Origin of the sequence: Chromobacterium alkanivorans (assembly GCF_016937655.1) — a bacterium.
Classification (GTDB): domain Bacteria; phylum Pseudomonadota; class Gammaproteobacteria; order Burkholderiales; family Chromobacteriaceae; genus Chromobacterium; species Chromobacterium alkanivorans.
The window spans coordinates 336,522-449,050 of the sequence record NZ_JAFHKL010000001.1 but is presented as its reverse complement, the minus strand read 5'-3'; the positions used below and the strand labels follow the sequence as shown (position 1 = coordinate 449,050).

Here is a 112,529-nt window from a genome sequence, read left to right as displayed (position 1 = left end):
CAACTTTGTACTGCTTGCCGCCGGTTTTTATGACCGCATACATTCGCATGAGCTCCTGAATATAAAAATCTCGCCGCCTATTGCGGGAGAACGCGAAACTATACGGACACCCCGTCAAGTTGTCAATGATTTCATCGACTTAGTCCTAGAGAGTACGCGCCGTGGCGGCTGGAGGGGCTTTTCTGGTAACATTCTCGGCTTTGGCGTACCCATCTCAAATAACTGGTTGAAATCGTGTCCACCCCGCTTTTCCGTACACTGATAGCCGACGACATGCAGGCCGTTGACCGCGTCATCCGCGCCCGGCTGCACTCCGACGTCGTCCTGATCCGCCAGGTAGCGGAATACATCATTTCCGCCGGCGGCAAGCGCCTGCGCCCGGTGTTGACCCTGTTGTCCGGCCGCGCGCTGGGCCATGGCGGCGAACAACTGCACGAGCTGGCGGCGATGATCGAATTCATCCACACCGCCACCCTGCTGCACGACGACGTGGTGGACGAATCCGACCTGCGCCGCGGCCGCGAAACCGCCAACGCGCTGTTCGGCAACGCCGCCAGCGTGCTGGTGGGCGACTTCCTCTACACCCGCGCCTTCCAGATGATGGTGACCACCCGCAATATGGACATCCTGGCGGTGATGGCGGAAGCCACCAACATCATCGCCGAGGGCGAAGTGCTGCAGCTGCTCAACATCGGCAACACCGACGTCACCGAAGACGAATACCTGCGCGTGATCAAGTACAAGACCGCCAAGCTGTTCGAAGCCTCCGCCCGCGTGGGCGCGCTCAGCGCCGGCGCCAGCGCCGAGCAAGTGCAGGCGATGGCCGAATACGGCATGTACCTGGGCACCGCCTTCCAGATCATCGACGACGTGCTGGACTACAGCGGCGACGCCGACACCATAGGCAAGAGCCTGGGCGACGACCTGGCCGAAGGCAAACCGACGCTGCCGCTGATCTACACCATGCGCAACGGCAATCCGGAAGCCTCCGCCACCGTGCGCGAGGCGCTGGAACACGCCAGCCGCGATCGTTTCCAGGACGTGCTGGCTGCGGTACAATCCTGCGGCGCTCTGGACTACGCCCGGGCCGAAGCGGTCAAAGTGGCCGAACAAGCCGTTGCCGCGCTGGCGCCGATTCCGGAATCGGACACCCGCCAGGCCTTGGTGGAATTGGCCCGCCTGTCGGTGGACCGCAGCGCCTGACTCAGCAGTTTCTCTAAGCGTCTCCGTAGTTAAATGGATATAACGGCCCCCTCCTAAGGGGCAGTTACAGGTTCGATTCCTGTCGGGGGCGCCACCTCTGCTCGCAAAGCAGCAAGCGCCACAAATCAAAAAGCCGCTCCCGGCAACGGTGCGGCTTTTTTGCGTCCCGCTCGGCCCGCGGATCAGGGCGATGGCCGCCCCGGCTGCGGCCAGCTCAGCTCGAAGCGGCTGCCGCCGCCCGCCGGAATGCAGCGCGCCTCGCCGCCGTGGGCGCGGGCGATGGCGGCCACCACCGCCAGCCCCAGGCCGCTGCCGCTCTTGCCGCTTTGGCGCGCCGCGTCGGCACGGCGGAAGGCCTCGAACACATGCGGCGCGAAGTCCTCGGGAATGCCCGGGCCCTCGTCCTCCACCCGCAAACGACACTGGCCGCCCGCCAGGCTCAGCTGCACCTGCAGCAGGCCGGGCTGGGCGTAGCGGCGCGCATTGTCCAGCAAGGCCAGCAGCGCCTGGCGGATGCGCACCGGGTCGCAATGCGCCGGGCGCTCGTCCAGGTCCAGCACCACCTGCAAACCAGCCGCCAGCAGCGCGTCCTCGAACACCTCCACCACTGCGCGCACTTCGGCGGCCAGATCGGTGTCCCGCATCTCGATGTCCAAATGCCCGCTTTCCTCCAGGCTAACCACCCGCAGGTCTTCAATCAGATGGGCCAGGCTTTCCACCTGGGCCAGCAGCCGGCGAAACTGGTTCTCGTCCGGGGTGAACACCCCTTCCGCCAGCCCTTGCAGCCGGCCGCGCAGCACCGTCACCGGGGTGCGCAGCTCATGGGCGATAGCGGCGTTCCAGAACGCCTGCTCCTTGGTCATGCGCTGCAGTTGGCTCGCCAGCGCGTTGAAGTCGTCGGCCAGCGCCGCCGCCTCGCGCAGCGAACGGTCGCCGGCCGCCGCGCGCGCGTCCAGGTCGCCCTGGGCGACGCGGCGTATGCCCTCCGCCACCGAGTTGAGCGGCACCAGGATGCGGCGCGCCAGGCGCAGGCCCATCACCACCGACAACGCCAGGCCCGCCACGGTGCTGGAAATCAGCCACACCCATTCCGGCATCGTCATCTTCCAGCCCGGCGATTCGAAATGCACCGGCCAGTAGGTCATCGCCACATAGTAGAAAGTGAAGCCGGTCACCACCACCAGCACGGTCACACAGAAGGCCATCGTCGCCATCGACAGCGCGATCTGCCGGCTCAGCCCCGCCAGCCTCATTCCGCGCCCCACAGCTTGTAACCGACGCCGCGCACGCCCACCGGCACACCGTCCACGCCGCACTCCTCCAGCTTCTTGCGCAGCTTGCTGATATGGCTATCCACGGTGCGCTCCAGCGCGTCGCCTTCCGGCAGGCAGGCGGCCAGCAGCTCGGCGCGGCTGAACACCCGCCGCGGCGCGCGCGCCAATTGCGCCAGCAGTTTGAATTCGGTCAGGGTCAGCGTCAGCACATGACGCTGCTTGCCGGCCAGCACCGCCACCTCGTGATTTTCCAGGTCGATCTCGAACGGCGCCGCGCGCAGCACCTGCGGCTCCGCCTGGCGCGCGCGGGACATGGAGCGGCGCAGCACCGCCTGAGTGCGCGCCACCACCTCGGCGGGGTTGAAGGGTTTGACCACGTAGTCGTCGGCGCCGATGCGCAGGCCCATCAGCTTGTCGATGTCCTGGTCCAGCGCCGTCAGCATGATCACCGGCGTGTCGCCGCGATGGCGGATTTCCGCCAGCACCTGCCAGCCGTCGGCGCGCGGCATCTGTACGTCCAGCAGCACCAGGTCCGGCTTCAGCGACAGGTGCAGCTCCAGCGCCTGCCGGCCGTCCGCCGCGTGCGCGCAGCGCATGCCGCTGCGCGTCAGATAGGCGGAGAGGATCTCCGCGATCTCGGGTTCGTCTTCAGCGACGAGGATCAAGGCCTGGCGGTCTTGGCCCGCGCCGGGCGGTCGCATTGTCTGAGTCATGGCGCCGATTTCGCATCCTGTCTGCATCTCCATCGAATCTCCATGCTACCACACGGGAACCCCCATCCAGCCCCGGCATACTGCCGCCTGACTTTATACGGGCGGCCTGCCGTCCATGCTTGATTGGAGTGGAAATGAAGAGTAAACGAGCCAGCCTCTACGGCGCCGGCGGCCTGTTGGCGGCGGCGCTGCTAAGCGCTTGCGGCCAAGCCGAAATCCATGCGCCGCCGCCGGCTATCCCGGTGCGCACCCTGAGCGTGGCCCCGGCCCCGCTCAAGCTGAGCGAAGACCTGCCCGGCCGCGTGGCCGCGGTGCGGGTGGCGGAAATCCGGCCGCAAGTCAGCGGCATCGTGCTGCGCCGCCAGTTTGAGCAAGGCACCGAAGTGCGCGCCGGCCAGCCGCTGTTCCAAATCAACCCGGCGCCGTTCAAGGCGGAGGTTGACACCGCCGCCGCCGCGCTGCAACGCGCCGAAGCCGCGCTGGCGCGCGCGAAAGTGCAAACCGCCCGCCTCAAGCCGCTGGTGGAGAGCGACGCCATCAGCCGCCAGGTCTACGACGACGCCGCGTCCCAACGCGACCAGGCCGCCGCCGACGTGGCCCAGGCGCGAGCCACGCTGGCCCGCCGCCAGCTGGACCTGAAATTCTCCCGCGTCGAAGCCCCCATCGCCGGCCGCATCGACCAGGCGCTGGTCACCGAGGGCGCGCTGGTGGGCGGCGGCGACAGCGCCCCGATGGCGCGCATCCAGCAGATAGACCAGGTCTATGTGGACGTGCGCCAGCCGGCGGCGGCGCTGGAAGCCGTGCGCCAAAGCCTGGCCGCCCAGCCGGACAGCGCCGGCCACGGCCTGCCGGTGTCCATCCTGCGCGACGACGGCGCGCCCTACGGCCTCAGCGGTCGCATCCTGTTCTCCGGCGTCAATGTGGACGCCGGTACCGGCGACGTGCTGCTGCGCGTGCTGGTGGACAACCCCGAGCGGCGGCTGCTGCCCGGCATGTTCGTGCGCGCCCGCGTGCCGCGCGCCAGCTACGCGGCGGCGCTGACCGTGCCGCAGCAAGCAGTGGTGCGCATTGGCGGCAAGACCCAGCTGTGGACCGTGGACGCCAAGAACCAGGCGCGGCTGAGCGTGGTGGAGCTGGGCGAACTGGCCCACCGCCAGTACCGCATCCGCTCCGGCCTGCGCGCCGGGCAAAAGGTCGTGGTCGAGGGCATGGAACGCCTTGCCGACGGCGCGGCGGTGGCCGCCAGCGAAGCCGCGCCCGCGGCCGCCAAAAGCTAAGCGGGGAAGATAGCCATGTCTCAATTCTTCATCCGCCGCCCGGTGTTCGCCTGGGTGATCGCCCTGTTCATCATCCTGCTGGGGTTGATCGCCATCCCGCAGCTGCCGATCGCGCGCTACCCCTCGGTGGCGCCGCCCTCGGTCACCATCACCGCCAGCTATCCCGGCGCCACGCCGCAGACCATGAGCGACGGCGTGCTCAGCCTGATCGAGCGCGAGCTGTCCGGCGTCAAGAATCTGCTGTACTTCGAATCCTCGGCCGACACCTCCGGCATCGCCCAAATCACCGTCACCTTCAAGCCGGGCACGGACCCGGAGCTGGCGCAGGTGGACGTGCAGAACAAGCTCAAGGCGGTGGAACCGCGGCTGCCCGCCCCGGTGCGCCAGAACGGCGTGATGGTGGAATCCGCCTCCTCCGGCTTCCTGATGCTGATCGGCCTGCGCTCGGACAGCGGCCGCTTTGACGAAGGCGCGCTCAGCGACTACCTGTCGCGCAATATCGCCGAAGAACTGCGCCGCATCGAAGGCGTGGGCCGCGTGCAGCAGTTTGGCACCGAGCAAGCGATGCGCGTGTGGGTGGACCCGGCCAAGCTGATCACCTACGGCCTGTCCATGAGCGAGCTCACCGCCGCCATCGCCCAGCAAAACGTCCAGATCGCCCCCGGCAGCCTGGGCGCCGCGCCCGCCCTGCCCGGCCAGCGCGTCACCGTGCCGCTCACCGTGCAAGGCCAGCTGACCGCGCCGGAAGAATTCGCCGCCATCGTGCTGCGCGCCAACGCCAACGGCTCCAAAGTGGTGCTGGGCGACGTGGCGCGGGTGGAGATAGGCTCCCAGGGCTACAACTTCGTCAGCCGCGAAAACGGCAAGCCCGCCTCCTTCGCCGGCGTGCAGCTGGCGCCGGGCGCCAACGCGGTCAAAACCGCGGAAGCGGTGCGGGCGCGGCTGGCCGAGCTGAGCACCTCCATGCCGGCCGGCATCAGCTATTCGGTGCCCTTCGACACCGCGCCCTTCGTCAAGATCTCCATCGAAAAAGTAATCTACACCCTGCTGGAAGCCATGGTGCTGGTCTTCCTGGTGATGTATCTGTTCCTGCAAAACGCGCGCTACACCTTGATCCCGGCCATCGTCGCCCCGGTGGCCATGTTGGGCACCTTCGCCGTGATGCTGGCCACCGGCTTCTCCATCAATGTGCTGACCATGTTCGGCATGGTGCTGGCCATCGGCATCATCGTGGACGACGCCATCGTGGTGGTGGAAAACGTGGAACGGCTGATGGCGGAAGAAGGGCTGTCCCCGCGCGACGCCACCTCCAAGGCGATGAAGGAAATCACCGGCGCCATCGTCGGCATCACCCTGGTACTCACCGCCGTCTTCATCCCCATGGCGCTGTCCAGCGGCTCCGTCGGCGTCATCTACCAGCAATTCTCGCTGTCCATGGCCGTAGCCATCCTGTTCTCCGCGCTGCTGGCGCTGACGCTGACCCCGGCGCTGTGCGCCACCATGCTCAAGCCCATCCCGCAGGGACACCATGAAAAGCACGGCTTCTTCGGCTGGTTCAACCGCCGCTTCGCCCAGCTCACCGCCTGGTACGAAACCCGCGTCGGCCGGCTGATAGGCCGCGCCGGCCGCGTGATGCTGCTGTTTCTGGCCATCTCCGGCGCGCTGGCCGCCGGCTTCAAGGCGCTGCCCTCCTCCTTCCTGCCGGAAGAAGACCAGGGCTATTTCATGACCAGCTTTCTCTTGCCCGCGGACGCCACCGTCGAGCGCACCCGCGACGTGGTTAAAACGCTCGATGACCATCTGGCGACGCGCCCTGCGCTCCAGTCCAGCATCTCCATTATCGGCTACGGCTTCTCCGGCTCCGGCCCCAACGCCGCGCTGAACTTCGCCGTGCTCAAAGACTGGAAACAACGCGGCGGCGCCAGCACCGTGGAAGAAGCCCTGCGCGCCCAACAGCGGATGTCCGCCACCACCGAAGGCGCGGCGATGAGCCTGCTGCCGCCGGCCATAGACGAACTGGGCACCAGCTCCGGCTTCAGCCTGCGGCTGCAAGACCGCGCCAACCAGGGCCACGCCGCGCTCAAAGCGGCCGAAGCCAAACTGCTGGAACTGGCCTCCCGCAGCAAGATCGTCAGCGGCGTCTACCCGGACAGCCTACCGGCCGGCACCAGCGTGCGCCTGGACATAGACCGGCAGAAGGCCGAGGCGCTGGGCGTGTCCTTCAGCAGCGTCAGCGACACCCTGTCCACCGCCATGGGCTCCACCTACGTCAACGACTTCCCGCACGCCGGCCGCATGCAGCAAGTGATCATCCAGGCCGACGCCCCGGCGCGCATGCAGCTGGACAATGTGCTCAAGCTCTACGTGCGCAACGCCAGCGGCGGCATGGTGCCGCTGGCGGAAGTGGTGCGCCCGGCCTGGTCCGAAACCCCGCTGCAACTGGTGCGCTTCCAGGGCTACCCGTCCGCCCGCCTGTCCGGCGGCGCCGCGCCCGGCTACTCCAGCGGCGCGGCCATGGCCGAGATGGAACGGCTGGCCACGCAACTGCCGCCCGGCTTCGCGCTGGCCTGGACCGGCCAATCGCTGCAAGAACGCCAGTCCGCGTCCCAGGCGCCGATGCTGATGGCGCTGTCCATGATCGTGGTGTTCCTGGTGCTGGCCGCGCTGTACGAAAGCTGGGCCATCCCGCTGTCCGTGATGCTGGTGGTGCCGCTGGGCCTGATCGGCGCCATCGGCGCGGTGATGCTGCGCGGCATGCCCAACGACGTGTTCTTCAAAGTGGGCCTGATCACCGTGATTGGCCTGTCCGCCAAGAACGCCATCCTGATCATCGAGTTCGCCAAGCAACTGCATGAAGAAGGCAAGAGCCTGGTGGAAGCCGCGGTGCAAGCCTCGCGCCTGCGGCTGCGTCCCATCCTGATGACCTCGCTGGCCTTCGGCCTGGGCGTGCTGCCGCTGATGCTGGCCACCGGCGCCAGCGCCGAAACCCAGAACGCCATCGGCACCGGCGTGTTTGGCGGCATGGTCACCGCCACCGTGCTGGCCATCTTCTTCGTACCCGTATTCTTCGTGGTGGTGATGAGCGCGCAAGCGCGCCTCGCCAGCTGGCGCAAGCCGCGCCCGGCCCCGGAGCAGAAAGCAGAATCATGAGATTGCCCCTCCTCCCCCTGTCCCTGAGCGTGGCGCTGGCGCTGAGCGTCTCCGCCTGCTCGCTGACCCAGCCCTTGCGCAAGCCGGAACCCCCGGTGCCGGCCCGCTACGCGGCGACGGCCGACGCGGCCGACCTCAGCGCCAATGCCGCCGACCTGGGCTGGCGCGCGATGTTCGGCGACCGCCGGCTGCAAAGCCTGATCGAGCTGGCGCTACGCAACAACCGCGACCTGCGCCTGGCGGCTCTCAACGTGGAAGCCGCCGAAGCCCAATACGGCATCCAGCGCGCCGCGCGGCTGCCATCCGTGGACGCCGGCGCCGGCCTCACCCGCCAGCGCACCCCGGCCAACCGCGAAACCGATCCGATCACCCCGGCCGCCGTGCAAAACCAGTACGGCGTCAACCTGGGCGTCAGCGCGTTTGAGATCGACCTGTTCGGCCGCGTGCGCTCCCTGTCCGACGCCGCCTTCGCCCGCTACCTGGCCACCGACCACGGCCGCCGCGCCGCGCAAATCGCCCTGGTGGGCGCGGTGGCGGACGCCTACTTCGCGGAACGGCTGGCGCGCGAGCAACTGGCGCTGGCGGAACGCACCCAGGCGGACTGGCGGCAATCGCTGGCGCTGGCGCGCCGGCTCAAGGACGCGCAACAAGCCGGCGGTCTGGACGTGGCTCAGGCCGAAGGCCAGGTGGCCAGCGCCGACGCCGACCTGGAAGCCCGCGCCCGCGCCGCGGACCAGGCGCGCAACGCGCTGCGCCTGCTGCTGGGCGCGGAACCGCCGGAAGACCTGCCCGAGCCGCTGCCGCTGGACCGCCAACCGGTGGTGACCCGGCTGGCCGCCGGCCTGCCGTCGGAACTGCTGTTCCGCCGCCCGGACATCCTGCAAGCCGAACAACAACTGGAAGCCGCCAACGCCGACATCGGCGCCGCGCGCGCCGCCTTCTTCCCGCGGCTGTCGCTCAGCACCTCCGCCGGCTTCCTCAGCCCCGGCCTGCGCAATCTGTTCGACGGCGGCCAGCACGTGTGGAGCTTTGCGCCGCAAATCAACATCCCGCTGTTCCAGGGCGGCCGGCTGCGCGCCGAACTGCGGCTGGCGGAAGTGCGCAAATCCAGCGCCGTGGCCGAATACGAACGCGCCATCCAGATCGCCTTCCGCGAAGTGGCCGACGGCCTGGCCGGCCGCGAAACCTTCAGCCGCCAGATCGACGCCCAGGCGCGCGCGGTGGCCAGCGCGGAACGCCGCGCCGAGCTGTCCGGCCTGCGCTACCGCGCCGGCGTGGACGGCCGGCTGGAACTGCTGGACGCCCAGCGCCAGCTCTACGCGGCGCAGCAAGCGCTGCTGGACCTGCGCCGCGGCCAGTTGAGCAATGCCATAGCCTTGTACAAGGCGCTGGGCGGCGGCCTCACCGAAACGTAAGAGCGGCGAACAAACCCCTGATGCGGCGTTGCGCCGACTTGCCGTACTCAATGTACTGTCTGCGTCGGCGCGCCTTGCCTCAGGGATTTTGTTGGCCACTCTAAGAACGTGTTTACGATCTCGCGAGCTAAGGCGAGACAAGGCGAAAACGGGCGAAAAAGCGGAATGTACTCGTGGTACATGAGCATTTTGAGCGCGGTTTCAACGCCGTATCGCCGACGCGCAGCCGATCGTAAACAGGTTCTAAGCACCGCCGGCCAGCGGTCACCCCCATCCCCTCCTTTCGCGCGGCCCACGCGGCCGCGCTCTTTTTTACCCCGCCCCTCGCCTTGCAATCCCGCGCCTGTGGATACAAACATAAAGCTGTACCACCCCATTGGCCGCACCAAGATGAAGCTTCTCTCCCACCTCTGGCCGCGCAGTTTCCGGCTGCGGCTCAGTCTGCTGTTTGGCGGCCTGTTCCTCTTGGCCTCCTTGCTGGACACCGCACTGGAACCGCAACTGAACCAGGGCCTGCTGCAAGACAAGGGCGAAGCCTTGCAGGCCACCGCGCGCGGCATCGCCAAATCCCTGGCCGCCGGCCTCAGCCAAAGGCGGCGAGAACTGGCCCTGCACACCCAAACCCCGGTCTTCCTCAGCGCCCCGCTGGACAGCCCGGCGCTGCGCGGCGGCCTGGAACACATCAGGCTGCACAACCCGGACTACGCCTGGCTGGGCGTGATCGCCCCGGACGGCCGCATCGTCTCCGCCAGCGGCGGCGCGCCGTCCCCCCGCATCGAATTCGCCGCCCCGCTGCATAACGAAGCCGGCAAACTGCGCGGCGCGCTGGCCGCCCAAAGCTCCTGGGCCTGGGTGGCCAAGCTGATCGCCGACCGCCTGCCGCGCCACAGCGCCGGGGAAGCGCCGCAAGTCTTCATCGTCAACCAGAACAACGCCCCGCTGTTTCCGCCCGGCGCGCCGGACCGGGCTGACATGCCCGCGCCGCTGAGCGGGCCGGGCTACCAACAAGGCGACTGGGCAGACGGCGAAACCTATCTCTACGCCGACGCCAAGATAGACGACGCCCCCGGCCCCGGCTGGCGCGTCATCGTCCGCCAAGCGCCGCCGCAAGCGCCTGCCACCCTCAGCCGGCTGCGCTCCGCGCTGACCCTGCCCGGCTGGATCGTCACCCTGCTGCTGATGGCCATGGTCTATCGGCTGGCCGCCGCCTTCAGCCGCCCGCTGGAAACCCTGGCCCACACCGCCCAGCGCGTCAGCGCCGGCGACGAACAAGCGGACTGGAGGCTGCGCAGCGGCGCCCGCGAACTGCAACAGCTAGCCCAAGCCATGCAACAGATGACTGCCACCCTGCTGGCGCGCCGCGGCGAACTGGCCGCCGCCAACACCGGCCTGGAACAAAAAGTGGAAGAGCGCACCGAGGCGCTGAGCGAAGCCAATCGCCAACTGGAAGAACGAGCGGCGCAGCTGGAACAGATGGCGCGCAGCGACGCGCTGACCGGCCTGGGCAACCGCATGGCCGCCGCGGAACGGCTGACGGCGGAATACCAACGCTTCCACCGCAGCCACGCACCCTACTCGGTGCTGCTGCTGGACGCCGACTACTTCAAGCGCGTCAACGACAGCCACGGCCACGCGGTGGGCGATCAGGTGCTGCAACAGATCGCCGCCGCCCTGAACGGCGCGGCGCGCGCCACCGACTTTGCCGCCCGCTACGGCGGCGAGGAGTTTCTGCTGCTATTGCCGGACACCGACGCCGAAGGCGCGCTGGTGCTGGCCGAGCGGGTGCGCGCGGCAGTGTCCGCTGCCGCCAACACCGTGGCCGGCGTGGTCACCGTCAGCATAGGCGCGGCCACCGCGCGCGACGACGACGCCACCCAAGAAACCATCGTCCAGCGCGCGGACGAGGCTTTGTATCGGGCCAAGGAGAATGGGCGGAACCGGGTGGAGGTGGAGGGGGATGGGTGAGGGGAGCGAGTACTTACATCTGTTGAATCCGCTACGTTGGGGATAACTTAGGGCAGGCCCCACCCGGCGAATACTAAAGAGTAACAACGCAGCTCAATTCACCTTACCCCAAATCACTCATCACGAAATTGCTCAAACCAAAGTAGCTACTTAATAACCCTAGGCCTAGCGCATATTGGTTTCCTAGAGGAGACAGGGACGATTCTCCTGAATGAAATACTATGTGATCTAACAAAAAACCTAATCACTACACACATCAACCCATACCTTCTTTAAAGCCGTGGTCAAGATACCACTCACTTTCAGTCAGCGCACAATATAATGCTGCCTTCCATGAATTAAGTGCACTTGACTGCGCCACCCTTGCCAAATGAGTTCTTCTCTCCTCCTTCGTCTCAAAAAACTGCAACAACCGACTCAACTCAGCAAGCTCTGAAGCAGCCTCCACTGAAAACCGCTTAGAAAGCCCACTACTAAAGTGATTAAAGATACGCTGCCTCAACCCTCCATCCCATTCACTAGGAGGATTAGCAAAATACCGTACTACTGCAGGAGTTGAATGAACAACCTCAGCAAAAACCCACCTTCTTAAATCAATAGAGTCACTTTCAAAATAAGGATGAAGTGTTTGGTTATACTCTGTCAAAACAGAAGAACCCTTATCTTTATTACAATCAGCACAAGAAGGTATCAAATTTCCAGGAAAAATAGAAAACATTGGGTAGTATGACTTAGAAAGAAAATGATCCAACGTTGACACTTGGCCAAACCCACAATAAGGGCACTTCCCCAATGGAGCCAACATTCTTATCTTGTCATAATACTCTCGACCTGGCCTTCCATCTTTGGCCATTTGGCAAGAGTATAAATCTATGAAATCTTGCTTACTGATATTCGGCAATACTACCTGTGCGCCATCACCTCTATTACAAGGAACCACTCTGAAAAGTTGATTTACTCTAGCCAAAGAACTATAACATTGATAATGTTCAACAACTTCCTCACCGACCATTTGAAACCGCTCTATTAAAGCAGCATCCCTCACTCCGCTCGAACACCTGGCATATATCTCATAAGCATCAGCATCCAAGCAAGTAAGGCGCCTCATTAAATTCCTCCTTTTACGTTATTTCGAGAGGTAATTAATGCCTGCAGAATAGCCTGAGCTTCAAATCCTAACTGCCCATTATACGATCTTAAAATTTCATCAAAACTTCCTCCTTTATCAACCTCCTGCTGTAATACATCATGAAATCCTGACTTTGATACTTCCAAACCAAATATCTCTCGTGTGAGCACCCCAACATTTTCACCAAAAGTTTCACGATCTGGGCGATCAGACCTTCCTTCCGCTCGCAATCTTGTTAATTTCCAAACACAAGATCGCGGCACTTCTTGAACAACGACAGGAGAGTGAGTTGCAATAATCGCGACACCATTACGATTATGTAGCAGATCTGACAATGCCCTTGTGAAGGCCGATAGCAATGGAGGATGAAGATGACTTTCTGGCTCATCCATTAACACCAGCGTTTTCTCCTCCACCAGATCCACCAACTTCGTGATAGTTAACAATACAATAGAGTGCCCAGAACTCATTCTCCGCATTAAAGAATATGCATCCTGAACTAATTCATCATTATCACCCTGACCGAGCCTACTAAGGTTCATATCGGCAAAGTTACTATCCGACTCCAAACGTGAAATTGCTGTAAGCCAACGATCGCGCTTGGCAGGCTGACTTAAGCATGACTGGAGGCTCTCTACAAAATCATTTGCAAGGTCTACTTCTGTTTTGGGAGGCAAAAGTGTGGCTCCATCCTCACCGAACCTCGATTTTTTCATCCCAACATAAAAATACGCCACTCCACGACTACGATCTGGTTGATCCACAGGGGGAACAAAGGGATCAAATGCACTAAAAGAAACAGAAACAATGCTACTAAAATAATTTGATGAAAGAGCTGTCCATGCACCATTCTCACCCAATGACTCATAGAAACTGACGCGCTTTGGCACGACACTACTCTGTGAAAAAATAGCACCAACCATTCCGTTTAGGATGGTGGTTTTCCCTACACCATTCCTTCCAATTAAAACATGAATATTTGTAGCCGGCTTTGACTTTGGATCAACTTGAAAAGTTAGGTATACCTTCGCATTACGCTCATTACCTCGGTCATGATATGCAAAGAGAAAGTCCGTTAATATCGCTTTACCCTGCAGCACACGACGAAATTGCCCATCAATAACAGACAAACTAACACTACGGGTTAGTGAGTTAGCAAAAACATTCTCTTTGCAAGCCAACGAAAATAAGTTCTCAATAAAGACAACATCTCGCAAAGCCATCAAAACGTCTTTTCTTTCTTCCTCAGAAAGCTCCTCTTGCAAATTTTTATAATAATCAACATCTTGACCAAGAGAAAAATAGTTTTCGGGTAGTGCTCCAAAAGAGGGCTGCATTGTATCAATAGTCCATCCTGTTGGTTGCCCAAAATAACCTATTTTAACAGTCCCTATTTCTACCTCACGCCCCCCCGAATTGTAAAACACCACTGAAAACAAAGTCTTGTATGAATAATCATCCCAAGTACTAGGAGCAAGCACTACAGTATTTGCCCCCCTTTCACTCTGAGTTAAATACTCACCACGCTTCAGCGCTCTTACAAGAATTGGCATATAAATCCCCTAACAAAACTGAACCTTTTAGCATTTATACCAAATATAGGTACACCACGACTTCCTCAACAAGAGGCCTAGCACTGCGGCTTATTCCATATCCTTGCCAAGCCTTACCAGCAAAAACAATTATTACCTACAAAATATTCACCTACATGAAATCGACTATCATTACACTAAAAACACTCTTTTCTACTAAAGACAAGAATACTAATTGACTCCTACCCCCAAGAAAAGGAGCCTCATTTTTTCATAGTGAGAATTGCTTAAATACTGGCTACACTCTTTTATATTTTAACGCAATGACAATCAGATATTACATCTGAAAATAATAATGAGCTAGTCACTCCCCCCACCTTGACGCCCTCTCCCAGCCTGTTTAGGCTTGGTCCCGCGTCGTGCCCAATCTCACGCCGCAGGGGGTAGAAGCCCATAAATTAGTTCTACCGCAGACACAACGGTCCGCTTTGGCACCGTTACGTCTGTTGCCACGCCGTACCCATTCGGGGCGGGCCGTGGCAGGGAGCCCCATGGGCTACCGGTCGTTGTAGAACTAGCCGGTCTTCTACCCTTGTCACGTGCCTGCCTCAGCCTCGCCTAGGCAGGTTTCCAAAGCTGACATGGAGACCACGATGACCTTCTCTACTTTTCCCCCCGCTATGCCGCCGCCCGCCTGCCCCCATTGCGCAGGCCAAGCCGCCACACCCGCCGCTGCCCCGGTCATGGAGCAACTGCGCCTCTGCCTGCAACGCTTGCCCGTGGTTTCCTCTGACGAGGCGCTGCTGGGCGATCTGAGCTGGCAACTGAACCACTATTACATTGAGCTGGACTCCGCCCTGCTGCGCGCCGTGATGGACATGCGCGCCGCCCACACTGGCTTACAAGCCTTGATCACCTTGCTGGAACGCCGCGACGAGCCGCTGCTGTTCAGCAGCGAGGAAGCGCTGGCCTTGCTGGAGCCGATACAGCAGCGCTTGAAACAAGGGCTGGAACACCTTAACGGCGTGCAGTGATGGCTATCAGAGAGAGCATTGCCATGATGAAGCTGCTGATCCAGCACCGCGACGTCCTCCAACGCGCCGCCAGTTTGATCTCCGCCTATGAAGAGCGCATCGGATCCATTGCGCTGACGGACGACCACCCGGACCATCCCGCCGACACCGCCGCCATCCATCTGGAGATCCGGCAGGCGCAGACGAGTTTTTACCTGTGGGACAAATGGCGTGGCGAGCACGAGCCCGCCCGCGTCGCCTTGTTGCGGATGTGGGCGTCCGGCAAGTGGACCAACCGCGATACCTGTGCGCGGGAATGCTATCGCCTGGCGGGCTTCAGCAATATAGTCACCGCCCGTCAGGCGCTGGTGGGCGCGCCGGCGCCGGAGCCTTTGACCGTCCGAAGCCAGCCCGCGCTGTGGGTGAAACTGTAGGCGAACCCCGCCAACGCGCGGCTGTTCGGCAGGTTTTGGGCGTCGTGGTCATTTTCCGCGTGGGTATCGCTGCGCTCCACCCACCCTACGGTTGGCGGCGTTTGGGTAGGGTGGGTGGAGCCGTAGGCGATACCCTCCAACGCACGGCTGTTCGGTAGGTTTATGGCGTCGTGGTCGTTTTCCGCGTGGGTATCGCTGCGCTCCTCCCACCCTACGGTTGGGGGCTCTTGGGTAGGGTGGGTGGAGCCGTAAGGCGATACCCACCAACAGGCGGCTATCCGGTAGGTTGATGGCGTCGAACCCGTTCCGCGTGGGTATCGCTTCGCTCCTCCCACCCTACGGTTGAGGCGGGTGGAGCCGTAGGCGATACCCACCAACAGGCGGCTATCCGGTAGGTTGATGGCGTCGAACCCGTTCCGCGTGGGTATCGCTTCGCTCCTCCCACCCTACGGTTGGGGGCGTTTGGGTAGGATGGGTGGAGCCTAAGAACCTGTTCAAAGTCTGCTGCGCTTCGGCGATACAGCGTTGAAAACGGCTTCGAAATGCTCATGTACCACTCGTACATTCCGCTTTCTCAGCCGTTTTCGCCTTGTCTCGCTCTTGCTCGCTAGACTTTGAACAGGCTCTATAGGCGATACCCACCAACGCGCGGCTGTCCGGTAGGTTGGTGGCGTCGTGTCCGTTTCCGCGTGGGTATCGCTTCGCTCCTCCCACCCTACGGTTGGGGGCGTTTGGGTAGGGTGGGTGGAGCCGTAGGCGATACCCACCAACGCACGGCTGCCCGGTAGGTTGATGGCGTCGTATTCGTTTCCGCGTGGGTATCGCTGCGCTCCTCCCACCCTACGGTTGGCGGCGCGTGGGTAGGGTGGGTGGAGCCGTAAGGCGATACCCACCAATGCGCGGCTGTCCGGTCGGTTGATGGCGTCGAACCCGTTCCGCGTGGGTATCGCTTCGCTCCTCCCACCCTACAGTTGGCGGCGTTTGGGTAGGATGGGCGGGGCGCGCTAGGCGCAGTTGCCGAAGGCCTTCAGCCGCTCCACATCCACCAGCGTGATGTCGCGCCCGTCCACCTGAATCAGCTCCGCCTCGATCAACTGGTGCAGCATGCGCGAGAAGGTTTCCGGCGTGAGGTTGAGCCGGGAGGCGATCAGGCTTTTGTTCACCGGCAGCGACACCTGCGGCGTGAGGCTGTCCTCGTGTTCCGGGATGTGTTGCAGCAGATAGCCAATCACCCGCTGCAAGGAGCTTTCTATGGAGTAGCGCTCCACGTCGCGCACCAGGCCGTGCAGGCGCAGCGACAGGCCGGCCAGCAAGCGCCGGGCGAAGGCGGGGTCGTGGTCTATCGCTTGCAGAATGCCGGCCGCCTCCACCTTGAGCAGCATGCCGTCTTCCAGAAACTGGGCCATCACCGGGCAGGGCCGGCCCAGGAACATCACCGCCTCGGCGAAGCTCTGGCCGGGGTGGATGATTTCAATCACTTTCTCGCTGCCCTGCGCCGAGGACAGCGCCAGCTTCACCCGGCCGTACACCACCAGGAACATGCCGTCGCAGGGGTCGCCCTTCTGGAAGATCACCTGGCCCTTGAGGCCGCGCAGTTCTTGGGTGTGCGGCACCAGCGCCTGTATCTGTTCCGGGGACAGTTGCTGGAACAGCGGCTGGTGACGCAGGAAGGAAGGGATGTCCAGATGGCTCATGACGGTGTGGCTCGATGATGGGGTAGGCTCTCACTATAAAAGCGTGTTCCGCCAAGGACCATGGGCCATTGGCAGCAGCGCCCTAGTTCAATGTGATTAGCGCCGGCCGCGCGGCAGCAGAAATCAGCAGTGGTCTTGTCTGCCGTCCTTGAGCGCGACGGGAGAATCTTCCAGGCCCCAGTCGCCGTGCAGATACCAGTCGTCGCCCAGCACTTCCGCCGGGTGCTGGGTGCGGCTGGAGCCGTTGCCGCATTGCAGGGAGTGGGCCGGGCAATACAGATCGCAGCCCCAGCAGATGCGTTCGGGGTGGGCGGGGTGAAGCGGGAATTTTTTGGCCATGGAGATCTTCGTTGTGGGTGACTGTTAGCTTGCCAGTCATGACTCAAGCGGACTTGGAGCGGGATCAAACAACAGCCATTCAGCCCACTAGTGCGGCTAACAAAATCCCTGAGGCAAGGCGCGCCCACGCAGACAGTACATTGAGTACGGCAAGTCGGCGCAACGCAGCATCAGGGGTTTTGTTTGCTGCGTTCATGCGGTAAGGCTGGCATACAGCCTCGTCAACGCCTGCGGCAGCCGCTCCGCCTGCCGCACCAACGCATAACCATTGCGGCCGAACAAATGCGGCAGGTAGTCGCCCGCCTCGCGGTCTATGGTCACGCAGAACGGCGTCAGGCCGGCGCGGCGCGCTTCCAGCACCGCCTGGCGGGTGTCTTCTATGCCGTAGCGGCCTTCGTAGTGGTCCAGATCATTGGGCTTGCCATCCGAGATCAGCAGCAGCAAGCGCCGCCGCGCCGGCCGCTGGCTCAGGATGCGGGTGCACTGGCGGATGGCCGCGCCCATGCGGGTGTAGTAGCCGGGGCGGATGGCGAGGATGCGGCCGCGGGCGGCGTCGTCGTAACGGTCGGCAAAGTCTTTCAGGATTTGCAAACGCACTTCCTGCCGCCGCAGCGAGGAGAAGCCGTACAGGCCGAAGTCGTCGCCGCTGGCGCTCAGGGCCTCGGCGAACAGCAGCAGGCTGTCGCGGATCACGTCGATCACCCGGCCGGTTTCGCCCAACCAGCTTTCGGTGGACAGCGACAGGTCCGCCAGGGTCAGGCAGGCCAGGCTGCGCTCGCCCGGCGGCCAGTCCTGGTACAGCGCCGGCTCGCTGAGCGCCGCGCCGCCGCGTCGTTCGGCGAGGAAGCGGATCAGCCGGTCCAGATCGATGTCCGGCCCGGCGGTTTCGCCGCTGCGCCGGCTGCGCTCCGGCGCCAGCGACTGGAATTGCCGCCGCAGCCGGCGCGCCAGCGGCTGCAAGCGCTCCGGCAGCGGGGCCGGCGCGGCGTCGCGCGGCAGCATAGGCCGCAGCAGGCAATGGTCCTCCACCAGGCATTGCCGCTTCCAGTGCCATTCCGGCAGTTTGATGCCCGGCCCCAACGGGGTGTCGTCGTAGGCGGCGGCCGGCAAATCGAGATCGAAGCGCAGCCGGCTGCCGCGGATATGGGCGTCCTGGCCCAGGGTCAGCCGGTTCATGTCTTCGGCGGCGATTTCGCCGTTGCCGTCATCGTCGTCGTCGTTGTGGCGGTTGACCTTGACGTATTCGTCCCAGGTGAACAGGCTTTCGGCGCGGAACACCATCAGCATGCCGTTCTTGCGCTGGTCCTGTTCCATGCGCCGCGCGCGGTAGCGGCGGCGCTGACGCTGGGCGTCCTTGCCGCCGCCGCGTTCGCCGTCGGCGTGGCGGCTGCCCTGCCCATCCGCCTCCGTCAGCGGCGGTTCCGGGTGCAGCCACAGCGGAACCGGCTGCGGCGGCCGGCTCAGCGGCGGCAGCGTCACCGGCTGTTCCGGCCGGTTCAACGCCGCCTGGATCGCGCGCTCCGCCGCGGCCTCCGCCGGCGGCAGGCCGGCGGGGTCCGGCCGCTGCGCCAGCGCGGCGGCGGCCAGCCGGCGGTAAACGGCGGCCAGGCCGGGCATGTCGGCCAAGGCGCGCGCCGCAGCCAGGCGGTTGCGGCTCAGCCAGTCGCCGTCGCTGTCGGCGGCGTAGGCGGCCTGGGCCAGCAGCCAGAAATAGCAGTCGCGGTTGAGGGCGGCGCTGGGAAAGCAGTCGATGCGCTCCGGCAGGTAGAGCGCCTGGCTGTCGCGCCAGGCCAGTTCCACCCGCGCGCCGGTGCCGGCCAGCCGCTGCAACCAGCCGCGGCGCGCGCCGTGCTCGGTGCCCACGGTGGAGCGCAGCGCCAGCGCCGGGTCGCCGCCCATGGCGCGGAAGAACAGCGGCGCCTGCGCCGTCACCTGCGCCAGTTCCGCCGCGCATTCCGGAAAGCCGCGCCGCGCCGCGCGCCGCGCCAGTTTGTCCCACCAGCCGCCGACAATGTCTTCCATGCCGTTCAGCCGGGGAATTGGGTCTGGATCACCGCCAGCAGCGCCGCCACGGTGTCGGCGTCGTCGCTCAGCGGTTCCGCCAGCGCGGTGCGGCAGGCTTGCCAGGGCGGCAAGCCGGCCTGGATCAGTTTGGCGGCGTACACCAGCAGCCGGGTGCTGGCGGCCTCTTCCAGGTCGTAGCCGGACAAGCGCCGCAGCTGACCAGCCAGCGTCACCAGTTGGCGCGCCAGCGCTTCGCCTATCCCGCTTTCCAGCATCAGCACGCCGATTTCCACTTCCGGCGGCGGAAAATCAAAGCTCATGGCGACAAAACGCTGGCGGGTGCTGGGCTTCAGCGTTTTCAGCACGTGCTGGTAGCCGGGGTTGTAAGACACCACCAGCATGAAGCCCGGCGGCGCTTGCAGCACTTCGCCGGTGCGTTCCACCGGCAGGATGCGGCGGTCGTCGGTCAGCGGGTGCAGCACCACGGTGGTGTCTTTGCGCGCTTCCACCACTTCGTCCAGATAGCAGATGCCGCCTATCCGCACCGCGCGGCTCAGCGGGCCGTCGCACCAGACGGTGGCGCCGTCGGCGATCAGGTGGCGGCCCACCAGGTCGGCGGCGCTCAGGTCGTCGTGGCAGGAAACGGTGATCAGCGGCAGGCCGAGCCGCGCCGCCATATGGGCGACGAAGCGGGTCTTGCCGCAGCCGGTGGGGCCCTTGATCAGCACCGGCAGTTGCTGACGCCAGGCGGCTTCGAACAGCTGGCACTCGGCGCCTTGCGGCTGGTAAAAGGGGACGGGGATAGTCAGGAGTTCAGGCGCGTTCATCGGCGTTCCTTCAGATAAAGCTGAGCAGCAGCGCGGCCGACACCAGCGCCAGCCAGCCCTGCACCAGCGCGCGCAGCCAGCGAGGCGCGTCGCGCAAGCCCATATAGCGCTCCGCCAGCAGCACGCCCTTGAGCCAGGCCAGGCCCAGCGCGAGCAGCGCCAGATGCGGCGGCCGGCCGCCTTCGGCCAGCCAGGCCGCCAGCAGGGTCAGCCCGGACAGCAGCAGCCACAGGCCGGTTTGCGCAAGAGGGGTGGGATGAGTCATGCGGCTAGGATGCCGATGCCGCGCGGCGGCCGCCTTGATGCGAAATAAGGCTTTGCGCGGCCGCGCTATCTCGCCACGTAGACCAGGGCGAACAACAGCAACCACACCAGATCCACCATATGCCAGTAGGCGGCGGCGGTTTCCAGCTCGTCCATCGATCCCGGCTGGTAGCGGCCGTCGCGGGCCAGCCGCCACACCGCCGCCACGATCACCATACCCAGCACCACGTGCAGGAAGTGAAACACCGTCAGCGACAGGTAGAACATCCAGAAATCGTTGCTGGACAAGGTAATCCCTTGCAAGGCCTTGCCCACCAATTCATAGCCTTTCAAACCGAGAAAGCCGCCGCCGGCCAGCAGGGTCAAGACCAGCCAGCGCCGCCCGGCGCGCTGCCGGCCGTTGGCGAAGGCGCTGAGCGCGGCCAGCATGGCGGCGCTGCCGGCCAGCAGCAGCAGGGTGTTGAGCGTGGGCAGGCCCAGCTCCAGCTCGCCCTGCCCGGCGGCGAACAAGGCCGGCTGTTGCCGCCGGGCCCAGGCGTAGGCCAGAAAGAACACGCCGAACACCGCCAGCTCGGCCAGGATGAAGCACCACATCGCCAGATCGCCCGGCACGCGGCGCTCGGGCTGCGCGCTCAGCTCCATACCAAGGCCTCCCGCGTCGCCGTCCTTGCTTGCGCCGCCATCAATCCTCGCGCTTGCCGGTGACGAAGAAGCTGATCACGTACAACACCAGCCCGCAGAAGAAGCTGATGCCGAACACCCAACGTCCCCAGTAGATGGGCATGATCCGCTCCTGCGTTTCCATGAAGGACAGCGGCGTGGCGGACATCCGCTGCAACCACACCTGCACCGCGCCGGCGGCGGTCAGGCACAGAGTGATGGCCACAATGGACAGGGTCATCACCCAGAACGCGGTTTTTTCCACCTTCTGCGCCTGCGCGCAATTGGCCTCGCGCCCGCGCAGCAGCGGCATGGTGTAGGAGATCATGGTCAGCACCACCATCACGTAAGCGCCGTAGAAGGCCATGTGGCCGTGGGAGGCGGTCACCTGGGTGCCGTGGGTGTAGTAGTTGACCACCGACAATGTGCCGATGAAGCCCCACACCCCGGCGCCCAGGAAGGACATGACCCCGGTGCCCAGCGCCCACAGCGTGGCGGCCTGGTTGGGGTGTTCGCGGCGGCGGCGTTTGACCATATTGAAGGCGAACAGGGTCATCATGAAGAAGGGCACCGGCTCCAGCGCGGAGAAAATGGAGCCCCACAGCTGCCAGTAGGCCGGCACGCCTATCCAGAAATAATGGTGGCCGGTGCCGATGATGCCGGTGATCAGCGTCATGGCGATGATCAGGTACAGCCATTTTTCGATCACCTCGCGGTCCACCCCGGTCACCTTGACCAGGACGAAGGCCAGCATCGCGCCCATGATCAGTTCCCACACGCCTTCCACCCACAGGTGCACCACCCACCACCAGTAGTATTTGTCCAGCACCAGGTTGTCCGGGTTGACGAAGGAGAACAGGAAGAACACGGCCAGGCCCCACAGGCCCAGCATCATCACGATGCTGATGCTGGTCTTGCGGCCGGCCAGCAGGGTCATGGACAGGTTGTAGAGGAAGGACAGCGCCACCAGCACGATGCCCACCTTGGTGATCAGCGGCTGTTCCAGATAACCGCGGCCCATGGTGGGCAGCAGATCGTTGCCGGTGAGCCGGGCCAGCTCATGGTAGGGCAGGCCCAGATAGCCGAGTATGGTCAGCGCGCCGGCCACCAGGAACACCCAGAAGGTGACGATGGCCAGCCGCGGGCTGTGCAGTTCGCGCTCGCTCTCCTCCGGGATCAGGTAGTAGCCGGCGCCCATGAAGCCGAACAGCAACCAGACGATCAAGAGGTTGGTGTGCACCATGCGCGCGGTGCCGAAGGGCACGGCGGGAAACAGGAAATCGCCGATCACGTATTGCAGGCCGATGATCAGGCCAAACACGATCTGACCGATGAACAGGCCGATGGCGGCGATGAAATAGGGTTTGGCCACGGCCTGCGAGCGGTAGCGCACCTGTGCGACGGCTGCGGTCGCGCCGCGCGGCGGCGTGGCCACGGTAGCGTTGCTCATTGTGTTCTCCAAAGATAAAGGGATGGGACGGGATCAGCCCTCGATATTGGGCGGCCAGTTATTGGTGTTGATCTGCGACGCGTATTTCAGGAAGGCCACCAGGTCGTCCAGCTCGGCCGGGTTCAGGTGGAACTGCGGCATCTGGCGGCGGCCCGGCGCGTTGGTCGGCATCGCCTGCATCCAGCCCTTGATGAATTCCGGGCCGCGGCGCACATAGACGTTGCCCAGCTCCGGCCCAAAGTAAGCGCCTTCGCCCAGCAAGGTGTGGCAGCCGCCGCAACTGCGCGTCTCCCAGATTTTCTTGCCGCGCACCGCCTGCTCGGTGAGCTGGGCCTTGGCGTTATGGCTGGGCAGGGCCAGGGTGGTGTCCAGGGTCAGCCCCAGGAACAACAGAAAAAAGAAAACCGAGCCGCCGTAAAAAATATTGCGGGCGGTCGATTTGGTGAAGCTCGCGCTCATCATGTCCTCCTCGAATGCTTGCACCGCCGGCGCGGTACTCGGGCCGAACTGTACGGATTCGGGCATCCCGGGGGCATTGATTCGAATCAACGATTTCCGGCCGTCCGCCGCGCGGGGCCGCGGCGCGGAATTCCTTGATCCCGATCATTCAGCCGCCCCCTCCCCCGCGGCGATACTGCGCGCTCCATCTCACGAGTACACGCCATGAGCGCCATCGACACGCTTGTAGAGCAACACCGCGCCTGCGACGCGCGCTTCGCCGCCTGTGAAACCGCGGCCCGCGCGCAGGACTGGGCCCTGGCCCTGGCCCGTTTCCAGGCTTTCCGCCAGGACATGGAGGCGCATTTCGCCATGGAAGAAGACGCGCTGTTTCCGGCTTTCGAAGCCGCCAGCGGCAGCAGCATGGGGCCCACCCGCGTCATGCGCATGGAGCACCAGGACATGCGGGATTTGTTGGCAGACATGGACGAGGCCTTGAACGCCCAGCATCTGCAAGCCTTCCTGGGCCTGAACGACACCCTGCTGATCCTGATGCAGCAGCACAATATGAAGGAGGAGAACGTGCTCTACCCCATGTGCGCGCAGGCGCTGCCGGAAATGGCGGAGTTGATTGCCGAGGGCGCGCGGCCATGACGCCGCAAGACCTGCGCCACCTGGCGCCGCCGGAGCCGATGGAGATCATCCTGGACGCCGCCGAGCAGATGCGGCCCGGCGACAGCCTCGCCTGGGTACTGCCCCACCACCCCGCCCCGCTGCTGCCCCTGCTGGAAAAGGCCGGCTTGCTTTATCGCTTTGAGTTGTCCGGAGACGGCGGCGTCGTGCTGATTCTGAGCCGGCCATGAGCCAGGCCTGGTTGGACTACCAGCAGGCGCCGCCGCTGTGGCTGCCGCTGGCCCATATGCTGGCCGCGCCCGGCTGGCTGCTGGCGACCACGCCCTTGCTGGCGGCGCTGCCGGACGGCGCGCCGTCGCGCTTTCTGCCCGAGGTGCTGGCGCTGACCCACATGCTGGCGCTGGGCGTGCTGGGCAATGCGATGCTGGGGTCCTTGTGGCAGTTGCTGGCGGTAACGGCGGGGGTGGCAACTCCGCATCCGCGCCGCTTGCTGCTGGCCTGCTTCCTGCCTTTGCAGGCCGGCTGCGCGCTGTTGGCGGCCGGTTTTCAGCTGGGCCTGTCGCCGCCGTGGCTGCAAGCCGGCGCCGCGCTGTTGACGCCGGCCTTGCTGACGCCGGCGCTGTTCGGCCTGCGCGGCTTGCTGCGCAGCCCGGCGCGGGACGCCGGCAGCCGAGGCCTGCGGCTGGCGCTGTGCGCGCTGGTTCTGGCCGCCTGCCTTGGCGCGGTCCTGGTGTTGTTGCTGAGCGGCCGCCTCACGCTGCCGTTCGCCCCCTTGCTGGACAATCATGTGCTGTGGGCGGCGCTGGGCTGGCTGTGGCTGTTGTTGCTGTCGGTGTCGCGCACGGTGATCCCGATGTTTCTGGTCACGCCGCCGCCAGCCGGCGGGCGCTTGTCGCGGGAGGCCTTGTTGTTCGGCCTGCTGTGCCTGAGCTCGGCCGCGCTGATCTGGGGCGCGCCCGCGCTAGTCTCCGGCCTGCTGGCGGCCTTGGGCCTGTTGGCGCTGTGGCAGGGCCTGCGGCAGTTGAGCGCGCTGCAACGCTGCCAGCGCCGCGCCGATCCCTTGCGCCGCGGCTGGCAGGCCAGCCTGATCTGGATGACGGCGGCCGTGCCGTGCGCGCTCGCCGCGCGGCTGCTGCCGCTGTCGGCGTCGCCGCCCATGCTGGCCGGCTGGCTGTGGCTGGGCGGCTTCGGCCTGGGCGCGGTATTGAGCATGCAGGGCAAGATCCTGCCCTTTCTCGCCTGGCTGGACCTGAAGCAGCGCGGCCTGTCCAGGAAGCACTTGCCGGCCACCCATGAATTGCTGGGCGAGACCGCGCACCGCCGGCTGCTGGCCCTGCACGGCGTCTGGGTCTGCAGCGGCCTGGCCTGGGCCCTAGGCGGCCTCCGTCTTCCGCTGTTCGCCGCCACGCTGGGCCTGGGGCTGTACTGGGCCGGGCTGGCCGCGGCCTTGCTGCGTCGCCACCGCGCCGGCCGGCTCGCCTTGGCGTGAGACTTTGAACAGCTTCTGAAGCCGCCGGAGCCGCCCCCAAAAAACAAAACCCGCGCCGACGCTGCGGACGCGGGTTCGGACAAGGGCTCAGGCCAGCGTCAATCCCACTGCAAAGCGCCCTTCTTCCATTCATAGACGAAGCCGACCACCAGCACGCCCAGGAACACCATCATCGCGCCCAGGCCAAAGCCGCCCAGTTCCTTCAGCGTCACCGCCCAGGGGATCAAGAAGGCGACTTCCAGATCGAACAGGATGAACAGGATGGCCACCAGGTAGTAACGGACGTCGAAGCGCATGCGCGCGTCTTCAAAGGCCTCGAAGCCGCACTCGTACGGCGACAGTTTTTCCGGATCCGGCCGGTTGGGCCCCAGCATTTTGCCCATCAGCAGCGGCACCACTCCCACCAGCAGCCCGACGACGATGAATAACAGGATGGGAAAGTAATTCTGCAGCATGGGGCCTACTCCTCCGAATGGTTTGGAAAAAGAGATAGACCGCCCCCAAACGCCAAGTTTGCACCCCAGGGAAAATATACCGATGGAAAGCGACCCGTCATGACGACCAGGCTGGGGGGAGAGCGGCGGGGATATCGGTTACACTGGGCTTCCCGCGCCGCCCGGCCACCCCGAGCGACGCGGCCCATGGCCTCGCGTCCGATCGGACGCGCCCGCCCTCGCCGCCCCGCGGCAAGCTCGCCCGCCACCCGCGGCCAGCCAGACATACCGCCGCCTCGCCGGACACCTCGCTCACAACTCATATCAAACTCCGGCGCAGGCAGATCGCTCTTTCTCGACCCATGACAACACAGGGCTGGCGTCACGCGCGCGGCCCGCCACACCAAAGGTCTTGTCCATGCATCATGCTCTGCAAACTTTATTGGACCGGGTCCGCCTGCGCGACCCGGAGCAGTTTGAATTCCACCAGGCGGCGGCGGAAGTGCTGCACGGCCTGGACGATTTCCTCGTCGGCCATCCGCACCTCTTCGACCACGGCTTGCTGGAACGGCTGCTGGAACCGGAGCGCGTCATTCTGTTCCGGGTGTCCTGGGTGGACGATCACGGCCGCGTCCAGGTCAACCGCGGCTACCGGGTGCAGATGAACAGCGCGCTGGGCCCGTATAAGGGCGGCCTGCGCTTCCATCCCTCGGTGACGCTGGGCACGCTGAAATTCCTGGCTTTGGAACAAACCTTCAAGAACGCCTTGACCGGCCTGCCGCTGGGCGGCGCCAAGGGCGGCGCGGACTTCGACCCCAAGGGCAAGAGCGAGGGCGAGGTGATGCGCTTCTGCCAGGCCTTCGCCAGCGAGCTGTTCCGCCACATCGGCGCCGAGACCGATGTGCCGGCCGGCGACATCGGCGTGGGCGCGCGCGAGATCGGCTATCTGTTCGGCCAGCACAAGCGCCTGAGCAATCAGTTTTCCGGGGTGTTCACCGGCAAGGGGCCCAGCTACGGCGGCAGCCTGATGCGGCCGGAAGCCACCGGCTACGGCCTGGCCTATTTCGTCGAGCGCATGCTGGCCACGCGCGGCCAGACGCTGGCCGGCAAACGGGCGGCCTTGTCCGGCTCCGGCAATGTCGCGCTGTACGCGGCGGAAAAGCTGCTGGCGCTGGGCGTCCAGGTGGTCAGCCTGTCGGATTCGGAAGGCACGCTCAGCCTGCCGGACGGTCTGAGCCCCGAGCTGTTGGCGGCGCTGCTCGAACACAAGAATCAGCGCCGCGGCCGGCTGGCCGCTTTCGCCGCCGGCCGCGGCCTGGACTTTCTCGCCGGACAGAGGCCGTGGCGTCTGCGCTGCGACATCGCGCTGCCCTGCGCCACCCAGAACGAGCTGGACGCCGACGACGCGGAAGCCTTGCTGGCCAACGGCTGCTTCTGCGTGGCGGAAGGCGCCAATATGCCCTGCTCCGCCCAGGCGGCGCAGCGCTTCCAGCGCGCCGGCGCGCTGTACGCGCCCGGCAAGGCGTCCAACGCCGGCGGCGTGGCGGTGTCCGGCCTGGAGATGAGCCAGAACGCCACCCATCTGCCCTGGAGCGCGCAGGAGGTTGATGCCCGGCTGCGCCGCATCATGGAGGAAATTCACGAGGCCTGCGCGCGCCATGGCGGCCAGCCGGACGGCACGGTGGACTACGCCCGCGGCGCCAATGTGGCGGCCTTCGGCAAGGTGGCGGCGGCAATGCTGGCGCAAGGCGTGATCTGAGCGAACACGAAAAAGCCCCGCCGGAAGGCGGGGCTATGCAGCGTTGAATGGAACACGTTTCTAGAACAGCTGGTCTTTGACGTTTTCCACCGCGTCCTGAGCGGCCGGCTTGTCCGGCGTCTCGCTGGCGCCGCCGCTGGCGTCGCCGCCCGCGCCCGGCACCGCGCCGTGGTTGTCCACTTTCAGCTCCGGATTGGTTTTCTGGAACTCTTCGTAGTAGTACTCGTCGCCGCCGCGCTGGCCTGCGCCGGCCTTGACCACGATGCCCTCCGGCACCGGCATGTCCACTTCCGGCTGGCCCTTGAGCGCGTTGGCCATGTAGTTGATCCACACCGGCAACGCGGCGGTGCCGCCGTAGCCGTAGCGGCCCAGCGAACGCGGCTGATCGAAGCCCACCCAGGCGGCGGCCACCAGATTGGGGTTGTAGCCGACGAACCAGGCGTCTTTCCAATCCGAGGTGGTGCCGGTCTTGCCGGCCAGGTCGGTGCGGCCCAGGCTCATCGCGCGGTAGCCGGTGCCGTAGCGCACCACGTCCTTGAGCATGGAGCTCATGATGAAGGCGTTGCGCGGGTCTATCGCCTGCGGCGCGTTCTGGCCGGCGACGGTGGGCACGGTCTTGGCCAGCACGCGGCCGGACTGGTCTTCGATGCGGTCGATGAAATAGCCCTTGCTGCGGTAGCCGCCGTTGGCGAACACCGAGTAGCCCTCCACCATTTGCAGCGGCGTCACCGCGCCGGCGCCCAGCGCCATGGTCAGATAGGCCGGGTGCTGCTTGGCGGCGAAGCCGAAGCGCTGGATGTACTGCTGGGCGTAATCGGTGCCGGTGGCCATCAGCACTCGTACCGACACCAGGTTCTTGGACTGGGTCAGGCCGCTGCGCATGGTGATCATGCCGGCGAATTTGCCGTTGTCGTTCTTGGGTTCCCAACGCTGGCCATCCGCGCCCACCACCGACAGCGGCGCGTCGTTGATCATCGTGGACGGCGTCAGGCCGCGCTCAATGCCGGCGGAATAGATAAAGGGCTTGAAAGTGGAGCCGGGCTGGCGCCAAGCCTGAGTCACGTGGTTGAAGCTGCGGCGGTTGAAATCGAAGCCGCCCACCAGCGAGCGGATGGCGCCGGTGCGGGTGTCCATGGACACGAAGGCGCCTTCCACTTCCGGCATCTGCACGATTTCCCAATAGCCTTTTTCATGCGCGCGGATGCGGATCACCGAACCGCGGCGGATCTGCTGCGCGGCGCTGACCTTGCCGCCCAGCGAACGGCGCGCGAAGTCCAGGCCGTTGCCCTTGATCACCGCCACCTTGCCGCCGCGCATATAGGCGCGCACTTCGGACGGGCTGGCGGACAGCACGATGGCAGGCAGCATGTCGCCGCTGTCGCGCAGTTCGCTGATGGCGTCGTCCAGCGCTTCGGTCTGCTGTTCGCCTTCGGCGCCGGACAGCTCCACCGTGCTCTCCGGGCCGCGATAGCCCATCTTGCGGTCGTAATCCACCAGGCCGGCGCGCAGGGCGTCGTAGGCCCATTTCTGATGGCGGCTGTCCAGCGTGGTGTAGACCTTGAAGCCTTCGGTGTACGCCGATTCGCGATAGCGTTCGTACATCGCCTGGCGCACCATTTCCGCCACGTACTGCGCCGGCTGGCTGCTGCTGTCCGCGCTCTGGCTGGCCAGCTTCATCGGCTCGGCCATGGCGGCGTCGTATTGTTCCTGGGTGATGAAGTTGAGCTCGCGCATCCGGCGCAGCACGTATTGCTGACGCAGACGGGCGCGGTCCGGGTTGACGATGGGGTTGTAGGCGGACGGCGCCTTGGGCAGGCCGGCCAGCATCGCCATTTCCGCCACGGACAGGTCCGCCAGCGGTTTGCCGTAATACGCCTGGGCCGCGGCGGAGAAGCCGTAGGCGCGCTGGCCCAGATAGATCTGGTTGAAATACAGCTCGAGGATCTGGTCCTTGGTCAGCGTGTGTTCGATCTTGAAGGCCAGCAACGCTTCGTTGAACTTGCGGGTGAAGGTTTTCTCGCTGGACAGGAAGAAGTTCTTGGCCACCTGCATGGTGATGGTGCTGGCGCCGGAACGGGCGTGCCCGGACACCAGGTTGCCGACCGCGGCGCGCACCACGCCGACGTAATCGACGCCGCTGTGCTGGTAGAAGCGCTCGTCTTCCGCCGCCATCACCGCCTGTTTCATCAGTTGCGGCACCTCGTGGATGCGGGAAAAAGAACGTCGTTCTTCACCGAATTCGCCAATCAGTTGGTTGTCGGCGGAAAATACCCGAAGTGGGATTTTCGGACGATAGTCCGTCAGTACATCAAGACTCGGCAAGCGCGGGTAGGTTATGATGATTGCAATGGCGCCTGCGCCAGCAACCAATACGGCTCCACCTAGAAACAGACCTGCAAGTATTGCAAGGATTCGTCTTAGCATATTTACAAATGGGCTTTCACTGGAAACCGGATTATAACGTCTTGTGAAAGCACGCAAGACAAACAATGGCAGCGACAGGCCAAAAAACTGTCGCATAGGACCAATCGAGGCACCTGATGCTTATCGACAAACTCAAATCCGCCCCTCCCTGGCTTGAACAACTTGGATTGGGGAAGGCTAAAAATGTTCCAATGCTGGGACTGGATATCAGCAGCACCGCCGTCAAACTGGTGGAGCTGTCTCGCTCGGGGAAAAACTGCCAGGTCGAGCGCTATGTGATCGAATCCTTGCCCAAGGACGCGATCAGCGACGGCAATCTGGTGGACATCGAGGGCATCGCGGAAACCCTGCGCCGCGCCTGGAAACGGCTGGGCAGCCCCACCCGCCACGTCGCCATCGCCATCCCCACGGCGATGGCGATCTACAAAAAGCTGCTGGTGCCGGTCAGCCAGACCGACAACCTGGCGGACTTGATCGAATCAGAAGCCAATCAGAGCATTCCCTTCCCGCTGGAAGAGGTGAACCTGGACCATCAGGTGCTGGGCCCGGCCCCGTCCAGCATCGACGATTTGGAAGTGCTGCTCTGCGCCGCCCGCAAGGAAAAAGTGGAGGAGCGCGTGGCGGTGGTGGAAATGGCCGGCCTGCGCGCCCAGGTGGTGGACGTTGAATCCTTCGCCATGATGACGGCTTTCGAACAGGTCGAGCAGCAACTGCCGGAACAGGGCATGAACCAGACCTTCGCCCTGTTCGACATCGGCGCCACCCGCATCCACTGCAATGTCATCCGAAACAATCAGCAAGTCTATTATCGCGAGCAGGTGTTCGGCGGCCAGCAATTGACGCGCGACATCCAGCGCCGCTACGGCATCAGCTATGAAGAGGCGGAAAGCGGCAAACGCGGGATGAGCCTGCCGGACGGCTATGAGTCCGAGCTGATGCATCCCTTCGTCGACTCGCTGGCGCAAGAGATACAGCGCGCGCTGCAGTTCTTCTACACCACGGTCAGCGTGTCGCAATACCTGCGCGTCGACTACATCCTGCTGGCCGGCGGCTGCAGCATGCTGCCGGGCCTGGACGACGCGGTGGCCGGCCGCACCCAGATCAGCACCATGATCGCCAACCCGTTCAGCACCATGGTGCAGTCCAGCCATATCCGCCTGAAGGAATTGCTGATGGACGCGCCGGCGCTGCTGGTGGCCTGTGGCCTGGCCATGCGGAGGTTCGACTGATGATACGCATCAACCTCCTCCCGCACCGCGAACAGAAAAGAGCCGCGCACCGGCTGCGCTTCCAGCTGATGCTGGGGCTGACCCTGGTGGCCTCGCTGGCCCTGGTGGTGCTCAGCTATCTGATCATAGGCAGCCGCCTGTCCCATCAGCAGCAGCGCAACGATTTCCTGCAAGGCGAAATCTCCACGCTGGACAACCAGATCAAGAATATCGGCACCTTGAAAAAGCAGCGCGACGATCTGCTGTCGCGCAAGCAGTTGGTGGAACGGCTGGAACAGGGCCGCAACGAGGGCGTTCACGTCTTCGACCAGTTGGTGCGGCAAACTCCGGACGGTGTCTATCTGAAAAGCTTCAAGCAGGCCGGCAACCAGTTCTCGCTGTCCGGCTACGCCTTGTCCGGCGCGCGGGTTTCCAACTATATGCGCAGCCTGGCGCAATCCAATGTCTTTGACGCGCCGGTGCTGGTCGAGGTGAAGGCCTCCAACATCAACGGCCAGCGCGCCAATGAATTCACCCTGAACTGCAGCCTGCGCGAAGCCGCTCCGCCCAAAACCGGCCAGGCCGCCGCCACTCCCGGAGCCAAGCCATGACGCTGGACGAATTGCGCACGCTGGACCCCAAGGACATCGCCAACTGGCCGCTGCAAGGCCAGGCCATCGCGCTGGCGCTGCTGGTCGCCTGCTTCGTGGGCCTCGGCTATTTCTTCGTGCTCAGCGACGAACTGGACCGCCTCAACGCCGCCAAGCAGCAAGAAGAGCAGCTGAAACAGACTTATGTCGACAAGAAGCGCCAGGCGGTCAACCTGGACGCGCTGCAGCAGCAGCTGAAGGAGATAGACGCCTCCTTCGGCGCCCTGCTCAAACAGCTGCCGACCAAGTCCAACATGGACACGCTGTTGACCGAGATCAACCAGGCAGGCATCGGCCGCGGGCTACAGTTCGAGCTGTTCCGGCCCAATCCGGAAATCAAGACGGCCGAGATGGCGGAAGTGCCGATCACCATACGCCTGACCGGCAGCTATAACGATCTGGCCGCCTTCGTCAGCGATGTGGCCCAGCTGTCCCGCATCGTCACCATCGCCGACATCAGCCTGACGCCGGACGTCAAGGGCGCGCGCCTGACCATGGACGCCACCGCCAAGACCTTCCGCGCGCTGGAGCCCGAGGAGCGGGCCGCGCAGCCGGCCCCTCCCAATAAGTGAGCCGCCAAGCCCATGACAAGAACTCTCGCTTGCTTACTGCCCTTGCTGCTCGCCGCCTGCGGCAGCAGCGACACCGATGATCTGCGCCAGTGGATGCAGACCAGCACCCAGGGCCTGCGCGGCCAGATCGAGCCGCTGCCCCAGGCGCAGTCTTATCGGCCGTTCGCCTACCAGGCCTTCGACCTGCTCGACCCCTTCAATTCGCAGAAGCTCGCCGCGGCCAAGAACCAGAATCTGGCGAACGCGCCGGACATGAAGCGGCCGCGCGAAGCGCTGGAAAACTACGATCTGGACAAGCTGAAGATTGTCGGCGTCATCCGCCGCGGCGGCGCCAACTACGGCCTGGTGCGCACGCCGGAAGGCGCGATCTACCGCGTTCAGGCCGGCAATTTCGTCGGGCCCAATTTCGGCCAGATCAAGAAGGTCGGCGATACGGACATTCAGTTGACTGAGACCGTGGAAGATTTGAACGGAGAATGGGTGCAGCGCAACAGCAGCATGTACCTGGACGAACAAGGGCAAAACAAATGAGCAAGCACTCCATCAAACTGTTGTCCGGGCTGGGCCTGGCCCTGCTGTTCAGTTTCGCCGACGCCGGCCCGGCGATCACCGCGATCCAGCTGGCCAACGGCGACGGCGATCAGCAGGTGCTGCAGGTCAGCTTCGACGGCCCCGCCGTCCAGCCCAACAGCTTCGCCATCGCCAATCCGCCGCGCATCGCCTTCGACTTCGCCGGCGCCAGCGTCAAGATGGCCAAACCGCAGCAAGACTTCGGCGGCTCGCTGGTCAAATCGGCGGTGGCGGTGGAAGCCAACGGCCGCTCCCGGCTGGTGCTGAGCCTGAGCCGCAACGCGCTGTACAGCAGCAGCGTGTCCGGCAACACGTTGCGGGTCACGCTGAACCCGAACCTGGGCAACGCCGCCCAGGCCGCCACGCCGGTGGAGCGTCCCGCCGTCAGTCCGCAAGCCGCCGCGCGCCCAAGCCAGGTCCAGGCCGCCAATGCTCAGCCGCTGGCGCTGGATTTCCGCCGCGGCAAGAACGGCGAGGGCCGGGTGGAGATCAAGCTGCCGTCCGCCAATACGCCGGTCGACATCCGCCGCGAAGGCAAGCAATTGCTGGTGGACGTGCTCGGCTCCCAGCTGGACAGGCAGAACCAGCGCCGCCTAGACGTGTCCGACTTCGGCACCCCGGTGTCCAAGATCGACGCCCGCAATCAGGGCGGCAACAGCCGCATCCAGATTCAGCCGCAGGGCGACTGGGACTTCTCCTCCTACCAGACCGACGGCCAACTGGTCGTCGAAATCCGCCGGCCGGCGCCGGAATCCGCCGCCAGCGCCGACGTCAATCAGAAACCGCAGTACAAGGGCGACAAGCTGTCGCTGAACTTCCAGAACATCGAAGTGCGCACCGTCTTGCAGGTGATCGCCGAATTCACCGGCCTCAACATCGTCACCAGCGATTCGGTCAACGGCAATATCACGCTGCGGCTGAAAGATGTGCCCTGGGACCAGGCGCTGGACCTGATCCTGCAAACCAAGGGCCTGGACCAGCGCCGCGCCGGCAACATCATCCAGATCGCGCCGCGCGAAGAGTTGCTGGCGCGCGACAAGCAGGTGCAGGAAGCCAGGCAACAGCTGGCCACGCTGGAGCCGGTGCGCTCGGAAACCTTCGTGCTGCGCTACCGCTCGGCGGAAGACTTCAAGAAGGTGCTGGACGGCACGAACACCACCGGCAAGAAGGAAAGCATTCTGACCGAGCGCGGCAGCGCGCTGATCGACCCCAAGACCAATACCCTGATCATCAACGACACCGGCAGCACCATAGACAAGATCCGCGACATCATAGGCAAGACCGATGTGCCGGTGAAGCAGGTGCTGATCGAGGCGCGCATCGTCGAAGCCACCGACAACTGGAGCCGCAATCTGGGCGTCAAGCTGTCCTATGACCGTTTTACCAGTAACGGCATCATTTCCGGCGGAGGACTGGACAACGCCATCACCAACGCCAATGGCCGTCTAAACAACGCCACCGCCAGCCCCTACGTCATCAAGCCCGGCATCAATCTACCCATTACCAACCCCGCCGGCTCGCTAACCGCGCTTTACACCGTGGGCAAATCCGCCATCATCGGCCTGGAGTTGCAGGCGCTGCAAACCGAGAACAAGGGACGGGTGATTTCCAGCCCGCGCATCATGACCGCGGACCGCCAGGAGGCCACCATCGAACAGGGCACCGAGATTCCCTATCAAGAGGCCTCGTCCAGCGGCGCCACCTCCACCTCGTTCAAAAAAGCGGTGCTCAGCCTGAACGTCAAACCGCAGATCACGCCGGACAATCATGTGATGCTGGACATCAAGGTAAACAAGGACAGCGTCAGCCCGACGCTGACCGTGGGCGGCACCCCGGCGCTGGACACCAAGAAGGTCACCACCCAGGTGCTAGTGGAAAACGGCGGCACCGTGGTGATCGGCGGCATCTACCAGCAGCAGATCAGCGACATCGTCAACAAAGTGCCGCTGCTAGGCGACATCCCCTTCTTGGGCGCGCTGTTCCGCAGCTCGCAGAAGTACGACAACCGCACCGAGCTGCTGGTCTTCATCACGCCGCGAGTGGTGGAGGACCTGAGCGGCAATAATCAATAAAACCCCGGCCACGCAGCGCTCTGGGCGCTGCTGCAACGCCGAAAGACAGCGCGGCCAAGCTCGGCTACAATGCCTGCCATGGAGAAACCGGCAGGCAATTTTTTTCTGGTCGGCTTGATGGGCGCGGGCAAGACCACGGTGGGCCGAGCTTTGGCGCGGCGCACCGACAAAACCTTTTACGACTCTGACCACGAAATCGAGGCCAGGACCGGCGTTCGCGTCGCGACCATCTTCGACATCGAGGGAGAGCTGCGCTTCCGCGACCGAGAAACCTCGGTCATCGCCGACCTCGCCCGCCTGGACAACATCGTGTTGGCCACCGGCGGCGGCGCGGTGATCCGCCCGCAAAACCGCGCCTGCCTGGCCGCTCACGGCACCGTGATCTATCTGCGCGCCACCATAGACGATCTGCTGGCCCGCACCCTGCACGACAAAAACCGTCCATTACTGCAAATCGCCGACCCCAAGGCCAAGCTGGAAAGCCTGTTCCAGGAGCGCGACCCCTTATACCGCGAGGTGGCCGACATCGTCGTCGACACCACGCAGCAGAATGTCAGCCTGCTGGTTGCCCGCCTGATGGAGCAACTCGCCGGCCTCCCCCCCAAATACAGACCCGCACAAGGAAGCTGATTGTGATTACCCTCGACCTGATCCTGCCCGACACCCGTTACCCGATTCACATTGGCCGGGACTTGCTGGAACAGGTCGAGTTGCTGCTTCCCCATCTGCCCTTGCCCAAGGTCGCCATCGTCTGCAACGAGACCGTGGCGCCGCTCTATCTGGCCCGGCTGCAACAGGCGCTGGCCCAACATCGGATCGAGTCCTTCAGCGTCGTGCTGCCCGATGGCGAGCAACACAAGGACTGGAACACGCTGAACCTGATTTTCGACGCCTTGCTGTCGCGCAACGCCGAACGCAAGACCACCCTGATCGCGCTGGGCGGCGGCGTGGTCGGCGACATGACAGGCTTCGCCGCCGCCTGCTACCAGCGCGGCGCGCCCTTCATCCAGATTCCCACCACCCTGCTGGCGCAAGTCGATTCCTCGGTCGGCGGCAAAACCGCGATCAACCATCCTCAGGGCAAGAACATGATAGGCGCGTTCTACCAGCCCAAGGCGGTGATCGCCGACATGTCGCTGCTGGACACGCTGCCGGAGCGCGAGTTGTCCGCCGGCCTCGCCGAGGTGATCAAGTACGGCCTGCTGGGCGACGCCGCCTTCCTCGGCTGGCTGGAGGACAATATGCCGCGCCTGCGCGCGCGCGACCCGGACGCGCTGCAACACGCGGTCAAGCGCAGCTGCGAGATGAAGGCCGACATCGTCGGCCAGGATGAAAAGGAGCAAGGCGTGCGCGCCCTGCTCAATCTGGGCCACACTTTCGGCCACGCCATCGAGGCCGGCCTGGGCTACGGCGTCTGGCTGCACGGCGAGGCCATCGGCGCCGGCATGGTGCTGGCCGCCGCCGCCTCCGCCGAACTGGGCTGGCTGTCCTCCGCGGACGTCGAACGCGTACGCAGCCTGGTGGCCGCCGCCGGCCTGCCGGTCAAGAGCCCGCGGATGCCGCTGGAGCGCTGGCTGGAGCTGATGAGCCACGACAAGAAAGTCGAAGCGGGCACCATTCGATTCGTACTATTGCAACAGCTGGGACGCGCCACTATTCAGGCCGGCCTCCCCTCTGCAATACTCGAGAAAATACTGGACAGCAATAGTTAGCGTTCAAACGGCGTCGGTACAGATTCGATAAGGATTTCTACGGATTGCCGCTCGCGCCGCTTCATCAGAATAATGAATCTACTGGAGATGGAGAAGGCCGGCAGGAAAGCCCCGCGCAAAGCTTGAAGCCAGAGCGCACAATGTCGGGGGAACCGCCGGCGAGGCCAAGTCGTTGCAAAGCGGAAGGGGAGAAGCCACATGGTAGCGTTGAGCGCGTTCGCCGCCAGTTTCGGACTGATGGCGGGTTATTACGCCCTGCGATTCTTTTGGAAGAAAGTACGTTACACCAAGCCGTGCCAGCGCGGCATCGATCCGGTGGGCGAAGCGGAGGTTTTTCTCGCCTATGGCCGCACCCGCGACGCGGTGCGGGTGCTGAAAGATTCGCTGCGCGACAATCCGGACGATCTGCCGGCCAAGGTCACGCTGTTGCGCGCCTATTCCAGCGAATGCAATCGCGAAGCCTACTGCCTGCTGGCGCGCGACGTTCAATCGCAAGTGCAAGGTCAGCCGGTCTGGCACACCATTCAGGAGAACGGGCGCCGGCTGGCGCCGCAGGACCCGCTGTTCGAAATCAAGCTCTGAGAACCTGCTTACGATTAGCTTGCGAGATCGTAAACGCGTTCCGAGTCCTCGATGCGGTCAAACCGGCCATGGCCTCCGCCCTGGCCGGCTTGATTCGTCCTAGAGTCCGCTCAGCCCGCCGCGCCGTCCTCGTCCTTGAACTGCAGGCTGTGCAGCTTGGCGTAGAGTCCTTCGCGCGCGAGCAGCTGCGCGTGCGAGCCTTCCTCGGCGATCTCGCCGTGATGCATCACCACGATGCGATCGGCGTTTTCAATCGTCGACAGTCTATGGGCGATCACGATGGTGGTGCGATTCTTCATCAGGTTTTCCAGCGCGCTTTGCACCAGTCTTTCGGACTGCGTGTCCAGCGCCGAAGTCGCCTCGTCCAGAATCAACAGCGGCGCGTTCTTCAGCAGGGCGCGAGCAATCGCCAGCCGCTGACGCTGGCCGCCGGACAGGCGTACGCCGTTTTCGCCTATCAGGGTGTCAAAGCCCTCCGGCATCGCCTCGATGAACTCCAGCGCATTGGCCGCGCGCGCGGCTTCCACCACCGCTTCGCGGCTGTGCGAGGCTTCGCCGTAGGCGATATTGGCCGCCACGCTGTCGTTGAACAGCAGCACGTCCTGGCTGACCATGGCGATATGCCGGCGCAGATCGTTCAAGGGCATGTCCTGCAAGCGCACGTCGTCCAAACGGATTTCGCCGTCGTCCGGATCGTAAAATCGCGGAATCAGGCTGACCAGGGTGGTTTTGCCGCTGCCGGATGAGCCCACCAGGGCGACGGTCTCGCCGGGATGGACCTGCAGATTGATGTCGCGCAGCACCTGCCTCTCCGCCGTCGGATAGCGGAAGTTAACCCCTGAGAGCTGCAGCTTGCCGCGCGTGCGCGGCAAGGCGGTGCGGCCGTGATCGGGCTCTTCCGGCAGATCGAGAAAATCGAAGACCGACTCCGCCGCCGCCAGGCCGCGCTGCATCGCCTGAGCAATGCCGGTGATGCGTTTGACCGGCGCGAACAGCAGCATCATCGCGGTCAAGAAGGACATGAAGTCGCCGGCGGTGAACGCGCCGCCCTGGGCGCGCAGCGTGGCGAAATACAGGATGGCGGCCAGCGCGCAGGCGATCATCAGCTGAGTGACGCCGGTGTTGGCGGAGGTCGCCGCGCTCTGCTTGACCGCGTTGCGGCGGATGGCCGCCGCCGCCTGGTGAAAGCGCTCGCTCTCGCGCGCTTCGCCGCCGTAGACCTTGATCACGCGCTGGCAACTGATGCCCTCGCCCAAGACCTGGGTCAACAAGGCCATATTCTGCTGGTTCTCGCGCGACAGATTGCGCAGGCGCTTGCCCACCACCCGCATGCAGAACGACACCACCGGCAGCACCAGCAGACAGATCAGCGTCAACTGCCAGTCTATGTACAACAGCCAGGCCAGCAGGCTGATCGCGGTGACGCCGTCCTTGACCGTGACCGTGATCACGCTGAAGCCGGCTTCGGTAACCTGGTTGACGTCGTAGGAAATCCGCGACACCAGACGGCCGGACTGGTTGTCGGCATAGTACTGCACCGGCAGGCGCAGCATCTTGGCGAACATCTGTTCGCGCAGCGTCTGCACCAGATGCCCGGTCAGCCAGCTGGAGGTGTATTCATTGATGAAGCTGGTAACGCCGCGCACCGCGAACACGCCGATGATGGCCAAGGGCACCCAGGCGATCGCATGCGGGTCGCGGTTGACGAAACCGTTGTCGATCAAGGGCTTCATCAGGCGGGCGAAGGCCGGCTCGGTCAAGGCCGCCACCGTCATCGACACCAGCGAGATCAGAAAGACCTTCCAATAACGGCCCAAATATCCCAGCAAACGGCGGTAGATCGCCCAGTTGCTATGCAAAGAATTCTTCATTCGTTCCTAATCGTCCAGCGCCCGCGTCCGCGGGCGGTCATGAATCAGAGCCGTACATCCCCAGCGCGTTCAAACCGCCAAGCTCAAGGATGCGCCGCAAATTCTGTTCCGGCGCGAAGCGCGAGCGCACATCGACGCGCCCGGCCTGAGCCCAGGCCTTCATCACTGCCGGCTGGCTCAGCGCCTTGTCGATCGCCTCGGCCCAGGCGGCAGCGTCGCCCGGCGGCGCCAACACGCCGGTTTCGCCGTGGCGCATGGTCTCGGGAATACCGCCGGTATCGCTGGCGATCACCGGCACACCCAGGCCCAACGCCTCGATCTGCGACATGCCCAGCGGCTCATAGCTGGACGGCATCAACACCAGATCGGCGCGCGCCAGCAGAGCCGCCACCGGGCTTACCACGCCGGCGAGCAAGACTCTGTGCTGCAAGCCCAGTTGCCGCGCCAGTTCGGCGATCGCCTGCTGCTCCGGCCCTTCCCCCGCAATCACATAACGCGCGTCCGGCCATTTGTTCTTCAGCAAGTCCAAGGCAGCCAACACCGTCCTATGTCCTTTTTCGCCGCGCAACATCGCCGCCTGCACCAACAAGGGGCCTGCGGAACGGGACAGCCACTGCTCCAGCTCTGCCGGCAAGGGCAGCGCGGCGGCTTGGTCCAGGGCGGCGAAATCGATGCCGGGGTAGACCACATGCAGCTTGTCGGCTCGTATCGCCGGGTTTTCCAGCAGGCAGCGCTTCAGATAAGCGCTGGGCAGCATGGTCGCGTCCATCAGCTGGTTATAGCTCCAGGCCGACGCCTGGCCGGGCTGATAAGTGCGCGAACGCAGCAGGAAGGGCCGGCCGCGTCCCGTCAGCCGCGCGGCAATGGCCAGATTATTGCTGTCGTGGCCGCTGTGGCAGATGGCCAGCCGCGGACGATGACGCCGCATCCAGGCGCTCAAGGCCAAGATAGACGGCAGGTGGAGACTGTTGCGAAAACGCAGCGGCAATACTTCCAAGCCGCGCCGGCAAGCCTCCTCCATCACCCGCGTCTGCGGCCGGCAGGCCAGCACCGGACGAAAACCGCGCTCCCCCAACAGGCGCATCTGCTGCATCAGCTGCAACTCCTGCCCGCCGACATTGGGGGAGGACTCGGTGAACAACACCCAATCACTCATGCGCCGCGCCTTTCTCCCGCTGTCTCAGCTCCGCCAACAAGGCGGCGGCGGTGAACAGGAAGATATGCAGCATATGATCCTTGTTCACGCTTTCCAACAACATGCGTCCGAGGAAACCGCAGCTCACCAGCATCAGCACCAGCCCCAGCGTATCGCGGCGCAGACGGAAGGCTTGGTAGCCGGTCCAGATCAACACGCCGCAAAACGCCAGCCATAGCGCGATGCCGGCCACGCCCAAGCCCACGCCCAGATCGATGAAGCCACTGTGGCTATGACCTACGTGGTTGGGACGACCCGTCGCCGTCAAGGCATTGGTGAAAGCATTGCGGCTATAGCCATAACCCATGGGCTTGGCCGCGATGAGATCCAAACCGCTGTGGATCCAGGCCACTCGCTCATAGGCAGAATCATCTACCGCCATGCCATTTGACAACTTAGGATAGGGCTCCATCCGCAGCCAGGCTTTGGTGTCGCCATAGTGCCATCCGGCAGTCGCCGACTCTACAAACACCTGGTTCCGGCTATCCTTCTTGATCGTATACGCCGAGATACCGCCCACTGCAGCCAAAACTACCACGGCAATCGCCAAAGTCTTGCCCCATCCTGTCTTCACCCCTTCAAAAACAGAGTAAACCAGCAGCATGGACAGCATCAGGTAAACAAGACCAATCATGCCGTTGCGAGCGCCCGCTTTGAGACTGACGAACAGGATCAAGGCTGCTGCCAAGCCCAAGCTCCAGCGGGGAAAGCGCGTCAGCGGCTGGGCCCCGCGTTGCCCGAAACAAAACGCGGCCACAATGAACGCCAGCACAAAATTCATGAAGAAGGTGAACTCCAGCTTGGTGGCGGTGGTGAATACTTCGTTGTACGGCCACTGCCCAGCCGTCAGATAGACGTAAGCGCCATGGCCGAACTCCACCAAGGCCAATACGCAGCCGGCGACGATGACCAAGTCCGAAATCGTCCAGCCGCGAGGCGCGCGGAACAAGGCCAGGCCAGCCGCAAACCACAAGCCGCCGATCAATAACTGGCTGCGGAATTCGCTGGCGGAGGCTTCCGGCCACATCGAAAGCAATAGGGTGTGAAGCAATGCGTATAGCAAGAACGCGCCTATCGCTACAACAGGCCCGCGCTGCTCGCGCCAGTGACGTTTGAGCCCTGCATAGTCTTTCGCCACCAGGATCAGCATCACCAGTAAGATCACATAGCGCAGCGCAATCGTGTGGGACACATTGGCCAAGGTCAAAAACGCCAGGGACAGGCCAACCGCCAAGCGGCCATGCCAGCGCGGCTCGGTACTCAGATGATCATTCATGCAGAAGTTTTTCCAAGGTCTCGGCCACCTGCCCGGCTGGCACAGCGGCCATGCACTGCGCCTGACGGCATTCGCCGGTTTGATCGCCAAATTTTCTGAAACAACGCAAAGCCCAATCGACATCGCGATAATGCACGCTGCGCTGATTGCGGCAAGGAAACCATGCGGGGCCGACGCCGACGCAGGTGAAGCCGGCGAAAAAGCGGCTCGCACCGAACAAGGTCTCGCTGCCCGGTCCGAACAGCATCAGCAAGGGCGCGCCCGCCACTTTGGCCAGATGCGCGATGCCGGTGTCCGGGCACACGCAGGCGCGGGCTCGGCTCAAGACCGCGCGCAATTGCGCCAGGCTCAGCGTGCCGGCCATCACGATATCGTCGGGAGCCGCCTCGACTGCCGACAGCAAGTGCTGCTCTCCGGGCCCGCACGACCACAGCACCGTGCACCGGCAAGCCCGGGCCGCGGCCGCGACCCGGTTCCAGCTGGACGCGGGCCAAAAGCGGGTCGCCGAACTCGCGCCGACGTGCAGCACGACGAAACGCGGCGGCAAGGGCGGCAGCCCTTCAGCCTCCGTCGACCAATCCCGCAGACGAAACGGCCGGGGCTCGGGCCCGTCGATCAAACGGGCGGCGGTATCGGTCCAGGCCTCCGGCTGCCCGGCGTACGCCACCGCCTCGTCCAGCAGCCAGTTCTTGTAACGCGGCGTTTCCCCGGCGAAGCCGACAATCCAGCGGGCGCCGATCGCGCGCGCCAGAAAGCTCAGCCGGTTTTCGCCCATCAGGTAGGCAATGTCGAAACGCTCCTCGGCGAACAAGCGCCGGATCGAAGCGAAATCGCGCGGCTGCCAGGGCAGCGGCCGGATGCCGTACGGCCGCGACGCATACAAGGGCGCCTGCCCCGGCGGGCAGGCCAGCACGATCTCCGCCTTGGGAAAGCGCTCGCGCGCCTTGGCCAGCAGGCTGGTCGCCATCAAGGCGTCGCCCAGCAGAAACTGGTGCAGAATCAGTATCCGGCGCGCTCTCTCGGGGTCCGGCTTGCGGCGCAGCCACTGCAATGGCAGCCGCAACAACAGCGCCGCGAAAATCAGCAAGCGCCCGGGAAAGCGTCCCGGCCTCATCGCCCGTCCCTCATTCACCAGCTCCGCGCCCGACGCCGACGGCCGACAGCTCCCGGTACAAGGCCAGCATCTGCGCCACCATATTGCTCTCGCTCAAGCCCGCCACCCGCGCGCGCGCAAGCTCGCCGCTGCGCGGCCAATCCGCGCGCGCGGCCAGCCAGGCCGCCACATTGTCTTGCCAGGCGGCGGCGTCCCCCGCCGCGGCCAGCCAGCCGGTGACGCCCGGCTCCAGCAACTCCGCGCCGCCGCAACGGGTGCTGGTCAGCACCGGCAGGCCGCAGGCCATCGCCTCTATCACCACCGAACCAAACGGCTCGTACAGCGTAGGCAGGATGAAGCCGTCCGCCAGGCCGTAATGGCTGCGGACATCGCGCTGCGGACCGGTGAAGTGCGCGCGCTCGGACACCCCCAAGCGCGCCGCCAGGCTCTGATAGCGCGCCAGCTTCTTGTCGCCGCCCACCACCACCAGATGCACGGCCGCGTGCGGCGCGATGGCGCGCAGCGCCTGCGCCACGCCCTTGCGCTCGAAGCCCGAGCCCACGTAGACCAGCGTCGGCGCCGTCGGCGGAATGCCGTAGCGCTCGCGCAGCGCTAGCCGCTGTTCGCGAGCCGCGGCCGGATTGAAAAAGTCGCTGTCCACGCCGTTGTGGATCACCGCGCAACGCCCTGGGTCCACGCCGAAACGGCCGACCACGTCGTCGCGCACCAGGGCCGAATTGCAAATGACCGCCCGCAGTGCCGAATGCCGGAACATCGCGCGTTCGGTGCGCAGCATGAAATGATGGTAAGGATTGCAAAAGGTGCTCAGCCGCCGCCACCAGGACGCGCCTTCCAACCGCGCGTCCAACCAGGCGGCGTGCACACCGTCGCCGGCGCGGAACACATGGCAGCCGGGAATGCGCTCGTGCGACTGCACCAGCTCGGCGCCGGCCTGCGTCCACGCGGCGCGGGCGGCGCGGGCAAAGCTCCAGTCGCGCCAGACGCTGCCCAGGTAAAACGGCTTGACCCGCAGCGTGTCCACGCCCGGCAGGCTTTCCCAATTGCGGCTGATCAACAGCGGGCTGAACTCGCCGCCGGCTTGCAATTGCTTGACGATGGCGCTGACGATGCGCTCCGCGCCTCCCGCCGGATTGTACTTCTGCCGGATAATCGCCAGCCGCTTCATGCGCTTTCCTTCAAGACCGCGTCCACCGCCGCCAGCACCGCGCCCACTTCAATGCGCTGCAGACATTCGCTCCGCCAGCCGCCGCCGCAGCCGGCGTTGCCGCAGGGGCGACAGGGCACGGGCTCCGACACCACCCGGTGCGGCACCTGCCACGGACCCCATTCGACATCCCCAGACGGGCCGAACAAGGCGACGCAAGGCGTCTTCATCGCCGAGGCGATGTGCATGGGCACCGAGTCCACGCCGATGTACAGCCGCGCCTGGTCTATCGCCGCCGCCAGCTCCTTCAGGCTCAGCTGGCCGGCCAGACTGGCCACCGGCCGTTTCAGCCGCGCTTCGATGTCGGCGATCATCGCCATCTCTTCCGCGCCCGGCGCGGCCGACAGCACCAGTTGTTCGCCGCGCGCGCTCAAGACGTCGATCAGCGCGCTCATTTTCTCCGCCGGCCAACTCTTGAACGACCAGCGCGAAGTCGGATGCACCAGGATGTAAGCGCCCGGCCGCAAGCCGCGCTCGGCCAGCTTGGCCGCCAGCGTGGCCTCGGCGTTGTGTCCCGGCACCAGCACCAGTTCGCGCTGGTCCGCGTCCGGATACACGCCGATCCGCCGCAAGGCGTCCAGATGGATTTCAATGGTGTGGCGGCGATTGCCCGGCACCTGCAGATAGCGGTGGGTGAAGCTTTTCTTGAAGAAGCGCCCGTAAGGCCCTTGCGGCCCCACCGACCAGCGCGGCGCGAGCAGGCGCGCCAGCCAGGCGCCGCGATTATGCTCGGTCAGCGTGATCACCAGATCGTAACGCCGGGCGCGCAAGCGGCCCAGCAGGCCGAGCTCGGCGCGGCACTGGCCCAGCGGCCCCAGTTTTTTCCAATTGCGGTCTATGGTGTGCAGTTGCGCAATGGCCGGATGCAGGCTCAGCATCTCACGGGTGTCGTGATAAACCAGCGCGTCGATCTCCAGATGCGGCGCCTGCTCCCGCAGCGCGGAAAACAGCGGCGAAGTCAGCAGCACGTCGCCATGATGGCGCAGCTTGATGACCAGCACCCGCCGCACGGCGTTCAGGTCTATGGGATCGTTCAGCATAAGAAAGGAAAAAGCCGGATCAGACGCCCGGCTCGGCATTCAGTTGTTGCAAAAGATCGGCGATTTTATCAGGGTCTTCGGTTCTAAGCATGCGCGCCGTAATCGGCGCGATCTGATCCAGATGGGTGTTGAGCACCTGTTGCTTGACCGCCAGCAGGTTGGCCGGATGCATGGAGAACTTGCGCAACCCCATGCCCAGCAACAAGCGCGTCAGCCTGGCGTCGCCGGCCATCTCGCCGCACACCGACACCGGCACCCCGCCCTTGATGCCGGCCTTGATGGTGTGCAGGATCAGCTTCAGCACCGCCGGATGGATGGGATCGTACAGATGGCTGACCGAGTCGTCGTTGCGGTCGATCGCCAGCGTGTACTGGATCAAGTCGTTGGTGCCCACCGACAGGAAGTCGATGTGCTTGAGAAAGCTGCCCACCACCAGCGCCGCCGACGGGATTTCAATCATCGCTCCCACTTCGACCTCTTCCGAATAGGCGATCTTCTCCTCGCGCAGCTCCTGCTTGGCGTATTCAAACTGCGCCAGCGCCTGCTTCAGCTCCGGCAGCGAATTCACCATCGGGAACAAGACCTTGATCTTGCCGTGCACCGAGGCGCGCAACAGGGCCCGCAACTGTTCGCGGAACATCAGCGGCTCGGCCAGGCACAGGCGGATGCCGGTCAGGCCCAGCGCCGGATTGTCCGCCACCGCGTGGTTCAGCCACTTGGGGTTTTTGTCCGCGCCCAGGTCCATGGTGCGGATGGTCACCGGCAGGCCCTTCATGGTTTCCGCCACGTGCCGGTAGGCCTCGTACTGCTCGTCCTCGTCCGGCAGGGTGTCGCGGCCCAGGAACAGGAATTCGCTGCGGAACAGGCCCACGCCCACCGCGCCGGACTTGCGCACGTCCTCCACGTCCTGCGGCAGCTCGATATTGGCCAGCAGTTCGATCGCGGTGCCGTCCTGGGTCTTGGCGTTGGATTTGCGGATGGACGACAGCTTGCGCCGGGCGTCGCGCCAGGCGCGCAGCCGGCGGCGATACTCGGCCAGCACGATGTCGTCCGGATTGATGATCACCACGCCCTGCAAGCCGTCGACGATGATCAACTCGTCTTCGCGAATCAGCTCGCGCGAGTGGTGCAAGGCGATCACCGACGGCAGGTCCAGGCTGCGCCCCAGAATCGCGGTATGCGAGGTGGCGCCGCCGACATCGGTGATGAAGGCGGCGAAGTTGGAGTCCTTGAAATAAACCATGTCGGCCGGCGACAGATCGTGCGCCACCAGGATGTGGTCGTCGACCAGATCTTCCGGCGCCGGCAGCTGCGGCACGTCGCCGTCCAGGTTCTTGAAGATGCGCTCGACCACTTGCAGCACATCGTTCTTGCGCTCGCGCAGATAGTCCTCCTCGATCGCGTCGAACTGCTCGACCAAGGACTCGCATTGCAGCTTCAACGCCCATTCGGCGTTGCAGCGCTGTTTCTCGATGATTTCGCGCGGTTCGCGCGAGATGGTGACGTCGCCCAGCAGCATGATGTGCAAGGACAGAAACGCGCCCAGCTCCGCCGGCGCGTTCTCCGGAATGCTGCCCCACAGCATTTCCAGTTCCTTGCGGGTGTCGCGGATGGCTTCGTCGAAACGCGCCAGTTCCGCCGGGACTTCCTCGTCTTCCAGCAGATAATGCGCGACATCGTCCATGCTGCGCGAAATCAAATGGGCGCGGCCAATGGCAATGCCGCCGCCTATGGCCACCCCGTGCAGGATGATGCTCATCGTCCCATCCTCAGGCTCCGGCTTATTCGGCTTCGTCGAACCGGTTGTTGATCAGGGCCACCAGGGCGTCCAGCGCCACTTGCTCATCCTCCCCGCTCACCTCCAGTTCCACGGTCGCGCCCTTGGCCGCCGCCAGCATCATCACGCCCATGATGCTCTTGCCGTTGACCCGGCGATTGTTGCGCGCGATGAAGATATCGCTTTTGTAGCGGCTGGCCAGCTGGGTGAACTTGCTGGAGGCGCGGGCATGCAGGCCGAGCTTGTTGATGATTTCCACTTCAATTCGCAGCATTGCCTTCCCCCGGAATAATATAAAGCACGCCCTCCAGGCCGCCGGTGATCGCCTTGCTGACGACGATTTCCAACGGCTGGCTGCTATAGCACAAGGCTCGGACCACCATGGGCAGACTCGCCCCGGCCACCGCCTCCACCCGCCCAGGCCGGATCAGCCGGCTGGCGATATTGGACGGCGTGCCGCCATACATATCGGTCAGGATCACCACCCCGTCGCCCGCGTCCAGCCTGTTCACCAACAACTGGGCTTCGGCTTGCTTGCTTTCCGGGTCATCGGTCTTGTCGACCGCCATCACCGCCAGATTTTCCGGCTCTCGGCCCAGGATATGCCTGGCGCAATCCGCCAGACTGCGCCCCAGGTCGCCATGCGCGATTATCAATACACCTACCATGCCTGATTCTTCATGTTGGCAGCGTCGTCGGCCCGAGGCCGGAACGCTGAAGCAAAAAGGTTGATCAACACGTCAGTCCGCCATTGTATCAGCAGTATTCTTCCCGGGTCTGCCGGCGTCTGCCTTTCCCGCGGCCCTCCGCCTTGTATAGCGCGCTTTTCTCAAGCAGCGCAACGGCAAAACTTAAAGCTCAGTGGATCCGGGTCCGATACCATCCCAGCTTGTCCGCCAATCCCACCACCTCGCCGACGATGATCAAGGCGGGCGAAGCGATGTGATGCCGGGACATCAGTTCCGGCAGATCCTGCAGCGTGCCCGCCACCGTGCGCTGGCGCTCCGTGGTCGCCCATTCCACCGCGGCGGCCGGCGTCGCCGCCGGCTTGCCGTGCTCGATGAAGGCCCGACACAACTCCTGGGCGGTGGAGACCCCCATGTAGACTACTACGGTCTGGGCCGGCCGGGTCAACGCGGGCCAGTCAAGGTGAATGCTGCCGTCCTGCTTGTGGCCGGTGACGAAGGTCACCGACTGCGCGTAATCGCGATGAGTCAGCGGTATGCCGGCGTACGCCGCCGCGCCGCTGGCGGAGGTGATGCCGGGCACCACCTCGAAGGCGACGCCGTGCGCCGCCAGCGTCTCGATTTCCTCGCCGCCGCGGCCGAAGGTGAACGGATCGCCGCCCTTGAGCCGCAGCACCCGCTTGCCTTGCTGCGCCAGTTCTACCATCAAGAGATTGATGTCGCCTTGCGGCAGCGCATGGTTGGCTCTGGCCTTGCCCACGTAAATGCGCTCGGCATCGCGACGCACCAGTTCCAGCAGCTCCGGCGCCACCAGATTGTCGTGCAAGACCACGTCGGCCTGCTGCATCAGCCGCAGCGCGCGAAAGGTCAGCAAATCCGGATTGCCCGGCCCTGCCCCCACCAGATAGACCGCGCCCTGCGCCGCCTGCACGCCGGCGTCCTCCAGCCGTCGCTCCATCGCCTGCTCGGCGGCGGCCTCGTCGCCGTTGATCACCGCCTCGGCCAGCGGCCCCTCCAGCACCGACTCCCAGAACGCCCGCCGACGCTCGACGTCGGGAATGCCGGCCTTGACCCGGTCGCGGAAGCCGGCGGCGAAACGCGCCAACCGGCCAAAACCGCTGGGAATCAGGCTTTCCAGCCGGCCGCGGATCAAGCGCGCCAGCACCGGCACGCCGCCGCCGGTGGAGACGGCGATCACCAGGGGCGAACGGTCGACGATGGCCGGGGTGATGTAGCTGGACAACTCGGGATCGTCCACCACGTTGACGGGGATGTTCAAGGCCTGACAGGACGCCGAGACTTGGCGGTTGACCTCGCGCACGTTGGTGGCGGCCACCACTAGGCGCCGGCCACTGACCTGGGCCGGCTCGAAACAGGCGCGCAAATGCGTCAGCTGGCCCTGCCGCGCCATCTCGGCCAGCTCGGGCGTCAGCTCCGGCGCCGCCACCGTCAGCTCCGCGCCGGCGGACAACAGTAGCCGCGCCTTGCGCAACGCCACCTCGCCGCCGCCCACCAGCAAACAGGAAGCGCCTTGCAGTTTAAGGAAGATCGGGAAGTAATCCATTTGGCCAGCTCCGCAACAATGTTTGCAGCATACTGCATTTGTTGCATAAAAACGACGCTGGCGAATGCTATCAATATTACGAAAAGCGCCCTGTTTTGCGCCTGGTGCCATCATTGCAGCTTTGCGCGCCACCGCGCCTCCGGAGAACCGCTTGAACCCTGCCTTACGCCGCCGGGCCAACCCGCATCGCCGCCTGTTTGCCGCCGCGGGTTCGCTGTGCCTGCTCGGGGCCGACTACGCGCAAGCCGCGACGCAGGACTGGTTCGCCGGCTGGCCGCTGCTGGTCCCCTTGCTGGCGCTGCTGGGCGTGCCGCCGTGGCGGCGCCGGCGACAGCTGGCCGCGCTCCGCCGCCAGGTCCGGGACAGCCGGCAGCCGCTGGCGCTGACCGACGCCGCCGGCCGCCTGCTCGCCGTCTCCGGCTGCGCGCCGGCACCCGCGCGCCAAGACGGCGACCTGACCGACTACGGCTTCAGCCGGCACGACCTCGCGCTGCTGCTGGAGCCGGATCATCCCGGCCATCGCGACGGCCTGCTGGCGGCCCATGCCGATTTGCTGGCCTTTCCCCTGCCCTGCCCGCTCCCCGGCCACCTCTTGCTGCGCCTGCAGACGCCGTCCCCCGTTCACGGCCCCGGCGGCGAACTGGGAGACTGGCGCCTGGTGCTGCAGGACGCGCGGCTGGGTTTGCTGGAGTTCGACCTGGCCGGCCAAGCGGTGCGCGGCGCGCCGCAAACGCTGCACGCCTTGCTGGGCCTGCCGGCCGACGCCGAACGCATGGCGTTTTCGCGCTGGCTGGAGCTGCTGCACCCGGAAGACCGCTCGCTGTTCAGCGCCCTGCTCAGCCATCCGGAGCAAAGACAGGAAAGCGCCTGCGGCATGGAGTTCCGCGTGCGTCACGCCCACGGCCATTGGGAATGGCTGGAGCAGCGCACCCAGTTTCACAAAGACGGGACCGGCCGCATCAGCCATATCCACGCGCTGTGCCAGATCGTCACCGCGCGCAAGCTGGCCGAGTCTGCGATGCTGCGGCGCGAACAGGAGTTCCGCACCCTGGTGGAGAACTCGGAAGACGTCATCGCCCGCTACGATCTGGATCTGCGCTGCCAATTCATCAACCGCAGCGTCAGCCGCTACTCGACGCTGACGCGCGAGGAACACCTAGGCCGCAGCGTCCACGACAAAGCCTGGCCGGAAGCCGCGCGCGCGCGCTTCGCCGAGGAGTGCGAGCTGCTGATCGCCGGCGGCGAGGCGCGCTGCTTCGAGCTGGAGCTGAGCCTGGGCGCCCGGCGCTTTATCTTCGAGGTGAGGCTGTTTCCCGAGTTCGGCCTGGGCGGCGAACTCCGCAGCATTCTGGCGGTGGAGCGCGAAATCACCGACAGCCGCCAGAGCGAGCGCTTGCTGGCGGAAGAAAACGCGGTGATGGAGATGATCGCCGGCAACGCGCCGCTGCAAGACACGCTGAACCAGATCTGCCGGATGATGGAGTCGCAGCTGAACCGCGGCGTCTGTTCCATCATGCTCTTGGACACCGCCGGCGAAACCTTGCGCCTGGCCGCCGGCCAGAGCCTGCCGCCCGGCTACCGCAAGCTGCTGGAGCAGGTGCCGGTGGGCCCGGAGGCCGGCTCCTGCGGCACCGCCGTCCACCGCAAAAGCCTGGTGATCGTCGAAGACATCGCCACCAGCCCGCTGTGGGCCGGCTACCGCGAGCTGGTGGCCCCCTTCGGCCTGAGCGCCTGCTGGTCCACGCCCATCTTCTCCAGCGATCGCCGCCTGCTCGGCGCTTTCGCCATCTACCATCCGGACCCGCGCCAGCCCGAGCCGGAAGAGCTGCAGCTGGCGCAGCGCAGCACTCACCTGATCGCCATCGCGCTGCAACGCGACGCCCACGAGAAGAAACTCTATCAACTCGCCACCCTGGACGAGCTGACCGGGCTGTGCAACCGCCGCCAGTTCATCGCGCTGGCCAGCCGCGAGATCGAGCGCAACCGACGCTATCAGTTGTCGTTGACGGTGCTGATGATGGACCTGGACCACTTCAAGAGCATCAACGACCTCCATGGCCACGCCAAGGGCGACGAGGTGATCGTCCACTTCGCCCAAAGCTGCCGCAAGGTGTTGCGCAGCACCGACATCTGCGGCCGCCTGGGCGGCGAGGAGTTCGCCGCGGTGCTGCCCGACACGCGGATGGAAGACGCGCTGCTGGCGGCGGAGCGCCTGCGCCGCGTCGTCGCGGACGCCCGCCTGCCGGGCGGCGAGGCCGGCGTTCTGCAATACACGGTCAGCATCGGCGTCGCCGTGCTGCGCGCCGACGAAACCGAAATCGACGAAGTGCTGGGCCGGGCGGACAAACAGCTGTACCAGGCCAAACACAACGGCCGCAACTGCATCAGCGGCGAGGAATTGCTGCTGTTGCGCTAAAATGGCGGCTTGAATCCCTTTCCCAAGATGTCCACCGTGAGCGCCTGGCAAACCGACTACCTCTCCCATCCGCTATATCTGCCCGTCCGCGACGCCGCCGCGCTGATCGCTCCCGCCGCCTGGCCGGAGCAGGCGGACTACGACCTGCTGCTGCAGCGCTACCGGCAGCACCGTCCGGACGCGCTGCCGGCCGGGCTGCGCTTCGCCTGCGATCTGGAGCCGGAAGCCTATTACGAGATGCACATCGGCCACACCGGAGAGATTCCCACCCGCACCGGCAATTGGCACGACTGGTTCAACGCCTTGGCCTGGCTGGCCTGGCCGCAGAGCAAGCTGGCGCTGAACCGCCGCCACCTGCGCGCCATCGCCCGCGGCGAGGCCAAGCGCGGCCCGCTGCGCGACGCGGCCACGCTGCTGGACGAATGCGGCACCATCGTCGCCGTCGCCGACCCGGCCTTCAGCCGGATGCTGGACGATATGGCATGGCAAGACCTGTTCCTGAAACACCGCGGCGACTGGAACCGCCGCATCGGCGTCCACGCCATCGGCCACGCGCTGTTCGAAGTCGGCCTGCGGCCGCATATAGGCTGGTGCGGCAAGGCGCTGCCGCTGCAAGTGCCAGCGGAGTTCTTTGTTTGGGACGAGGCGCGCCGGCTGGCGCACCTGGACGAGGCGCTGGCGCGCCGGCTGGACGACGACGCCTTCATGCCGGCGCCGCGCGCGCTGTGGCCCTTGCCGCTGCTGGGCATTCCCGGCTGGTGGCCGGACAACGAAGATCCGGCCTTTTACGACAATCGCGACTACTTCCGGCCGACTCGGCGAGCGAAGTCCTCCAGCGTCACCGACTGAAGCTCGGCCGTCATCGGCCCCAGCAGGCTTTCCACCCCGGCGCCGACATCGTCGTCGCGGTAGTTGTCGCTGCGATAGACGAACAGCTCGAACAGTTCCACCATGCAGATGGCCGACAGCTTCTTGCCCAACACCCAGCCGTCGCGCTGGCTTTTCTGCACAAAGCCGCGGGAGCTCAACATGTCCAGCACCCAGCCCAGTTCGTCGTAGCCCACCTTCACCTGGCTGCGCAGCTTGACCGGACTCAACAGCTCGCCGCGGTTCTGCGCCTCGTCCAGCAGCAGCAGCACCTCCACCGCGTCGAGAAAGCGCCGCCGCGGCTCGAAGCGCCGCCGCCAGGCGTCGCCTTCCCAATAGGACAGCGAGGCGGTGAACACCGCGCCGCTGAGCACCACCATCCACAGGCAGTACACCCACAGCAGGAAGATGGGAATGCTGGCGAAGGCGCCGTACACCAGCTGGTAATTGGCCACCTGACCGATGTAGAAGCCGAACAGCGCGCGGGTGGCCTCCAACAAGATCGCGGTCAGCAAGGCGCCCACGCTGGCGTGCTTGATCGGCACGAAACGGTTGGGCACGATGCGGTACAACAGAGACAGCACCAGCGCGGTCAGCAGAATGGAGCCGCCGGCCTCGACCACATTGGCCAGCACCGGCAGCGCGTGGTCGAACTTGCTGATCTTGAACAGGCTGCGCCAGGCCAGCAGGCTGCCGCCCAGCACCAGCGGCCCCAGGGTCAGCACCGTCCAGTACACCATGCTCTGCTGCAACAGCGGCCGCCCGCGGCGCACGCCCCAGATGGCGTTGAAAGTGCGGTCTATGGTGGACATCAGCATCAGCGCGGTGACGCCCAGCATCACGATGCCGGCGGCGGTCAGCTTCTCCGCGTTGTCGGCGAACTGGCGCATATAGACGGTGATCACCTTGCCGGCGAACTCCGGCACCAGCGTGGACAACAGCATGATCTTGAAACGGGTGCTCAGATCGGAGAACACCGGAAACGCGGAAATCACCGTCAGCGCGATGGTGAACAAGGGCACCAGCGCCAGCAGCGTGGTGAAGGTCAGGCTGCCGGACACTTGCGCGACGCGATGGCTGCCCATGCGCCGGGCCAGGAAGCGCGCGAAGCCCAGATACGGTTCGATTCGACTCATTTGCATCCCGGCAAAATAATGGCAAAGCGCGGATCAGGCAAGCCGCAAAGAGTTGCTTTATCATGCACCGGCTTGCGCGGCGGCGCGCGGCCAATCGTTCTTTTGTTCACCTCAATCAAGGATTCCAACCCCATGCAGGACCTCCTGGTGCTCTACTACAGCCAACACGGCGCCACCCGCGAACTGGCCCGGCTGATCGCCCGCGGCGTCGAAAGCGTGCCCGGCTGCCAGGCCCGGCTGCGCACCGTGCCCAAGGTGTCCGCGGTCTGCGAAGCCACCGAGGCCGCCGTCCCCGAAGCCGGCGCGCCCTATGTCGAAGCCGCCGACCTCGTCGAATGCGTCGGCCTGGCGCTGGGCAGCCCCACCCGCTTCGGCAATATGGCGGCGGCGGTGAAATACTTTCTGGACGGCACCAGCCCGGAATGGATGCAGGGCGCGCTGGCCGGCAAGCCCGCCTGCGTGTTCACCAGCAGCGCCTCGCTGCACGGCGGCCAGGAATCGACGCTGTTGACCATGATGGTGCCGCTGCTGCACCACGGCATGGTGATGGTGGGCCTGCCCTACACCGAGGCCGCGCTGACCCGGACCAGCACCGGCGGCACGCCCTACGGCGTCAGCCATGTCGCCGGCGTGCGCAACGAACTGCCGATCAGCGACGACGAAAAACAGCTGGCGCTGGCGCAGGGCCGCCGGCTGGCGGAGATTGCGCTGAAGCTGGCCGCTCCGGTTTAAAGCAGCGGCGCGTCGAAAAAGGCGCTGGGCGACGCCCCCAGCTCGCGCTTGAACATCGTCGCGAAAGCGCTGGGGCTAGCGTAGCCCAGGTCCAGCGCCACCTCCAGCACGCTGGAACCGCGCGCCAGACGCTCCAAGGCCGCGATCAGCCGCGCCTGTCGCCGCCATTGCCCGAAGCTGAGCCCGGTCTCGCGCTGAAAACGGCGCTGCAGAGTGCGCGGGTCCATCGCCGCCTGCGCCGCCCACTCGGCGACGCCGCGCGCGTCGCCGGGATGGCTGAGCAACTGTCGGCACAGCTGATCCAGCGCCGGCGAAGCCGGCTGCGGCAGCGACAAGGCCAGGCTGGGCAGGCTGCGGATCTCGTCCAAAATCAAGCGCATCACCCGCTCCGCGCGGCTGTCCGGCGGATAAGGCACCGCGACGCCGGTCGCGGCCTGGATCAGCTCGCGCAGCAAGGGAGACACCGCCAGCACGCAACACTCCGCCGGCAAGCCCTCCAGGGCGTCGCCGCGCACATACACCGTGCGCATCCTCACCCGGCTCAGCATGTTCACCTGATGCCAGGTGGCGATGGGCAGCCAGATGCCGCGCGTAGGCGGCACGATCCAGCGCCCCTGATCGGTGGTGACCATCATCACCCCCTCCACCGCGTACAACAGCTGGGCGGTGGGGTGGGCGTGACGCGGCGACACGCCGCCGGCCGCGTAATCGCGCGCCTTGCCCACTACCGGGGCCGCGCCGCCGTCATAGTCATGCAAATGTTCGAAGTCCGCCACAATGCCTCTTTTGCGAAGATAACTGCCTTATTTTGGCAGGACGGACGCTATTTTGCTCGCTAGTATGACATTCACCCACTAGTTGAATGATGCTCAAGTCCATGACCACCGCCGCTTCCATCGCGCCCGACCAAGACCGCACTCGCTTCCGCGTGCTGGGCGCCATCAGTTTCTCCCATTTCCTCAACGACATGCTGCAATCGCTGCTGCTGGCGATCTACCCTTTGCTCAAAGGCAATTACCAGCTCAGCTTCGCCGAAATCGGCCTGATGACGCTGACCTACCAGTGCACCGCCTCGCTGCTGCAGCCCTTGGTCGGCCTCTATACCGACAAGAAGCCGATGCCGTACTCGCTGGTGCTGGGCATGGGCGCCACCCTGTGCGGCCTGCTGCTGCTGTCCAGCGCCGGCAGCTTTCCGCTGCTGTTGCTGGCCGCGGCGCTGGTGGGCACCGGCTCCTCGGTGTTCCATCCGGAATCGTCGCGGGTGGCGCGCATGGCCTCCGGCGGCCGGCCCGGCCTGGCGCAATCCATCTTTCAGGTGGGCGGCAACGCCGGCAGCGCCAGCGGCCCGCTGTTGGCGGCGCTGATCGTCATACCGCTGGGCCAGGGCAGCATCGCCTGGTTCGGCCTGGCCGCGCTGCTGGCGATGGCGGTGCTGTTCAAGATCGGCCAGTGGTACGGCCATCAACAGCGCAAGGCCAAAGCCGCCGCAGCCGCTACGCCGCCGCAACTGTCGCCGGCGCGCGTGAAGCTGACGCTGTTCGCCTTGCTGGTGCTGCTGTTCTCCAAATATTTCTACACCGCCAGCATCACCAGCTACTTCACCTTTTATCTGATCCAGCATTTCGGCCTGGGCGTGCAGGCCGCGCAGCTGCATTTGTTCCTGTTCCTGCTCGCGGTCGCGCTGGGCACCATCTTCGGCGGCCCGATAGGCGACGCCATCGGCCGCAAGCGGGTGATCTGGTTCTCCATCCTCGGCATCGCGCCGCTGACCTTGCTGCTGCCCTACGCCAATCTGTTCTGGACCAGCGTGCTCTCGCTGGGCATAGGCTTCGTGCTGGCGTCGGCCTTCCCCGCCATCATCATTTACGCGCAGGAACTGTTGCCGGGCCGGGTGGGCATGGTGTCCGGCATGTTCTACGGCTTCGCCTTCGGCATCGGCGGCATAGGCGCCGCGGTGCTGGGCCAGCTGGCCGACAGCCACGGCATCGAGTTCGTCTATCGGCTGTGCGCCTTCCTGCCGCTGCTGGGCCTGGTGGCCGCCCTGCTGCCGGATCTGCGCGGCGACAAGGTTTGACACTGGCGCCGCCCTGCCCGGATACTTCCGCCATTCAATTTTTCCAACGCGCCTGCGGCGCCGTCTGAGAACGTGTTTACGATCTCGCGAGCTACAGCGAGACAAGGCGAAAACGGCTGAGAAAGCGCAATGTACAGGTGGTACATGAGCATTTCGAAGCTGTTTTCAACGCCGTATCGCCGACGCGCAGCAGATCGTAAACAGGTTCTGAGCGCTCTGCGCTCGGCGGCTTGTCGGGGCGCGTTGCCCATTCGGACAGAAAATCATGTGTGGAATCGCCGGCTTCTTCTCGCAACGCCCCGCCGCGGCGGCCACCGCCCAGGCCATGCTGACGGAGCTAGGCCGGCGCGGACCTGACGCGGCCAATCAATTATTGCTGAACGCCGACTGGCAGCCGGCGACGGACGGCGACATCCACAATGCGCTGCTGCACGCGCGGTTGTCCATCATCGACCCGCGGCCCATCGCCAACCAACCGATGGCCAGCGACGACGGCCAGGTCTGGATCTGCTACAACGGCGAGGTCTACGACTGGGACGCCGACAAGGCCGAACTGGAAGCCGGCGGCGCGCGTTTCGCCACGCACTCCGACACCGAGTTCATCCTGCGCGGCTACCAGGCCTGGGGCATTGAAACCCTGCTGCAGCGGCTGCGCGGCATGTTCGCCTTCGCCATCCTGGACTTGAAGCAGCGCAAGGTTCACTTGGCGCGCGACCGCATGGGCGAAAAGCCGCTGGTCTATTCGCTGCTGGACGGCGACTTCGCCTTCGGCTCGCTGGTGCGCTCGGTGCTGCCCTTCCTGCCGCCGCGGCAACGCGACTTCTCCGCCGACGCCATCGACGCCTACCTTGCCCACCGTTACATCCCGGCGCCCGCCACCCTGTTCAGCCACATCCAGCGCCTGGAAAACGGCCACCGGCTGGAGTTCGATCTGGACACCCGCTCGCTGCGCAAGCTGCGCTACTGGCAGCCGGCCAAGGACGACGGCGACTGGCTGCAAGAACTGGACCGCGCAGTGGCGATGCGCACCGTCGCCGACCGCCCGCTGGGCGTGCTGCTGTCCGGCGGCATCGACTCCACCGTGATCGCCAGCCGGCTGGCCTTGCAGCGGCTGACGCAGTTCAGCAGCTTCACCGCCGCCTTCCCCGGCTCCAAGCTGGACGAGGCCGCCGACGCCGCCGACTCCGCCCAGCGGATGGGCCTGGCCAATCTGGCGGTGCAGATGCCGGAGAACCTGGCCGCCGATTTCGAACGCATCGTCGCCGACCTCGACCAGCCCTTCGCCGATCCGTCCAGCTTCCCCACCTGGTATCTGGCGCGCGAGGTCAGCCGCCACGTCAAGGTGGTGCTGCTGGGCGACGGCGGCGATGAGCTGCTGGCCGGCTACAAACGCGTCAACAAGCATCTGCGCACTCGCTGGCGCAGCCTGCTCAAGCTGCCGCTGGCGATCAAGCCCTCGCTGGACGGCAAGGGCGCCGGCAAACTCGCCACCGAGCTGGCGATGAGCTGGCAGGACGCCTATTCGCTGCGCTTTTCCGGCTTCACCCCCGGGCAGCGCCTGTTCCTGCAAGGCAACCGGCCGCTGACGCGGCTGTGCCACTGGCGCGCGCCCGACGACATCGGCCCGCCGCCGGCCAATGCGCCGGCCGGCCTGCATCATTTGCTGGCCATAGACTTCGCCAACTACCTGCCGGACTACATCCTGCAAAAATCGGACTTGTGCACCATGGCCCACGGCCTGGAAGGCCGGGCCCCGCTGGTGGACCACCGCTTCTACCAGACCTTGCTGGCGGTGGACGGCAAGCAGCGCTTCACCCAGCCGGCCAAGCTGATCTTCCGCCGCGCCGTCCACCCGGCGCTGCCGGCGGACTTTTTCTCGCGCAAGAAGCGCGGCTTCAATCCGCCGCTGTCCGGCTGGCTGAAAACCAGCCTGGCCCCGCGCATGGACGGCCTGGGCGAGCGCCTGGCCCGGCTCAGCCGCGGCCAGCTCGACGCCGCCGCGGTGGACGCCTTCGCCGCCGCCTACCGCGACGGCGCCGAGCATCTGGCCGAGCAGATGCTGCAACTGCTGATCCTGGACGAAAGCCTGGGACAACTCAGCCGACTGGCGACGCAAGACTGAGCCGCGGCGCGGCGCATGCCATTCCTATGGCCAGCGCCGCGCGGCGTCGCATCTGTTACATTCGAGAACACATTTTCGTTTGAAAACGATAATGATTAGCATTAGTATTTTTAGGCAAGCCAATGCCTTACTACAATAAAGCGCTTATCCGCCCGGTCGACCTCCTGCGTCGCCAAGCGGCCCGCTCGGGCCAGAGCAGTGCCCTATTCAATTGAAACCAAAAGGAAACACTATGCGTCGCTTTGTCCAACTGGCTATCGCCACCGCAGCACTGACCGCCTCGGCAGCCGCCATGGCCAAGGAATACCCGATCGGCAAGCCCGCGCTGAAAAACGGCATGGAGATCGGCGCGGTCTACCTGCAGCCGACCAAGATGGAACCGGAAGGCATGATGCGCAAGGCCGAGGCATCCGACATCCACCTGGAAGCCGACATCCACGCCACCAAGAACAACCCGAACGGCTTCGAAGAAGGCGCGTGGATGCCTTACCTGGTGGTCAAGTACGAACTGAGCAAGGTGGGCGGCAAAGAGGTGCTCAAAGGCGACCTGATGCCGATGGTGGCCAACGACGGCCCACACTACGGCGACAACATCAAGCTGCAAGGCCCGGGCAAATACAAGCTGAAATACACCATCATGCCGCCGTCGGCCAACCAGCACGCCCACTTCGGCCGCCACATCGACAAGGAAACCGGCGTGGGCCCGTGGTTCAAGCCCTTCGAACTGAACTATGAGTTCACTTATGCCGGCATCGGCAAAAAAGGCGGCTATTAATCCCGTTGTTCTTGCAAAAACAGGATTAATGCGAATGAGAATGTAAACGTCAGTCATTCTCATGCGTTAAAATAAGACAGCGCATGCCCTCGCCTGCGCTGTTTTCAATCCGGAGACCCTTTCCGATGAAGTTCGCGCGCATGCTCCTGGCCGCCATCGCGGCCTGCCTAGTGTCGATGTCCGTCCTCGCCGACGAGATGCCGGTGTTCAAGCTGGTGATGAAGGACGGCGTGTTCACTCCCGCCCGCCTGGTGGTGCCGGCCGGCAAGAAATTCAAGGTCGAAGTGATCAACGCCGGCAAGACCCCGGCGGAATTCGAAAGCACGCCGCTGCGCAAGGAAAAGGTGCTCGGCCCCGGCGCGGAATCCTTCCTGGTGTTCCAACCGCTGGCCCCCGGCGAATACAAGTTTTTTGACGAATTTCACATGAAGACCGGCCAGGGCGTCATCGTCGCCAAGTAAACGCCGCGCTGCCGGAGACGCTTGACCGCCTCCCAGCCGTTTACCGCCGTAAGCAGGAGCATATACATGGGACAAGTCCTTTTCATCGTCTGGCGCGAAAGCGTCGAGGCCTTGCTGGTCGTCGGCATTCTCAACGCCTGGATGAACCAGAACCCGGCCGGCGCCGCCGGCAAACGCTATCTGTGGGCCGGCGTGGCGCTGGGCCTGCTCGCCGCCGTCGGCCTGGCGGTGGCTCTGTTCGCCGCCAGCAGCCTGATGGCCGGCGCGCAGGACATCTTCCAGACGGTGATGGTGTTCACCGCCGCCGCGCTGATCGTGCACATGGTGCTGTGGATGCGCGAGCATGGCCGCACGCTGAAGAAAGAGCTGGAGGCCGGCCTGCGCGAAAACGCCAGCAGCGCCAACTGGTGGGGCGTCACCTTGCTGGCCGCCATCGCCATCGCCCGCGAAGGCAGCGAAACCGTGGTCTTTCTCTACGGCATGCTGGCCGAGGCCGACGGCTCCACGCTGGCCAGCATGAGCTTCGCCGCCGTGATCGGCCTAGGCCTGGCTTTCCTGACCTTCTATCTCTTGCAGCTGGGCGGCAAATACCTGTCCTGGCGGCTGTTCTTCCGCATCACGGAAATCATGCTGCTGCTGCTCGGTGCCTCGCTCTTCCTCAGCGGCGTGGAAAAGCTGATCTCCATGGACATCCTGCCGGCGTTGGTCGACCCGCTGTGGGACAGCTCCGCGCTGCTTGACGACATGAGCCCGGCCGGCGGCGTCATCGCCTCGCTCACCGGCTATCGCGCCCACCCCGCCTTGATGAGCCTGCTCGCCTACGCGCTGTTCTGGGCGACGATCTGGGCGCTGTTCCAGTGGCGCAACCGCAAACAGACGCTGGCCGCATGAAATCCGCCCGTCCGCCGCTTCCCCGCTCCGCCGACGTCGCCGCGCGCGCCGGCGGCTCCTGTCGCCAGCCGACGGCCCAGGGTTTCATGGCCGCCGTCGGCTTGTGGCTGCGGGATCACGCCGGCCTGCTGCGCGCGCTGCAATGGGGAGTGGTGCTGGTCTACGCCGCCTTGCTGATCGTGCCGGCCTGCCTGGAGCTGCCTGGGGATACCGCCCGGATCTGGAACAATCTGACCATCTTCGCCCAGTTCGTGTTCTGGGGCATTTGGTGGCCCTTCGTGCTGCTGTCCATGGTGTTGTTCGGCCGGCTGTGGTGCGGCGTGCTGTGTCCGGAAGGCGCGCTGTCCGAATGGGCGGCCAAGAAAGGGCTGGGCCGACCCATCCCGCGCTGGATGCGCTGGGGCGGCTGGCCCTTCGTCGCCTTCGCGCTGACCACCATCTACGGCCAGCTGGTCAGCGTTTACCAATACCCTAAGGCCGCGCTGCTGGTGCTGGGCGGCTCCACCGTGGCCGCGGTAATCGTCGGCTTCATCTACACCCGCGGCAAGCGCGCCTGGTGCCGCCACCTGTGTCCGGTCAACGGCGTGTTCGGCCTGCTGTCCAAGCTGGCGCCCATGCACTACCGGGTGGACGAAGCCGCCTGGAAGGCGTCTCAGGACAAGACCTTCCCGATTCAAACGGTGGACTGCGCGCCGCTGCAACCGCTGCGCCATATGCAAGGCGGCAGCGGCTGCCATATGTGCGGCCGCTGCAGCGGCCATCGCGACGCCATCGAGCTGAGCCTGCGCTCGCCCACCGAGGAAGTGGTCAAGGTGGCCGCCAAGGAGGCCGACGGCTGGCAGACCGCGCTGATCGTCTACGGCCTCTTGGGCGTGGCGATGGGCGCCTTCCACTGGACCATGAGCCCCTGGTTCGTGGCCATGAAACAGGCGGCGGCGGAATGGCTGGTGGACCGCGACATCCTGTGGCCGCTGGACACCGAGGCGCCGTGGTGGCTGCTGACCCATTACCCGCAACACAACGACGTGTTCTCCTGGCTGGACGGTGCGGCGCTGATCAGCTACGTGCTGGCCACCGCGCTGGTGCTGGGCAGCGGTTTGTTGCTCTGCCTGGCCGCCGGCGTGCGCATCGCCGGCCCCTGGCGGCTGCAGCGCCTGCACCACCTGGCCCAGGGCCTGATCCCGCTGGCCGGCTGCGGCGTGTTCCTTGGCCTGTCGGCGCTGACGGTGACCCTGCTGAAGGCGGAAGGGGTGCCGATGTTCTGGGCCAACGACGCGCGGCTGGCCTTGCTGGCCGGCGCCAATCTGTGGTCGCTGTGGCTGGGACGCGCCATCCTGGCGCGCTGGTGCTCCGGCTGGCGCCAGGCGCTGGCCCTGATTCCCTTGCTGGCGGCGCTGGCCCTGGTGGACGCCGCCTGGGGCTTCATGTTCTGGTGGTGGTAGCCGCCCGGCTGGCGGCGGGGTGGGCGCTGTGCGATAACAAAACATGCTCCCACCCTGATCCTGGAGTCGCGCCATGTGGCGTCCGCTGCTGCTTGTCCTCTACTGCCTGGCCGCGCCCGCGCGCGCCGAGACGCCGGCGATAGACTTCGCCACCGGCGAGTGGCCGCCCTATGTGTCGCGCAGTTTCACCGCCGACGGCGTCTTCGCCGACATGGTGCGCCAGGCCTGCCGGCGCGCCGGCTACACGGCGCGTTTTCACTATATGAGCTGGCCTCGCGCCGAGGCCGCCATCAAGGCCGGCCGCGCCGCGGCGGCCTTTCCCTACCGGCCGACGCCGGAGCGGCTGCGCGACTTTGATTTTTCCCCGCCGCTGATCCGCAGCAGCAGCTACTTCTTCTATTACAAGCCACGACTCGCCCATCCTCCCGGCGCTTTTCGCAGTCTGGCCGACTTGCGCGCCTACCGCATCGGCGTGCAACTAGGCTATTGGTACCAACCTTTGTTCCAGCAGTACCACTTGAACACGCTGAACACCAATGACGAGGAAAGCGCGATCAAGTTGCTGCGCGCCGGCCATCTCGATCTGGCGCCGCTGACGCTGGAGCGCGGCCTGTTCCTGATCCGCACCCAGGCCGCCGGCCAAGAACGCGACTTCGCCTACATTCCCACGCCGCTGGACAAGGCCACTTCGCTATCGCTGATGTATTCGCGCAGCTACCCAAACATCGCCAAACTGCGGCTCACCATCGACCAGGCCTTGCTGGCGATGCAGGCCGACGGCAGCTTGCAGGCCATCTACCAGCGCAACTTCCCCGAACTCAAGCCGCGGCGCTGACCAGAACCGGCTTCAGCACCCGCTGCGCCTCCTTGGGGTCGACCCCGATCAGAAAGCCGCGCTTGCCGCCGTTGATATAGATGCGCTCCAGCTCGACGATGCTGGCCTCCATATACACCGGCATCGCATGGCGGGTGCCGAACGGGCTGGTGCCGCCCACCTGGTAGCCGCTGTGCTTGTCCGCGGTCTTGGGGTCGCAGGGATGGACTTTCTTGACGCCGATCTGCTTGGCCAGCATGCCGGTGCCCACCTCGCGGTCGCCGTGCATCAGCACGATCAAGGGCCGCTTGTTCTCGTCCTCCATGATCAAGGTCTTGATCACGGCGTGCTCGTCCACGCCCAGTTCGCGCGCCGACACCGTGGTGCCGCCTTTTTCCTCGTACTTGTACAAGTGCTCGCTATAGCTGACCTGATGCTCGCGCAATACCCGGATCGCCTGGGTGACCGGGGCCTTTTCCTTGGACATGATCTTCACAGCCTAAAAAACAAAACGCCACTGTAGAAGCTTGCGCGCCATCAGGCAAACCCGGACACTATGCGTACCTATTCCACTCAGGGAACCGTGCCGTGATATTGGAAGCTGCCTTGCTGCACATCAAGCCAGGCCTCGGGCCAGAGTTCGAAGCAGCTTTTGTCCACGCCTCAAAGCTCATCGCAGCCGCTCCAGGCTATCTGGGTCATGAGTTGCAACGCTGCCTGGAACATGATGACAAATACCTGCTGCTGGTTCGCTGGACTAGCGTGGAAGCTCATGAGCAGGGCTTCCGCCAGTCCGCCGACTATCTTGAATGGAAGCAAAGCCTACATCACTTCTATCAGCCTTTTCCGACAGTAGAACACTTCAGCCGGGTCTATCCGCCGCCGCCCGGCTGAATCGCCACCACAGCCGCAGTCCGAGCAGCAAGGCCAGCACCGTCGCGTAAATCAGCGGCTGGCTCAGGTCTTTCTTCACCAGCCACCAGTAATGGATCACCGCCAGCAGCGCCGCCGGATACACCAGCCGGTGCAGCCGGCCCCAGTTGCGCTTGAGCCGGCGCATCCAGCCCTGGGTGGACGTCAGCGCCAGCGGCGTCAACAGCAGCAGCGCGGCGAAGCCTACGGTGATGAAGGGCCGTTTATAGATGTCCCTGACGATGCCGGCCCAATCGAAGAATTGGTCCAGCCACAGATAAGTCAGGAAATGCAGGCTCAGGTAGAAAAAGGCGAACAAGCCCAGCATGCGCCGGCACTTCAGCGGCCAGCCACCGGCGCCCAAGCGCCGCAAGGGCGTCATCGCCAGCGTCGCCAGCAGCCAGACCAGGGTCCAGGTGCCGGTGGAGCGGGTGATGAACTCCACCGGATTGACCGCCTCTCCGGACAGCACGATCCAGGCGGCGCGCGCCAGAGGCAATAGACAGACCGCGAACAGCAGGCATTTGAACCAGACCAGCGCGCGGTCGGCCGGACGGGCGGAAGCGGGTTTCAGGCGCAAAGTCGTCATCCCCGCTCCATCAATAGTTCTTGCGCAGATCCAGGCCGCGGTACAAGCCCGCCACCTGATCGCCGTAGCCGTTGAACATCAGCGTCTTGCGCTTGAAGAACTCGCCGATGCGGCGCTCGCTGGCCTGGCTCCAACGCGGGTGGTCCACTTCCGGGTTCACATTGGAATAGAAGCCGTACTCGCGCGCATTGGCCAGATTCCAGCTGGTAGCCGGCATGGTTTCCTGCAAATGGATGCGCACGATGGACTTGATGCTCTTGAAACCGTATTTCCACGGCACCACCAGGCGGATGGGCGCGCCGTTCTGATTGGGCAGCACATCGTTGTACAGGCCGACGGCCAGAATGGTCAGCGGGTGCATCGCCTCGTCGATGCGCAAGCCCTCGCGGTAAGGCCAGTCCAGCACCCGGCCGCGCTGGCCGGGCATTTCCGCCGGCCGCTGCAGGGTTTCGAAGGCCACGTACTTGGCGCGCGAGGTCGGGTTCATCTGCTTGAGCAGGCTGGCCAGCGGAAAGCCCACCCAAGGAATCACCATGCTCCAGCCTTCGACGCAGCGCAGCCGGTAGACGCGCTCCTCCAGCGGGAATTTCAGCAGCTGCTCGATGCCGAAGCTGCGCGGCTTGGCCACTTCGCCGTCCACCAACATGTTCCAGGGACGAGTCTTCAGACTGCCGGCGTTCGCCGCCGGGTCGGACTTGTCGGTGCCGAATTCATAGAAATTGTTGTAGCCGGCAATTTCTTTCAGGCTATTGGCCTTGTCGTTGCCGGCCAGCGTCGACAGCGGGCTTTTCTTGGCGGCCAGCGCCGCCAGCGTCTCGGCCGACAACAGCAGGCCGGCGCTGCCCAGCATGAAGTGGCGGCGGTTCAGGTACGCGCCTTCCGGCGTGATGTCCGACGGCGGGATGTCGGCGGGTTTCTTGATCAGCATGGCGATGTCTCCGGTCTCTACCCCCATGAGTCGGGAGCGGCTCCTGAATCTGACAATCGACCACGCCGATAATTTACGCAAGCTCCTCCGCGTCCGCTCGCCAGGGCTGTCCCAAGGCGCTGCCCTGGCCGCCGTCGCGCGCCAGAAGCCGGCCTATCGCCTGCAAGGCGGTCCAGCGCGGCCCGCACCAGTCCGGCGCGATCAGGGTGGGCGCTTGCGCGGTGGCCGACACCCGGTGATAGATCACTTGCGGCGGGGTATGGCGGATCAGGCTGGTCGCCACCTCGGCATAGTCGGCCAGGCTCCACGGCGCCACTTCGCCGCGCCGGTATTGCGCCGCCATCCGCGAACCGCGCACCACCATCAGCGGATGCAGCTTCAGCCCTTCCACGCCGATGTCCAGCACCGTGGCCAGCGAGGCGTGGACGGCGGCCGCGTCCTCGCCGGGCAGCCCGGCGATCAGATGAGCGCAGACCTTGAGACCGTGGCGGTGAGCGCGCCGCACCGCGTCGCGATATTCGGCCAGGCCGTGGCCGCGCCGGATCAGCGCCTGGGTTTGGTCGTGCGCGGTCTGCAGGCCCAGTTCCAGCCACACCTCGCCGCCTTGCTGCTGGTATTCCGCCAGCAAGGCCAGCGCGGCGTCCGGCACGCAGTCCGGCCGGGTGCCGACGCACAGGCCCACCACGTCGGCGCCGGCCAGCGCCTCGTCGTACAAGCGGCGCAGCTGCTCGGTTTCGGCGTAGGTGCTGGTATAAGCCTGGAAATAAGCCAGATAACGGCGCGCGCGGTCGGTCTTGGCCTTCTCCCGCGCCAGCTGCTCGCTGATCGACAAGGCCGCCGGATCGCGGCCGAAGCTGCGCACATTGCAAAAGGTGCAGCCGCCGCGTCCCAGCGTGCCGTCGCGGTTGGGGCAGGTGAAATCGCCGGCCAGCGACAATTTGTGCACCGGCTGGCCGAAGCGGCGCTTCAGATAATAACCAAAGGTATGCAGATGCCGGGTCAGATCCATCGCCAAACAAAGCCCAAAGCCGGGCAGTCTAGCAAGCGGGCCGCCCGGCGGCGCTGAGCGGGATCAAGAATGGACGCGGCGAGAGCGATTAAAGGCGGTGCCAGCCCAAGAGATACAGCAGCGAAAACAGCCCTGCGCTGAGCAGCAGCGCCAGCGCCAGCGTGCTGAACAGCTCGTGCAGGCTCTGCCGCTGACGGCGGTTGAGCAGCCAGCGCGCCAGCATCAGCAAGACGCCGCACAGCACGAAGAACTTGAAGAGACGACCGAACATGGCGGGCCAGCGAAGAAAAGTCGCCCGATTATCCGGCGCGCCGGCGCCGCTGGCAAGACGCGCTGTCGCCGCCGGCGCAAGACATGCTAAAGTCCTGGCTGTAGCCTACAGGAGGCTCCGAAGCGAGAATGGCCGGCACCGACCGGCCGCCGGCGGAGCGACAGCATGCGCGCGGCCCGCGCCGCGCATGCCGAAAATAGCAAAAGAGGCACTCAAGTCATCATGTCCGACTCCCACGACTCCGTCGGCATCGTCGCGGCCCAGACCGCCGTGTTCGATACCCCCTTGCCGCTGAACAGCGGCGCCGTCCTGCCCGGCTACCAGCTGTGCTTCGAGACCTATGGCGAGCTCAACGCCGCCAAAAGCAACGCCATCCTGATCTGTCACGCCCTGTCCGGCCACCACCACGTGGCCGGTCGCCACCAGGCGGACGATAAGACCGCCGGCTGGTGGGACAATATGGTGGGGCCCGGCAAGCCCATAGACACCCGCCGCTTCTTCGTGGTCGGCGTCAATAATCTGGGCGGCTGCCACGGCAGCACCGGCCCCTCCAGCCCCAACCCTGCCACCGGCCGGCCCTGGGGCTCCGACTTTCCCGTCGTCACCGTCGCGGACTGGGTCACCAGCCAAGCACGACTGGCGGACCGGCTGGGCATTGAGCGCTGGGCGGCGGTGATAGGCGGCAGCCTGGGCGGCATGCAGGCCTTGCAATGGAGCATCGACTACCCGGAACGCATCGCCCACGCGCTGGTGATCGCGTCCGCGCCCAAGCTGTCGGCGCAGAACATCGCCTTCAACGACGTGGCGCGCCAGGCCATCATCACCGATCCCGAATTTCACGGCGGCGACTTCTACGCCCACGACGCGCTGCCCAGGCGCGGCCTGCGCCTGGCGCGCATGCTCGGCCACATCACCTATCTGTCCGACGACGGCATGGGCGAGAAATTCGGCCGCATGCTGCGCTCCGGCGAATACCGCTTCGGCTACGACGTGGAGTTCGAGATCGAGTCCTATCTGCGCTATCAGGGCGACAAATTCTCCGACGCCTTCGACGCCAACACCTATCTGTTGATGACCAAGGCGCTGGACTACTTCGATCCGGCCAAGGACTTCGGCGGCGACCTGGTCGCCGCGCTGAAAAAGGCCAGCGCCCAATTCCTGGTGGCCAGCTTCACCAGCGATTGGCGCTTCTCGCCGGAGCGCTCGCGCGAAACCGTCAAGGCGCTGGTGGCCGCCAACCGGCCGGTGTCCTACGCCGAGATCGAATCCGTCCACGGCCACGACGCCTTCCTGATGACCGACGAACCCTATGTCCATTTGATGCGCGCCTACCTCGACCGCGTGGCGCGGGAGGTGCAAGCATGAACGCCCCGCAAACCACGGCGCCGCTGCGCGCCGACCTGCGCCTGATCGCCGACTGGATCGCGCCCGGCAGCCGGGTGCTGGACTTGGGCTGCGGCGACGGCGCGCTGCTGTCCTGGCTGGGCCGCAACAAACAGGTGGTCGGCTACGGCGTGGACCTGGACGTCGGCAATGTCGTCAAATGCGTGACCTCCGGCGTCAACGCGCTGCAAGGCGACCTGGAAACCGGCCTGGCCGAATTCGACGGCGACGCCTTCGACCACGTGGTGCTATCGCAGACCATACAGGCAATGCGCGAGACCGAGCAGATCCTCAACGAAATGCTGCGCGTCGGCCGCGAAGCCATCGTCACCTTTCCCAACTTCGGCTACTGGGAAAACCGCTGGCAGATCCTGCAGGGCCACATGCCGGTTTCCGACACCATCCCCTACCAATGGTACGATACGCCCAACATTCACTGGTGCATGCTCGGCGACTTCGAAGCGCTGTGCGCCAAGAATCGGCTGCGCGTGGTGGAACGCGTGGTGATGAATGGGGTCAAACGGGTGACTTTCATGCCCAATCTGCGCGGCAGCCTGGCCTTCTACCGGGTGGCGCGCCAATAACAACAAGCGGCGGGCCGGTCCCGCCGCGCGATCCGTAGAAACTGGCCTGCCCATGAGCAACACAACCATAGACTGGCGGCGCGACGTCTTCTCGCGCACGATGCTGATCTGCGTCTTCACCGGCTTCGCCTCCGGTCTTCCGCTGTACACCCTGATCAACCTGCTTCCCGCCTGGCTGCGCAGCGAAGGCGTCGACCTCAAGGCCATCGGCCTGTTCGCGCTGATCGGCCTGCCCTACACCTGGAAATTCCTGTGGTCCCCGCTGATGGACCGCTACGTGCCCCCGCTGCTGGGCCGCCGCCGCGGCTGGATGCTGCTGACCCAGCTGGCGCTGATCGTTACCATGGCCGGCTTCGGCCTGTTCAACCCGGCCCAGCACATCTGGAGCATCGCCGCGCTGGCGGTGGGCGTGGCCTTTTTCTCCGCCAGCCAGGACATCGTGCTGGACGCCTATCGCCGCGAAATCCTCAGCGACAACGAACTGGGCCTGGGCAATACCGTCCACATCAACGCCTACCGGCTGGCCGGCCTGGTGCCCGGCTCGCTGTCCTTGATCCTGGCCGACCACATTCCCTGGGACCGGGTCTTCCTGATCACCGCGCTGTTCATGATCCCCGGCCTGCTGATGACGCTGAAGGTCAGCGAGCCCAAGCTCGCCGGCCAGGCGCCCAAGACGCTGCGCGAAGCCGTGGTCGAGCCCTTCCACGAGTTCATCACCCGTCAGGGCTGGCAAGGCGCCGCCTGGATTCTGGGCTTCATCTTCCTGTACAAGCTGGGCGACAGCATGGCCACCTCGCTGGCCACGCCGTTCTACCTGGACATGGGCTACGCCAAATCCCAGATCGGCCTGGTGGCCAAGCACGCGGCGCTGTGGCCTGCGGTGATAGGCGGCCTGCTCGGCGGCCTGTGGATGATCAAGCTGGGCATCAACCGCGCGCTGTGGGCCTTCGGCGTGGTGCAGGTGTTGTCCATCCTGGGCTTCGCCTGGCTGGCCAGCTACGGCCGCTTCGCCTCCATCGGCGCGCATGAGCTGAGCATGCTGGCCGTGGTCATCGGCTTCGAAGCGCTGGGCGTCGGTCTCGGCACCGCCGCCTTCGTCGCCTTCATCGCCAAGAGCACCCACCCGGCCTACACCGCCACTCAGTTCGCCTTGTTCACCAGCCTGGCGGCGGTGCCACGCACCCTGGCCAACGCCTCCACCGGCTACATCATCGACGCCATAGGCTGGACCAGTTTTTTCCTGTTATGCACCGCGCTGGCGTTGCCCGGCATGGTGTTGTTGCTGAAAGTGGCCCCATGGAGGGAAAAGGAGGGAGCATGAAGGCATGGAAACCAGCGTTGCTCTGCGCAACGCTGCTGAGCGCGTCCTGCGCCGCGTCGGCCTCCGCCGACACGGCCATGCAAACCGTCAAATACCGCTGCAACGGCAGCAAAATGGTGGTGGTGGAGTATCCGCAGCAGCAAAGCGGCACCGCCATCCAGCTGAACTGGAACCATCACCGCTACCGGCTGACGCCGGCCAAGGTCGCCCAGGGCGAGCGTTACGTCAGCCAACAACTGATCTGGTCGCTGCTGGACGAGCAGGCGCGCCTGACCACTCGCGGCGGCCGCGTGCTGGCGCAAGGCTGCCGCAAGATCCAGGTGCCGGCAACGGCCGACGGCACTTAATCTCCCCAGGCCACGCAAGATTGCGGGCCGGACTCATCCGGCCCACACTGCGATAAATTGCCGTCCTGATCCAGACTCAACTGCAAGCGCCCAGCCAAGCGGTGCCCCGCCCTAGGCTTGGCCAGCAAACGGAAACTGGCTTGCCCCGCGCTGTCCGAACCCAGGCTGACGCTGCCCAGCCGAATGTCGAAATCGCGGGTGCCGGGCCGCGGCAGCGGCGGCCAGGTCGCGGACCGCGTGCGGTTTTCCAAATGCCAGCGCTGGACGAAATGGAGATTCTCCAACAGCGCCGCGCGCGCCTCCGCCAACTGCCCGCGCAATATCTGCTGCTGATAGGCCGGCCAGGCCATTGCGGCCAGAATGGCCGTCACCGCCATCGCCGTCAGCAACTCCAGCAAGCTCAGCCCCGCTGGCGTTCTCATTCCGCCTCCTCCAGCCGCCGCCAGTTCAAGCGTCCGCCGCGGCCGGCCTGCGCGCCCGCGCCGGCCCAGAACCAACTCTGCACGGTCAATGCGTCGCGCTCGCTCTCGCCCCAGACCCGCACGCTGATCCGGTACAAGCGGCCGTCGACGCCGGCGAACCGAAACGCCGGGTTGAGCAACTCAAGCACATAGCGCGGCGGGCTCCAACGCTGTCCCGCGCGCGACCGCGCCGGCAGGCAGGACGCCGGCGGCCGGCCGGCCGCGCTCTCAAGCGGGCGGCTGGGCCCGCAAGGATGCAATAACGGCCACTGCGCCCCGTTGATCAGCACGCTGCGGCGCCATAAATCGGGCTCGGTCGCGCACAAGCCGTAACCGACGCCGCCGACGCTGGATAGGCAATCCGGCATGAACCAACCCAGACCGCGGCCGTCGCCCCGCCAGGGAACGCCGCTTTCTCCCCTCAGACCGTCCTCGAAACGGAGATTCAAATCCAAGGTCCGCCGTTCCGCCGCCCGCAAGGCCTGCAACGCCGCCAGAGCCAATGCCCGCTGTTCCGCCAGATTCCGCGTGGCGCGCTGCTCCGCCGCCACCGAACGCGCGGTTCCCAGCGCCAGCACCGTCAGCAGGCTGAGCAGCGGCAGAATCAGCCACAGCACCGCGCCGCGCGGCCGGGACCTCATCCGCCCGGCTCCAGCGCGCACGGCAGCGCCGGCGTCAACGCCACCACCGTGGTCCATCCCTGCCTGCCGCCGTCCGACCGCATCTCAAGCGCCAGCTCCACCCGCGACAACCGCTTCCAATCCTCCGCGCTCAGCTGATCCGCGCGTTCCCGCCAAACCAGCGTCAGCGGCCGGCAAGCGCTGCGAACGCCAAAACGCTGCCGCAGCGCCGTCACGGCCGTCGCCAGCAATTGCGGCGGCTCCGCCGTCCGCCCGGACAGGCTTTCCTCCAGCCACAGCGCGTTGCCGTCGCCGTCGCGGCGCAGGACGTAACGCTGCGAGGCGATAGCCAAAACTTCCAAGGAGGCGAGATCCGCGCCTCGCAGCGGCCCGGCTTCCGCCGCTCCCTCCCAGGCCAACGCATGCGCGCCGCCCTCCCTCCGCCATTCCAGCCCCGGCTCGCCCGACTTCAACAGCCTCAGGCTGGCGCAACTGGCCAGCGCAGCCTCTTCCCAATCCGCCCCTCCCTGCCAGCGCAAGGTGGTCCGCGTCGCGTCCTCCGTCACCGACGCCGTCGCCGCGTCGACGCCGTAGCGAAAACGCATGCCTTCCGGCGCGTCGAACCCGCGTCCCGGCGACTCCGCCGCCTGCGCGCAAGCGAAACGCCCGTGCCTGCGCCAACTCTCCGCCAATTGCGCCAGCGCGAATTGCCCATCCTGATGCCGCCGCAAAGCACGCTCAACGGCTCGCAGGCTGCCCTGCATCGTCAGCGCGCCTTGCAAGGCCAGCGCCAACACCAGCAGCCCCAGGCTCATCGCCACCATCATCTCCACCAGGGAAAACCCCTGGTCGCGCCGGCCGGTCGCCACGACTAAGGCGCGTCCAGGGCCAGCGCGTAACGACGCGCGGCACGGGCGGAGTCCTCTCCGACCGAGTCGTTCCAAGTCAGCCGCAGATAGACGACGGCGCCCTCCTGCTGCGCGCACGCCTCCGTCATCGCGTCCAGCGCGCCGCGGCACTGCCGCGCCTCGATCACGCCGTCTCCCAAACCTTCCAGCCGCTGCCGCAAGCGCGCCCAATCCGCCTGCTCTTGCGCGGACGCCTCCCCCGCCTCCGGCCACAGCAGCGCCGCCTCTCCCAGTTCCAGCGCCGCCGCGATCGCCTCCGCCCGCAGCACAGCGTCGCGGCCGTGCAGCAGCGCGCGCAGCTGCACCGAGGACAGGGCCAGCATGGACACCATGACCACGAACAGCGCCAGCATGGTTTCCAGCAAAGCGCCGCCGCGGACGGCGGCCTCAGCTCGGGCAGCCACGGTCCGCCTTGCCTATGTCCGCCCGGCCATGGCCGCTGACCTGCAGCAGCAAGCACTGGCCGGACAACGGGCTTTCCAGCCATAGGTTCACGCCCTGGCCGCGCTCCAGCCTGCCGTTGGGCAGGAAGGACAGCTGGTCGCGCCCAACCCGCACCCTGACCCTGCCCGCGGCGAACACCAGCAGATGCAAGCGTTCCTGGCTGTCGTAACCGGCTTGGCCGCCGCCATCCCTGTCCGCGTACACCAGGGCGCCGCGGTCCCACACCTGCCGCTGCCTGGCGCAGCCCTGCAATTGCAGATTCCGCTTCAGATTGGCCGCGCACACGAATACCGGCCGGTTGCTGCGCAGGGCCTCGCTGCGGGCGAAGTGCAGCAGATTGGCCATCGCCTGGGCGTGGCTGCGCAATTGCTGCGTCGACAACAAACGGCCCAGGCCCGGCGCGGCGATCGCCAGGCACAGCAGGAGGATCGCCAGGACCGTCATCGCCTCAATCAGGGTGAAGCCGATCTGAGCTCGCATGGCAGGCACTCCGTCTCATTGGGGGTTAGCTAATATATTTAGCAAACCCATGCGAACGGAACCGATCTTGTTCCCGTAAACGTCGGTTGAGCCAGGCATTTAGGCCAGGACCAGCAAAACGACATGGGCATGAAAAAAGCCAGCCTGCCCGGCTGGCTTTCAGACTGCGGCGCGCCTCCCGCTCAGTGCGCGCTTTCCCAACTTTCCCCGGCGCCCACTTCCGCCAGCAAGGGCACCTTGAGCTTGGCCACGCCGGCCATGATCTCCGGCAAACGCCGCTTGACCAGTTCCAACTCGGCTTCCGGCACTTCCAGCACCAGTTCGTCGTGCACCTGCATGATCAGCTTGCTGCCCAAGGCGTCGTCGCGCAGCCAGTTCTGCACCGCGATCATCGCCAGTTTGATCAGATCCGCCGCCGTGCCCTGCATCGGCGCGTTGATCGCCGCGCGTTCGGCGCCGGCGCGGCGCGCCGGGTTCGACAACTTGATCTCCGGCAGGTAGAGACGGCGACCGAACACGGTTTCCACATAGCCTTGCTCGCGCGCGGTTTCGCGCGTGGTCTGCATATACTCGGCCACGCCCGGGTAGCGCATGAAGTAGCGGTCGATGTACTGCTGCGCGGCGCTGCGTTCGATGTCCAGCTGCGCGGCCAGGCCAAACGCGCTCATGCCGTAGATCAGGCCGAAGTTGATCGCCTTGGCGGCGCGGCGCTGGTCGGCGCTGACCTGCTCCAGCGTCACGCCGAACACCTCGGCGGCGGTAGCGCGGTGAATGTCCTCGCCGCTGGCGAAGGCCTGCAGCATGCCGGCGTCGTCCGACAGGTGCGCCATGATGCGCAGTTCGATCTGCGAATAGTCGGCGCTGACGATCACATGCCCGGGCGGCGCTATGAAGGCCTCGCGCACGCGGCGGCCTTCCGGCGTGCGTACCGGGATGTTCTGCAGATTGGGATCCGAGCTGGCCAGCCGCCCGGTGATCGCCACCGCCTGCGCGTAATTGGTGTGCACGCGGCCGGTGGCCGCGTTGATCAGCTGGGGCAATTTGTCGGTGTAGGTGGACTTGAGCTTGGCCAGGCCCCGGTATTCCAGGATGCACTTGGGCAGCGGGTGGTCCAGCGCCAGCGCCTCCAGCACCGATTCGTCGGTGGAGTAGCCGCCGGACGGGGTCTTCTTCACGCCCTTGGTGGGAATGCCCAGCTTGCCGAACAGGATTTCCTGCAATTGCTTGGGCGAGTTCAGGTTGAACGGCTGGCCGGCCAATTCGTAGGCCTGGTTTTCCAGCTTCAGCATCTCGGTGCCCAGTTGATGGCTTTGCGCCGCCAACCGCTCGCGGTCTATCAACACGCCGTGGCGTTCCATGTCGAACAGCACCTCGGCCACCGGCAGTTCGATGTCGCGGTAGACTTCTCGCAAACGGCCGCTCAACAGGCCGGAGAAGTATTGATTCAGGCGCAGCGTGATGTCGGCGTCCTCGGCCGCGTAGTTGGACGCGGTGTCCACGTCCACCTCGCCGAAACCGATCTGCTTGGCGCCCTTGCCGCAAATCTCCTCGTAACTGACCGTGGACTCGCCCAGATGGCGGCGCGCCAGATCGTCCATATTGTGGCGCTCATGGCTTTCCACCACGTAGGAAGCCAGCAGGGAGTCGTCGACCACCCCGGCCAGGCGGATGCCGTGGTTGGCGAACACATGGCGGTCGTACTTCAGGTTCTGTCCGCACTTCTTCTTGCCGACGTCCTCCAGCCAGGGTTTGAGCTTGGCCAGGCTTTGCTCCAGATCCAATTGCTCGGGCGCGCCGGCGTAGTGGTGGTCCAGCGGCAGATAGGCGGCCTCGCCGGAGCGCACCGAGAAGCTGACGCCGATGATGCGCGCCTGCATCTGATCCAGGCTGGTGGTCTCGGTGTCCAGCGACACCACCTCCGCCGCCGCCAGCTTGGCCAGCCAGGCGTCCAACCGCGCGGCGTCCAGAATGGTTTCATAGCGCCGCTCCGCCACTGCCTCCGGCAGGGCCGGGCTGTCTTGCGCCGCCTCGATGGCGAACAGATCGTCACCCTGCGCGCCGGCCGTAGTTTGCGCCACCGCCGGCATCTCCTCGCCCTCGCTCACCTCGCGATAAAAGGTGCGGAAGCCCAAGCCCTGATACAGCTCGGCCAGACGCGGCTTGTCCTTAAGACCGTGCTGCAGGCTGTCCAGGCCATAGGGCATGTCCGCGTTCAGATCCACATCGCACTTGATGGTGATCAGCTCGCGGCCCTTGGGCAGCCAATCCAGCGCCGCGCGCAGGTTCTCGCCCACCTTGCCGCCTACTTCCGCCGCCTGGGCGATGACGGCGTCCAGGCTGCCGTACTGCTCCAGCCACTTGACCGCGGTCTTGGGCCCACACTTGTCGACGCCCGGCACATTGTCCACCTTGTCGCCGATCAGGGTCAGATAGTCGACGATCAATTCCGGCGGCACGCCGAACTTGTCCTTGACCCCGTCGCGGTCGAAGGTTTCATTGGTCATGGTGTTGACGATGGACACCTGGCCGTTCACCAGTTGCGCCATGTCCTTGTCGCCGGTGGAGATGATCACCCGCATGCCGGCGGCGGCGCCGGCGCGCGCCAGCGTGCCGATCACGTCGTCGGCCTCCACTCCCGGCACCACCAGCATCGGCCAGCCCGAGGCTTGCACCACCTCATGGACCGCCGTAATCTGGGAGGCGAGTTCCTCCGGCATCGACGGGCGATTGGCCTTGTATTCGGGGTAAAGGTCGTCGCGGAATGTCTTGCCTTTGGCGTCGAAAACGCAGGCGCTATAATCGAACTGCACTTCCTTCTCCAGCCGCCTGAGCATGTTCACCATGCCGTAGACAGCCCCCACCGGGCGGCCATCCGGAGAGCGCAAATCGGGCATCGCGTGAAAGGCGCGGTACAAATAAGAAGAGCCGTCGATCAATAACAGTGTTTTCATAAAAAGAGGCAGAATATGAGCTTGTCCGATAAATTACCGCAAACCAGTGATCGTCACGCGATGATGCAGCGTTTCCGTTCCCGCGAAGCCTGGCATGTGATGAAAATCATGTCGGAGTTTGTCGATTCGGCGGAAGCCTTGCAAGGCATCATGCCGGCAGTGAGCATCTTTGGCAGCGCGCGCACGCCGCGCGACCACAAGTATTACAAATTGACCGAAGAAGTCGCCCGCCTGCTGTCGGACTCCGGCTTCTCCGTCGTTTCCGGGGGCGGCCCCGGCATCATGGAAGCCGCCAATAAAGGGGCATTCTACGGCAGAAGCCCGTCGGTGGCGCTGAATATCGTGTTGCCGCACGAACAGAAACCCAATGAATACCAAGACCTGAGCATCAAGTTCAACCACTTCTTCAGCCGCAAGGTCATGTTCGTCAAACACGCCATCGCCTATGTGGTGATGCCGGGCGGTTTCGGCACGCTGGACGAGATGTTCGAGGCGCTGACGCTGATCCAGACCGGCAAGAGCCGCAAGATTCCCATCATCCTGTGCTGCCGAGAGTTCTGGGAAGGCCTGCTGGACTGGGTCAAGGACCGCTTGATCAGCGAAGGCATGATCAATCCCGAGGACATGAATCTGATCCAACTGATCGACGATCCGCGGCAAATCGTCGAAACTATCTTCAAACATTACGAAACCCGCGGTTTTGAAGCGCTGCCCGAAGAGCGCGAACAACTGCTGCACCTTTAACACTGATGACAATCAAGGACCACGCCATGCGCCGCCTGCTCGCCGCCCTCGCCCTGCTGCCATTGACAGCCGCCTGGGCCGATACGCCCTCCCCCGCCAAGACCCCGGTGCCGCCGCCGCCGACGATCAGCGAACAAAGCGCCGCCACCGCGGAACCGGAGGTGCGCATCATCCAGAAGGGCGAGGACAAGATCGAGGAATACCGGCTCAACGGCCATCTCTACATGGTCAAGGTGACTCCGTCGCACGGCGTGCCCTATTACCTGATGGACGACAACGGCTCCGGCACCATGAAGCAGATCGACCCCGCCAACCGCATCATCATCCCGCGCTGGGTGCTGATCCGGTTCTGAGAGGGCCACTATGTCGGTTTACACCACGGTCAGCGATGACCAGATGCAGGAATGGCTCAAGCGCTACACCTTGGGCCAGTTGCTGGACTTGCAGGGCATTGCCTCCGGCATCACCAACACCAATTACTTCGTCACCACCACGCACGGCCGCTATGTGCTGACGCTGTTCGAGGCGCTGAAGCTGCAGGAACTGCCCTATTACCTGACCTTGATGAGCCACCTGGCGCGCCACGGCGTGGCCTGCCCGGCGCCGGTGGCCGACAACACCGACCAGTTCGCCTCGATGCTGGCCGGCAAGCCGGCCTGCCTGGTCAGCTGCCTGGACGGCGCCGACGTCGCGCAGCCCACCTCGGCGCAGTGCCGCGCAGTCGGCGAAATGCTGGCGCAGATGCATATCGCCGGCGCCACCTTCCCCGGCAAAATGGCCAATCCGCGCGGCCCGCGCTGGTGGAGCGAAACCGCGCGCCAGGTCTACCCCCGCATGGACGAAGACGCCGCCGCCTTGCTGCGCGAGGAGGTGCAGTTTCAGGACAGCCACCGCTTCGATCACTTGCCTTCGGGCGTGATCCACGCCGACCTGTTCCGCGACAATGTGCTGCTGGACGGCGACCGCATCGCCGGCTTCATCGACTTCTACTACGCCTGCAACGATGTGCTGCTCTACGATCTGGCCATCGCGGTCAACGACTGGGCCCGCAACGCGGACCACGGCATCGACAACGAGCGCGCCGCCGCGCTGCTAGACGGTTATCAGTCGGAGCGCGAGCTCACCGCGGAGGAGGAACGGGCTTGGCCGCTGATGCTGCGCGCCGCCGCGCTGCGCTTCTGGGTGTCGCGGCTGCAGGACCTGCATTTCCCGACAGCGGGCGAGATGACCTACACCAAGGACCCCGGCGTCTTCCAAACCGTGCTGGAGGCGCATCGCTCGCGCGGCGAGTTCTGGCTGCGGCATTAATGGCACACTCGCTCCCATCCCACTGACGAATTCCCAGTTGTCACTTTGCAGACTTACAGTCTTGCTCTATGCTGATGGCAAGCATTATTGATTTTATGATGTTGATAGTTTTCCTGTTTTAAATGTTGCACTTAGATTAATTTCGAAGCACAAATACACAAGGGCACACTATCATGTTGAAGAAAGTCTTTATTCTTGCCTTGGCTGGCCTGCTCTCTGCTCCGGTGTTTGCCGCCGAAGAAGCCGCAGCGACCTCGGCGGCGGGCAGCAGCGCCGCCGGCACCTCCTCTGCGGCCGCCGCTGGCGCGGCCGGCACCACCGCCGGCATTGCCGGTCTGAGCGTGGGCACCATTGCAGCCATTGGCGCTGCGGTTGCCGCCGCGGTTGCGGTTTCCAGCAACAGCGACTCCTCTACCTCACACTCCGCCACCACCCACCATTAAGTCGCCGTGCTTATGCACCGCGGCTTGATCGGACGTTGGCTTTCGCCCCAAACAGGCAGCCTGTCTGCGCAAGCAACAGGTTGCCTGTGTTTCTATCCGCTCTCGATACGGAGCGCTGCGTAACTTTTAAGATTTTTATTAGTAATTGTTTCTCGCAATACGAAATCAATAACTCTAAATAAAGCAATCCATGCGTGGCATTCTGATCAAAGGGATAGTGTTCGGGGGAAGTTGCGGCTTGCTGTTGCCGGTTTACGCGCAACCATCGCTCAATGGCCAATCTGGCTACATCAATATGCCGTCGGCGGATGTTGGCCGCGACGGCTCTTTAAGCTTTGGGGTCAGCTCCGACAAGCCCTACAACACCTTATGGGTCTCGGCGACGGCGCTGCCCTTTCTGCAGATTTCAGGCCGCTACGTCTCCATCTCCGGCATTGCCGGTTTTGACAATCCACAATACGGCGGAGGCTACGGTAGCTTTAAGGACAAGGCGATCGACACAAAATGGCGACTGCTGGACGAGTCCGGCGTTTGGCCCGCGCTCGCCTTCGGCCGCACGGATATTTTCGGCACAGCACTGTGGCGCGGCAATTATCTGGTGGCCAGCAAGCACCTCCGCCCCAATCTGGAAGTCTCGGCGGGTGTCGGTTCCGGTCGAATCGAAGGCCCTTTCGGCGGCCTGCGCTGGACCCCAGAGCGCTTTCCCCGCTGGTCGCTGATCGCCGAATACGACGCCAATCACTACCCATCGGATTTCCGCTCCAAAGACACCTTCGCCGCGCAAAGGAAAAAGGGGGCTGCCGCCGGCATTGAATACCGCTGGGGCTGGCTGGGCCTGCAATTGGCCAAGCAAAAAACTCACGCCAGTCTGAACGCCTCGATAGAAATTCCTTTGAACGAACGCGAGTTCGTGCCCAAGATCAGCGAACCCGCTTATTTCAGCGGCGGCCCCGACGTGCCGCTCCGTCCCACCTTGCGCCAATGGCATGCCGACAGCGCCTATGGCCATGGCCTGGTCAGCGCCTTGAGCAAGCAGGATTTCAAAAACATCCGCATCAGCATGCGCGGCGACGAATTCGTACTGGAGCTGAACAATAGCCGGATTTCTAATGTAGGCCGCGCGGTGGGCCGCGCGGTACGCACCGCGCTGTACTTTGCCCCAATTGAAACGCGCAGCATCCGCGTGGTCTACACCAAGCTGGAGCAGCCAATCGCGACCTATAGTTTTTTCAATCTGGCCACCTTGAACGACTACCTGCTGGGCAAGGTCGACCGCCAACGCTTTCTGGACAGCGTCAACATCAAGCCTGGCAAGGATTCCGAACTGGAGGAGGTTTACGCGCAACAGCTCAGCGCAAACATCAAAGACAGCGTCAACCTGGAGGTTTTGGCGGGCAAGGACGGCGACATCGTCCAACTCAACGCCGAAGACAACGAAGCCAACCGCTTCCGGCTGGTGCCCAAGACCGGGGTCTATTTCAACGACCCCAGCGGCGCCTTCCGCTATGAGATCGCCGCCGCCGCCACTTATACGCGGCGCCTTGGAACCGGCTTGTTTTTGAACAGCGCGCTCAGCGCCAACCTCTACAACACGGTCTCCGGGGTCAAACAACCGTCCAACAGCCTGCTGCCCCATGTCCGTTCCGACGTGGCCGAATACAAGAAAACCAACTCTCCCAAACTGGATCGCCTGCTGCTGAACCAGTATCTGACTCTGGGGCCCAATACCTACGCCCGCGCGTCCGCCGGCATTTACGAGGAAATGTTCCGCGGCGCCGGCGGCCAAGTGCTCTACTACCCCGACACCCGCCACTGGGCGATAGACCTCGCCGTGGACGCCCTGCAACAGCGCGACTACAAGGGCTGGCTGGGCAAACGCGACTACCAGACCGTCACCGCGCTGGCCTCGCTCCACTACAAATTGCCGCTGAACGTTACCGCCACGGTGCGAGCCGGCCGTTTTCTCGCCAAGGACAGCGGCGCGCGTTTGGAGTTGAAGCGCCGCTTTCGCTCCGGCATCGAGATCGGCGCCTGGTACACCAGCACCAACGGCAACGACATCACCTCGCCCGGCACCCCCAGCTCGCCCTATAAGGACAAGGGGCTGTTCATTTCCATACCGCTGAACAGCATGCTGACGCTGGACACCCAGGCGGTGGGCAACTTCGCCCTATCCCCATGGACGCGAGATGTCGGCCAAATGGTTATGTCGCCCGGAGACCTCTACGACCAGCTCAACGACCCGCGCAGCGATGTGAACGCCTACGACGGTTTGGGCAACTTCGCCGAACGACCGGATGAGCAGGGCTTGCCGCAAGTCAATCCGCCGCCCCCGAACTTCCATCCCTGGCCGTCAGTGCGACTGCGGTTGGACGACTCGTCCAGGCAATTCGCAACCATGGAGGACAAACCGGGCGCCGTGGCGATTGCCGCCGGCATGACTCTGGCGGCGATAGCTTTGGACAAGCCGGTGAATCAGGCCGTGGGCCGACATCAGGACAACCGTCTGCTCAAGGGCTGGAAGCAGATTGGCAATACCCTGCCCATCGCCGCGCTGGGCCTGGCGGGCGGAGCCTTCGCCCTGGGCGACGACAGGCTCAGCAACACCGGTTTGATCGCGTTGGAATCCTCGGCGCTCTCCGCCGCCGGCAGCATCGCCTTGAAGGGATTAGGCAACCGGGCGCGGCCAAACGCCAGCGACAATCCCTGGCAGCAGCAGCCGGCGGGCAGTTCCCGCTTCCAAAGCAGCTTCACCTCCAATCACGCCGCGGTGCTGTTCGGCGCGCTGACGCCTTTCGCCAAGGAGTACGACCAACCCTGGCTGTACGGCTTGGCCGCCATCGGCGCGCTCGGCCGCGTCGCCGGCAAAGATCACTGGTTGTCAGACGTCGCCGCCGGCAGCCTGCTGGGTTATGCCTCAGGCTCCTGGCTCTGGCATGCCCAGCGGGACGAGTCCCGTTATCGCACCTCGCTGATGCTGGGCCCCAAGCAGGCCGGCATCCAAGTTTCGAAATCACTGGATTGAAACGACCGCCCATGAACCATCTTCTCGCGACCATGACCGACTATTCACGCCTTCGCCGCCAGGTGGTCCCGCTGCTCATCGCTCTATGCGCCGCCAGTCCCGCCATCGCCGCCACGCCAAACTCGGCTGGCGACTTCTCCAACACCATGATGCCGAGCTATGAGCCGGAAGCCATGATGTACGGACAACCCAGCATCAGCAACCAGGCCCCGCTTGCTCAACAAGCATGGCCGCAGCAGGTGCCGCAACAGCAGCGCAGACTGCCGCCTGGAGCGAAACCAAGCAAGCGCGATCCCTTGCAGAACGAGTCGCAAGAAGGGAGGTTGCCGCCCTTCATCGAATACGTGAAAGTGGCCACCGGCAACATCCTGCCCGTCTTCGGCGCGGACTTGTTCGGCAACCCGCCATCGACCTTTGCCCCAAGCGGCACCGCCCAGGTCAACCCGGACTATGTGATCGGCGCCGGCGACCAGATCCAGGTCAAGGGCTGGGGCATGGTCGACATCGACCTGACCCTAACCGTGGAGCGCAACGGCACGGTCTACCTGCCCAGAGTCGGCGCCATCGCGGTTGCCGGCGTGAAGTTCAGGGATTTGCAAGACACGCTGAAAAAGAGCGTCTCGCGCGTGTTCCACAACTTCGACCTGAGCGCCAGCCTGCTGCAGACCCGCGCAGTGCAGGTCTACGTCGTCGGCCATGCGCGCGCGCCCGGCAGCTATACCCTGGGCGGGATGAGCACCTTGCTGAACGCGTTGTTCGCCGCGGGCGGCCCCAGCGACAACGGATCGATGCGCCATATCCAATTGATGCGCGACGGCAAGGCCGTCGGCCAGCTGGATCTTTACAAAATTCTGGTGGACGGGGACAAGTCCAGTGATCTGACCCTGCGCGACGGCGACGTGATTCAAATCCGGCCCGCCGGCAAACGGGTTGCCTTGCAAGGCGACGTCAAGCATCCGGCCATCTATGAATTTGCCGACGGCGACAGCGTCGCCGACCTGCTGCATTGGGCCGGCGGCCTGGAATCGGCGGCGGAAGGCAAAGCTTGGCAATTGGAAAAAAGCGTAGACAATCGCTTCGAAGCGCAGTGGCAGACATCCAATGGACAAACCAGCCCTGACAACGCCGCATTGAAGCGGCTCAAGCTGGGCGCCAGCGATATTTTCCGCGTGTTCGCGCCCAACGCCTTGCCGGTGAACATTCAACAAGACACCGAATACGTCCGCGTCAGCGGAGAAGTGAAGCAAACCGGCACCTTTTTGCTGCAAAAAGGCGAAACCCTGCGCGACCTGATCATGCGCCTGGGCGGCGCCACTGAAAACGGCTATGTCTTCGCCACCAATCTGCAACGCGAGAACATCAAGAAAGAACAGCAGGCCAAGCTGGATGAGGTGGCCAACCGCTTTGAAAAGGAACTGGAACAAGCCTCCGCCGCTCGCCTGTCCAAACAAACCGATAAAGACAATGTCGCGGCCATTACCGCGGAAGTCGAGCGCCAGCGCAAGCTGGCGGAAAAAATGCGCGCCATCAAAGCGGAAGGACGCGTCGTGCTGGAACTGAGCGGCAGCAGCGCCCAAGTCAAGGACCTGCCGGACCTGCCGCTGCAAAACGGCGACGCCGTCACCATCCCGCGCCGGCCCGGCACCGTCAATGTCCTGGGCTCGGTTTACCAGAGCAATGCCTTCATCTACCGGCCGCAACGCTCGGTGAAGGACTACCTGGATCTGGCCGGCGGCATCAGCCAGACCGGCGACAAGTCCGCAACCTATGTGATCCGCGCCGACGGCACCGTGGCCAGCAACAACAACGCGGGCTGGTTCAACAGCCTGGGCGGCAAGCGCATCAATCCGGGCGACACCATCGTCGTGCCCGACGAACTGGCCGTCAGCAGCTGGACCCAGTCGCTGAAAGAATGGACCTCGATTCTCTATCAGTTCGGGCTAGGCGCCGCCGGCTTGAAAGTCTTGAAATAAGACAGGACCCCCACACTTAATTCGGGATTCAGACATGTCCATACACGACAAGGCAGAACCTCAACCCCTATCTTCCAATAACGTCGACCTCCTCGACGTATTGAAGACTTTGCTGAAACACAAGCGCTGGGTCATCGGCAGCGTTATCGCGTTGGGGAGCGGCGCCTTGGTCTTGAGCCTGCTGCTGCCGCCTCTGTATAGCGCCACCGCCAAGATACTGCCGCCGCAGCAGCAAAACTCGAGCATGAATCTGTTGCTGAGCCAACTGGGCGGGCTGGCCGGCGCAGCCGGCGGCATCGCCGGGCTGAAGAACCCCGGCGATCTTTACACCGGCCTGCTGCAAAGCCGTACAGTGGCGGACGGATTGATACAGCAGTTCAAGCTGAAACAGCGCTATGCAACAGACACAATGGATGAGACCAGAAGGGCACTGCAGAGCGCTAGTACCATAACCAGCAGCAACAAGGATGGTTTGATCAGCATCAGCGTGGAAGACAAGGATCCCCAGTTCGCCGCCGCCTTGGCCAATGGCTATATCGCCCAGTTGACCCAGCTGAACCAGTCCCTGGCCGTCACCGACGCGGCCAAACGCCGGCTGTTTTTCGAAACCCAGCTAAAGCAAACCAAGACCCAGCTAACCTCAGCAGAAACCGCACTGCGCCAGACCCAGGAGCGCACCGGCATGATTCAGCCAGACGGCCAGGTGCAGGCGATTATGAACACCGTCACCCTGCTCAAGGCCAACATCGCCGCCAAGGAAGTGCAATTGGAGGCGCTGCGTAGCTACGCCACCGAGCAAAACCCGCTCTATCAGCGGACCAAACAAGAACTGATGGGTTTGAAAACCCAGTTGGCCAAGCTGGAAAACGGCGCCGAAACCTCCGGCAACATCATGGTGCCCACCGGCAAAATGCCGCAATCCGGGCTGGAGTATCTGAGACGGCTGCGCGAGGTCAAGTATCAGGAAACGATTTTTGAACTTTTGGCCAAGCAATACGAGCTGGCCAGAATCGACGAAGCCAAGGACTCGTCACAAATCCAGATATTGGACAGCGCCGTAGTGCCCGAACTAAAGAGCAAACCCGTTCGCTCATTGATCACGGCCGCGGGACTAGTCGGCGGCCTAGTCCTCGGCATCGCGCTGGCCCTACTGCGCGAACGCTTCCACAGCGCGCAACAATCCGGCCGCTTGCATGAGTTGAACTGGGCCTTGAAGGAGCGCTAACGCGTCACCCTGCGCCTATAGCCCATCCGGAACGCGAAGCCCAATGCCAGCATGACCGCCATGCTGGCCGCCAGGCTCAGCGGGCTGCCCCAGACCAGCGGCGCGATCAGGCCGGCCACCACGCTGGACATCATGGTCTGGAAAAAGCCCTGCAAGGACGAGGCGGTGCCGCGCAAGGATGGAAACTGGTCCATCAGGTTCAGAGTAATGGACGGCGCGGCGATCGACATGCCGGTGGTGTACAAGGCCAGCGGCAACACCGCCCACGGCATCGCGGCTTCCGGCGCCAGCAAGTTGTACAGCAGGTTCCAGCCGGCCGCGATAAACATCACCACGTAGCCGCGCGACACGATGTCTTTTTGCGACACCCGCCCCGCCATCTTGCCCGACAGATAGGCGCCGAACATGATGCCGGACACCGCCGGGCCGAACATCCACAGAAACTGCCCCGGCCCCAGGTGCAGATGCTGCATCAGAAAGACCGGCGCCGACGGGATGTACAAGAAGAAGCCGGCGAAGTTGAAGGACACCGCCGCGGTCAGCAGTTGGAACTCGCGCTTGCGTCCCACCTGCCAGTAATTGGCCAGCAGATACTTGATCTTCAAGGGCTGGCGCGCGGATTCGTGATGGGTTTCCGGCAGGGCGAACCAGCTCATCAGGAACAGCGCCAGACCGATCAGCGCCATGAACACGAAGATGGAATGCCAGCCGAAGGCGCCGAACAGCCAGCCGCCCACCACCGGCGCGATCGCCGGCGACAGCGAAAACAGCATGGTCACCTGCGACATCAGCCGCTGGGCGTCGGCGCCGTCCAGCTTGTCGCGGATGATCGCGCGCCCCACCACCAGGCCGGCGCCGCCGCAGAAGCCTTGCAGCGCCCGGAACAGCAGCAGCTGCCCCAGACTGTCGGCCAAGGCGCAGCCTATCGACGCCAGGCTGAACAGCAAGGTGGTGACCAGCACCACCGGACGGCGGCCCACCGCGTCCGAGATCGAGCCATGCCACAACATCATCACCGCGTAAGACAGCAGATATACCGTCAACGCCTGCTGCATCTGCAACGGAGAGACCGCCAGGCTTTGCCCGATCGCGCTCATCGCCGGCAGGAAGGTGTCGATCGAAAACGGCCCCAGCGTGGACAGGGCCGCGAGGAGGATTGCCAGCCCAAAATGGCTGCGGGTGGAGGGATGCATGGCGGATAAATAACAATGAGAGTCAATGCATGGTAATGGTTAGACCGGAACTTGCCAAACTGGTCTGCTTCAAATTAAACCTCATTGACACAAATCGCATCGCGAGCGCTGGCGCCCATTGCAATTTCGTGCCACGATCAAGCCACTCCGCGCACGCATAACAAGGAGAGACCAGCATGATTCGCCTGTACCACAACCCGCGCTGTTCCAAATCCAGGGAGGCGCTGAGCCTGCTGGAAAACGCCGGCGCGGAAATCGAAGTCGTAGAGTACTTGAAGCACCCGCCCAGCTACGAAGAACTGGAGCGCCTGCTGACGCTGCTGAACATGGAGCCGCGCGACCTGATTCGCCAGAAGGAGGAGGAATACACCGAACTCTATCTGGACGACATCACGCTGGAGCCCCGGCATCTGATTACCGCCATGATAGACAATCCCAAGCTGATCGAACGCCCGATCGCCGTCAGCGGCGAGCGCGCCGTGGTGGGACGTCCGCCGGAACGGGTGCTGCAGCTGCTGGACTAGCCTTTCCCAGCGCCTCCCGCCACCGCCCAAGGCCCGCGCCTTGGGCGTTTTTGCGCCCGCCTGGCCATGCCCGGCCCATCCCCCTCAAAATTATCACTTGCGGAATAGTAACCAGCGTTATTAAAATAACGACTATGAATCCAACCAAGTCATTTCAAACGCTAGAGCAGGCCGTCAACCGGATCGAAGCGCGTTTTCCCGGCGTGCCGCGCCAGGAAGTCATTCTGGCGCGCTTGCTGTACCACATCCTGCCGCGGCTGTCCGCCCACCTGTGCGACAAGCTGAAGCATCACGGCCTCAACGAGACGGTGTGGATGGCGCTGCTGGCGCTGTACGCCTGTCCGCAACAAGCGCTCTACCCGTCTGAAATCAGCGACACGCTGGATTCATCGCGCACCAACGCCACGCGCATCGCCGACGAACTGGTCAAAAACGGCTGGGCGGCCCGTTCGCCCAGCGCCGAAGACCGCCGCAAGATCCTGCTGGAGTTGACGCCGGGGGGCGTTCAACTCGTGGAATCGCTGCTGCCCATCTCCCGCGAATGCCACCGCGAGCTGTGGGCGGATTTCGACGCCGCGGAAAAACAGGAGTTCGAACGCTTATTGCGCAAACTGCTCTGCAGCCTGGGCGGTTGAAGCTGGGAAACCGGCTTTTTTTCGCCCTTATAATAACCTGCGTGACTATCACATCATCAATCACTTCATCAATTGCTAATACAGCAAGTGAACACAGGGAGTCCCACAAGGTGAAAAAGACTCAATGGCAGCACGGCGTCAGCGCCCTGCTGCTCAGCGCCCTGTTGGGCGGCTGCGCCAACTTCGGGCCTGACAGCGCGCCGGCAGCGCAGCTCAATGCCGAGCAACTGCGGCTGGCCGACGGCCAGGACGGGCAGATCGCCAGCGACTGGTGGACCCAGCTGAACGACGCGACGCTGAACCAGTTGGTGGCGCGCGCCCTGCAAGAAGCGCCGTCCTTGAAGCTGGCTGAAGCCCGGCTGCGCCAGGCGCGCGCCGCCGTCGGCATCGTCGAAGGCAATAGCGGGCCCAAACTCGATTTCAGCGCCAATATGACCCAGCTGAACTACGAGTTTCCGGCGCCGATCTCGCGCGACTACGTCAACGCCTACACCGCCATGCTGATGGGCAGCTGGGAGTTCGACTTCTGGGGCAAGCACCGCGGCCAAATCGACGAAGCCGTCGGCCAACAGCAAGCCATCGCCTTCGAAGGCGCTCAGACGCGCTTGACCCTGACTCAGGCCGTCATCGCCCAATACACCCAGTTGCAGCGGCTGCAGGCGCAAAGCGCGGTGCTGGCCAAGCGCATCCAGCTGGCGGAAAGCCGTCAAACGCTGACTCAGGCCCGCATCAACGCCGGCCTGCTGCCGGGCGACAACCAGCGCGGCAACGAAGTCTCGCTGCACCGTCTGCGCCAACAACAAAGCGCCTTGACCCAGGACAGCGACCGCGCCCGCCACGCGCTGGCGGCGCTGACCGGCCAGGGACCGGACGCCTTGAACGCGCTGCAAGCCGCCAAGAGCGCGGCGCTGCCGCCGCTGGACGCGGACAGCCTGCACGCGGAACTGCTGGGCAAACGCCCTGACATCGCCGCCCAACGCGCGCGGGTGGAAGCCATGGCCGGCGCGGTCAAAGCCGCGCGCGCCGAGTTCTACCCCAATATCAAGCTGACCGCCTTCGCCGGCCAAACCTCGCTGGAACTGAACAAGCTGATGAACGGCGACTCCACCTTCTGGGGCTTCATGCCGGCGATCAGCCTGCCCATTTTCCACTCCGGCGCGATCCAGGCCAATCTGGGCAAGCAAAAGGCCGGCTACGACCTGGCCGTGCACAGCTACAACCAGACCGTGCTGGACGCGATGCGCGACGCCGCCGACGCCGTCAGCGGCTGGCAGCAAAGCGGCAAGCAACTGGAACAGGCGCGCCAGGCGCAGGACAGCAGCGGCCGCGCCGCCGACTCCGCCGCCGCCCGCTTCAAGGCCGGCATCATCAACAAGCTGAACCTGCTGGACGCCCAGGACAGCGCGCTGGCGCAACAGTCGGCGCGCATCGACGCCGAAGCCGGCCGCAAACTGGCCTGGGTTTCCCTGAACACCGCATTGGGCGGCGGCTTCAACGCTGCGCCCGCCACCCACTGAGAACGCATCCATGGACAAGAAAACCAAAACCGCGCAAGGCCGCAAACGCAATCTGATCGTCGCCACCACCCTGTTCGCCGCCATCGCCATCGGCTACGGCGCCTACTGGGCGCTGGTGCTCAGCCACCAGGAAAGCACCGACGACGCTTACGTCAGCGGCCATCTGGTGCAAGTCACCCCGGAAGTGGGCGGCACCGTCGCCAAGGTGCTGGTGGACGACACCCAGCACGTCAAGGCCGGCCAACTGCTGGTCAGCCTGGACAAGAACGACGCGCAGCTGAACTTCGACCGCGCCCGCAATGAATTCGCCCAAGTGGTGCGCCAGACTCGTCAGCTGATGAACAACACCCAGCAGCTGGCGGCCCAGGTCACCTTGCGCGAAACCGAACTGGCCCGCGCCGACGCCGACCTGAAACGCCGCAAGCAGCTGGCCGGCACCGACGCGCTGTCGGCGGAAGAACTGAGCCACGCCAACGACGCCGTCGCCGCCGCCAAGGCCGCGCTGGACGCCGCGCGCGAACAGCAGAAAGCCAGCGCCGCGCTGCTGGGCAAGGACGCGCTGGCGCAACAGCCGGCGGTCAAGGCCGCCGCCAGCCGGCTGAAGGAAGCCTGGCTCGCGCTGCAGCGCACCGAGATCAAGGCGCCGCTGGACGGCGCCGTCGCCCGCCGCAATGTGCAGGTTGGCCAGCGCCTGGCCGCCGGCACCCCGCTGATGTCGGTGATCCCGCTGCAAAACCTGTGGGTGGACGCCAACTTCAAGGAAGGCCAGCTGGCCAAGATCCGCATCGGCCAGCCGGTGGAGCTTAAGTCCGACCTCTACGGCGGCAAGATCGTCTATCACGGCAAGGTGGTGGGCCTGTCCGCCGGCACCGGCAGCGCCTTCTCGCTGCTGCCGGCGCAGAACGCCACCGGCAACTGGATCAAGGTGGTGCAACGCGTGCCGGTGCGCATCCAGCTGGATCCGAAAGACCTGCAATCGCATCCGCTGCGCGTCGGCCTGTCGATGGACGCGGTGGTGGACACCTCCGGCACCGACGGCAAGGCGGTGGCCGAGGCCCAGCCCTTCGTCGCCCATCAGGACGTCTCCGGCCAGCTGCCGGACCTGAAACAGGCCGACGAACTGGTGCGGACGCTGCTGGCAGCCAACGCGGGTGAAGGCAAGGCCGAATAAGGGGGCCGGACCATGAATCATCCACCACTGACCGGCTCCAAGCTGGTCTGGATCACGCTGGCGCTGTCGATGTCGGTGTTCATGCAAGTGCTGGACACCACCATCGCCAACGTGGCGCTGCCCACCATCTCGGGCAACCTGGGCGCGGCGACCAGCCAGGGCACCTGGGTGATCACCTCCTTCGGGGTGGCCAACGCCATCGCGGTGCCGCTGACCGGCTGGCTAGCCAAGCGCCTGGGCGAGGTAAAGCTGTTTACCGCCTCCACCCTGCTGTTCGTGCTCACCTCCTGGCTGTGCGGCATGTCCAGCAGCCTGGAAATGCTGATTTTCTTCCGCGTGCTGCAAGGCGCGGTGGCCGGCCCGATGATTCCGCTGTCGCAGAGCCTGCTGTTGTCCTGCTACCCGCCGGAGAAGAAAGGCATGGCGCTGGCGCTATGGGCGATGACGGTGATCGTCGCGCCGGTGTTCGGCCCGATTCTGGGCGGCGTGATCAGCGACAACTGGCACTGGGGCTGGATCTTCTTCATCAACGTGCCGGTGGGTCTGGCGGCGGCCTTCATTTCCTGGCGCATCCTCAAGCCGCGCGAAACCGAAACCGTCGATCTGCCTATCGACCGCATCGGCCTCGCCTTGCTGGTGATAGGCGTAGGCTCGCTGCAAATGGTGCTGGACCGCGGCAAGGAGCTGGACTGGTTCAACTCCACCGAGGTGATCACCCTGGCGGTGATCGCGGTGCTGGCGCTGGTCTATCTGGTGATCTGGGAGCTGGGCGAGAAACACCCCATCGTCGACCTGAGCCTGTTCAAGCAGCGCAACTTCACCGTCGGCACCGTCGCCATCAGTCTGGGCTTCATGCTCTACTTTGGCACCGTGGTGCTGCTGCCCTTGATGCTGCAGACCCAGATGGGCTACACCGCCACCTGGGCCGGCCTGGCCGCCGCGCCTATCGGTCTGATCCCTGTGGTGCTGTCGCCCATCATCGGCAAGTACGCGCAGCGGCTGGACATGCGCTGGGTGGTGACGGTGAGCTTCAGCGTGTACGCGATCTGCTTCTTCTGGCGCAGCACCTTCAACCCGCAGATGGACTTCGCCTACGTGGTGTGGCCGCAGGTGGTGCAGGGCATAGGCGTGGCCTGCTTCTTCATGCCGCTGACCACCATCACCCTGTCCGGCCTGCACCCGAGCCAGATCGCCAGCGCGTCCAGCCTGTCCAACTTCCTGCGGATTCTGGCCGGCAGCATCGGCACCTCGATCACCACCACGATGTGGGACCGCCGCGAGGCGATGCACCACGCGCGCCTGACCGAGCACGTCAGCCTCTACGATCAGGCCTCCAACGCCTGGTTCCGGCTGCTGGACATGGCCGGCCTGTCCTCCGGACAGCAGGCGGCGCTGACCTCGCTGCAGATCACCAAGCAGGGCTACATCATGGCGGCCAACGAGATCTTCTGGCTGTCCGGCGTCTTGTTCGTGCTGCTGATCGGCCTGGTGTGGTTCGCCAAGCCGCCGTTCACCGCCTCCGGCGGCGACAGCGGCGCGCATTGAAAATAGCCTGAGCGGACCGGGCGGCGACGACATCGCCGCCCGGTTTTTCTATTCCCCCCGGAACACCGCCGCGCGCTTGTCCAGGAAAGCCCGCATCCCCTCCTTCTGATCCCGCGACGCGAACAAGAGCTGATACGCCTTGCGCTCCAGCATCAGCGCCGTCGCCAGCGGCGCGTCGGCGCCGGCCAGCACCACTTCTTTGATCTGCGCCACCGCCAGCGGCGGCAACGCGGCGATCCGCGCCGCCAACTCCAATGCCCGCGCCTCCAACGCCTCGTCCGCCACCACCTCGCTGACCAGGCCCATCGCCAGCGCTTCCGCCGCGCCGACGGGCTCGCCGCTCAACAGCAGCTTCATCGCGCGGAACTTGCCCACCGCCCGCAGCAGGCGCTGGGTGCCGCCGGCGCCCGGCATCACCCCCACCTTGACTTCCGGCTGGCCGAACTGCGCCGACTCGGCGGCGACGATGATGTCGGCGTGCATCGCCAGTTCGCAACCGCCGCCCAAGGCGTAGCCGGCCACCGCGGCGATCACCGGCTTGGGACAGTCGGCAATCGCCTGCCACAGCTTGTGCACTTGGCGCTGCATCAGCTCAATGCTGCCGCAATCGGCCAGCTCGGCCAGATCCGCGCCGGCGGCGAAGGCGCGGCGGTCGCCGCACAGCAGAACCGCCCTCACCTCGGCCTCGGCGCTCAGCGCCTGGAAACGCCGCGCCAGCTCCCGCCGCAACGCCATGTTCAAGGCGTTGCGCGCCTGCGGCCGGTTCAAGCGCAGCCGCGCCACGCCGGCGGACGGGTAATCCAGCAAGACCAGTTCGTCCATCACGCCTCCTCCACCCGCTCCAGCACCAAGGCCACCCCCTGGCCGACGCCGACGCACATCGCGCACAAGGCCAGCCGGTCGCCGCTGGCCTCCAGCTGGCGCAGCGCGGTCAAGGCCAGCCGGGCCCCGGACGCGCCCAGCGGATGGCCCAGCGCGATCGCGCCGCCGTTGGGATTGACCCGGGCGTCGTCGTCGTCCAATCCCAGCTGACGCAACACCGCCAGCGATTGCGAGGCGAAAGCCTCGTTCAGCTCGATCACGTCCAGATCCGCCACGCTCAGGCCCAGCCGCCGCAACAGCTTTTCCGCCGCCGGCGCCGGCCCCATGCCCATGATGCGCGGCTCCAGCCCCACCGAGCACATGCCCAGAATCCGCGCCCGCGGCCGCAGGCCGTGGCGCTTGAGCCCGGCGCCGCTGGCCAGCAGCAGCGCCGCCGCGCCGTCGTTGACGCCGGAGGCGTTGCCGGCGGTGACCGATCCGTCCGCCACCACGCCCTTGAGCCGCGCCAGCTCCGCCAGCGTGGTGGCCGGCCGCGGATGTTCGTCCTGGCTCACCCGCAGCGGCTCGCCCTTGCGTTGCGGCAGCTCCAGCGCCAGGATTTCCGCGTCGAAGAAACCGCGCTCGCGCGCCGCGGCGTAGCGCTGCTGGCTGCGCAGCGCGAAGGCGTCCTGATCGGCGCGGGAAATATCGAACTGACGCGCGACGTTTTCCGCGGTTTCCGGCATAGAATCAATGCCGAACTGGCTTTGGAAAGCCGGGTTGACGAAGCGCCAGCCTATGGTGCTGTCCTCGATGCGCGCGCTGCGCGCGAACGGGCTGTCGGCCTTGCCCATGACAAAAGGCGCGCGCGACATGCTCTCCACCCCGCCGGCCAGCGCCAGTTCGGCTTCGCCGGCGGCGATTGCCCGCGCGGCGAGGCCCACCGCGTCCAGGCCGGACGCGCACAGGCGGTTGACGGTGAGCGCCGGCGTGGACTGCGGCAGGCCGGCCAGCAAGGCCGCCATCCGCGCCACGTTGCGATTGTCCTCGCCGGCCTGATTGGCGCAGCCCAGGATCACCTCGTCCAGGCAGGACCAGTCCAGCTGCGGATGGCGCCGCATCAGCGCGGCGAGCGGCAATGCCGCCAGATCGTCGGCGCGCACGCCGGAAAGCGCGCCGCCGTAACGGCCAAACGGGGTGCGGATGCCATCGCAAAGATAGGCATGGGGCATGGGAAACCTCCTGGATCAACGGTGTTGGAACTGCGGCGGCCGCTTGTCGAGAAAGGCCTGCATGCCCTCCTTGCGGTCGGCCAGGGAGAAACTGGCGTGAAAGGCGCGCCGTTCGAACAGCAGGCCTTCGGCCAGGCTGGATTCGAAGGCGCGGTTCAAGGACTCCTTGATCAGCATCAGCGCCGGCAGCGAGTAGCCGGCCATCCGCGCGGCCAGCGCCTGCGCCGTCGCCAGCACCTCGGCGTCCGCCACTACCCGCGACACCAGGCCGGCGCGTTCGGCTTCGACGGCGCTGTAGAGCTGGCCGCTCAAGCACCATTCCATTGCCTTGGCCTTGCCGATGGCGCGCGGCAGCCGCTGGGTGCCGCCCATGCCGGGCAGCGTGCCCAGCTTGACTTCCGGCTGGCCGAAGCGGGCGGACTCGCCGGCGATGATCACGTCGCACATCATCGCCAGCTCGCAGCCGCCGCCTATCGCCAGGCCGCGCACCGCGGCGATCAGCGGCTTGCGCACGCTGCGCGCGCGCTCCCAGTGCCGGCTCACGTAGTCGTCGAGGAAGACTTGCTGATAATCCCATTCGGCCATGCGGCCGATGTCGGCGCCGGCGGCGAAGGCCTGCTCGGTGCCGGACAGCAAAATGACGCTGATGTCGGGATCGCTGTCCACCGCGTCCAGCGCGGACTCCAGCTCCCGCATCAACTCGGGGCTCAGCGCATTGTGTTGCGCCGGCCGGTGAATTTCCAGGTGGCAGACCCGCTCAGCGCGGTCCTCCCTCAGATGCTCGCTCATGGTCAGTTCCCTCTCCACACCCGTACACGCCGTGAAGAAACAACTGGCTGACTATCCGCGCCATGCCCTGCCGGTCCACCGCGCCGTCCGCGCGGAACCAGGTGAAGGTCCAGTTCATCATGCCGAACAAGGTCATCGTCACCGGTTTGACCTGCGCCGCCGGCAACTCCGGCCGCAAGCGGGCGATCAGTTCGGCGAAGGCCGCCACCACGCCGGCCTGCTTGGCCTTCACCTTCAGCCGGTCCGCCTCGCCCAGGAATTTGACGTCCTGCACCAACACCATGTGGTAATGGCGCGAGGACGCGTACTCCTCCATGAAGCGCTCGATCAGCAGCCGCAGATGCGCGTCCGCCGGCAGGCCTTGCCGCGCCGCCTCGTCGACGATGCCGACCAGCCGGTCCACATAGGTGTCGGCGATGTCGAACAGCAGGTGCGATTTGTCGCGATAGTAGTGGTACAGCAGCGGCTTGGACATGCCGCACAACTCAGCCAGTTGGGCTATCGAAGCACTGGGAAAACTCTGCTCGGCAAACAGGCGGGCAGCGTTCTCCAGTATGTTTTGTTGCTGCGCCTCGTAATTGGGAGATTTAGTTCTGGCCATATCCGCATATCGGTTGAATGAAAAGACCAGACGCGGTACCAGCGAACCTCCCCGATGACTACGAGCCGCCAGGCAAAACCCGGTCAAACCGGGTTTTGCCAGCGGTTCTAGACAAGCAACCGTCAACGCTCATCAAAACTGAGCACCACTTGCTGGGTCCGTGGACGCGCCTGACAGGCGAGCACGAAGCCTTGTTCCACCTCGGCCGGCTCCAGGGCGAAGTTCTTGTCCATGGAAACCCGGCCGGACAGCACTTTGGCCCGGCAGGTGCAGCATACCCCACCTTGGCAAGAGTAAGGTAGGTCGACCCCGGCCGCGGTGGCCGCTTCCAGGATGCGCTCGCCGGCGCCCAGTTCCAGCTGCCGCTGCTGGCCGTCGATGATGACGGTGACGCTGGCCGCCGGGCTGTCCTCGGTCGCCGCCGCCGGCTTGGCTTCGCCGCGCCGCGGCACGCCGAAACGTTCGTAATGGATGCGCCCGGCGGCCAGCCCGGCCCGCTCCAGGCAGGCGCAGGCCTGGTCTATCATGTCGTTGGGTCCGCAGACGAAGGCTTCGTCCACCACGCCGTCCGGCAGCAGCGCGGTCAACGCTCGTTGCAGCCGCTCGCCGTCGAGACGACCGTGAAACAACTCCGGCTGCTGCGCTTCGCGGCTGAGGAAGTGATACACCGCCAGCCGCGCCGGATAGCGCGACTTCAGCGCCGCCAGCTCGTCGGCGAACAGAATGCCGCCGCGCCGCCGGTTGCCGTACAACAGGGTGAAACGGCTGTGCGGTTCGCGCCGCAAGGTGGTCTTCAGCATGGACAGCAGCGGGGTGATGCCGCTGCCGGAGGCGATGCCCAGATAGTGCTTGCGCTGCTCCGCCGCCAGCGGCGTGAAGAACCGCCCCTCCGGCGGCATCGCCTCCACCTCGCGTCCAAGCTGCCAATGCTGGTGGACATGGCTGGAGAACACGCCGCCGTCCACCCGCTTCACCGCCACCCGCAACAGGTCTTCGTCCGCGCCGCAGCACAGCGAATAGGTGCGCCGCTGCTCCACGCCGTCGATATGCTCGCGGAACACCAGATGCTGGCCCTGGGTGAAGCGGAAGTTATCCTTGAACTCCGCCGGCGGCTCCAGCGTCAGCGAAATGGCGTCGTCGGTTTCCTGGCGGCGTTCGACGACGCGCAGGCGATGGAAAGCTAGTCTCATTCCGGTCTCCTTATCCGGTCCTCGCTATGGACTCAGATCGGCTTGAAATACTCGAATGGCTCCAGGCACGCCTCGCAGCGGTAGAGCGCCTTGCAGGCGGTGGAGCCGAACTGGCTCAGCCGCCGGCTGCGGCCGGAGCCGCATTGCGGGCAGGCTGGAGCCGTCGATTGGAAACGCAAGGGCTGCCAGCCGTCCTCGGCCGCGCTCGCGCACGCCGGCGGCGCGATGCCGTAGCGCCGCAGCTTGTCGCGGCCATCGGCGCTGATCCAGTCGCTGCTCCAGGCCGGGCTCAGCTGGGTGCGCAACACCACCCGCGCTTCGCCGGCCCGGCCCAGCACCTGCCGCACCGAGGCGGCGATGGCCTCGGTGGCCGGACAGCCGGAATAGGTCGGGGTCAGCGTGACCTCCAGGTCCTCCCCCACCCGCGCCACCTTGCGCACAATGCCCAGATCGCACAGCGACACCACCGGCACCTCGGGGTCCGGCACCTCGGCCAGCACCCGCCAGGCTTGCGCCACGCTCAGACCCGCGGCGCCCATCACCAGCGTCCCCCGGGATAGGCGCGCTGCAGGAACTGCATCTCCGCCAGCACATGGCCCAAGGCTTCGCTGTGCTCGCCGCGCTTGCCGCCGGACCGGTACGCCGTGGCCGCCGGCGGCCGCAGCGTGGCCTCCGCCAGCACCGGCAGCATCAGCACCTCCCACTCCGTCCGTAGAGCAGCAGCCTGCGGCGCGACGCCGTCCAGACGCCGCTCCAGCGCGTCGTCGTCGAACATCTCGGCCAGATACGGCCACCAATGAACCAGCGCCTGCTGCATGCGCCGCCGCGATTCGTCGGTGCCGTCGCCCAGCCGCACCACCCATTCAGCCGCGTAGCGCAGGTGGTAGCGGCTTTCCGCCAGCGCCTTGCCGGCGATCGCCGCCAGCCGCGGCTCGGCGCCGTCGCGCAGCGCCCGCCACAAGGCCACCTGATAGGCGCTGAACAGGGCGATGCGCAGCACCGTCTGGCCGAAGTCGCCGTTGGGCAACTCCAGCAAGGTCAGATTGCGGAACTCCGGCGCGTCGCGCAGATAGGCCAGCGCGTCCTCGTCCCGGCCCCGTCCTTCCCATTCGCCGGCCAGGCTCAGCAGCAGCCGCGTCTGGCCTATCAGATCCAGCGCGATATTGCTCAACGCGATATCGTCCTCCAGCTCCGGCGCGTGGCCGCAGCATTCGCCCAGGCGCTGGCCCAGCAACAAGGTGTTGTCGCCCAGCCGCAGCGCGTATTCGATCAGGTCCGCCGTCGCCGGCGGCTGCATTTGCACAAGCACAGACATCGCACACTCCTCACATATGGTTCACGGCTTCCGGCAACTGGAAGAAGGTGGGCAAGCGATAAGTCTTGCCGGCCATCGGCTCGAACAGCATTTCCCGTTCCTCCGGCGCGCTGCAACTCAACGCCGCGCTGGGCAGCGCCCAGACCGCGCCGGGCGGAAACGCGCCGAAGGCCCGCTCCGCCTGTTCCAGAACCTGGCGCGCCGACGCGGCCAGCAGGCTGGCGACGTGCAAATGGTCCAGGCCCGGCTTGAGCTGCAGGAACACTTCGTACTGTTGCGCTTCCGCAGCCTGCGCCGAGGACGGCGGCTCGCCGTTTTCCTCTAGGCTGGCGCTGGGCGCCACCCACAGGCTGACGCCTTCCTGACGGCGAAAATAGATGTCTCTGGCCAGCAGCAGCGCATGGCGCGCATCGGCGGCGTGCAGGCTGCTGGAATGCTTGTATTGCAAGGCGTTGCGGCCGAGGACGAAGACCTCGAAACGCGGCCAGGCGTTGGGGGACTCGGGCATGGTGGCTCCTGATCAGGCGGCGGCGCGCGCCATCTGTTTGTCGGCGTGGGCGCGGGCGGCGGCGCGCACCCAGGCCCCCTCTTCATGCGCGCGGACGCGCGCGGCCATGCGTTCGCGGTTGCAGGGGCCGTCGCCGGCCAACACTCGCTTGAACTCCTCCCAGTCCGGCTCGCCGAAGTCGTAATGCCCGCGTTCCGCGTTCCAGGCCAGTTCCGGGTCCGGCAGCGCGATGCCCAGCACCTCGGCCTGGGGCACGATGGCGTCGACGAATTTCTGCCGCAGATCGTCGTTGGAGATGCGCTTGATGCCCCATTGCATGCTGCTGGCGCTGTGCACCGAGTCCCGGTCCGGCGGGCCGAACATCATCAGCACCGGCCACCACCAGCGGTTCACCGACTCCTGCACCATGGCCCGCTGCGCCGCGCTGCCGCCCATCATCGTCAGCAGCAGGTCGTAGCCCTGACGCTGGTGGAAGCTCTCTTCCTTGCAGATGCGCACCATGGCGCGGGCGTATGGGCCGTAGGAGCAGCGACACAACGGGATCTGGTTCATGATCGCCGCGCCGTCCACCAGCCAGCCTATGGTGCCGATGTCGGCCCAGGACAAGGTTGGGTAGTTGAAGATGCTGGAGTACTTGGCGCGGCCGGACAGCAGGGCCGCCACCATCTCGTCGCGCGGGCGGCCCAGGGTTTCCGCCGCCGCGTACAGATACAGGCCGTGCCCGCCCTCGTCCTGCACCTTGGCCAGCAGGATGGCCTTGCGCTTGAGCGTGGGCGCGCGGCCGATCCAGTTGCCTTCCGGCAACATGCCCACCACTTCGGAATGCGCATGCTGGGAGATCTGCCGCAACAAGGTCTTGCGGTAGGCGTCCGGCATCCAGTCGCGCGCTTCTATCTTGTCGTCGGCCTGCAGCTTGGCGTCGAAAGCCTGCAGGCGCTGCGACGGTTCGGTCGCCGCCGCGGCGATGTCCGGCTGATCCAGGGCTTGGGTGTACATCGCGTATCCTCCTTGGTGAGCGCCGCCGGACCCGGCGTCTGGGGCGCGGAAACGGCTTATTAATTAATTTACCGTTCGTTCAATTAAAATACAAGCGTTAGTAATTCCCACCAGCCGCCGCCTAGCCGCGCGGCCGCTTGTCCACCACTCGCCGCGCCTTGCCCACCGAACGTTCTATCGTCATCGGCTCCACCACCCGCACCGTGGTGGTCACGCCGACATGGCTCTTGATGCTGTGCTGCAGCTGTCGCTCCGCCAGTTGCCTGGCGTCGTCGCGCGCCGGCCCGCTGAGCTCGCGTTCGACGAAGACCGACAGGCAGTCCAGGTGGCCGTCCTTGTCGACTTCCAGATAGAAATGCGGCGCCAACCCCGGCTGCCGCAAAATCACCTCCTCGATCTGGGTGGGGAACACATTGACGCCGCGGATGATCAGCATATCGTCGGAGCGGCCGACGATCTTGCCGATGCGCCGCATCGAGCGGCTGCTGGGCGGCAGCAGCCGGGTCAGGTCGCGGGTGCGGTAGCGGATCACCGGCATCGCTTCCTTGGTCAGCGAGGTCAGCACCAGCTCGCCTTCCTCGCCGTCCGGCAGCACCTCGCCGCTGAACGGATCGATGATTTCCGGGTAGAAGAAATCTTCCCAGATCACCGGGCCGTCCTTGCTTTCCACGCATTCGCTGGCCACGCCCGGCCCCATCACCTCGGACAGGCCGTAAATATCCACCGCGTCGATGCCGGCGCGGCGTTCGATCTCCTGCCGCATCAGCCCGGTCCACGGCTCGGCGCCGAAGATGCCGACCCGCAGCGAGCAGGCGGCGGACTCCATGCCCCGGCGCTCCATTTCATCGAGGATGTTCAACATATAGGACGGCGTGACCATGATGATGTCCGGGCGGAAGTCCTGGATCAGTTGCACCTGGCGCTCGGTCTGACCGCCGGACATCGGCACCACGGTGCAGCCCAGCCGCTCGGCGCCGTAGTGCGCGCCCAGGCCGCCGGTGAACAGGCCGTAGCCGTAAGCGATGTGCACCATGCTGCCGCGCCGGCCGCCGGCGGCGCGGATGGACCGCGCCACCACCGTGGCCCAACTGTCGATGTCCTTGCGGGTATAGCCCACCACGGTGGGCTGGCCGGTGGTGCCGCTGCTGGCGTGAATGCGCGATACCTGATCCCGCGGCACCGCGAACAGGCCGAACGGATAGTTGTCGCGCAGATCCGCCTTGCTGGTGAACGGAAAGCGGCTGAGGTCCTCCAGACGTCGCAACTCAGAGGGGTGAACATCGGCTTGCGCGCACTTGGCGCGGAAGGGAGCGACGTTGTCGTAAGCATGTTGCAGCGACCATTGCAGACGCTGCAGTTGCAGGGCGGACAACTCGTCGCGGCTGGCGGTTTCCATAGCGTCCAGTTCGCTGGGCGAAGGGCGGGTGGTGGGCATGATGCTTCTCCTGTGTAGGTTGGGGCTTGGCTCTGCGGCCATTGGCTGCGGGCTGAAAAGAGCGGACGGCGTGTTCTCCTTGGCGGGTGCTTAGGAAGCGGGGCGATGAGAGCGGCCGCGCAACAGCGCCAGGACTTCGCCTCGCTGATTGCTCACCCTCACATCGTAAAGTCCTTGCCGGCCGCCCTGGTGCAGGCACTCGGCCTCCGCCAGCAGACAATCCCCGCTGCGGGCCGGCTGCAGATATTCCATGCTGATGGCCGCGCCAACCGCGCGCGGCCCCCAGCTATTGCAGGCGACGGCGAAGGCGGTGTCCGCCAGCGCGCACAACAGGCCGCCGTGGCACAGCAGGAAGCCGTTGAGCATATCGTCGCGCACCCGCATGCGCAGCCGGGCGCGGCCCGGCGCCACCTCCAGCAACTCCATGCCCAGGCTGGCGGACGCCCGGTCCTGGCTCAGCATCGCCAGCGCGCTGTGCTCGGCCAGCTGCCAAGCGGATTCGGTCTCAGTCATGAAAGCGTCCTCCAGACAGGGCCAGCCGCCGCAGCAGCGGCGAAACCCGATAACGGCCGTCGCCGTAATGCGCGTGCAGCGCGTCCAGCACCCCCGCCACGTAGTCGTTGCCGAGGCGATCGGCCCAGGCCAGCGGACCGCGGGGATAGCCGGCGCCCAGGCACATGGCCTGGTCCACGCTGTCCGCCGCCGCCACGCCCTGCCCCACCGCGTCGGCCGCCTCGTTGGCCAGCATCGCCACGGTGCGCAACACCGCCATGCCGGCGGCGTCGTCCAGCCGCGACACCTGCAGGCCGGCCGCCTGCAGCACGCCCTCCGCCTGCGCCGCCAGCTCCGGCGCGGCCTGGTCCGCCAGCGCCAACGCCAACCTCGGCGCGCTGGCGTAATCCAGCGCCAGATCGAACACCGCCCAGCCGGCGTGACCGCTGTCGGCGGCGCGGCGGGTGGCGCTGCGGCCATCGGACAGGGCCAGCCGCAAACCGTCCCAGCTTAGCCAGCCTTGAGCCGGCCCCGGCTCGCGCTCCAGCCGCACGCCGCCGGCCTGCAAGCGCGCCAGCAGCGGTTCGGCCACGCCCAGGCCGCCGTGCACCCGCAGCATGGCGGGAGCGGGCCGCGGCGGCGTCGCCTCCGCTTCCGGCAAAGTCTGGTCGTAATCGTAAAAACCGCGGCCGCTCTTGCGGCCCAAGCGGCCTGCCGCCACCAGCTCCTGCTGCAGCGGCGACGGCCGGAAACGCGGATCCTGCTGCATCGCCTGGTACACCGATTGCGTCACCGCGAAATTCACGTCGTGACCGATCAGATCCATCAGTTCCAACGGCCCCATCGCGAAGCCGCCGGCCTCGCGCAGCAAGGCGTCCAGCGTGGCCGGCGCGCAGACGCCTTCCTGCAGCAGCCGCAAGGCCTCGGCGTAGAACGGACGCGCCACCCGGTTGACGATGAAGCCGGGCGTGGACGCGGCCGACGCCGGCGTCTTGCCCCAGGACCGCATCAACGCGCACAGACGGTCCGCCAACGCCGGCGCGGTCGCCAAGCCGCTCACCACTTCCACCAGCTTCATCCGCGTGGCCGGGTTGAAGAAATGCAGGCCTATCACCCGCTCCGGATGGCGCAGGCCCGCCGCCAGCGCGGTGATGGACAGGGAAGAAGTATTGCTGGCCAGGACGGCGGCGACCGGCAACAGCGCGTCCAACTGTCGCAATAGCGCCTGCTTGGCGTCCAGCCGCTCGACGATGGCCTCGATCGCCAAACTCGCGTCGGCCAATTCCTCCAAGCTAGTTACCGGCCGCAGCCGGCGGCGCGCGGCGTCCAGCTGCGGCTGACTCCATTTGCCGCGCTGGACCAGGCCGGCCCAGTCGGTAGCGATCGCGTCCGGCGCCGCCGCCGCCGCGCCGGCGTCCTGATCGTATAAATACACTTCATGCCCAGCGGCGGCGGCCACCGCGGCGATGCCGCGCCCCATCGCGCCGGCGCCTATCACCGCCACTCGCTGTTCGCTGCCCAATTGCATGCTCACTGCCCTCCAAAGCGCGGCGGACGCTTGGCCAGGAAAGCCGCCACGCCTTCGCGGTAATCGGCGCTGAAGCCCAGCTCGCGCTGCGTATCGCGCTCCAGTTGCAGCTGCTGTTCCAGACTGTTGCCCTCGGATGCTTGCAGCGCCCGCTTGATCCGCGCGTAGGCCAGCGTCGGCCCGCTGGCCAACTGCTCGGCAAGCTGCCCCACCGCGGCGGGAAAATCCTCGTCGTCGACGCAGCGCCAGATCAAGCCCCATTGCTCGGCCTGCTCGGCAGACAGGGGCTCGGCCAGCAGCGCCAGCCCCATCGCCCGCGCCTGACCCAGCAGGCGCGGCAGCCAGTAGCTGCCGCCGGCGTCCGGCATCAGGCCTATCTTGCTGAAAGCCTGGATGAAGCGCGCCGAGCGCGCGGCGATCACCAGATCGCAAGCCAGGGCGAGGTTCGCGCCGGCGCCGGCCGCCACGCCGTTGACCGCGGCGATCACCGGCTTGGGCATGTCGCGCAGCCGCCGCACCAGCGGCGCGTAATAGGCCTCGATGGACAAGCCCAGATCCGCCGGCGGCTGCCCCGGCTCCGGCACCCGGTCGCTCAAATCCTGGCCGGCGCAGAAGGCGCGGCCGGCGCCGGTCAACACCAGCGCCCTGACCTCGGCGTCGTCGCGCAGACGGTCCAGCATTGCCGCCAAAGCCTGGTGCATGGCGGGATTGAAGCTGTTCAGCCGCTGCGGCCGGTTCAGCGTCAAGGTTGCCACGCCCGCTTCCAGCTTCAATTCAACACTCGTTTCCGAAGTCTGCATGCTTGTTCCCTTTCTGGATGCGGCCATGGCGATGCCGGCCAAACCGCTACTGTGGCAAACGCTATCATTGACCGACCGGAAAATCAATTATAAGCTGACCCACATCAATGACAGCGCGCTGAAACTGTTGTTGCCGCATCCGGTCCTGTCGCTGGCATGGCTCAGGCCGGCCTCTCATCCCTCCGCCCGAGGAGAAGCTCCATGTCTCACCCATTGTTCCAGCAACATCAAGCCATCTTGGACCAGGCCCTGCAGGCCTTGCGTGAACGCCAGTACTGGTCGCCGTACCCGGAAATGCCCAGCCCCAGAAGCTACGGCGAAACCGCAGCCGCCGACGGTCAGGCGGCGTTTGAGGCTTTATTGCAACAAGACTTCCAGCTGGACGGTCTGCCGGCCACGCAGGGCTGGGTAGGCAGCGAGCGCTCTCCCTATCGCGGCGCCCTGCGCATCCGCTATCCGCGCCACGACGCCGACGCCTTGCTGCAAGCCTCCGCCACGGCGCTGCAAACGTGGCGGCAAGCCGGCCCGCAAGCCTGGGTGGGCGTTTGCCTGGAAATCATCCAGCGGCTGAACCGCCGCAGTTTCGAGATCACCCACGCGGTGATGCACACCACCGGCCAAGCTTTCATGATGGCGTTCCAGGCCGGCGGCCCGCATGCGCAGGACCGCGCGCTGGAAGCGGTGACCTACGCCTGGCGCGAGATGTCGGCCATTCCCGAGCATTGCCGCTGGAGCAAGCCGCAGGGCAAGCATGAGCCGCTGGTGCTGGAGAAAAGCTGGAAGGTGGTCCCGCGCGGCGTCGGCCTGCTGATAGGCTGCAGCACCTTTCCCACCTGGAACGGTTATCCGGGACTGTTCGCCAGCCTGGCCACCGGCAACAGCGTGATCGTCAAGCCCCACCCCGGCGCGGTGCTGCCGCTGGCCCTGACGGTGCGCATCGCCCGCGAGGTGCTGGCCGAGGCCGGCTTCGACCCCAATACCGTGCTGCTGGCGGCGAATCAGCACGGCGAGCCGCTGGCCAGCCTGCTGGCGCAGCGACCGGAGGTGAAGCTGATCGACTTCACCGGCAGCAGCGCGCACGGCGAATGGCTGGAAAGCCAGTGCCGCCACGCCCAGGTCTACACCGAGAAAGCCGGCGTCAACTGCGTGGTGCTGGACTCCACCGCCGACTTCCCCGGCCTGTGCCGCAATCTCGCGCTGTCGCTGGCGCTGTACAGCGGCCAGATGTGCACCGCGCCGCAGAACATCTTCATCCCGGCCGACGGCATCCACACTCCGGAAGGCCAGTTGTCTTACCAGCAGACGGTGGCCGGCCTGTGCGCGGCGCTGGAGGCCTTGTGCGCCGAACCGGCCAAGGCGGTGGAGCTGTTGGGCGCGATCCAGAACCCCGGCGTGCAGCAAAGGCTGGAAGCGGCGCGCGCGCTGGGCCGGCCGGCGCTGGACAGCCGGAGGCTGAGCCATCCGCACTATCCAGAAGCCGAGGTGCACACCCCGCTGCTGCGCCAGCTGACGCTGGAAGACCGCGCCATTTACGAGCAGGAACACTTCGGGCCGATCGGCTTCCTGATCCAGGCGCCGGACAGCGCCGCCGCGCTGCGCCGGGCGGAAGACGGCATGCGCCGCCACGGCGCGCTGAGCTTCTCGGTGTACAGCACGGACCAGCAAGTGCAGGAGCAAGCCCGGCAGGCGGCGGAAAACGCCTGCGTGTCGCTGGCGCTCAACTTCACCGGCGCGGTGATGGTCAACCAGTCCGCCGCCTTCAGCGACTTCCACGGCAGCGGCGGCAACCCGGCGGCCAACGCCAGCCTGTCCGACAGCGCCTTCGTCGCCAATCGCTTCCGCGTGGCGCAAACCCGCAGCTTCGGCTGACCCATGGCCCCGGCATGGCCGGGGCGTCGCCCGCCAGACTTACGCACGGAGCCGCGTCATGACGCCACAACAACAGCAAGCGATTCTGAACCACCCCGCCTTTCAACAACTGGCCAGCCGCAAAGCGCGATTGGGCTGGAGCTTGACCGCCGTCATGCTGCTGCTCTATTACGGCTTCATCCTGGTGCTGGCCTTCGCGCCGCACTGGCTGGCCCGGCCCGTAGGCGCCGGCGTCACCACCTTGGGCATGCCGGTGGGCGTCGCCATCATCCTGGCCGCGTTCGCGCTGACCGGAATCTACGTGCGCCAGGCCAACAAGCGGCTGGACCCGCTGAACGACGAAGTCCTGCGGGAGTGCCAGCCATGAGATCCCTCCTCGCCATGTCGACGCTGACGCTGGCCGCCCCCGCCTGGGCCCAGGCCGGTACGCCGCGCCCCCTGAACTGGAACGCTATCCTGATGTTCCTGCTGTTCGTCACGCTGACCCTGTTCATCACCGGCTGGGCCGCGCGCCGCACCCGTTCCGCTTCCGACTTCTACACCGCCGGCGGCGGCGTCAGCCCGCTGCAGAACGGCCTGGCCATCGCCGGCGACATGATCTCCGCCGCGTCCTTCCTCGGCATCTCCGCGATGATGTTCAGCAAAGGCTACGACGGCCTGATCTATGCGCTGGGGGTGTTGGCCGGCTGGCCCATCATCATGTTCCTGATCGCCGAACGGCTGCGCAACCTCGGCCGATTCACCTTCGCCGACGTGGTGTCCTACCGGCTGAGCCAGACGCCGGTGCGCATCACCGCCGCCTGCGGCACGCTGACGGTGGCGCTGCTCTATCTGGTGGCGCAGATGGTGGGCGCAGGCAAGCTGATCGAGCTGCTGTTCGGCGCCAGCTATCTGAGCGCCGTCGTCATCGTCGGCGTGCTGATGGTGTTGTACGTGATGTTCGGCGGCATGCTGGCCACCACCTGGGTGCAGATCGTCAAGGCGGTGCTGCTGCTGTCGGCCACCAGCTTCATGGCCTTCATGGTCTGGCGGCGCTTTGGCTACAGCAGCGAGGCGATGTTCGCCGCCGCCGCCGATCTTCGCGGCCAGGCCATCCTGGCGCCGGGCGGCCTGGTGTCCAACCCGGTGGACGCCGTCTCCCTGGGCTTGGGCATGATGTTCGGCACCGCCGGCTTGCCGCATGTGCTGATGCGCTTCTTCACCGTGGCCGACGCCCGCGCCGCGCGCCAGTCGGTGTTCTACGCCACCGGCTTCATCGGCTATTTCTACCTGCTGCTGATCCTGGTGGGCTTTGGCGCCATCCTCATCGTCGGCGGCGACGCCGGCTTTCGCGACGGAGGCGGCGGCATTGTCGGCGGCGCCAATATGGTGGCGGTGCACCTGGCCCAGGCGGTGGGCGGCAACCTGTTCCTCGGCCTGGTGTCGGCGGTGACTTTCGCCACCATTCTCGCCGTGGTCGCCGGCCTGGCCCTGTCGGCCGCGTCGGCGGTGTCCCACGACCTGTACGCGGTGGCGCTGCGCCGGGGCAAGGTGAGCAGCGCCGAGGAAATGCGGGTGTCGCGGCTGGCGACGCTGGTGATAGGCCTGCTGGCCATCCTGCTGGGGCTGTTGTTCGAAAAGCAGAACATCGCCTTTCTGTCCGGCCTGGTGCTGGCGATTGCCGCCTCGGTGAATTTCCCGGTGCTGTTCCTGGCGATGTTCTGGTCCCGGCTCACCACCCGCGGCGCTGTGGCCGGCAGCGTGGCCGGCCTGGCGTCCGCCATCGCGCTCTTGGTGCTGGGCCCCATGGTGTGGGTGGACATCCTCGGCAATCCGCGGCCGATCTTCCCCTACGCCAACCCGGCGCTGTTTTCCATGAGCGCAGCCTTCGCCTGCGCCTGGCTGTTGTCGGTCTGCGACCGCTCGTCCCAGGGTCAATTGGAGCGCAGCCGTTTCCCGGCGCAGTACATCCGCGCGCTGACCGGGCTGGGGGCCGGCACAGGCACCGGCAAACACTAGCCACGGTTCAGGCCAGCAGCGCCGCCATCGTCATGTTCTGGAACGCGGCCATGCCGCGGGTCAGCGTCTTGTCGCGGTGCTGCACTTGATACAGCGTGCGCGTCAGCGCCGGCAAGCCGGCGCTCACTTCCACCACCGCTCCGGTCTGCAACAGATCGGCCACCACCCGCCGCGACAGGCAGCTGACGCCGAGACCGGCCGCCACCGCGTGCTTGATCGCCTCGGAATGGCCCAGCTCCATGCTGACGTTGAGCATGGCCAGGTGAGGCAGGAGCAGGCGGTCCACCTCCTCGCGCGTGCCGGAGCCGGCTTCGCGCAGAATCCATTCCGCCTGCGCCAGGTCCTGGCGCGCCGCCTCGCCTCGCGCCAAGGGGTGATCGGCGGCGGCGAACACCACCAGCTCGTCCTGCCGCCAGGGCTGGGCAACCAGGTCAGGATGGTGGCAAGGCCCTTCGATGAAGCCGAAGTCCACCCGCAGCGCCGCCACCGCGTCGACGATGTCGCGAGTATTGGCCACGTCCAGTTCCAGCCGCGCCAGCGGCCAGGCGGCGCGGAAAGCCGCCAGCTGCTGCGGCAACAGATAGTTGGCCACCGTGCTGCTGGCGCCAATCTTCAAGGACATCGCTCCGGCGTTGAACAGGCTCTGCATGTCCTGGGCCGCGTCCAGCATCGCCCGCGCCTTGGGCCACAGCAGCCGGCCGTGCTCGTTCAGGCTTAGCCGTTTGCCGATGCGGTCGAACAGGCGCACGTCGAGCCCGGTCTCCAGCTTGTCCAGCGCCTGGCTGGCCGCGGACTGGGTCAACGCCACCTGTTGGGCCGCCTGGGTGACGGTGCCGTATTCGGCCACCGCGACGAACACTTCCAGCTCGCGCAGGGTCAGCTTCAAGGCCATGTCTGTTCCTTATATTGATTTTGCTACTGACATATATCCATTTTATCCGTTTCTCTACTGAAAACGAGGGGCGTATCGTTAGCACCATTCGCCATAGACCAAACAGGCATTTACTTATGACAAACCTTCGCCAAATCATGCCGGGCCTGGCGTTGGCCATCGCCCTCGCCGTCGCTTCGCTGTACGCAGCGGACTTGCCGGCGATGAAGCATCTGGGCTTCTCCGCGCTCACCATCGCCATCCTGGGCGGCATGCTGATAGGCAACACCGTTTACCGCTACTTCGCCGTCGCCAGCCACCACGGCATCCAGTTCTCCAAACAGAAGCTGCTGCGCCTGGGCATTATCTTGTTCGGCTTCAAACTCACCTTTCAGGACATCGCCGCCGTCGGCTTCGCCGGGGTGCTGATCGATACCCTGGTGCTGTGCACCACCTTTCTGCTGGCCTTCCGCATCGGCCGCAAATACTTGGGCATGGACGAACAAAGCGTGATCCTGATCGGCGCCGGCAGCTCCATCTGCGGCGCCGCCGCGATTCTGGCCACCGAGCCGGTGCTCAAAGCGCATGCGGAGAAAGTGGCGGTAGCCGTCGCCACCGTGGTGGTGTTCGGCACCGTGGCCATGTTTCTGTGGCCGATGCTGTATCAATGGACCAGCCATCTGGGCATTTCCGAGTTCAGCTACGGCGTGTTCGCCGGCTCCACCATCCATGAAGTGGCGCAGGCGGTTGCCGCCGGCAAATCGGTCAGCGAAGCGGCGATGACCACCGCGGTGATCACCAAGATGATACGCGTGATGATGCTGGCGCCGTTCCTGATCGCGCTGTCCAGCTGGTTGGCCGCCAAACCGCACGGCAGCCGTCAACAGAAGGGCCGCATCGCCATCCCCTGGTTCGCCGTCGCCTTCCTGGCCGTGGCCGCCTTCAACTCCTTCAACCTGCTGCCGGCCGCGTGGGTCAGCGCCATCGTCTCGCTGGACAACCTGCTGCTGGCCGCCGCGATGGGCGCGCTGGGCATCACCACCCACTTCTCCGCCATTCGCCAGGCCGGCGCCAAACCGATGTTGCTGGCCTCCATCCTGTTTGGCTGGCTGATCGTCGGCGGCGGCCTGATCAACTTCGGCGTCAGTCATTTGCTGCATTAAACGCCGCTTAGCCCAAAACAAAACCGCCTGGTTTGCGCCCAGGCGGTTTTTCACTGAATTGCCGTCATGGCTTAGAACAAGCCACGGAAGGGATTCCAGCCCTTATAGCCTTTGACCTTCTTTTGGTAATACAGATAGTTCACCGACATGCCGGCCAAGGCGCTAAAGCCAAAGCCAAGTCCCCGGGTGATCGATTCCGGCACCTCCAGCAAGACCAGGACCAAGTTGATCAGCAGCGCCACGCCCAATAAGGACAACATGTTTTTCCACAAGCCAAGCACCAGGTAATAGATTGGCCAGAAGAAAAAGGCGATGAAATTCATCTGCACCTTAAGGCGGTCGCCAAACGACAAAGCCTTGAAGGCTTCCTTGTAACTGGCGCTGTTCGGCGCGCCGTGCTGATCGAAGAAGGCGAATCGCCTCTGCCATTTATCGCTGTAGGCAGCGTGAGCGGAAGGTTCTGACACAGTTTCTCCAAGCGCTGTTGAAAATGACGCCATTTTGCAACATGACATAAGGTAGAACAAAGACATCGTGGTCGGCGCCAGGCTCCAATCCAAACAAAACCGCCCGGCTTGCGCTCGGGCGGTAGCGGTGGTTTTGCACCGTGCACATGCCACTGCCTTGCTCCTCTTCAGCTGCCTTTGGGCTCCCCTATCGTCATTCCGGAAACCTGCTCGCGCGACAGCCCCTTCATAACCATCAGTCGGCTTTGCACCAAGGCCGTGGCGAACTGCTTCTTGAAATTATCCGCCGGGCGCCAGTCCTTGCCATCTTGGACAAAGCTGAACTCACCCTCCAGCAGCAAGCGGTTCTCCTTGCCGATCGCGATCATGAACGAGTCGCGATACTGAAGCATCAGCTTGCAACGCCAAACACCGCCCGTTCCTTGTGTACAGTCGTTCAAGGGCAGCACTTCGCCGAGAGCTGACTCCGGCCGGCCCACCTCGCCTTGCATGCGGGCCAAAGCGTCGGCAACCGACCCGCCCAGCTTGCTAAAGTCAATCACGCCTTGTTGCAGCGCCTGCCTCATGCCCTCTCGTCCCAAAGGCTTGCCTAGTTCCGGCAGCGCGCCATCCGAGTCCAACTGAGCGTAACGTGTACGCAGCAAACGCTCGTCGCTCCCCATTACGTAGATATCGTCGCCCTTCCCCTTCACCTCGTAGGCGATGGGCGTGCGCTCCTCATCCACGACCAGCATAGCTACACAACCGCGGGCACGCTCTGCTTCGATGTAGCCAAGCTCTTTGACCTGTTCCAGCTTGAGGTTCCGCAAATTGCCCGCTTCCGAAGCGCTCGCGCTGGGCTTGCGCGACATCTGGTGCGCCTGCGCCGACCACAAAGAGGCGTGTATGCTTTTCTTCACTACGGATGCCTCGCATCTCGGCACCAGCGGCGGAGTCAGGAAATACCAGCCGGCCGCCCCGAGCAGCGCCGCGCCGCCCAGCCCCCAAGCCAACTTTTCGCGCCATGGAGTCGCCTTTTGCCGCTGGAGCAGGGCCAATTCCAGTTCCAGATCCTGGCTGTACTCGTCCAGCGCCTGCCTGCGCACCGCATTGGAAGCAAAGCCTTCATCCGCATCCGCCTTGGCTTCGATCTCAACCATCTGCTCAAAGCTCAGCACTTCCTCCTCTTCCAACCAGTCCAGGCCTCCCCCCAAGGTGGAGAAGGGCTCCGCGCCCTGCTCGCGCAGTTTGTCGCGCGCAGCCTCGTAAATCGCCTTGTCAATCACTCCGCCCTCCAACAGGCGGTCAAGAATCGGGCTTGCAAACGTGGAATCGCTCATATCGTCCATCAACGGCGCGCATTTCGCATACGCAGCCGGGCTAGTGGAAAGGGCGTTCAGCATAACTCACGGCTAAAACTCAAGCCAATTTGGATTTAAAATCCGCAAAAAAATGCCAAAACGTTAAAACCGCAATTCCCACGGAACAAACCCACGCATGCAATGAAAAACGCCCGGCCAAGCCGGGCGTCTGACTATGACCAGCCGTCAGGAATCAGCACGGACACTTCTTCATGCTCTTGCCGCCATAGCGTTCGTCCTGACAGCGGCGGAAAAAAGCCTCCCGGCTCATCACCTCCGCCTTGGGATCGAAACGGCGGCGGCTGGCGACGTAGGCGTCGTAATCCTTGACCCCCACCATCAGCCGGGCGGTCTTCGCCCATTGCTGCCACAGCTTGCTCATCACGCGCCCTCCTCCCGGAACACCGCCGGCACTTCTTTGGCGGTGGACCACCTCACCGCCAGCGACTTGCGCATCACGTTCAACGCAAACACCAGCATGGCGATCACCACCGCCATGAACAGCGCGGTCAAGGTGGCGTCCACATAGTCATTGAAGATGATCTGGTGCATTTGCGCCATATTCTTGGCCGGCGCCAGCACCTCGCCCTTGGCGGCGGCGGCGGAGAACTTGTCGGCGTGGGCCAGGAAGCTGATCTTGGGGCTGGCGTGGAACAGCTTCTGCCAGCCGGCGGTCAGCGTCACCACCAGCAGCCACAGCGTGGGCACGGCGGTGACCCAGATGTAGCGGGTTTTCTGCATCTTGATCAGCACCGCGGTGGCCAGGATCAGCGCGATGCCGGCCAGCATCTGGTTGGCGATGCCGAACAGCGGCCACAAGGTGTTGATGCCGCCCAGCGGATCCACCACGCCCTGGTACAGGAAGTAGCCCCAGCCGGTCACCGCTAGACCGGTGGCGATCAGGTTGGCGGCCCAGGACTCGGTGTTGGCCATAGGCTTGACCACCAGGCCCAGCAGGTCCTGGATCATGAAGCGCAGCACGCGGGTGCCGGCGTCTATGGTGGTCAGGATGAACAGGGCTTCGAACAGAATGGCGAAGTGATACCAGAAGGCCATCATCGCCGGCCCGCCGATCACATTGGACAGAATGTGCGCCATGCCCACCGCCAGCGTCGGCGCGCCGCCGGCGCGCGACAGGATGGTGCTCTCGCCCACGTCCTTGGCCATCTGGGTCAGCATGTCCGGCGTGATGACGAAGCCCCAGCTGGAAATCACCTGGGCGGCCTCCTCCGCGGTCTTGCCTATCACCGCCGCCGGGCTGTTCATCGCGAAGTAGACGCCCGGGTCCAGCACGCAGGCGGCGATCAGCGCCATGATGGCGACGAAGCTTTCCATCAACATGGAGCCGTAGCCTATCATCCGCGCGTGGGTTTCGTTCTCCAACATCTTGGGCGTGGTGCCGGAAGCTACCAAGGCGTGGAAGCCGGACACCGCGCCGCAGGCGATGGTGATGAACAGGAAGGGGAACAGGTTGCCGGCGAACACCGGGCCGCTGCCGTCGATGAATTTGGTCACCGCCGGCATGTGCATATTGGGCGCCACGATCATGATGCCGATGGCCAGGCCGACGATGGTGCCGATTTTCAGGAAGGTGGACAGATAGTCGCGCGGCGCCAGCAACAGCCATACCGGCAGCACCGAGGCGACGAAACCGTAGCCGATCAGGGTCCAGGCCAGCGTGGTGCCGCTCAGGGTGAACAGCGGCGCCAGGGTTTCGTTCTTGGCGATGTCGCCGCCGTAAACGATGGCCAGCATCAGCAGGATGAAGCCGATGACCGAAATCTCGCCGATCTTGCCCGGACGGATGTAGCGGGTGTAAACGCCCATGAACAGCGCGATCGGTATCGTCGCGGCGATGGTGAAGGTGCCCCACGGGCTGCCGGTCAGCGCCTTGACCACCACCAGGGCCAGCACGGCCAGCAGGATGACCATGATCATCAGGATGCCGATGGAGGCGATGACGCCGGGGATGGCGCCCAGTTCGGTGCGGATGATCTCTCCCAGCGATTTGCCGTCGCGGCGCACCGACAGGAACAGAATCAGGAAGTCCTGCACCGCGCCGGCCAGCATCACGCCGACCAGAATCCACAGCGTGCCCGGCAGATAGCCCATCTGCGCGGCCAGCACCGGCCCCACCAACGGCCCAGCGCCGGCGATGGCGGCGAAGTGGTGGCCGAACAGCACCCATTTATTGGTGGGCACGTAGTCCAGGCCGTCATTGTATTTTTCCGCCGGGGTCAGACGGCGGGCGTCCAGTTCCAGCACTTTGTGAGCGATGAA

The 112,529-nt window shown here is 65.0% G+C and carries 108 protein-coding genes and 1 tRNA gene (2 of these 109 cut by a window edge); 51 read left to right on the top strand and 58 right to left on the bottom strand.

What is annotated here, in order from left to right; genetic code table 11:
- A protein-coding gene (gene rplU / locus JW897_RS02135) for a 50S ribosomal protein L21 (RefSeq protein ID WP_039753142.1) crosses the window boundary here: on the bottom strand, positions 1-43 show its beginning. It extends 269 nt beyond the left edge of the window; 43 of the gene's 312 nt are visible here — the first part of the coding sequence; it begins with the start codon at positions 41-43; the stop codon falls past the left edge of the window.
- A gap of 230 nt (positions 44-273) precedes the next feature.
- On the opposite strand from rplU, the gene ispB reads away from it, so the two are divergent.
- Positions 274-1,203: an octaprenyl diphosphate synthase gene (gene ispB / locus JW897_RS02130; RefSeq protein WP_019099924.1), complete on the top strand. Its 930-nt coding sequence runs from the start codon at positions 274-276 to the stop codon at positions 1,201-1,203.
- A 19-nt stretch (positions 1,204-1,222) separates the two neighbouring features.
- Positions 1,223-1,297 (top strand) — tRNA-Arg (locus JW897_RS02125).
- 88 nt (positions 1,298-1,385) lie between these two features.
- On the opposite strand, the gene JW897_RS02120 is transcribed toward JW897_RS02125, so the two are convergent.
- Positions 1,386-2,456, bottom strand: coding sequence for an ATP-binding protein (locus JW897_RS02120; RefSeq protein ID WP_205465026.1), 1,071 nt, complete (start codon positions 2,454-2,456; stop codon positions 1,386-1,388).
- Complete coding sequence (locus tag JW897_RS02115) at positions 2,453-3,190, bottom strand: response regulator (RefSeq protein WP_205465025.1); 738 nt, start codon at positions 3,188-3,190, stop codon at positions 2,453-2,455. The genes JW897_RS02120 and JW897_RS02115 overlap by 4 nt, the downstream gene beginning before the upstream one ends.
- A gap of 134 nt (positions 3,191-3,324) precedes the next feature.
- Between JW897_RS02115 and JW897_RS02110 the strand changes: the two genes are divergently transcribed.
- The 4 genes from JW897_RS02110 (at position 3,325) to JW897_RS24590 (ending at position 10,997) form a co-directional block, all read left to right on the top strand.
- The gene (locus JW897_RS02110; RefSeq protein ID WP_205465024.1) at positions 3,325-4,467 is read left to right on the top strand and encodes an efflux RND transporter periplasmic adaptor subunit; all 1,143 of its coding nucleotides are present in this window, start codon (positions 3,325-3,327) and stop codon (positions 4,465-4,467) included.
- 15 nt (positions 4,468-4,482) lie between these two features.
- Complete coding sequence (locus tag JW897_RS02105; protein ID WP_205465023.1) at positions 4,483-7,617, top strand: multidrug efflux RND transporter permease subunit; 3,135 nt, start codon at positions 4,483-4,485, stop codon at positions 7,615-7,617.
- Positions 7,614-9,032 carry an efflux transporter outer membrane subunit gene (locus tag JW897_RS02100; protein WP_205465022.1) on the top strand — a complete coding sequence of 473 codons (1,419 nt, stop codon included), beginning with the start codon at positions 7,614-7,616 and terminating at the stop codon, positions 9,030-9,032. The genes JW897_RS02105 and JW897_RS02100 overlap by 4 nt, the downstream gene beginning before the upstream one ends.
- Positions 9,033-9,377: 345 nt before the next feature.
- Positions 9,378-10,997 carry a diguanylate cyclase gene (locus JW897_RS24590; RefSeq protein WP_205465021.1) on the top strand — a complete coding sequence of 540 codons (1,620 nt, stop codon included), beginning with the start codon at positions 9,378-9,380 and terminating at the stop codon, positions 10,995-10,997.
- Between the two features lie 256 nt (positions 10,998-11,253).
- Here the strand turns inward: JW897_RS24590 and JW897_RS02090 are convergent, their stop codons facing one another.
- Together JW897_RS02090 and JW897_RS02085 are read right to left on the bottom strand one after the other, a co-directional pair.
- Positions 11,254-12,105, bottom strand: a complete 852-nt coding sequence (locus tag JW897_RS02090) for an HNH endonuclease (RefSeq protein ID WP_205465020.1) — start codon at positions 12,103-12,105, stop codon at positions 11,254-11,256.
- Positions 12,105-13,679, bottom strand: a complete 1,575-nt coding sequence (locus JW897_RS02085) for an AAA family ATPase (RefSeq protein WP_205465019.1) — start codon at positions 13,677-13,679, stop codon at positions 12,105-12,107. The genes JW897_RS02090 and JW897_RS02085 overlap by 1 nt, the downstream gene beginning before the upstream one ends.
- A 722-nt stretch (positions 13,680-14,401) precedes the next feature.
- On the opposite strand from JW897_RS02085, the gene JW897_RS02080 reads away from it, so the two are divergent.
- The gene (locus JW897_RS02080; RefSeq protein ID WP_205465018.1) at positions 14,402-14,692 is read left to right on the top strand and encodes a DUF1484 family protein; all 291 of its coding nucleotides are present in this window, start codon (positions 14,402-14,404) and stop codon (positions 14,690-14,692) included.
- 23 nt (positions 14,693-14,715) lie between these two features.
- Positions 14,716-15,105 (top strand): hypothetical protein, encoded by a 390-nt coding sequence (locus JW897_RS02075; protein ID WP_205465017.1) that lies wholly within the window; start codon positions 14,716-14,718, stop codon positions 15,103-15,105.
- Positions 15,106-16,109: 1,004 nt separating this feature from the next.
- Here the strand turns inward: JW897_RS02075 and JW897_RS02070 are convergent.
- The 8 genes from JW897_RS02070 to JW897_RS02035 form a co-directional block, all read right to left on the bottom strand.
- Positions 16,110-16,799, bottom strand: coding sequence for a Crp/Fnr family transcriptional regulator (locus JW897_RS02070; protein ID WP_205465016.1), 690 nt, complete (start codon positions 16,797-16,799; stop codon positions 16,110-16,112).
- A gap of 123 nt (positions 16,800-16,922) precedes the next feature.
- Positions 16,923-17,138, bottom strand: coding sequence for a DUF3079 domain-containing protein (locus tag JW897_RS02065; RefSeq protein ID WP_205465015.1), 216 nt, complete (start codon positions 17,136-17,138; stop codon positions 16,923-16,925).
- A gap of 192 nt (positions 17,139-17,330) precedes the next feature.
- Positions 17,331-19,160 (bottom strand): nitric oxide reductase activation protein NorD, encoded by a 1,830-nt coding sequence (locus tag JW897_RS02060; protein ID WP_205465014.1) that lies wholly within the window; start codon positions 19,158-19,160, stop codon positions 17,331-17,333.
- Between the two features lie 5 nt (positions 19,161-19,165).
- Positions 19,166-19,969, bottom strand: a complete 804-nt coding sequence (locus JW897_RS02055) for a CbbQ/NirQ/NorQ/GpvN family protein (RefSeq protein ID WP_205465013.1) — start codon at positions 19,967-19,969, stop codon at positions 19,166-19,168.
- A gap of 10 nt (positions 19,970-19,979) precedes the next feature.
- Positions 19,980-20,234, bottom strand: a complete 255-nt coding sequence (locus tag JW897_RS02050; RefSeq protein WP_205465012.1) for a cytochrome C oxidase subunit IV family protein — start codon at positions 20,232-20,234, stop codon at positions 19,980-19,982.
- Positions 20,235-20,299: 65 nt separating this feature from the next.
- Positions 20,300-20,875, bottom strand: a complete 576-nt coding sequence (locus JW897_RS02045) for a cytochrome c oxidase subunit 3 (RefSeq protein ID WP_205465011.1) — start codon at positions 20,873-20,875, stop codon at positions 20,300-20,302.
- A gap of 40 nt (positions 20,876-20,915) precedes the next feature.
- The gene (locus JW897_RS02040; RefSeq protein ID WP_107731494.1) at positions 20,916-22,343 is read right to left on the bottom strand and encodes a cbb3-type cytochrome c oxidase subunit I; all 1,428 of its coding nucleotides are present in this window, start codon (positions 22,341-22,343) and stop codon (positions 20,916-20,918) included.
- 33 nt (positions 22,344-22,376) lie between these two features.
- Entirely contained in the window at positions 22,377-22,868 is a 492-nt protein-coding gene (locus tag JW897_RS02035; RefSeq protein WP_269473792.1) for a c-type cytochrome, read from the bottom strand.
- A gap of 138 nt (positions 22,869-23,006) precedes the next feature.
- On the opposite strand from JW897_RS02035, the gene JW897_RS02030 reads away from it, so the two are divergent.
- Genes JW897_RS02030 through JW897_RS02020 form a run of 3 tightly spaced genes read left to right on the top strand, consistent with a single transcriptional unit; the run spans position 23,007 to position 24,903 of the window.
- Positions 23,007-23,435 (top strand): hemerythrin domain-containing protein, encoded by a 429-nt coding sequence (locus JW897_RS02030; RefSeq protein WP_205465010.1) that lies wholly within the window; start codon positions 23,007-23,009, stop codon positions 23,433-23,435.
- Positions 23,432-23,644, top strand: coding sequence for a DUF2249 domain-containing protein (locus tag JW897_RS02025; RefSeq protein WP_205465009.1), 213 nt, complete (start codon positions 23,432-23,434; stop codon positions 23,642-23,644). Before JW897_RS02030 ends, JW897_RS02025 begins: the two co-directional genes overlap by 4 nt.
- Complete coding sequence (locus tag JW897_RS02020) at positions 23,641-24,903, top strand: hypothetical protein (RefSeq protein ID WP_205465008.1); 1,263 nt, start codon at positions 23,641-23,643, stop codon at positions 24,901-24,903. Before JW897_RS02025 ends, JW897_RS02020 begins: the two co-directional genes overlap by 4 nt.
- A gap of 98 nt (positions 24,904-25,001) precedes the next feature.
- On the opposite strand, the gene JW897_RS02015 is transcribed toward JW897_RS02020, so the two are convergent.
- Complete coding sequence (locus JW897_RS02015; protein WP_048414058.1) at positions 25,002-25,358, bottom strand: NADH-quinone oxidoreductase subunit A; 357 nt, start codon at positions 25,356-25,358, stop codon at positions 25,002-25,004.
- A gap of 397 nt (positions 25,359-25,755) precedes the next feature.
- On the opposite strand from JW897_RS02015, the gene gdhA reads away from it, so the two are divergent.
- A complete protein-coding gene (gdhA, locus tag JW897_RS02010) occupies positions 25,756-27,096 on the top strand; it encodes an NADP-specific glutamate dehydrogenase (protein ID WP_205465007.1) in 1,341 nt (446 codons plus the stop codon).
- A gap of 60 nt (positions 27,097-27,156) precedes the next feature.
- On the opposite strand, the gene JW897_RS02005 is transcribed toward gdhA, so the two are convergent.
- A complete protein-coding gene (locus tag JW897_RS02005; RefSeq protein WP_048414057.1) occupies positions 27,157-29,520 on the bottom strand; it encodes a penicillin-binding protein 1A in 2,364 nt (787 codons plus the stop codon).
- 191 nt (positions 29,521-29,711) lie between these two features.
- Here JW897_RS02005 and JW897_RS02000 point away from each other — a divergent pair, with 191 nt between their 5' ends.
- From JW897_RS02000 to JW897_RS01965, 8 genes are all read left to right on the top strand, one after another.
- On the top strand, positions 29,712-30,749 hold the full coding sequence (locus tag JW897_RS02000; protein WP_231589255.1) for a pilus assembly protein PilM: 1,038 nt from the start codon (positions 29,712-29,714) through the stop codon (positions 30,747-30,749).
- Entirely contained in the window at positions 30,749-31,339 is a 591-nt protein-coding gene (locus JW897_RS01995) for a PilN domain-containing protein (RefSeq protein ID WP_048414055.1), read from the top strand. Before JW897_RS02000 ends, JW897_RS01995 begins: the two co-directional genes overlap by 1 nt.
- Positions 31,336-31,950, top strand: a complete 615-nt coding sequence (locus JW897_RS01990; RefSeq protein ID WP_048414054.1) for a type IV pilus inner membrane component PilO — start codon at positions 31,336-31,338, stop codon at positions 31,948-31,950. The genes JW897_RS01995 and JW897_RS01990 overlap by 4 nt, the downstream gene beginning before the upstream one ends.
- Positions 31,951-31,962: 12 nt before the next feature.
- Positions 31,963-32,481 (top strand): pilus assembly protein PilP, encoded by a 519-nt coding sequence (locus JW897_RS01985; RefSeq protein WP_048414053.1) that lies wholly within the window; start codon positions 31,963-31,965, stop codon positions 32,479-32,481.
- Positions 32,478-34,592, top strand: a complete 2,115-nt coding sequence (locus tag JW897_RS01980; RefSeq protein WP_048414052.1) for a type IV pilus secretin PilQ — start codon at positions 32,478-32,480, stop codon at positions 34,590-34,592. The genes JW897_RS01985 and JW897_RS01980 overlap by 4 nt, the downstream gene beginning before the upstream one ends.
- A 69-nt stretch (positions 34,593-34,661) precedes the next feature.
- The gene (gene aroK, locus JW897_RS01975) at positions 34,662-35,222 is read left to right on the top strand and encodes a shikimate kinase AroK (RefSeq protein ID WP_205465006.1); all 561 of its coding nucleotides are present in this window, start codon (positions 34,662-34,664) and stop codon (positions 35,220-35,222) included.
- A gap of 2 nt (positions 35,223-35,224) precedes the next feature.
- Complete coding sequence (gene aroB, locus JW897_RS01970; protein ID WP_205465005.1) at positions 35,225-36,304, top strand: 3-dehydroquinate synthase; 1,080 nt, start codon at positions 35,225-35,227, stop codon at positions 36,302-36,304.
- A 198-nt stretch (positions 36,305-36,502) separates the two neighbouring features.
- Positions 36,503-36,886, top strand: coding sequence for a type IV pilus assembly protein FimV (locus tag JW897_RS01965; protein WP_231589254.1), 384 nt, complete (start codon positions 36,503-36,505; stop codon positions 36,884-36,886).
- A gap of 110 nt (positions 36,887-36,996) precedes the next feature.
- Here JW897_RS01965 and msbA read toward each other — a convergent pair whose 3' ends face one another.
- The 10 genes from msbA to cysG all read right to left on the bottom strand — a co-directional run bounded on the left by msbA (position 36,997) and on the right by cysG (position 48,613).
- The gene (msbA, locus tag JW897_RS01960) at positions 36,997-38,757 is read right to left on the bottom strand and encodes a lipid A export permease/ATP-binding protein MsbA (RefSeq protein WP_205465004.1); all 1,761 of its coding nucleotides are present in this window, start codon (positions 38,755-38,757) and stop codon (positions 36,997-36,999) included.
- A gap of 37 nt (positions 38,758-38,794) precedes the next feature.
- Positions 38,795-39,913, bottom strand: a complete 1,119-nt coding sequence (locus JW897_RS01955; RefSeq protein WP_205465003.1) for a glycosyltransferase family 4 protein — start codon at positions 39,911-39,913, stop codon at positions 38,795-38,797.
- Positions 39,906-41,228 carry an O-antigen ligase family protein gene (locus JW897_RS01950; protein WP_205465002.1) on the bottom strand — a complete coding sequence of 441 codons (1,323 nt, stop codon included), beginning with the start codon at positions 41,226-41,228 and terminating at the stop codon, positions 39,906-39,908. Before JW897_RS01950 ends, JW897_RS01955 begins: the two co-directional genes overlap by 8 nt.
- Positions 41,221-42,315: a glycosyltransferase family 9 protein gene (locus tag JW897_RS01945; RefSeq protein WP_205465001.1), complete on the bottom strand. Its 1,095-nt coding sequence runs from the start codon at positions 42,313-42,315 to the stop codon at positions 41,221-41,223. The genes JW897_RS01950 and JW897_RS01945 overlap by 8 nt, the downstream gene beginning before the upstream one ends.
- A 37-nt stretch (positions 42,316-42,352) precedes the next feature.
- Complete coding sequence (locus JW897_RS01940; RefSeq protein ID WP_205465000.1) at positions 42,353-43,507, bottom strand: glycosyltransferase family 4 protein; 1,155 nt, start codon at positions 43,505-43,507, stop codon at positions 42,353-42,355.
- Positions 43,504-44,586, bottom strand: a complete 1,083-nt coding sequence (rfaQ, locus tag JW897_RS01935) for a putative lipopolysaccharide heptosyltransferase III (RefSeq protein ID WP_048414045.1) — start codon at positions 44,584-44,586, stop codon at positions 43,504-43,506. Before rfaQ ends, JW897_RS01940 begins: the two co-directional genes overlap by 4 nt.
- Before the next feature lie 19 nt (positions 44,587-44,605).
- On the bottom strand, positions 44,606-46,345 hold the full coding sequence (gene ptsP, locus JW897_RS01930) for a phosphoenolpyruvate--protein phosphotransferase (RefSeq protein ID WP_205464999.1): 1,740 nt from the start codon (positions 46,343-46,345) through the stop codon (positions 44,606-44,608).
- A gap of 22 nt (positions 46,346-46,367) precedes the next feature.
- On the bottom strand, positions 46,368-46,637 hold the full coding sequence (locus JW897_RS01925) for an HPr family phosphocarrier protein (protein ID WP_019100446.1): 270 nt from the start codon (positions 46,635-46,637) through the stop codon (positions 46,368-46,370).
- On the bottom strand, positions 46,624-47,019 hold the full coding sequence (locus JW897_RS01920) for a PTS sugar transporter subunit IIA (RefSeq protein WP_240352037.1): 396 nt from the start codon (positions 47,017-47,019) through the stop codon (positions 46,624-46,626). Before JW897_RS01920 ends, JW897_RS01925 begins: the two co-directional genes overlap by 14 nt.
- Positions 47,020-47,221: 202 nt before the next feature.
- Positions 47,222-48,613 (bottom strand): siroheme synthase CysG, encoded by a 1,392-nt coding sequence (cysG, locus tag JW897_RS01915; RefSeq protein WP_205464997.1) that lies wholly within the window; start codon positions 48,611-48,613, stop codon positions 47,222-47,224.
- Between the two features lie 151 nt (positions 48,614-48,764).
- On the opposite strand from cysG, the gene JW897_RS01910 reads away from it, so the two are divergent.
- Together JW897_RS01910 and JW897_RS01905 are read left to right on the top strand one after the other, a co-directional pair.
- Positions 48,765-51,029 (top strand): sensor domain-containing diguanylate cyclase, encoded by a 2,265-nt coding sequence (locus tag JW897_RS01910; RefSeq protein WP_205464996.1) that lies wholly within the window; start codon positions 48,765-48,767, stop codon positions 51,027-51,029.
- Positions 51,030-51,056: 27 nt separating this feature from the next.
- On the top strand, positions 51,057-51,878 hold the full coding sequence (locus JW897_RS01905; protein WP_420837262.1) for a DUF3025 domain-containing protein: 822 nt from the start codon (positions 51,057-51,059) through the stop codon (positions 51,876-51,878).
- Here the strand turns inward: JW897_RS01905 and JW897_RS01900 are convergent.
- Complete coding sequence (locus JW897_RS01900) at positions 51,830-53,032, bottom strand: YihY family inner membrane protein (RefSeq protein ID WP_082158910.1); 1,203 nt, start codon at positions 53,030-53,032, stop codon at positions 51,830-51,832. The genes JW897_RS01905 and JW897_RS01900 overlap by 49 nt on opposite strands.
- Complete coding sequence (locus JW897_RS01895; RefSeq protein WP_156187827.1) at positions 53,029-53,166, bottom strand: hypothetical protein; 138 nt, start codon at positions 53,164-53,166, stop codon at positions 53,029-53,031. Before JW897_RS01895 ends, JW897_RS01900 begins: the two co-directional genes overlap by 4 nt.
- Here JW897_RS01895 and wrbA point away from each other — a divergent pair.
- Positions 53,165-53,764, top strand: coding sequence for an NAD(P)H:quinone oxidoreductase (gene wrbA / locus JW897_RS01890; protein WP_048414334.1), 600 nt, complete (start codon positions 53,165-53,167; stop codon positions 53,762-53,764). The two genes, JW897_RS01895 and wrbA, sit on opposite strands and share 2 nt — an antisense overlap.
- Here wrbA and JW897_RS01885 read toward each other — a convergent pair.
- On the bottom strand, positions 53,761-54,540 hold the full coding sequence (locus JW897_RS01885) for a helix-turn-helix domain-containing protein (RefSeq protein WP_205464994.1): 780 nt from the start codon (positions 54,538-54,540) through the stop codon (positions 53,761-53,763). The genes wrbA and JW897_RS01885 overlap by 4 nt on opposite strands.
- Positions 54,541-54,641: 101 nt before the next feature.
- Between JW897_RS01885 and JW897_RS01880 the strand changes: the two genes are divergently transcribed.
- From JW897_RS01880 to JW897_RS01850, 7 genes are all read left to right on the top strand, one after another.
- Entirely contained in the window at positions 54,642-55,838 is a 1,197-nt protein-coding gene (locus tag JW897_RS01880; RefSeq protein ID WP_205464993.1) for an MFS transporter, read from the top strand.
- A 265-nt stretch (positions 55,839-56,103) separates the two neighbouring features.
- The gene (gene asnB, locus JW897_RS01875; protein ID WP_205464992.1) at positions 56,104-57,960 is read left to right on the top strand and encodes an asparagine synthase (glutamine-hydrolyzing); all 1,857 of its coding nucleotides are present in this window, start codon (positions 56,104-56,106) and stop codon (positions 57,958-57,960) included.
- Positions 57,961-58,192: 232 nt separating this feature from the next.
- Positions 58,193-58,735 (top strand): iron transporter, encoded by a 543-nt coding sequence (locus JW897_RS01870; RefSeq protein WP_048413190.1) that lies wholly within the window; start codon positions 58,193-58,195, stop codon positions 58,733-58,735.
- 125 nt (positions 58,736-58,860) lie between these two features.
- Complete coding sequence (locus JW897_RS01865; protein WP_048413189.1) at positions 58,861-59,196, top strand: cupredoxin domain-containing protein; 336 nt, start codon at positions 58,861-58,863, stop codon at positions 59,194-59,196.
- Between the two features lie 66 nt (positions 59,197-59,262).
- Positions 59,263-60,087 (top strand): FTR1 family iron permease, encoded by an 825-nt coding sequence (locus JW897_RS01860; RefSeq protein ID WP_048413188.1) that lies wholly within the window; start codon positions 59,263-59,265, stop codon positions 60,085-60,087.
- Positions 60,084-61,529, top strand: a complete 1,446-nt coding sequence (locus tag JW897_RS01855) for a 4Fe-4S binding protein (RefSeq protein ID WP_205464991.1) — start codon at positions 60,084-60,086, stop codon at positions 61,527-61,529. The genes JW897_RS01860 and JW897_RS01855 overlap by 4 nt, the downstream gene beginning before the upstream one ends.
- A 73-nt stretch (positions 61,530-61,602) precedes the next feature.
- Positions 61,603-62,364 carry a substrate-binding periplasmic protein gene (locus JW897_RS01850; protein WP_205464990.1) on the top strand — a complete coding sequence of 254 codons (762 nt, stop codon included), beginning with the start codon at positions 61,603-61,605 and terminating at the stop codon, positions 62,362-62,364.
- Here JW897_RS01850 and ybaK read toward each other — a convergent pair.
- Entirely contained in the window at positions 62,348-62,830 is a 483-nt protein-coding gene (gene ybaK, locus JW897_RS01845) for a Cys-tRNA(Pro) deacylase (protein ID WP_048413240.1), read from the bottom strand. The two genes, JW897_RS01850 and ybaK, sit on opposite strands and share 17 nt — an antisense overlap.
- Positions 62,831-62,931: 101 nt before the next feature.
- Here ybaK and JW897_RS01840 point away from each other — a divergent pair, with 101 nt between their 5' ends.
- Positions 62,932-63,237 (top strand): antibiotic biosynthesis monooxygenase, encoded by a 306-nt coding sequence (locus JW897_RS01840; protein WP_205464989.1) that lies wholly within the window; start codon positions 62,932-62,934, stop codon positions 63,235-63,237.
- Here JW897_RS01840 and JW897_RS01835 read toward each other — a convergent pair.
- The 4 genes from JW897_RS01835 to JW897_RS01820 all read right to left on the bottom strand — a co-directional run bounded on the left by JW897_RS01835 (position 63,206) and on the right by JW897_RS01820 (position 66,052).
- Positions 63,206-63,844, bottom strand: coding sequence for a protein-methionine-sulfoxide reductase heme-binding subunit MsrQ (locus JW897_RS01835; protein ID WP_205464988.1), 639 nt, complete (start codon positions 63,842-63,844; stop codon positions 63,206-63,208). The genes JW897_RS01840 and JW897_RS01835 overlap by 32 nt on opposite strands.
- 10 nt (positions 63,845-63,854) lie before the next feature.
- Positions 63,855-64,772, bottom strand: coding sequence for a protein-methionine-sulfoxide reductase catalytic subunit MsrP (msrP, locus tag JW897_RS01830; RefSeq protein WP_205465206.1), 918 nt, complete (start codon positions 64,770-64,772; stop codon positions 63,855-63,857).
- Positions 64,773-64,845: 73 nt separating this feature from the next.
- The gene (mnmL, locus tag JW897_RS01825; protein ID WP_205464987.1) at positions 64,846-65,781 is read right to left on the bottom strand and encodes a tRNA modification radical SAM protein MnmL/YtqA; all 936 of its coding nucleotides are present in this window, start codon (positions 65,779-65,781) and stop codon (positions 64,846-64,848) included.
- An 88-nt stretch (positions 65,782-65,869) separates the two neighbouring features.
- Positions 65,870-66,052, bottom strand: coding sequence for a protein MIGRI (locus tag JW897_RS01820; protein WP_048413183.1), 183 nt, complete (start codon positions 66,050-66,052; stop codon positions 65,870-65,872).
- A 222-nt stretch (positions 66,053-66,274) separates the two neighbouring features.
- Here JW897_RS01820 and metX point away from each other — a divergent pair, with 222 nt between their 5' ends.
- The 4 genes from metX to JW897_RS01800 are packed head-to-tail and all read left to right on the top strand — an operon-like array spanning position 66,275 to position 69,687.
- The gene (gene metX / locus JW897_RS01815) at positions 66,275-67,417 is read left to right on the top strand and encodes a homoserine O-succinyltransferase MetX (RefSeq protein ID WP_205464986.1); all 1,143 of its coding nucleotides are present in this window, start codon (positions 66,275-66,277) and stop codon (positions 67,415-67,417) included.
- A complete protein-coding gene (gene metW / locus JW897_RS01810) occupies positions 67,414-68,019 on the top strand; it encodes a methionine biosynthesis protein MetW (RefSeq protein ID WP_048413182.1) in 606 nt (201 codons plus the stop codon). Before metX ends, metW begins: the two co-directional genes overlap by 4 nt.
- A gap of 52 nt (positions 68,020-68,071) precedes the next feature.
- Entirely contained in the window at positions 68,072-69,340 is a 1,269-nt protein-coding gene (locus tag JW897_RS01805) for an AmpG family muropeptide MFS transporter (protein WP_205464985.1), read from the top strand.
- A complete protein-coding gene (locus tag JW897_RS01800) occupies positions 69,337-69,687 on the top strand; it encodes an MliC family protein (protein ID WP_205464984.1) in 351 nt (116 codons plus the stop codon). Before JW897_RS01805 ends, JW897_RS01800 begins: the two co-directional genes overlap by 4 nt.
- On the opposite strand, the gene JW897_RS01795 is transcribed toward JW897_RS01800, so the two are convergent.
- From JW897_RS01795 to polA, 6 genes are all read right to left on the bottom strand, one after another.
- Positions 69,684-70,109, bottom strand: a complete 426-nt coding sequence (locus JW897_RS01795; RefSeq protein ID WP_205464983.1) for a type IV pilin protein — start codon at positions 70,107-70,109, stop codon at positions 69,684-69,686. The two genes, JW897_RS01800 and JW897_RS01795, sit on opposite strands and share 4 nt — an antisense overlap.
- Positions 70,106-70,789, bottom strand: a complete 684-nt coding sequence (locus JW897_RS01790) for a hypothetical protein (RefSeq protein WP_205464982.1) — start codon at positions 70,787-70,789, stop codon at positions 70,106-70,108. Before JW897_RS01790 ends, JW897_RS01795 begins: the two co-directional genes overlap by 4 nt.
- Positions 70,786-71,637: a prepilin-type N-terminal cleavage/methylation domain-containing protein gene (locus tag JW897_RS01785; RefSeq protein WP_205464981.1), complete on the bottom strand. Its 852-nt coding sequence runs from the start codon at positions 71,635-71,637 to the stop codon at positions 70,786-70,788. Before JW897_RS01785 ends, JW897_RS01790 begins: the two co-directional genes overlap by 4 nt.
- Positions 71,638-71,639: 2 nt before the next feature.
- Entirely contained in the window at positions 71,640-72,080 is a 441-nt protein-coding gene (locus JW897_RS01780) for a hypothetical protein (RefSeq protein ID WP_205464980.1), read from the bottom strand.
- Positions 72,064-72,600: a GspH/FimT family pseudopilin gene (locus tag JW897_RS01775; protein WP_053077253.1), complete on the bottom strand. Its 537-nt coding sequence runs from the start codon at positions 72,598-72,600 to the stop codon at positions 72,064-72,066. The genes JW897_RS01780 and JW897_RS01775 overlap by 17 nt, the downstream gene beginning before the upstream one ends.
- A 182-nt stretch (positions 72,601-72,782) precedes the next feature.
- Positions 72,783-75,551, bottom strand: a complete 2,769-nt coding sequence (gene polA, locus JW897_RS01770; protein WP_205464979.1) for a DNA polymerase I — start codon at positions 75,549-75,551, stop codon at positions 72,783-72,785.
- Positions 75,552-75,566: 15 nt separating this feature from the next.
- Here polA and JW897_RS01765 point away from each other — a divergent pair, with 15 nt between their 5' ends.
- The 7 genes from JW897_RS01765 (at position 75,567) to JW897_RS01735 (ending at position 84,269) form a co-directional block, all read left to right on the top strand.
- Complete coding sequence (locus JW897_RS01765) at positions 75,567-76,295, top strand: LOG family protein (protein WP_048413174.1); 729 nt, start codon at positions 75,567-75,569, stop codon at positions 76,293-76,295.
- Positions 76,296-76,300: 5 nt separating this feature from the next.
- Positions 76,301-76,648 carry a DUF2782 domain-containing protein gene (locus JW897_RS01760; protein ID WP_231589214.1) on the top strand — a complete coding sequence of 116 codons (348 nt, stop codon included), beginning with the start codon at positions 76,301-76,303 and terminating at the stop codon, positions 76,646-76,648.
- Positions 76,649-76,658: 10 nt separating this feature from the next.
- Positions 76,659-77,603 carry a homoserine kinase gene (thrB, locus tag JW897_RS01755; RefSeq protein ID WP_205464978.1) on the top strand — a complete coding sequence of 315 codons (945 nt, stop codon included), beginning with the start codon at positions 76,659-76,661 and terminating at the stop codon, positions 77,601-77,603.
- A gap of 173 nt (positions 77,604-77,776) precedes the next feature.
- Positions 77,777-78,046, top strand: coding sequence for a hypothetical protein (locus JW897_RS01750; RefSeq protein ID WP_053077252.1), 270 nt, complete (start codon positions 77,777-77,779; stop codon positions 78,044-78,046).
- 190 nt (positions 78,047-78,236) lie between these two features.
- A complete protein-coding gene (locus JW897_RS01745; protein ID WP_205464977.1) occupies positions 78,237-81,071 on the top strand; it encodes a YjbH domain-containing protein in 2,835 nt (944 codons plus the stop codon).
- Between the two features lie 11 nt (positions 81,072-81,082).
- On the top strand, positions 81,083-83,044 hold the full coding sequence (locus JW897_RS01740) for an SLBB domain-containing protein (RefSeq protein ID WP_240352034.1): 1,962 nt from the start codon (positions 81,083-81,085) through the stop codon (positions 83,042-83,044).
- 34 nt (positions 83,045-83,078) lie between these two features.
- Positions 83,079-84,269 (top strand): GumC family protein, encoded by a 1,191-nt coding sequence (locus tag JW897_RS01735; protein WP_048413170.1) that lies wholly within the window; start codon positions 83,079-83,081, stop codon positions 84,267-84,269.
- On the opposite strand, the gene JW897_RS01730 is transcribed toward JW897_RS01735, so the two are convergent.
- Positions 84,266-85,462, bottom strand: a complete 1,197-nt coding sequence (locus JW897_RS01730; protein ID WP_205464976.1) for a multidrug effflux MFS transporter — start codon at positions 85,460-85,462, stop codon at positions 84,266-84,268. The two genes, JW897_RS01735 and JW897_RS01730, sit on opposite strands and share 4 nt — an antisense overlap.
- A gap of 176 nt (positions 85,463-85,638) precedes the next feature.
- Here JW897_RS01730 and arsC point away from each other — a divergent pair, with 176 nt between their 5' ends.
- From arsC to JW897_RS01705, 5 genes are all read left to right on the top strand, one after another.
- The gene (gene arsC / locus JW897_RS01725) at positions 85,639-85,986 is read left to right on the top strand and encodes an arsenate reductase (glutaredoxin) (RefSeq protein WP_048413168.1); all 348 of its coding nucleotides are present in this window, start codon (positions 85,639-85,641) and stop codon (positions 85,984-85,986) included.
- A 134-nt stretch (positions 85,987-86,120) separates the two neighbouring features.
- Positions 86,121-86,621, top strand: coding sequence for a MarR family transcriptional regulator (locus JW897_RS01720; RefSeq protein WP_048413167.1), 501 nt, complete (start codon positions 86,121-86,123; stop codon positions 86,619-86,621).
- 110 nt (positions 86,622-86,731) lie between these two features.
- Complete coding sequence (locus JW897_RS01715; RefSeq protein ID WP_338030543.1) at positions 86,732-88,138, top strand: efflux transporter outer membrane subunit; 1,407 nt, start codon at positions 86,732-86,734, stop codon at positions 88,136-88,138.
- 10 nt (positions 88,139-88,148) lie between these two features.
- On the top strand, positions 88,149-89,309 hold the full coding sequence (locus JW897_RS01710; RefSeq protein ID WP_205464974.1) for an EmrA/EmrK family multidrug efflux transporter periplasmic adaptor subunit: 1,161 nt from the start codon (positions 88,149-88,151) through the stop codon (positions 89,307-89,309).
- A 12-nt stretch (positions 89,310-89,321) separates the two neighbouring features.
- A complete protein-coding gene (locus tag JW897_RS01705; protein WP_048413164.1) occupies positions 89,322-90,854 on the top strand; it encodes a DHA2 family efflux MFS transporter permease subunit in 1,533 nt (510 codons plus the stop codon).
- Between the two features lie 48 nt (positions 90,855-90,902).
- Here JW897_RS01705 and JW897_RS01700 read toward each other — a convergent pair whose 3' ends face one another.
- From JW897_RS01700 to paaG, 13 genes are all read right to left on the bottom strand, one after another.
- Positions 90,903-91,676 carry an enoyl-CoA hydratase-related protein gene (locus JW897_RS01700; protein WP_205464973.1) on the bottom strand — a complete coding sequence of 258 codons (774 nt, stop codon included), beginning with the start codon at positions 91,674-91,676 and terminating at the stop codon, positions 90,903-90,905.
- Positions 91,676-92,887, bottom strand: a complete 1,212-nt coding sequence (gene pcaF / locus JW897_RS01695) for a 3-oxoadipyl-CoA thiolase (protein ID WP_048413162.1) — start codon at positions 92,885-92,887, stop codon at positions 91,676-91,678. The genes JW897_RS01700 and pcaF overlap by 1 nt, the downstream gene beginning before the upstream one ends.
- Positions 92,888-92,902: 15 nt before the next feature.
- On the bottom strand, positions 92,903-93,676 hold the full coding sequence (locus JW897_RS01690) for an enoyl-CoA hydratase-related protein (RefSeq protein ID WP_205464972.1): 774 nt from the start codon (positions 93,674-93,676) through the stop codon (positions 92,903-92,905).
- Positions 93,645-94,277, bottom strand: coding sequence for a TetR/AcrR family transcriptional regulator (locus JW897_RS01685; RefSeq protein WP_205464971.1), 633 nt, complete (start codon positions 94,275-94,277; stop codon positions 93,645-93,647). Before JW897_RS01685 ends, JW897_RS01690 begins: the two co-directional genes overlap by 32 nt.
- Before the next feature lie 122 nt (positions 94,278-94,399).
- A complete protein-coding gene (gene paaE / locus JW897_RS01680) occupies positions 94,400-95,467 on the bottom strand; it encodes a 1,2-phenylacetyl-CoA epoxidase subunit PaaE (RefSeq protein WP_205464970.1) in 1,068 nt (355 codons plus the stop codon).
- A 32-nt stretch (positions 95,468-95,499) separates the two neighbouring features.
- Positions 95,500-96,006 (bottom strand): 1,2-phenylacetyl-CoA epoxidase subunit PaaD, encoded by a 507-nt coding sequence (gene paaD / locus JW897_RS01675; RefSeq protein WP_205464969.1) that lies wholly within the window; start codon positions 96,004-96,006, stop codon positions 95,500-95,502.
- The gene (gene paaC / locus JW897_RS01670) at positions 96,006-96,782 is read right to left on the bottom strand and encodes a 1,2-phenylacetyl-CoA epoxidase subunit PaaC (RefSeq protein ID WP_240352033.1); all 777 of its coding nucleotides are present in this window, start codon (positions 96,780-96,782) and stop codon (positions 96,006-96,008) included. Before paaC ends, paaD begins: the two co-directional genes overlap by 1 nt.
- 10 nt (positions 96,783-96,792) lie before the next feature.
- The gene (locus JW897_RS01665) at positions 96,793-97,290 is read right to left on the bottom strand and encodes a 1,2-phenylacetyl-CoA epoxidase subunit B (RefSeq protein ID WP_205464968.1); all 498 of its coding nucleotides are present in this window, start codon (positions 97,288-97,290) and stop codon (positions 96,793-96,795) included.
- A 12-nt stretch (positions 97,291-97,302) separates the two neighbouring features.
- A complete protein-coding gene (gene paaA / locus JW897_RS01660) occupies positions 97,303-98,286 on the bottom strand; it encodes a 1,2-phenylacetyl-CoA epoxidase subunit PaaA (RefSeq protein ID WP_205464967.1) in 984 nt (327 codons plus the stop codon).
- A gap of 121 nt (positions 98,287-98,407) precedes the next feature.
- Positions 98,408-99,721: a phenylacetate--CoA ligase PaaK gene (gene paaK, locus JW897_RS01655; RefSeq protein WP_048413155.1), complete on the bottom strand. Its 1,314-nt coding sequence runs from the start codon at positions 99,719-99,721 to the stop codon at positions 98,408-98,410.
- A gap of 90 nt (positions 99,722-99,811) precedes the next feature.
- A complete protein-coding gene (gene paaI / locus JW897_RS01650; RefSeq protein WP_205464966.1) occupies positions 99,812-100,234 on the bottom strand; it encodes a hydroxyphenylacetyl-CoA thioesterase PaaI in 423 nt (140 codons plus the stop codon).
- Positions 100,227-101,741 carry a 3-hydroxyacyl-CoA dehydrogenase gene (locus JW897_RS01645; RefSeq protein WP_205465203.1) on the bottom strand — a complete coding sequence of 505 codons (1,515 nt, stop codon included), beginning with the start codon at positions 101,739-101,741 and terminating at the stop codon, positions 100,227-100,229. Before JW897_RS01645 ends, paaI begins: the two co-directional genes overlap by 8 nt.
- Positions 101,742-101,743: 2 nt before the next feature.
- Entirely contained in the window at positions 101,744-102,541 is a 798-nt protein-coding gene (paaG, locus tag JW897_RS01640) for a 2-(1,2-epoxy-1,2-dihydrophenyl)acetyl-CoA isomerase PaaG (RefSeq protein ID WP_205464965.1), read from the bottom strand.
- Positions 102,542-102,742: 201 nt separating this feature from the next.
- Between paaG and paaN the strand changes: the two genes are divergently transcribed.
- From paaN to JW897_RS01625, 3 genes are read left to right on the top strand one after another with little or no spacing between them, the layout of a single operon-like run.
- A complete protein-coding gene (gene paaN / locus JW897_RS01635; RefSeq protein ID WP_205464964.1) occupies positions 102,743-104,410 on the top strand; it encodes a phenylacetic acid degradation protein PaaN in 1,668 nt (555 codons plus the stop codon).
- A gap of 58 nt (positions 104,411-104,468) precedes the next feature.
- A complete protein-coding gene (locus tag JW897_RS01630) occupies positions 104,469-104,777 on the top strand; it encodes a DUF485 domain-containing protein (RefSeq protein ID WP_205464963.1) in 309 nt (102 codons plus the stop codon).
- Positions 104,774-106,408: a cation/acetate symporter gene (locus tag JW897_RS01625; protein WP_205464962.1), complete on the top strand. Its 1,635-nt coding sequence runs from the start codon at positions 104,774-104,776 to the stop codon at positions 106,406-106,408. The genes JW897_RS01630 and JW897_RS01625 overlap by 4 nt, the downstream gene beginning before the upstream one ends.
- A gap of 7 nt (positions 106,409-106,415) precedes the next feature.
- Here JW897_RS01625 and JW897_RS01620 read toward each other — a convergent pair whose 3' ends face one another.
- The gene (locus JW897_RS01620) at positions 106,416-107,300 is read right to left on the bottom strand and encodes a LysR family transcriptional regulator (RefSeq protein WP_048413148.1); all 885 of its coding nucleotides are present in this window, start codon (positions 107,298-107,300) and stop codon (positions 106,416-106,418) included.
- Positions 107,301-107,416: 116 nt separating this feature from the next.
- On the opposite strand from JW897_RS01620, the gene JW897_RS01615 reads away from it, so the two are divergent.
- On the top strand, positions 107,417-108,442 hold the full coding sequence (locus JW897_RS01615; protein ID WP_205464961.1) for a YeiH family putative sulfate export transporter: 1,026 nt from the start codon (positions 107,417-107,419) through the stop codon (positions 108,440-108,442).
- Between the two features lie 71 nt (positions 108,443-108,513).
- Here JW897_RS01615 and JW897_RS01610 read toward each other — a convergent pair whose 3' ends face one another.
- The 4 genes from JW897_RS01610 to JW897_RS01595 all read right to left on the bottom strand — a co-directional run.
- On the bottom strand, positions 108,514-108,909 hold the full coding sequence (locus JW897_RS01610; protein WP_048413146.1) for a DUF2628 domain-containing protein: 396 nt from the start codon (positions 108,907-108,909) through the stop codon (positions 108,514-108,516).
- Positions 108,910-109,076: 167 nt separating this feature from the next.
- Positions 109,077-110,237 (bottom strand): hypothetical protein, encoded by a 1,161-nt coding sequence (locus JW897_RS01605; protein WP_205464960.1) that lies wholly within the window; start codon positions 110,235-110,237, stop codon positions 109,077-109,079.
- A 205-nt stretch (positions 110,238-110,442) separates the two neighbouring features.
- On the bottom strand, positions 110,443-110,631 hold the full coding sequence (locus JW897_RS01600) for a YbdD/YjiX family protein (protein WP_053077251.1): 189 nt from the start codon (positions 110,629-110,631) through the stop codon (positions 110,443-110,445).
- Positions 110,631-112,529, bottom strand: the 3' portion of a protein-coding gene (locus JW897_RS01595; protein ID WP_205464959.1) for a carbon starvation CstA family protein. 162 nt of this gene lie beyond the right edge of the window; the window shows 1,899 of its 2,061 coding nt (coding positions 163-2,061); its start codon lies beyond the right edge, outside the window — the gene reads right to left on this strand; its stop codon occupies positions 110,631-110,633. The genes JW897_RS01600 and JW897_RS01595 overlap by 1 nt, the downstream gene beginning before the upstream one ends.

Bases quoted from the DNA above. Each gene is read 5' to 3' on its own strand.
- rfaQ (WP_048414045.1), bottom strand. From the start codon at position 44,586: ATGCTGAACGATCCCATAGACCTGAACGCCGTGCGGCGGGTGCTGGTC.
- JW897_RS02035 (WP_269473792.1), bottom strand. From the start codon at position 22,868: ATGCCCGAATCCGTACAGTTCGGCCCGAGTACCGCGCCGGCGGTGCAA.
- mnmL (WP_205464987.1), bottom strand. From the start codon at position 65,781: ATGGATCTGACCCGGCATCTGCATACCTTTGGTTATTATCTGAAGCGC.
- JW897_RS02120 (WP_205465026.1), bottom strand. From the start codon at position 2,456: ATGAGGCTGGCGGGGCTGAGCCGGCAGATCGCGCTGTCGATGGCGACG.
- paaK (WP_048413155.1), bottom strand. From the start codon at position 99,721: ATGCCCACCACCCGCCCTTCGCCCAGCGAACTGGACGCTATGGAAACC.
- JW897_RS01905 (WP_420837262.1), top strand. From the start codon at position 51,057: ATGTCCACCGTGAGCGCCTGGCAAACCGACTACCTCTCCCATCCGCTA.
- JW897_RS01855 (WP_205464991.1), top strand. From the start codon at position 60,084: ATGAAATCCGCCCGTCCGCCGCTTCCCCGCTCCGCCGACGTCGCCGCG.
- JW897_RS01625 (WP_205464962.1), top strand. From the start codon at position 104,774: ATGAGATCCCTCCTCGCCATGTCGACGCTGACGCTGGCCGCCCCCGCC.
- JW897_RS01730 (WP_205464976.1), bottom strand. From the start codon at position 85,462: ATGCATCCCTCCACCCGCAGCCATTTTGGGCTGGCAATCCTCCTCGCG.
- JW897_RS01760 (WP_231589214.1), top strand. From the start codon at position 76,301: ATGACAATCAAGGACCACGCCATGCGCCGCCTGCTCGCCGCCCTCGCC.
- paaA (WP_205464967.1), bottom strand. From the start codon at position 98,286: ATGTACACCCAAGCCCTGGATCAGCCGGACATCGCCGCGGCGGCGACC.
- JW897_RS01735 (WP_048413170.1), top strand. From the start codon at position 83,079: ATGTCCATACACGACAAGGCAGAACCTCAACCCCTATCTTCCAATAAC.
- JW897_RS02055 (WP_205465013.1), bottom strand. From the start codon at position 19,969: ATGAACGCGCCTGAACTCCTGACTATCCCCGTCCCCTTTTACCAGCCG.
- JW897_RS02030 (WP_205465010.1), top strand. From the start codon at position 23,007: ATGAGCGCCATCGACACGCTTGTAGAGCAACACCGCGCCTGCGACGCG.
- paaI (WP_205464966.1), bottom strand. From the start codon at position 100,234: ATGACTGAGACCGAATCCGCTTGGCAGCTGGCCGAGCACAGCGCGCTG.
- ptsP (WP_205464999.1), bottom strand. From the start codon at position 46,345: ATGAGCATCATCCTGCACGGGGTGGCCATAGGCGGCGGCATTGCCATT.
- JW897_RS01865 (WP_048413189.1), top strand. From the start codon at position 58,861: ATGAAGTTCGCGCGCATGCTCCTGGCCGCCATCGCGGCCTGCCTAGTG.
- JW897_RS02070 (WP_205465016.1), bottom strand. From the start codon at position 16,799: ATGAGCCATCTGGACATCCCTTCCTTCCTGCGTCACCAGCCGCTGTTC.
- JW897_RS01630 (WP_205464963.1), top strand. From the start codon at position 104,469: ATGACGCCACAACAACAGCAAGCGATTCTGAACCACCCCGCCTTTCAA.
- JW897_RS02040 (WP_107731494.1), bottom strand. From the start codon at position 22,343: ATGAGCAACGCTACCGTGGCCACGCCGCCGCGCGGCGCGACCGCAGCC.
- JW897_RS01775 (WP_053077253.1), bottom strand. From the start codon at position 72,600: ATGCGAGCTCAGATCGGCTTCACCCTGATTGAGGCGATGACGGTCCTG.
- JW897_RS02065 (WP_205465015.1), bottom strand. From the start codon at position 17,138: ATGGCCAAAAAATTCCCGCTTCACCCCGCCCACCCCGAACGCATCTGC.
- JW897_RS01710 (WP_205464974.1), top strand. From the start codon at position 88,149: ATGGACAAGAAAACCAAAACCGCGCAAGGCCGCAAACGCAATCTGATC.
- wrbA (WP_048414334.1), top strand. From the start codon at position 53,165: ATGCAGGACCTCCTGGTGCTCTACTACAGCCAACACGGCGCCACCCGC.
- JW897_RS01805 (WP_205464985.1), top strand. From the start codon at position 68,072: ATGAGCAACACAACCATAGACTGGCGGCGCGACGTCTTCTCGCGCACG.
- JW897_RS02090 (WP_205465020.1), bottom strand. From the start codon at position 12,105: ATGAGGCGCCTTACTTGCTTGGATGCTGATGCTTATGAGATATATGCC.
- asnB (WP_205464992.1), top strand. From the start codon at position 56,104: ATGTGTGGAATCGCCGGCTTCTTCTCGCAACGCCCCGCCGCGGCGGCC.
- JW897_RS01795 (WP_205464983.1), bottom strand. From the start codon at position 70,109: ATGAGAACGCCAGCGGGGCTGAGCTTGCTGGAGTTGCTGACGGCGATG.
- JW897_RS01750 (WP_053077252.1), top strand. From the start codon at position 77,777: ATGTTGAAGAAAGTCTTTATTCTTGCCTTGGCTGGCCTGCTCTCTGCT.
- JW897_RS01850 (WP_205464990.1), top strand. From the start codon at position 61,603: ATGTGGCGTCCGCTGCTGCTTGTCCTCTACTGCCTGGCCGCGCCCGCG.
- JW897_RS02115 (WP_205465025.1), bottom strand. From the start codon at position 3,190: ATGACTCAGACAATGCGACCGCCCGGCGCGGGCCAAGACCGCCAGGCC.
- paaE (WP_205464970.1), bottom strand. From the start codon at position 95,467: ATGAGACTAGCTTTCCATCGCCTGCGCGTCGTCGAACGCCGCCAGGAA.
- JW897_RS02050 (WP_205465012.1), bottom strand. From the start codon at position 20,234: ATGACTCATCCCACCCCTCTTGCGCAAACCGGCCTGTGGCTGCTGCTG.
- ispB (WP_019099924.1), top strand. From the start codon at position 274: ATGCAGGCCGTTGACCGCGTCATCCGCGCCCGGCTGCACTCCGACGTC.
- JW897_RS01605 (WP_205464960.1), bottom strand. From the start codon at position 110,237: ATGGACGATATGAGCGATTCCACGTTTGCAAGCCCGATTCTTGACCGC.
- JW897_RS02025 (WP_205465009.1), top strand. From the start codon at position 23,432: ATGACGCCGCAAGACCTGCGCCACCTGGCGCCGCCGGAGCCGATGGAG.
- ybaK (WP_048413240.1), bottom strand. From the start codon at position 62,830: ATGTCCAAGGAAAAGGCCCCGGTCACCCAGGCGATCCGGGTATTGCGC.
- gdhA (WP_205465007.1), top strand. From the start codon at position 25,756: ATGCATCATGCTCTGCAAACTTTATTGGACCGGGTCCGCCTGCGCGAC.
- JW897_RS01950 (WP_205465002.1), bottom strand. From the start codon at position 41,228: ATGAATGATCATCTGAGTACCGAGCCGCGCTGGCATGGCCGCTTGGCG.
- JW897_RS01720 (WP_048413167.1), top strand. From the start codon at position 86,121: ATGAATCCAACCAAGTCATTTCAAACGCTAGAGCAGGCCGTCAACCGG.
- JW897_RS01620 (WP_048413148.1), bottom strand. From the start codon at position 107,300: ATGGCCTTGAAGCTGACCCTGCGCGAGCTGGAAGTGTTCGTCGCGGTG.
- JW897_RS01925 (WP_019100446.1), bottom strand. From the start codon at position 46,637: ATGCTGCGAATTGAAGTGGAAATCATCAACAAGCTCGGCCTGCATGCC.
- JW897_RS01985 (WP_048414053.1), top strand. From the start codon at position 31,963: ATGACAAGAACTCTCGCTTGCTTACTGCCCTTGCTGCTCGCCGCCTGC.
- JW897_RS01940 (WP_205465000.1), bottom strand. From the start codon at position 43,507: ATGAAGCGGCTGGCGATTATCCGGCAGAAGTACAATCCGGCGGGAGGC.
- paaN (WP_205464964.1), top strand. From the start codon at position 102,743: ATGTCTCACCCATTGTTCCAGCAACATCAAGCCATCTTGGACCAGGCC.
- JW897_RS01880 (WP_205464993.1), top strand. From the start codon at position 54,642: ATGACCACCGCCGCTTCCATCGCGCCCGACCAAGACCGCACTCGCTTC.
- cysG (WP_205464997.1), bottom strand. From the start codon at position 48,613: ATGGATTACTTCCCGATCTTCCTTAAACTGCAAGGCGCTTCCTGTTTG.
- metX (WP_205464986.1), top strand. From the start codon at position 66,275: ATGTCCGACTCCCACGACTCCGTCGGCATCGTCGCGGCCCAGACCGCC.
- JW897_RS01615 (WP_205464961.1), top strand. From the start codon at position 107,417: ATGACAAACCTTCGCCAAATCATGCCGGGCCTGGCGTTGGCCATCGCC.
- thrB (WP_205464978.1), top strand. From the start codon at position 76,659: ATGTCGGTTTACACCACGGTCAGCGATGACCAGATGCAGGAATGGCTC.
- JW897_RS01765 (WP_048413174.1), top strand. From the start codon at position 75,567: ATGAGCTTGTCCGATAAATTACCGCAAACCAGTGATCGTCACGCGATG.
- JW897_RS02110 (WP_205465024.1), top strand. From the start codon at position 3,325: ATGAAGAGTAAACGAGCCAGCCTCTACGGCGCCGGCGGCCTGTTGGCG.
- JW897_RS01700 (WP_205464973.1), bottom strand. From the start codon at position 91,676: ATGGACGAACTGGTCTTGCTGGATTACCCGTCCGCCGGCGTGGCGCGG.
- paaC (WP_240352033.1), bottom strand. From the start codon at position 96,782: ATGTCTGTGCTTGTGCAAATGCAGCCGCCGGCGACGGCGGACCTGATC.
- JW897_RS02045 (WP_205465011.1), bottom strand. From the start codon at position 20,875: ATGGAGCTGAGCGCGCAGCCCGAGCGCCGCGTGCCGGGCGATCTGGCG.
- JW897_RS01900 (WP_082158910.1), bottom strand. From the start codon at position 53,032: ATGAGTCGAATCGAACCGTATCTGGGCTTCGCGCGCTTCCTGGCCCGG.
- paaG (WP_205464965.1), bottom strand. From the start codon at position 102,541: ATGCAGACTTCGGAAACGAGTGTTGAATTGAAGCTGGAAGCGGGCGTG.
- JW897_RS02080 (WP_205465018.1), top strand. From the start codon at position 14,402: ATGGAGCAACTGCGCCTCTGCCTGCAACGCTTGCCCGTGGTTTCCTCT.
- JW897_RS02085 (WP_205465019.1), bottom strand. From the start codon at position 13,679: ATGCCAATTCTTGTAAGAGCGCTGAAGCGTGGTGAGTATTTAACTCAG.
- JW897_RS01745 (WP_205464977.1), top strand. From the start codon at position 78,237: ATGCGTGGCATTCTGATCAAAGGGATAGTGTTCGGGGGAAGTTGCGGC.
- JW897_RS01740 (WP_240352034.1), top strand. From the start codon at position 81,083: ATGAACCATCTTCTCGCGACCATGACCGACTATTCACGCCTTCGCCGC.
- JW897_RS01665 (WP_205464968.1), bottom strand. From the start codon at position 97,290: ATGCCCGAGTCCCCCAACGCCTGGCCGCGTTTCGAGGTCTTCGTCCTC.
- JW897_RS01870 (WP_048413190.1), top strand. From the start codon at position 58,193: ATGCGTCGCTTTGTCCAACTGGCTATCGCCACCGCAGCACTGACCGCC.
- JW897_RS02060 (WP_205465014.1), bottom strand. From the start codon at position 19,160: ATGGAAGACATTGTCGGCGGCTGGTGGGACAAACTGGCGCGGCGCGCG.
- JW897_RS02000 (WP_231589255.1), top strand. From the start codon at position 29,712: ATGCTGGGACTGGATATCAGCAGCACCGCCGTCAAACTGGTGGAGCTG.
- JW897_RS01600 (WP_053077251.1), bottom strand. From the start codon at position 110,631: ATGAGCAAGCTGTGGCAGCAATGGGCGAAGACCGCCCGGCTGATGGTG.
- arsC (WP_048413168.1), top strand. From the start codon at position 85,639: ATGATTCGCCTGTACCACAACCCGCGCTGTTCCAAATCCAGGGAGGCG.
- JW897_RS02020 (WP_205465008.1), top strand. From the start codon at position 23,641: ATGAGCCAGGCCTGGTTGGACTACCAGCAGGCGCCGCCGCTGTGGCTG.
- JW897_RS01995 (WP_048414055.1), top strand. From the start codon at position 30,749: ATGATACGCATCAACCTCCTCCCGCACCGCGAACAGAAAAGAGCCGCG.
- JW897_RS01835 (WP_205464988.1), bottom strand. From the start codon at position 63,844: ATGACGACTTTGCGCCTGAAACCCGCTTCCGCCCGTCCGGCCGACCGC.
- JW897_RS01895 (WP_156187827.1), bottom strand. From the start codon at position 53,166: ATGGGGTTGGAATCCTTGATTGAGGTGAACAAAAGAACGATTGGCCGC.
- JW897_RS01685 (WP_205464971.1), bottom strand. From the start codon at position 94,277: ATGGCCAGAACTAAATCTCCCAATTACGAGGCGCAGCAACAAAACATA.
- JW897_RS01860 (WP_048413188.1), top strand. From the start codon at position 59,263: ATGGGACAAGTCCTTTTCATCGTCTGGCGCGAAAGCGTCGAGGCCTTG.
- JW897_RS02005 (WP_048414057.1), bottom strand. From the start codon at position 29,520: ATGCTAAGACGAATCCTTGCAATACTTGCAGGTCTGTTTCTAGGTGGA.
- JW897_RS02015 (WP_048414058.1), bottom strand. From the start codon at position 25,358: ATGCTGCAGAATTACTTTCCCATCCTGTTATTCATCGTCGTCGGGCTG.
- JW897_RS01955 (WP_205465003.1), bottom strand. From the start codon at position 39,913: ATGAGTGATTGGGTGTTGTTCACCGAGTCCTCCCCCAATGTCGGCGGG.
- JW897_RS01965 (WP_231589254.1), top strand. From the start codon at position 36,503: ATGGTAGCGTTGAGCGCGTTCGCCGCCAGTTTCGGACTGATGGCGGGT.
- JW897_RS01980 (WP_048414052.1), top strand. From the start codon at position 32,478: ATGAGCAAGCACTCCATCAAACTGTTGTCCGGGCTGGGCCTGGCCCTG.
- msbA (WP_205465004.1), bottom strand. From the start codon at position 38,757: ATGAAGAATTCTTTGCATAGCAACTGGGCGATCTACCGCCGTTTGCTG.
- JW897_RS01690 (WP_205464972.1), bottom strand. From the start codon at position 93,676: ATGAGCGAGCATCTGAGGGAGGACCGCGCTGAGCGGGTCTGCCACCTG.
- polA (WP_205464979.1), bottom strand. From the start codon at position 75,551: ATGAAAACACTGTTATTGATCGACGGCTCTTCTTATTTGTACCGCGCC.
- JW897_RS01990 (WP_048414054.1), top strand. From the start codon at position 31,336: ATGACGCTGGACGAATTGCGCACGCTGGACCCCAAGGACATCGCCAAC.
- msrP (WP_205465206.1), bottom strand. From the start codon at position 64,772: ATGCTGATCAAGAAACCCGCCGACATCCCGCCGTCGGACATCACGCCG.
- JW897_RS01645 (WP_205465203.1), bottom strand. From the start codon at position 101,741: ATGCAATTGGGCAGCGAACAGCGAGTGGCGGTGATAGGCGCCGGCGCG.
- JW897_RS02105 (WP_205465023.1), top strand. From the start codon at position 4,483: ATGTCTCAATTCTTCATCCGCCGCCCGGTGTTCGCCTGGGTGATCGCC.
- metW (WP_048413182.1), top strand. From the start codon at position 67,414: ATGAACGCCCCGCAAACCACGGCGCCGCTGCGCGCCGACCTGCGCCTG.
- pcaF (WP_048413162.1), bottom strand. From the start codon at position 92,887: ATGCCCCATGCCTATCTTTGCGATGGCATCCGCACCCCGTTTGGCCGT.
- aroK (WP_205465006.1), top strand. From the start codon at position 34,662: ATGCCTGCCATGGAGAAACCGGCAGGCAATTTTTTTCTGGTCGGCTTG.
- JW897_RS02075 (WP_205465017.1), top strand. From the start codon at position 14,716: ATGATGAAGCTGCTGATCCAGCACCGCGACGTCCTCCAACGCGCCGCC.
- JW897_RS02100 (WP_205465022.1), top strand. From the start codon at position 7,614: ATGAGATTGCCCCTCCTCCCCCTGTCCCTGAGCGTGGCGCTGGCGCTG.
- JW897_RS01705 (WP_048413164.1), top strand. From the start codon at position 89,322: ATGAATCATCCACCACTGACCGGCTCCAAGCTGGTCTGGATCACGCTG.
- paaD (WP_205464969.1), bottom strand. From the start codon at position 96,006: ATGGGCGCCGCGGGTCTGAGCGTGGCGCAAGCCTGGCGGGTGCTGGCC.
- JW897_RS01790 (WP_205464982.1), bottom strand. From the start codon at position 70,789: ATGAGGTCCCGGCCGCGCGGCGCGGTGCTGTGGCTGATTCTGCCGCTG.
- JW897_RS01820 (WP_048413183.1), bottom strand. From the start codon at position 66,052: ATGTTCGGTCGTCTCTTCAAGTTCTTCGTGCTGTGCGGCGTCTTGCTG.
- JW897_RS01800 (WP_205464984.1), top strand. From the start codon at position 69,337: ATGAAGGCATGGAAACCAGCGTTGCTCTGCGCAACGCTGCTGAGCGCG.